95 protein-coding genes and 1 riboswitch (2 of these 96 only partly in view) are annotated in these 115343 nt (G+C 64.5%); of the genes, 43 read left to right on the top strand and 52 right to left on the bottom strand.

The window, feature by feature from the left end:
* The 4 genes from ruvX to gshB all read right to left on the bottom strand — a co-directional run.
* Positions 1-361: the 5' portion of a Holliday junction resolvase RuvX gene (gene ruvX, locus G7026_RS09895; protein ID WP_181070604.1), read on the bottom strand. It extends 92 nt beyond the left edge of the window; 361 of the gene's 453 nt are visible here — the first part of the coding sequence; its start codon is at positions 359-361; its stop codon lies beyond the left edge, outside the window.
* A complete protein-coding gene (locus G7026_RS09890; protein WP_181070603.1) occupies positions 358-927 on the bottom strand; it encodes a YqgE/AlgH family protein in 570 nt (189 codons plus the stop codon). Before G7026_RS09890 ends, ruvX begins: the two co-directional genes overlap by 4 nt.
* An 87-nt stretch (positions 928-1014) precedes the next feature.
* The gene (locus tag G7026_RS09885) at positions 1015-1911 is read right to left on the bottom strand and encodes an energy transducer TonB (RefSeq protein WP_181070602.1); all 897 of its coding nucleotides are present in this window, start codon (positions 1909-1911) and stop codon (positions 1015-1017) included.
* A 146-nt stretch (positions 1912-2057) separates the two neighbouring features.
* Positions 2058-3014: a glutathione synthase gene (gshB, locus tag G7026_RS09880; protein ID WP_181070601.1), complete on the bottom strand. Its 957-nt coding sequence runs from the start codon at positions 3012-3014 to the stop codon at positions 2058-2060.
* Between the two features lie 235 nt (positions 3015-3249).
* Between gshB and pilG the strand changes: the two genes are divergently transcribed.
* The 8 genes from pilG to G7026_RS09840 all read left to right on the top strand — a co-directional run bounded on the left by pilG (position 3250) and on the right by G7026_RS09840 (position 16597).
* Positions 3250-3657 carry a twitching motility response regulator PilG gene (gene pilG, locus G7026_RS09875; protein ID WP_181070600.1) on the top strand — a complete coding sequence of 136 codons (408 nt, stop codon included), beginning with the start codon at positions 3250-3252 and terminating at the stop codon, positions 3655-3657.
* A gap of 39 nt (positions 3658-3696) precedes the next feature.
* Positions 3697-4059, top strand: a complete 363-nt coding sequence (gene pilH, locus G7026_RS09870; protein WP_181070599.1) for a twitching motility response regulator PilH — start codon at positions 3697-3699, stop codon at positions 4057-4059.
* A 45-nt stretch (positions 4060-4104) separates the two neighbouring features.
* Positions 4105-4641 carry a chemotaxis protein CheW gene (locus G7026_RS09865; protein ID WP_181070598.1) on the top strand — a complete coding sequence of 179 codons (537 nt, stop codon included), beginning with the start codon at positions 4105-4107 and terminating at the stop codon, positions 4639-4641.
* A gap of 72 nt (positions 4642-4713) precedes the next feature.
* Complete coding sequence (locus G7026_RS09860) at positions 4714-6762, top strand: methyl-accepting chemotaxis protein (RefSeq protein WP_181070597.1); 2049 nt, start codon at positions 4714-4716, stop codon at positions 6760-6762.
* Positions 6763-6821: 59 nt separating this feature from the next.
* Positions 6822-7685 carry a CheR family methyltransferase gene (locus G7026_RS09855; RefSeq protein WP_181070596.1) on the top strand — a complete coding sequence of 288 codons (864 nt, stop codon included), beginning with the start codon at positions 6822-6824 and terminating at the stop codon, positions 7683-7685.
* 11 nt (positions 7686-7696) lie between these two features.
* A complete protein-coding gene (locus tag G7026_RS09850) occupies positions 7697-15076 on the top strand; it encodes an Hpt domain-containing protein (RefSeq protein ID WP_181070779.1) in 7380 nt (2459 codons plus the stop codon).
* The gene (locus G7026_RS09845; protein ID WP_181070595.1) at positions 15069-16124 is read left to right on the top strand and encodes a chemotaxis protein CheB; all 1056 of its coding nucleotides are present in this window, start codon (positions 15069-15071) and stop codon (positions 16122-16124) included. Before G7026_RS09850 ends, G7026_RS09845 begins: the two co-directional genes overlap by 8 nt.
* Positions 16121-16597 carry a chemotaxis protein CheW gene (locus G7026_RS09840; RefSeq protein ID WP_181070594.1) on the top strand — a complete coding sequence of 159 codons (477 nt, stop codon included), beginning with the start codon at positions 16121-16123 and terminating at the stop codon, positions 16595-16597. The genes G7026_RS09845 and G7026_RS09840 overlap by 4 nt, the downstream gene beginning before the upstream one ends.
* A gap of 29 nt (positions 16598-16626) precedes the next feature.
* On the opposite strand, the gene G7026_RS09835 is transcribed toward G7026_RS09840, so the two are convergent.
* Together G7026_RS09835 and G7026_RS09830 are read right to left on the bottom strand one after the other, a co-directional pair.
* Positions 16627-17346, bottom strand: coding sequence for a 16S rRNA (uracil(1498)-N(3))-methyltransferase (locus G7026_RS09835; protein WP_181070593.1), 720 nt, complete (start codon positions 17344-17346; stop codon positions 16627-16629).
* A 73-nt stretch (positions 17347-17419) separates the two neighbouring features.
* Positions 17420-18826, bottom strand: coding sequence for an adenosylmethionine--8-amino-7-oxononanoate transaminase (locus tag G7026_RS09830; RefSeq protein ID WP_181070592.1), 1407 nt, complete (start codon positions 18824-18826; stop codon positions 17420-17422).
* Positions 18827-18990: 164 nt separating this feature from the next.
* Here G7026_RS09830 and G7026_RS09825 point away from each other — a divergent pair, with 164 nt between their 5' ends.
* The 5 genes from G7026_RS09825 (at position 18991) to adeC (ending at position 26041) form a co-directional block, all read left to right on the top strand.
* Complete coding sequence (locus tag G7026_RS09825; protein ID WP_181070591.1) at positions 18991-19545, top strand: cytochrome b; 555 nt, start codon at positions 18991-18993, stop codon at positions 19543-19545.
* A 26-nt stretch (positions 19546-19571) separates the two neighbouring features.
* Entirely contained in the window at positions 19572-20147 is a 576-nt protein-coding gene (locus tag G7026_RS09820; protein ID WP_181070590.1) for a YceI family protein, read from the top strand.
* Between the two features lie 191 nt (positions 20148-20338).
* Entirely contained in the window at positions 20339-21478 is a 1140-nt protein-coding gene (locus tag G7026_RS09815) for an efflux RND transporter periplasmic adaptor subunit (RefSeq protein WP_181070589.1), read from the top strand.
* Positions 21479-21491: 13 nt separating this feature from the next.
* Positions 21492-24635 carry an efflux RND transporter permease subunit gene (locus G7026_RS09810; protein WP_181070588.1) on the top strand — a complete coding sequence of 1048 codons (3144 nt, stop codon included), beginning with the start codon at positions 21492-21494 and terminating at the stop codon, positions 24633-24635.
* The gene (adeC, locus tag G7026_RS09805; protein ID WP_181070587.1) at positions 24632-26041 is read left to right on the top strand and encodes an AdeC/AdeK/OprM family multidrug efflux complex outer membrane factor; all 1410 of its coding nucleotides are present in this window, start codon (positions 24632-24634) and stop codon (positions 26039-26041) included. Before G7026_RS09810 ends, adeC begins: the two co-directional genes overlap by 4 nt.
* Before the next feature lie 145 nt (positions 26042-26186).
* Here the strand turns inward: adeC and G7026_RS09800 are convergent, their stop codons facing one another.
* The 4 genes from G7026_RS09800 to ahcY form a co-directional block, all read right to left on the bottom strand.
* Positions 26187-27992: a DEAD/DEAH box helicase gene (locus tag G7026_RS09800; RefSeq protein WP_181070586.1), complete on the bottom strand. Its 1806-nt coding sequence runs from the start codon at positions 27990-27992 to the stop codon at positions 26187-26189.
* 359 nt (positions 27993-28351) lie between these two features.
* A complete protein-coding gene (ppnN, locus tag G7026_RS09795) occupies positions 28352-29725 on the bottom strand; it encodes a nucleotide 5'-monophosphate nucleosidase PpnN (RefSeq protein WP_181070585.1) in 1374 nt (457 codons plus the stop codon).
* 175 nt (positions 29726-29900) lie between these two features.
* Positions 29901-30752: a methylenetetrahydrofolate reductase [NAD(P)H] gene (gene metF, locus G7026_RS09790; RefSeq protein WP_181070584.1), complete on the bottom strand. Its 852-nt coding sequence runs from the start codon at positions 30750-30752 to the stop codon at positions 29901-29903.
* An 87-nt stretch (positions 30753-30839) separates the two neighbouring features.
* Positions 30840-32249 carry an adenosylhomocysteinase gene (gene ahcY / locus G7026_RS09785; RefSeq protein ID WP_181070583.1) on the bottom strand — a complete coding sequence of 470 codons (1410 nt, stop codon included), beginning with the start codon at positions 32247-32249 and terminating at the stop codon, positions 30840-30842.
* Between the two features lie 82 nt (positions 32250-32331).
* A riboswitch (S-adenosyl-L-homocysteine riboswitch) is annotated at positions 32332-32429 on the bottom strand.
* A gap of 187 nt (positions 32430-32616) precedes the next feature.
* Between ahcY and G7026_RS09780 the strand changes: the two genes are divergently transcribed.
* Positions 32617-33021, top strand: coding sequence for an acyl-CoA thioesterase (locus G7026_RS09780; RefSeq protein ID WP_181070582.1), 405 nt, complete (start codon positions 32617-32619; stop codon positions 33019-33021).
* 3 nt (positions 33022-33024) lie between these two features.
* Here G7026_RS09780 and G7026_RS09775 read toward each other — a convergent pair whose 3' ends face one another.
* Positions 33025-34272: a cation:proton antiporter gene (locus G7026_RS09775; RefSeq protein ID WP_181070581.1), complete on the bottom strand. Its 1248-nt coding sequence runs from the start codon at positions 34270-34272 to the stop codon at positions 33025-33027.
* A gap of 203 nt (positions 34273-34475) precedes the next feature.
* Here G7026_RS09775 and G7026_RS09770 point away from each other — a divergent pair, with 203 nt between their 5' ends.
* Both G7026_RS09770 and G7026_RS09765 read left to right on the top strand, forming a co-directional pair.
* Complete coding sequence (locus G7026_RS09770; protein WP_181070580.1) at positions 34476-34910, top strand: hypothetical protein; 435 nt, start codon at positions 34476-34478, stop codon at positions 34908-34910.
* Positions 34911-34979: 69 nt separating this feature from the next.
* Positions 34980-35429 carry a c-type cytochrome gene (locus G7026_RS09765; protein ID WP_181070579.1) on the top strand — a complete coding sequence of 150 codons (450 nt, stop codon included), beginning with the start codon at positions 34980-34982 and terminating at the stop codon, positions 35427-35429.
* 9 nt (positions 35430-35438) lie between these two features.
* Here G7026_RS09765 and G7026_RS09760 read toward each other — a convergent pair whose 3' ends face one another.
* Positions 35439-35813, bottom strand: a complete 375-nt coding sequence (locus G7026_RS09760) for a DUF1090 family protein (protein ID WP_181070578.1) — start codon at positions 35811-35813, stop codon at positions 35439-35441.
* Between the two features lie 63 nt (positions 35814-35876).
* Entirely contained in the window at positions 35877-37556 is a 1680-nt protein-coding gene (ligB, locus tag G7026_RS09755) for an NAD-dependent DNA ligase LigB (RefSeq protein ID WP_181070577.1), read from the bottom strand.
* 164 nt (positions 37557-37720) lie between these two features.
* Between ligB and G7026_RS09750 the strand changes: the two genes are divergently transcribed.
* The 3 genes from G7026_RS09750 to G7026_RS09740 all read left to right on the top strand — a co-directional run bounded on the left by G7026_RS09750 (position 37721) and on the right by G7026_RS09740 (position 40042).
* Entirely contained in the window at positions 37721-38650 is a 930-nt protein-coding gene (locus tag G7026_RS09750; RefSeq protein WP_181070576.1) for an ABC transporter ATP-binding protein, read from the top strand.
* Entirely contained in the window at positions 38647-39408 is a 762-nt protein-coding gene (locus G7026_RS09745; RefSeq protein ID WP_181070575.1) for an ABC transporter permease, read from the top strand. The genes G7026_RS09750 and G7026_RS09745 overlap by 4 nt, the downstream gene beginning before the upstream one ends.
* A gap of 64 nt (positions 39409-39472) precedes the next feature.
* A complete protein-coding gene (locus tag G7026_RS09740; RefSeq protein WP_181070574.1) occupies positions 39473-40042 on the top strand; it encodes a DUF2780 domain-containing protein in 570 nt (189 codons plus the stop codon).
* Positions 40043-40115: 73 nt separating this feature from the next.
* Here the strand turns inward: G7026_RS09740 and metK are convergent, their stop codons facing one another.
* Positions 40116-41306 (bottom strand): methionine adenosyltransferase, encoded by a 1191-nt coding sequence (metK, locus tag G7026_RS09735; protein WP_181070573.1) that lies wholly within the window; start codon positions 41304-41306, stop codon positions 40116-40118.
* 14 nt (positions 41307-41320) lie between these two features.
* Positions 41321-42319 carry an ArsR/SmtB family transcription factor gene (locus G7026_RS09730; RefSeq protein ID WP_181070572.1) on the bottom strand — a complete coding sequence of 333 codons (999 nt, stop codon included), beginning with the start codon at positions 42317-42319 and terminating at the stop codon, positions 41321-41323.
* A gap of 342 nt (positions 42320-42661) precedes the next feature.
* On the opposite strand from G7026_RS09730, the gene tkt reads away from it, so the two are divergent.
* The 6 genes from tkt (at position 42662) to fba (ending at position 48870) form a co-directional block, all read left to right on the top strand.
* Positions 42662-44659 carry a transketolase gene (tkt, locus tag G7026_RS09725; protein ID WP_181070571.1) on the top strand — a complete coding sequence of 666 codons (1998 nt, stop codon included), beginning with the start codon at positions 42662-42664 and terminating at the stop codon, positions 44657-44659.
* 105 nt (positions 44660-44764) lie between these two features.
* Positions 44765-45808: an erythrose-4-phosphate dehydrogenase gene (gene epd, locus G7026_RS09720; RefSeq protein WP_181070570.1), complete on the top strand. Its 1044-nt coding sequence runs from the start codon at positions 44765-44767 to the stop codon at positions 45806-45808.
* A 39-nt stretch (positions 45809-45847) separates the two neighbouring features.
* Positions 45848-47008, top strand: a complete 1161-nt coding sequence (locus tag G7026_RS09715; RefSeq protein ID WP_181070569.1) for a phosphoglycerate kinase — start codon at positions 45848-45850, stop codon at positions 47006-47008.
* 93 nt (positions 47009-47101) lie between these two features.
* Complete coding sequence (locus G7026_RS09710) at positions 47102-47296, top strand: hypothetical protein (protein WP_181070568.1); 195 nt, start codon at positions 47102-47104, stop codon at positions 47294-47296.
* A gap of 22 nt (positions 47297-47318) precedes the next feature.
* On the top strand, positions 47319-47648 hold the full coding sequence (locus G7026_RS09705) for an MliC family protein (RefSeq protein WP_181070567.1): 330 nt from the start codon (positions 47319-47321) through the stop codon (positions 47646-47648).
* 157 nt (positions 47649-47805) lie between these two features.
* Complete coding sequence (fba, locus tag G7026_RS09700; RefSeq protein WP_181070566.1) at positions 47806-48870, top strand: class II fructose-bisphosphate aldolase; 1065 nt, start codon at positions 47806-47808, stop codon at positions 48868-48870.
* Positions 48871-48914: 44 nt separating this feature from the next.
* Here the strand turns inward: fba and betA are convergent, their stop codons facing one another.
* The 7 genes from betA to G7026_RS09665 form a co-directional block, all read right to left on the bottom strand.
* Positions 48915-50624: a choline dehydrogenase gene (betA, locus tag G7026_RS09695; RefSeq protein ID WP_181070565.1), complete on the bottom strand. Its 1710-nt coding sequence runs from the start codon at positions 50622-50624 to the stop codon at positions 48915-48917.
* Positions 50625-50661: 37 nt separating this feature from the next.
* Positions 50662-52134 (bottom strand): betaine-aldehyde dehydrogenase, encoded by a 1473-nt coding sequence (betB, locus tag G7026_RS09690; RefSeq protein WP_181070564.1) that lies wholly within the window; start codon positions 52132-52134, stop codon positions 50662-50664.
* Between the two features lie 62 nt (positions 52135-52196).
* Positions 52197-52790: a transcriptional regulator BetI gene (gene betI / locus G7026_RS09685; RefSeq protein WP_181070563.1), complete on the bottom strand. Its 594-nt coding sequence runs from the start codon at positions 52788-52790 to the stop codon at positions 52197-52199.
* Positions 52791-52937: 147 nt separating this feature from the next.
* Positions 52938-53792: a glycine betaine ABC transporter substrate-binding protein gene (locus tag G7026_RS09680; protein WP_181070562.1), complete on the bottom strand. Its 855-nt coding sequence runs from the start codon at positions 53790-53792 to the stop codon at positions 52938-52940.
* A 79-nt stretch (positions 53793-53871) separates the two neighbouring features.
* Positions 53872-54813 carry a choline ABC transporter substrate-binding protein gene (locus G7026_RS09675; protein WP_181070561.1) on the bottom strand — a complete coding sequence of 314 codons (942 nt, stop codon included), beginning with the start codon at positions 54811-54813 and terminating at the stop codon, positions 53872-53874.
* A gap of 32 nt (positions 54814-54845) precedes the next feature.
* Positions 54846-55736, bottom strand: coding sequence for an ABC transporter permease (locus G7026_RS09670; RefSeq protein WP_181070560.1), 891 nt, complete (start codon positions 55734-55736; stop codon positions 54846-54848).
* Positions 55737-55738: 2 nt separating this feature from the next.
* Entirely contained in the window at positions 55739-56935 is a 1197-nt protein-coding gene (locus G7026_RS09665) for a quaternary amine ABC transporter ATP-binding protein (RefSeq protein WP_181070559.1), read from the bottom strand.
* A 926-nt stretch (positions 56936-57861) separates the two neighbouring features.
* Between G7026_RS09665 and G7026_RS09660 the strand changes: the two genes are divergently transcribed.
* Both G7026_RS09660 and G7026_RS09655 read left to right on the top strand, forming a co-directional pair.
* Complete coding sequence (locus G7026_RS09660) at positions 57862-59238, top strand: L-serine ammonia-lyase (RefSeq protein WP_181070558.1); 1377 nt, start codon at positions 57862-57864, stop codon at positions 59236-59238.
* Positions 59239-59580: 342 nt separating this feature from the next.
* Complete coding sequence (locus G7026_RS09655) at positions 59581-60681, top strand: choline metabolism transcriptional regulator GbdR (RefSeq protein ID WP_181070557.1); 1101 nt, start codon at positions 59581-59583, stop codon at positions 60679-60681.
* A 3-nt stretch (positions 60682-60684) separates the two neighbouring features.
* Here the strand turns inward: G7026_RS09655 and G7026_RS09650 are convergent, their stop codons facing one another.
* Complete coding sequence (locus tag G7026_RS09650; protein WP_181070556.1) at positions 60685-61605, bottom strand: choline sulfate utilization transcriptional regulator; 921 nt, start codon at positions 61603-61605, stop codon at positions 60685-60687.
* 113 nt (positions 61606-61718) lie between these two features.
* Between G7026_RS09650 and betC the strand changes: the two genes are divergently transcribed.
* The gene (gene betC, locus G7026_RS09645) at positions 61719-63227 is read left to right on the top strand and encodes a choline-sulfatase (RefSeq protein WP_181070555.1); all 1509 of its coding nucleotides are present in this window, start codon (positions 61719-61721) and stop codon (positions 63225-63227) included.
* Positions 63228-63266: 39 nt separating this feature from the next.
* Positions 63267-64193, top strand: a complete 927-nt coding sequence (gene choX, locus G7026_RS09640) for a choline ABC transporter substrate-binding protein (RefSeq protein ID WP_181070554.1) — start codon at positions 63267-63269, stop codon at positions 64191-64193.
* A 157-nt stretch (positions 64194-64350) separates the two neighbouring features.
* On the opposite strand, the gene G7026_RS09635 is transcribed toward choX (G7026_RS09640), so the two are convergent.
* The 8 genes from G7026_RS09635 to G7026_RS09600 all read right to left on the bottom strand — a co-directional run bounded on the left by G7026_RS09635 (position 64351) and on the right by G7026_RS09600 (position 73915).
* Positions 64351-64596 (bottom strand): hypothetical protein, encoded by a 246-nt coding sequence (locus tag G7026_RS09635; protein ID WP_181070553.1) that lies wholly within the window; start codon positions 64594-64596, stop codon positions 64351-64353.
* 22 nt (positions 64597-64618) lie between these two features.
* On the bottom strand, positions 64619-65392 hold the full coding sequence (gene etfB, locus G7026_RS09630; protein ID WP_181070552.1) for an electron transfer flavoprotein subunit beta: 774 nt from the start codon (positions 65390-65392) through the stop codon (positions 64619-64621).
* A 90-nt stretch (positions 65393-65482) separates the two neighbouring features.
* Complete coding sequence (etfA, locus tag G7026_RS09625) at positions 65483-66712, bottom strand: electron transfer flavoprotein subunit alpha (protein WP_181070551.1); 1230 nt, start codon at positions 66710-66712, stop codon at positions 65483-65485.
* Positions 66713-66821: 109 nt separating this feature from the next.
* Positions 66822-68801, bottom strand: coding sequence for a dimethylglycine demethylation protein DgcB (dgcB, locus tag G7026_RS09620; RefSeq protein ID WP_181070550.1), 1980 nt, complete (start codon positions 68799-68801; stop codon positions 66822-66824).
* Between the two features lie 101 nt (positions 68802-68902).
* Complete coding sequence (gene dgcA / locus G7026_RS09615) at positions 68903-70975, bottom strand: dimethylglycine demethylation protein DgcA (RefSeq protein WP_181070549.1); 2073 nt, start codon at positions 70973-70975, stop codon at positions 68903-68905.
* Between the two features lie 106 nt (positions 70976-71081).
* Positions 71082-71612, bottom strand: a complete 531-nt coding sequence (locus tag G7026_RS09610) for a DUF5943 domain-containing protein (protein ID WP_181070548.1) — start codon at positions 71610-71612, stop codon at positions 71082-71084.
* 137 nt (positions 71613-71749) lie between these two features.
* A complete protein-coding gene (locus G7026_RS09605; RefSeq protein ID WP_181070547.1) occupies positions 71750-72727 on the bottom strand; it encodes a dipeptidase in 978 nt (325 codons plus the stop codon).
* Between the two features lie 240 nt (positions 72728-72967).
* Positions 72968-73915, bottom strand: coding sequence for a GlxA family transcriptional regulator (locus tag G7026_RS09600; RefSeq protein ID WP_181070546.1), 948 nt, complete (start codon positions 73913-73915; stop codon positions 72968-72970).
* A 223-nt stretch (positions 73916-74138) separates the two neighbouring features.
* Between G7026_RS09600 and choX (G7026_RS09595) the strand changes: the two genes are divergently transcribed.
* From choX (G7026_RS09595) to G7026_RS09580, 4 genes are all read left to right on the top strand, one after another.
* On the top strand, positions 74139-75077 hold the full coding sequence (gene choX / locus G7026_RS09595; RefSeq protein WP_181070545.1) for a choline ABC transporter substrate-binding protein: 939 nt from the start codon (positions 74139-74141) through the stop codon (positions 75075-75077).
* Between the two features lie 111 nt (positions 75078-75188).
* On the top strand, positions 75189-76076 hold the full coding sequence (locus G7026_RS09590) for a BKACE family enzyme (RefSeq protein WP_181070544.1): 888 nt from the start codon (positions 75189-75191) through the stop codon (positions 76074-76076).
* Between the two features lie 112 nt (positions 76077-76188).
* Entirely contained in the window at positions 76189-77154 is a 966-nt protein-coding gene (locus tag G7026_RS09585; RefSeq protein WP_181070543.1) for an L-carnitine dehydrogenase, read from the top strand.
* Between the two features lie 139 nt (positions 77155-77293).
* Positions 77294-77764, top strand: a complete 471-nt coding sequence (locus G7026_RS09580; protein WP_181070542.1) for a thioesterase family protein — start codon at positions 77294-77296, stop codon at positions 77762-77764.
* A gap of 481 nt (positions 77765-78245) precedes the next feature.
* Here G7026_RS09580 and fdhA read toward each other — a convergent pair whose 3' ends face one another.
* From fdhA to gbcB, 9 genes are all read right to left on the bottom strand, one after another.
* Positions 78246-79445, bottom strand: a complete 1200-nt coding sequence (gene fdhA / locus G7026_RS09575; protein WP_181070541.1) for a formaldehyde dehydrogenase, glutathione-independent — start codon at positions 79443-79445, stop codon at positions 78246-78248.
* 186 nt (positions 79446-79631) lie between these two features.
* Positions 79632-80489, bottom strand: a complete 858-nt coding sequence (purU, locus tag G7026_RS09570) for a formyltetrahydrofolate deformylase (RefSeq protein WP_181070540.1) — start codon at positions 80487-80489, stop codon at positions 79632-79634.
* A gap of 30 nt (positions 80490-80519) precedes the next feature.
* Entirely contained in the window at positions 80520-81152 is a 633-nt protein-coding gene (locus G7026_RS09565; protein ID WP_181070539.1) for a sarcosine oxidase subunit gamma, read from the bottom strand.
* A gap of 120 nt (positions 81153-81272) precedes the next feature.
* Positions 81273-84305 carry a sarcosine oxidase subunit alpha gene (locus tag G7026_RS09560; protein ID WP_181070538.1) on the bottom strand — a complete coding sequence of 1011 codons (3033 nt, stop codon included), beginning with the start codon at positions 84303-84305 and terminating at the stop codon, positions 81273-81275.
* Positions 84302-84631 carry a sarcosine oxidase subunit delta gene (locus G7026_RS09555; protein ID WP_181070537.1) on the bottom strand — a complete coding sequence of 110 codons (330 nt, stop codon included), beginning with the start codon at positions 84629-84631 and terminating at the stop codon, positions 84302-84304. The genes G7026_RS09560 and G7026_RS09555 overlap by 4 nt, the downstream gene beginning before the upstream one ends.
* 39 nt (positions 84632-84670) lie before the next feature.
* Positions 84671-85921, bottom strand: coding sequence for a sarcosine oxidase subunit beta family protein (locus tag G7026_RS09550; RefSeq protein WP_181070536.1), 1251 nt, complete (start codon positions 85919-85921; stop codon positions 84671-84673).
* 193 nt (positions 85922-86114) lie between these two features.
* Complete coding sequence (glyA, locus tag G7026_RS09545) at positions 86115-87368, bottom strand: serine hydroxymethyltransferase (RefSeq protein WP_181070535.1); 1254 nt, start codon at positions 87366-87368, stop codon at positions 86115-86117.
* Between the two features lie 358 nt (positions 87369-87726).
* On the bottom strand, positions 87727-87990 hold the full coding sequence (locus G7026_RS09540) for a hypothetical protein (protein ID WP_181070534.1): 264 nt from the start codon (positions 87988-87990) through the stop codon (positions 87727-87729).
* Between the two features lie 98 nt (positions 87991-88088).
* A complete protein-coding gene (gbcB, locus tag G7026_RS09535) occupies positions 88089-89189 on the bottom strand; it encodes a glycine-betaine demethylase subunit GbcB (protein WP_181070533.1) in 1101 nt (366 codons plus the stop codon).
* A 390-nt stretch (positions 89190-89579) separates the two neighbouring features.
* Here gbcB and gbcA point away from each other — a divergent pair, with 390 nt between their 5' ends.
* Positions 89580-90869, top strand: a complete 1290-nt coding sequence (gene gbcA / locus G7026_RS09530) for a glycine-betaine demethylase subunit GbcA (protein WP_181070532.1) — start codon at positions 89580-89582, stop codon at positions 90867-90869.
* 30 nt (positions 90870-90899) lie between these two features.
* On the opposite strand, the gene G7026_RS09525 is transcribed toward gbcA, so the two are convergent.
* Together G7026_RS09525 and G7026_RS09520 are read right to left on the bottom strand one after the other, a co-directional pair.
* On the bottom strand, positions 90900-91568 hold the full coding sequence (locus tag G7026_RS09525; protein WP_181070531.1) for an HAD family hydrolase: 669 nt from the start codon (positions 91566-91568) through the stop codon (positions 90900-90902).
* A 29-nt stretch (positions 91569-91597) separates the two neighbouring features.
* Positions 91598-91975: a response regulator gene (locus G7026_RS09520; protein ID WP_181070530.1), complete on the bottom strand. Its 378-nt coding sequence runs from the start codon at positions 91973-91975 to the stop codon at positions 91598-91600.
* Positions 91976-92260: 285 nt separating this feature from the next.
* Here G7026_RS09520 and G7026_RS09515 point away from each other — a divergent pair, with 285 nt between their 5' ends.
* The 5 genes from G7026_RS09515 to G7026_RS09495 all read left to right on the top strand — a co-directional run bounded on the left by G7026_RS09515 (position 92261) and on the right by G7026_RS09495 (position 94996).
* Positions 92261-92881: a class I SAM-dependent methyltransferase gene (locus G7026_RS09515; protein WP_181070529.1), complete on the top strand. Its 621-nt coding sequence runs from the start codon at positions 92261-92263 to the stop codon at positions 92879-92881.
* 211 nt (positions 92882-93092) lie between these two features.
* The gene (locus G7026_RS09510) at positions 93093-93371 is read left to right on the top strand and encodes a DUF3509 domain-containing protein (RefSeq protein WP_181070528.1); all 279 of its coding nucleotides are present in this window, start codon (positions 93093-93095) and stop codon (positions 93369-93371) included.
* Between the two features lie 142 nt (positions 93372-93513).
* On the top strand, positions 93514-93987 hold the full coding sequence (locus tag G7026_RS09505; protein WP_181070527.1) for a hemerythrin domain-containing protein: 474 nt from the start codon (positions 93514-93516) through the stop codon (positions 93985-93987).
* 425 nt (positions 93988-94412) lie between these two features.
* On the top strand, positions 94413-94751 hold the full coding sequence (locus tag G7026_RS09500; RefSeq protein ID WP_181070526.1) for a hypothetical protein: 339 nt from the start codon (positions 94413-94415) through the stop codon (positions 94749-94751).
* Between the two features lie 59 nt (positions 94752-94810).
* The gene (locus G7026_RS09495; RefSeq protein ID WP_181070525.1) at positions 94811-94996 is read left to right on the top strand and encodes a hypothetical protein; all 186 of its coding nucleotides are present in this window, start codon (positions 94811-94813) and stop codon (positions 94994-94996) included.
* Between the two features lie 28 nt (positions 94997-95024).
* Here the strand turns inward: G7026_RS09495 and G7026_RS09490 are convergent, their stop codons facing one another.
* A complete protein-coding gene (locus tag G7026_RS09490; RefSeq protein ID WP_181070524.1) occupies positions 95025-96209 on the bottom strand; it encodes a BaiN/RdsA family NAD(P)/FAD-dependent oxidoreductase in 1185 nt (394 codons plus the stop codon).
* Positions 96210-96355: 146 nt separating this feature from the next.
* Between G7026_RS09490 and G7026_RS09485 the strand changes: the two genes are divergently transcribed.
* Complete coding sequence (locus G7026_RS09485) at positions 96356-97093, top strand: substrate-binding periplasmic protein (protein WP_181070523.1); 738 nt, start codon at positions 96356-96358, stop codon at positions 97091-97093.
* On the opposite strand, the gene yccS is transcribed toward G7026_RS09485, so the two are convergent.
* Positions 97094-99283, bottom strand: coding sequence for a YccS family putative transporter (yccS, locus tag G7026_RS09480; protein WP_181070522.1), 2190 nt, complete (start codon positions 99281-99283; stop codon positions 97094-97096).
* Between the two features lie 188 nt (positions 99284-99471).
* Positions 99472-100851 (bottom strand): ATP-dependent RNA helicase DbpA, encoded by a 1380-nt coding sequence (gene dbpA, locus G7026_RS09475; RefSeq protein WP_181070521.1) that lies wholly within the window; start codon positions 100849-100851, stop codon positions 99472-99474.
* Between the two features lie 431 nt (positions 100852-101282).
* On the opposite strand from dbpA, the gene rloA2 reads away from it, so the two are divergent.
* Positions 101283-101789: a retropepsin-like aspartic peptidase RloA2 gene (gene rloA2, locus G7026_RS09470; protein ID WP_181070778.1), complete on the top strand. Its 507-nt coding sequence runs from the start codon at positions 101283-101285 to the stop codon at positions 101787-101789.
* Positions 101790-101806: 17 nt separating this feature from the next.
* Here the strand turns inward: rloA2 and pulA are convergent, their stop codons facing one another.
* Positions 101807-104923 carry a pullulanase-type alpha-1,6-glucosidase gene (gene pulA, locus G7026_RS09465; protein WP_258190224.1) on the bottom strand — a complete coding sequence of 1039 codons (3117 nt, stop codon included), beginning with the start codon at positions 104921-104923 and terminating at the stop codon, positions 101807-101809.
* Positions 104924-105243: 320 nt separating this feature from the next.
* On the opposite strand from pulA, the gene G7026_RS09460 reads away from it, so the two are divergent.
* Both G7026_RS09460 and G7026_RS09455 read left to right on the top strand, forming a co-directional pair.
* Positions 105244-105510: a DUF4212 domain-containing protein gene (locus G7026_RS09460; protein WP_178079529.1), complete on the top strand. Its 267-nt coding sequence runs from the start codon at positions 105244-105246 to the stop codon at positions 105508-105510.
* Between the two features lie 10 nt (positions 105511-105520).
* Positions 105521-107287 (top strand): sodium:solute symporter family protein, encoded by a 1767-nt coding sequence (locus G7026_RS09455; RefSeq protein ID WP_181070519.1) that lies wholly within the window; start codon positions 105521-105523, stop codon positions 107285-107287.
* Positions 107288-107506: 219 nt separating this feature from the next.
* On the opposite strand, the gene G7026_RS09450 is transcribed toward G7026_RS09455, so the two are convergent.
* From G7026_RS09450 to G7026_RS09425, 6 genes are all read right to left on the bottom strand, one after another.
* Positions 107507-108622, bottom strand: coding sequence for an ABC transporter permease (locus G7026_RS09450; protein ID WP_181070518.1), 1116 nt, complete (start codon positions 108620-108622; stop codon positions 107507-107509).
* Positions 108623-108624: 2 nt separating this feature from the next.
* Positions 108625-111357, bottom strand: a complete 2733-nt coding sequence (gene rbbA, locus G7026_RS09445; RefSeq protein WP_181070517.1) for a ribosome-associated ATPase/putative transporter RbbA — start codon at positions 111355-111357, stop codon at positions 108625-108627.
* Positions 111354-112367, bottom strand: a complete 1014-nt coding sequence (locus tag G7026_RS09440) for an HlyD family secretion protein (protein WP_375138198.1) — start codon at positions 112365-112367, stop codon at positions 111354-111356. The genes rbbA and G7026_RS09440 overlap by 4 nt, the downstream gene beginning before the upstream one ends.
* Before the next feature lie 782 nt (positions 112368-113149).
* Positions 113150-113332: a hypothetical protein gene (locus G7026_RS09435; RefSeq protein WP_181070515.1), complete on the bottom strand. Its 183-nt coding sequence runs from the start codon at positions 113330-113332 to the stop codon at positions 113150-113152.
* Entirely contained in the window at positions 113329-114450 is a 1122-nt protein-coding gene (locus G7026_RS09430) for a PepSY-associated TM helix domain-containing protein (protein WP_181070514.1), read from the bottom strand. Before G7026_RS09430 ends, G7026_RS09435 begins: the two co-directional genes overlap by 4 nt.
* A gap of 66 nt (positions 114451-114516) precedes the next feature.
* Positions 114517-115343, bottom strand: partial view of a TonB-dependent receptor gene (locus G7026_RS09425; protein ID WP_181070513.1) — the final stretch only. 1396 nt of this gene lie beyond the right edge of the window; 827 of the gene's 2223 nt are visible here — the last part of the coding sequence; the start codon falls outside the window, past its right edge — the gene reads right to left on this strand; its stop codon occupies positions 114517-114519.

Below are 115343 nucleotides of genomic sequence, written 5' to 3'. Positions count from 1 at the left end.
GTTCGCGGTAGTTGCCCGACTGGCCCTGGCGGAGCCGCTCGCCCTTGGCTTCGAAGGTGGTCAGGCGTTCGTCGTGAGTGTGTACCGGCAGGTTGAAGCGACCATTGAGGCGCCTTGCGAACTTTTCTGCGCGGGCGCTCATGGCGCTGGCCGAGCCATCCATATTCAACGGCAGGCCTACGACCAGTGCGTCTGGTTGCCACTCACGGATCAGTGCTTCGATCTGGTTCCAGTCGGGGATGCCGTCGCGGGCCTTGAGCACGCACAGTTCGCGGGCCTGGCCGGTGATGGGCTGGCCAATGGCGACACCGATCTGGCGGGTTCCGTAGTCGAAGCCGAGCAGCAGGCGCAGCGCGCTCATGCGTGGCCCGCCTGAGCGGTCAGCAGGCTGAGATTCACGCCCAGTCGCGCCGCGGCGGCCTGTAGTCGTTGATCGTAGGGGAGATCGAAAAGAATGCTGTCGTCCGCCGGGCAGGTCAGCCAGGCGTTGTCGGCAAGCTCCGCCTCGATCTGCCCGGCTTCCCAGCCGGCATAGCCGAGCGCGATGAAGTGGCGTTCGGGCCCCTGGCCGTCGGCGATCGAGAACAGCACATCCTGGGAGGTGGACATCGCAAGCTCGCCCAGAGACAGGGTCGCCTGAAATTGCCAATCGTTCGGGTGCAGGACGAAGCCGCGGTCGGTCTGAACCGGTCCGCCGCTAAAGATCGGTAGGCTCTGGCACAGGGCCGCGGGCGGCTCGTCGGGGCGCAACTGTTCGAGCACGTCGGCAAGGCTGAGTCCGCTGGGGCGATTGACGATCAGGCCCATCGCGCCGTCTGCGCTGTGCTCGATCAGATAAATGAGGGTCTGTGCGAAATTCGGATCTCCCATGTGGGGCATGGCGATCAGAAAGTGGTGCTTGAGGTAGCTTGGCGAGGAGATCTTCATGGCACCTAGTTTCGGTCTTCGCGCGGCAGGCGGCAAGCCAGTAGACGATCCGAGGGCGGGGCCCGTCTCGTGCGGCCTGCGCCGCAATCACTGGCTGGACAGGCGATCGCCGCGCTCGAAGCGCCAGGTGCGGATGATTTCTACCTGGTCGAAGCTCTGCGCCAGTTCACCGGTGAACGGAGCGAACGGTGCGGCCAGCCGAACGATGCGCATGGCGGCCTCGTCGAGCACTGCCTGCCCGGAGGACTCCAAAACCTGCAGTTCGTGCACCGTGCCGTCACGGTTGATCGTCACCAGCATGCGCAGGCTGCCATATATATGTTGGCGTCGGGCCTCGTCCGGGTAGTTGAGGTTGCCGATGCGCTCGACCTTCTTGCGCCACTCGTCGCGGTACCAGGCGCTGATATCGCGCATGGTCGCCGCGCTGTTCTGTCGGCTCACCCGTGGGCGCTTGGCGTACTGTTCGCGCTCGCGGGCCAGTTCGGCTTCGAGGCTCGCGATTTCCGAACTCAATTGCGAGCTGTCGAATACAGGTGCCGGCGGGCTTTCCGGCTGCGGCTTGGTCTGCTCCTGCTTGACCGGTGCGCGTTCTGGCTGCGGCGAGCGGGTAGTGACCGCCGCCTTGGGTGCTTCGGCGCGAGTCGCTTTCGGCGGCGCGGCCGCGGGGGTGACCTTGCGGATCTCGTTATCCTGGAACGGCGCCTGCTCGGTGGTCTTCGGTGATGCCTTGTGCTCGAGGGTGCCGCTGCCCTGTTGGTTGTCCTGTGCGAGGAAATCGGCTTCCTTGGGCTTTTCCTCGCTCTTGAACGTCGAGAGGGTGATTTCCAGGGTTTTGCTTATCTGGCTCGGCTCGGCCAGGCTGAAGCCAAGGCCGAGGATCAGCGCGGCGTGCACCACGCCCGCCAGGAAAAGCGTAAAGCCGAGCCGGTCCGCCGGGCGGATGCCGGTGGCTTGAGGGGCTGGTTGGCGTATGGCTGCGTTCATCGCGTATCAGGGTCGGTTCGGATGCCGCGCAGTCTGCCGAGGGGAAAACCAAAAGTCTATGAACCAGGCGGCAGCTTCGCACATGCGCGCCCGGGTCGATGTGAGTTCGCGCGCCGGCAGCGCGCGCGAGAACTAAGTGACGGGATCTAGCGGCGGACGTCGAGCTTTTTTGCAATCGCATCCATCAGGGCGCTGCCGATGCGGGTATCGAAGGCATTGTCGATTTCGCGAATGCAGGTCGGGCTGGTGACGTTGATTTCGGTCAGGTAGTCGCCGATGACATCAAGGCCGACGAAGACCAGGCCGCGTTTGCGCAGCTCAGGCCCGACGATGGCGGCGATCTCGCGGTCTCGGTCGGAAAGCGGCTGGGCGACGCCGCGACCTCCAGCGGCCAGGTTTCCGCGGGTTTCCCCGGCGGCTGGAATGCGTGCCAGGCAATACGGAATCGGTTCGCCGTCGATCATCAGGATGCGTTTGTCGCCGTCCTTGATCTCGGGAATGTACCGCTGCGCCATGATCTGGCGCTCGCCGTGCAACGTCAGGGTCTCGAGGATCACCGACAGATTCGGGTCGCCCTCGCGATGGCGGAAGATCGACGCGCCGCCCATTTCATCCAAGGGTTTGAGAATGATGTCACGCTGCTCTCTTGCGAAGTCGCGCAGAATGTCTGCACGTCGGCTAACCAGAGTCGGCGGAGTGCATTGTGGAAACTGGGTGGCGAAGAATTTCTCGTTGCAGTCCCTTAGGCTTTGCGGACGATTGATCACCAGCGTGCCGGCCTTCTCGGCCAGCTCCAGCAAGTACGTCGCGTAGACGTACTCGCTGTTGAAAGGGGGGTCCTTGCGCATGAGGATGACATCGAGTTCCGCAAGGCCCGTGTCTGCTTCTTCGCCTAGCTCATGCCAACGTTGTGAGTCGTTGAACACCTTCAGCGGGCGCATTCTGGCCCGGGCTTCGCCGCCCAGTTGATAAAGATCGCGTTGCTCCATGTAGAGCAGCGACCAGTCGCGTTCCTGGGCAGCCAGGAGCATCGCCAGTGAGCTGTCTTTCTTGAAGGCGATCTGCGCGATAGGGTCCATGATGATCCCGACGCGAATGGTCATGAAGTAATCTCCGGCTATGCGGCAGCGTGTCTGTCGCGGGCTTAGAATGACACCGCAGATTGGCGCTGGCTGCGGGCTGGGTCAAGGATAAACCTTGAGCTGCCAGGCTCGATAGCTTGCGCTTGTATAGTGTGCTAAAAAGGTCCGTCGAATGGGTGCAGCCCATCGGTGGCAGGGCCTCTGGCGCACTGGCATAACGATAAACAACGACTCACCGAGGCGATGGTAGGGCGAAATGGAACAGCACTCCGAGGGCTTGAAGGTCATGGTGATCGACGATTCGAAAACGATTCGTCGCACCGCGGAAACCCTGCTGAAAAAAGTAGGTTGTGATGTCATAACGGCAGTGGATGGCTTCGACGCGCTCGCAAAGATCGCCGACACTCATCCCGGCATCATTTTTGTCGATATCATGATGCCCAGGCTGGATGGTTATCAGACCTGTGCCCTGATCAAGAACAACAGTGCGTTTAAATCCACGCCCGTCATCATGCTGTCCTCCAAGGATGGTCTGTTCGACAAGGCGAAGGGACGTATCGTGGGTTCGGATCAGTATTTGACCAAACCGTTCAGTAAAGAAGAGTTGCTAAGCGCCATCAAGGCACATGTGCCTGATTTTGCCCCGGTGGAGCAAGCATCCTGAGTACGGCTTAAGCCGCTGACGCCTTCCTAGGGAGAAAAAATGGCTCGCGTTCTGATTGTTGATGATTCCCCGACCGAAATGTACAAGTTGACCGCCATGCTGGAAAAGCACGGTCATCAGGTCCTCAAGGCGGAAAATGGTGCTGACGGCGTCGCGATCGCTCGTCAGGAAAAACCCGACGTGGTTCTGATGGATATCGTCATGCCCGGGCTCAATGGTTTTCAAGCCACGCGCCAGCTGACGAAAGATTCTGAAACCAGTCACATTCCCGTGATCATCGTGACCACGAAGGATCAGGAAACCGATAAGGTCTGGGGCAAGCGCCAAGGTGCCAAGGATTACCTGACCAAGCCGGTGGACGAGGCGACGCTGCTGCAAACCCTCAAGTCCGTGCTGGGCTGATATCAGGGATCAGCTAACACTCGGACAAGGGAAACTGGGCCGTACATGTCGGACAAGCAAACGCCTTTCCAGCGTCTTCTGGGAATCGACAACCGTTGCCGCGCCCTCGCGGCCGGCCTGCCCTCGCAGCAGGAAGCCGTGCAAACCTGGGGAGGGATCGGTTTCCGTATGGGCGGCCGGTTGTTCGTGGCGCCGATGGGGGAGGTCGGCGAGGTCTTGCATGAGCCACGTTACACGCTGTTGCCAGGCGTTAAAACCTGGGTAAAGGGTGTGGCAAACGTTCGTGGCAGGCTGCTGCCCGTGATGGATCTGTGCGGCTACTTCGGTCTGGAATTGTCGCCGTTGCGCAAGCAGCGGCGAGTGTTGGTAGTGGATCATCAGGAAGTCTTTGCCGGTTTGACCGTTGACGAGGTGTACGGCATGCAGCACTTCCCGATCGACACTTTCTCGGAGCAGTTGCCTCCGGTGGAAGCGACGATTCAGCCCTTCATTCATGGTGTGTTCCAGCGTGAACAGCCCTGGCTGGTGTTCAGTCCTCATGCGTTGGCGTTGCACCAGGAATTCCTGGACGTCGCTTTTTGATTTAGGTGGGTCGGCGAAGTCGGCCTTTTGGTTTTGCTGGAAACGTAGGGTGGTCCAGGCGGGGGCCAGGTAATGACTAAATTTAATGCAAGTGCGCTTTTAGCTGGGATGCGTAGCAATACGCTGGTCGCGGGGCTGTTCATCGCTCTGATCACTTCCATCGTGTTGTTGTTCGCGAACTTCGCCTACGTCAACACTCAGACAAACTACGACAACGAATACATCAGTCACGCCGGCGAGCTGCGGGTTCTTTCCCAGCGCATCGCAACCAACGCCGTGGAAGCCGCTACCGGTACTCCCGAGGCTTTCGCCTCGCTGAAGGATGCGCGTAACGACTTCGAGCAGCGCTGGGCCTATCTGGTTCAAGGTGACGAAAGCATTGGTCTTCCCGCAGCCCCGGAATCGCTTCAGGCCGAAACTGCAGCGGTGCAACTGGACTGGGATACCTTGCGTCAGAACGCGGACGCGATTCTGGCCAGTGAGCAGACCGTACTCTCGCTGCACCAAGTAGCCACCACGCTGGCCGAAACCGTTCCGCAGCTGCAGGTCGAGTACGAGGAAGTGGTCGACATTCTGCTGGAGACCGGTGCGCCTGCCTCCCAGGTTTCCGTTGCCCAGCGTCAGTCGCTTCTTGCCGAACGTATCCTGGGCTCGGTAAACAAGGTGCTGGCCGGTGACCAGGCTTCGGTACAGGCCGCGGACATGTTCGGTCGTGACGCCAGTCTGTTCGGTCGAGTATTGACCGCGATGCTTGAAGGCAACGCCGCAATGGGCATCACCCGCGTCGCCGACGAAGAAGCTCTGGACCGTCTGCGCGAAATTTCCGATCTGTTCCAGTTCGTTTCCGGCTCGGTGGACGAGATTCTCGAAACGTCGCCCGAACTGTTCCAGGTGCGCGAGTCGGCAAATACCATTTTCGACGTTTCCCAGAGCCTGCTGGCTAAGGCGTCCGATCTCACCGTCAAGCTCGAAGCGCGTGCTGCTGGCCGTTACATCAATACCCTGGGTGGTTACGTGCTGGGCGCTCTGGCACTGGCCTCGATCATTCTGATCGGCCTGGTCATGGTTCAGGAGACCCGTCGCCGCCTAAGCGAAACCGCTGAAAAGAACGAGCGTAACCAGGCGGCCATTCTTCGTCTGCTCGACGAAATCGCCGACCTCGCGGACGGTGACCTGACGGTGACGGCGACAGTTACCGAGGACTTCACCGGTGCGATCGCGGACTCCATCAACTACTCCATTGACCAACTGCGCGACCTGGTAGAGACCATCAACCAGACCGCAGTACAGGTGGCGGGCGCTGCCCAGGAAACGCAGGCGACAGCCATGCACCTGGCCGAGGCCTCGGAGCACCAGGCCCAGGAAATTGCCGGGGCCTCTGCGGCGATCAACGAAATGGCGGTCTCCATTGACCAGGTATCGGCCAACGCCTCCGAATCGTCGGCGGTAGCGGAGCGGTCGGTAGCGATCGCGAACAAGGGTAATGAGGTGGTGCACAACACCATCACCGGCATGGATAACATCCGTGAGCAGATCCAGGACACCTCCAAGCGAATCAAGCGCCTCGGTGAGTCGTCCCAGGAGATCGGTGACATCGTAAGCCTGATTAACGACATTGCTGACCAGACCAACATCCTCGCACTTAACGCGGCGATTCAGGCATCGATGGCGGGTGACGCGGGCCGAGGCTTCGCGGTGGTAGCGGACGAAGTACAGCGCCTTGCAGAGCGTTCCTCTGCTGCGACCAAGCAGATCGAGGCGCTGGTCAAGACGATTCAGACCGATACCAACGAAGCGGTAATCTCGATGGAACAGACCACTTCCGAAGTGGTTCGCGGTGCCCGTCTGGCGCAAGACGCCGGGGTGGCACTGGAAGAGATCGAGAAAGTATCGAAGACCCTTGCAGCGCTGATCCAGAACATCTCCAACGCCGCCCGCCAGCAAGCATCCTCGGCCGGCCATATTTCCAACACCATGAACGTCATTCAGGAGATCACCTCGCAGACGTCGTCCGGTACCACTGCCACCGCACGGAGCATTGGTAACCTGGCGAAGATGGCGAGTGAGATGCGTCGTTCCGTCTCCGGCTTCACCTTGCCGGATGCGCCGGACAAGGCCTGACTTGACGAGCCCGGCGGCAGCATTAGCTGCCGCCGCAGAGCATGAGTGAGGGGCAGCGTATGCAGGCGGGCGGTGCCTGGACATTGAAGCCCTTGGCCGAGATGTCGTCGGCGGAATTCCAGAATTGGCAGGCCTTGCTCGAAGAGCGTACCGGTATGGTCCTCTCCGAGCAGCGCCGTGCGTTTCTGCAGACAAGCCTGACGGCGCGCATGCGGGAAATCGGTATGGCCGACTACGCCAGTTACTATCGGCAGGTCACCGAGGGTCCCCGCGGCGCGGTGGAGTGGGCGACTCTGATGGATCGTCTGACGGTTCAGGAAACTCGGTTCTTTCGCCACCCTCCCTCCTTCGATGTGCTCAGTGAATATCTTTCCGCGCGGTTGATGGGCGGGTTGTCGCAGCCGTTGGCCTTGTGGAGCGTGGGATGTTCGAGTGGCGAAGAGGCGTTTTCGCTGGCTATCTGCGCGGTCGAGGTGCTGAAGGGCTCTGTCCACGAAGGGCGCTTCGGCGTAACCGGAACGGACATCAGTCTGAGCGCATTGGCCAGGGCTCGCGAAGGCATATATGCCTCTGCGCGTCTGAGCCAACTGAGCGAGTCGTTGCAGGGCGCTTATTTCCAGCCGCTGGCTGCTGGACGTTTTCAAATACTTCCGAGTCTGGCATCGCGTGTGTGCTACGCCAGGCTCAACGTGTTGGATCTGGCCTCAGCGCCGATATCCGGCATGGACGTTATTTTCTGTCAGAACTTGCTGATCTATTTCCGTCGCTGGCGTCGTCGCGAAATCCTCAACCGCCTGGCCGAGCGCCTGGCACCGGGAGGACTGCTGGTAGTCGGTGTTGGAGAGGTGGTCGGTTGGCGGCATCCGGAGTTGATTCCGGTGGCCAATGACCAGGTTCTGGCCTTTACCCGGAAAAGTTTATGAGCGGAGTCGCTATGGGTGATCGGCACGATTATGTCGCCCTGGAGTGGGTGAAAGGCGAAATTGCCGAGACGCTGAGACAGGCGCGCCAAGCGCTGGAGGCGTTCGTCGAGAACCCGCAGGACTCGACGCGCATGCGTTTCTGCCTGACGTACGTGCATCAGGTGCATGGCACCCTCCAGATGGTCGAGTTCTACGGCGCGGCGATGCTTGCCGAAGAAATGGAACAACTCGCCCGTGCGCTGATGGAAGAGCGCGTCACCAACCAGGGCGAAGCGCTGGAAGTGATGATGCAGGCCATTCTGCAGATGCCGGTCTATCTGGATCGCATCCAGAGTGCGCGTCGTGACCTGCCGATGGTCGTACTGCCGCTGCTCAACGATCTGCGCGCCGCTCGGGGCGAGAAGCTGCTATCGGAAACCAGCCTGTTCTCGCCCGACCTGAGCGGCCAGGCGCCCGCTCTGCCAGCCGACTCCCTGGCCCCGCTACGTACCGCCGAGCTTCCGGTATTGCTTCGCAAGCTGCGGCAGATGCTGCAGATGGCCCTGGTCGGTGTTATCCGCAATCACGATTTGCCTACGAATCTCAATTACATGGCGCGTGTCTTCGCGCGTTTGGAGTCGTTGTGCAAGGAGGCTCCGCTCGGAGCGCTCTGGCAGATCGCCTCCGGCATGGTCGAAGGCCTGGCCAGCGGCAGCGTCAGCAACGGCACCTCAGTGCGCACGCTGTTGCGCCAGGTCGACAAGGAGCTCAAGCGACTGGTCGAGCAGGGCGCCGACGGTATCAACCAGCCCGCATCCGAAGAACTGACCAAGAACCTGCTGTTCTACGTGGCGAAAGCGGAAACCGACTCGCCTCGAATCCAGGCGCTCAAGCAGCGCTACAAGCTGGACGAGGCGCTGCCGGACACTGAAGTGGTCAACCAGGAGCGCGCTCAACTGGCCGGTCCGGACCGTGGTGCCATGCGCTCGGTGGTCGCGGCGCTCTGTGAGGAGCTGGTGCGGGTCAAGGATAGCCTCGACCTGTTCGTACGCAGCGATCGCAAGGCCCTTGGTGAGCTTGCTGGCTTGCTGGTTCCGCTCAAGCAAATTTCCGACACGCTCGCCGTGCTGGGTTTTGGTCAGCCGCGCAAAATCATTCTTGATCAGTACACCGTCATCCAGGCCCTGGCCAACGGACAGCGCGACCCCAATGACGCGATTCTGATGGATGTCGCGGGTGCTCTGTTGTATGTCGAGGCGACGCTGGCCGGCATGGTCGGCAGTCAAACCGAGGGCGGGCGCAGCGAAGAAAACCATCTGCCTACCACCGATGTGGCGCAGATCCATCAATTGGTTATCAAGGAAGCGCGTAATGGTCTCGAGCAGGCCAAAGACGCGATCATCGAGTTCATCGCCTCGCAGTGGAATCATGATCATCTTGCCCGGGTGCCCGAACTGCTGACCCAGGCTCGCGGTGGTCTGTCGATGATCCCGCTGCCTCGCGCCGCTGCACTGCTCGAAGCCTGCAACCGTTACATCCAGGAGCAACTGCTGGCCTGCAAAGCGATTCCGGACTGGCAGAGCCTCGACACGCTCGCTGACGCGATTACCGGCGTGGAGTACTACCTCGAACGTCTGAGCGAAGACCATGCAACCCAGGGCGACGCGATTCTCGACGTTGCCGAAGAGAGCCTGGAAACGCTGGGTTATCCGCTGACCGAGAAGCCCTCGATTCTTGATCGCGAGGACCCTGCCGTCCCCGTCTATGGCGCGTTGGCCGATCCGCTCGACGAGATGGAAGTGCTGCCTGCCGAGCCCGTAGAGGTAGAGCAACCAGTCGTTCAAGCGCCCGCGTTCGAGTCTGAGTTTGAGACCTTGGTCGACTCGCCGGTCGATGCCATCGAGCCTGTCGAGGAAGTGCCTTCACTCGAAGCGGAGCTGCCGGTCGAAGAGCTCGAGGAAATCGAATTCGCACCGCTGATGCTTGACGAGGCCGAGCTCGAAGCATTCGCTGTTCCACTGAGCGATATCGATCTTGAGCCTGCGTTTGCCGAGGAGCCTGAGCTTTCGGCGTCCATGAGTGCGGCCGAGATGGCCGAATTGGATTTGCCTGAGATCTCCCTGCCTGAGGCACGCCCCGAGCCCGAGGTTGCACCGGCCAAGCCTGTGATTTCGATGGCCGATGTCATGGCCTCGCCCGTGCAGGCGATCAATCCGCCTGCGCAGGACGTGCCGCCGAGCCTGTTGCCACCATCGGCCGACGAAGAGCCGGTCGACGAAGAGTTGCTCGAAGTGTTCGTCGAAGAAGTAGGCGAAGTGCTTGAGACTATTGCCGAGTTTCTGCCGCGCTGGGCAGCCGATACCGGCGACAAGGAGGCGTTAACTGAAGTACGGCGCGCCTTCCACACGCTCAAGGGCAGCGGCCGTATGGTCCGTGCGCTGATCATCGGCGAGTTGGGCTGGGCGGTGGAAAATCTGCTCAACCGCGTCCTGGATCGCAGCATTGAGGCGAGCGACTCGGTGAAGGCGCTGATTGGTCAGGTGGTCGACCTGATGCCAGAGCTGGTCGAGGAGTTTGCCGCCAAGGCGCAGCGTCAGCGCGACGATGTCGATCGGCTTGCCGCCAACGCGCATGCGCTGGCCAAGGGCGAGTCCGTTCCCGTGCAGAGTGCTGCCGCCAGTGCTCCGATCGAGGCGGCGCCAGCCGTTGCTGCGCCAGTCGATGCCGTGCTGCCCGTTACGGCTGCTTCTCCCGCTGTGGAAGAGCTCGATCCGCAACTGCTGGAGATCTTCCGCAACGAAGCCGAGACCCATCTCGATACCTTGGTTGGCTTTCTCGCCGACTGCGCCCAGCATCTGCCGCAACCGGTGACCGACTCGCTGCAGCGCGCGCTGCATACCCTCAAGGGCAGTGCGCATATGGCAGGCATCCTGCCGATCGCCGAAATCGCCACGCCACTGGAAAAGCTGGTCAAGGAATTCAAGACCAACTTGATCCAGATGGATCTGGCTGAAGCCGAGCTCATGCACGGCGCCGAGCAGTTGTTCCGCGCGGGGTTGGACAAGCTCGAGACCGATCCGCTGGCGCCCATTGAAGGTGCGCCGGAATTCCTGGCGCGGGTGCAGGCGCTGCATCAGGAGCGCCTGGCCGAAAGCAATGCGCGGCATGACAGCGAGCAAGGGGAGACGCGTGATCCGCGAATGATCTCGCTGTTCCTGTCCGAGGGCATGAACATCCTGCTCGATGCCGAGGACTTGCTGCGCAGCTGGCGCGAGCATCCGGCCGAGCGCCAGGAGCTGACAGCGCTTCTGGAGGAGTTGACCACTCTTGGGCTGGGCGCCCAGATGGCTGAACTGCCACAGATCGATTCCCTGTGTCAGGCGCTGTTGAGCCTTTATGCCGTCGCGCAGGAAGGTCGTCTGGCGGTCAGTGAGCGGTTCTTCGATGACGTAGAGGAGGGTCACGAAGCCCTCGTTGCGATGATGGATCAGGTTGCCGCTGGTCTGCAGGTCAGCGCGCATCCTGAACTGGTCGCCAAGCTCGAAGCCTTGCTGGGCGAGGCGCTGGACCCTGCGTCGTTGCTCTTGGGTGAGCCGCAACCCTCGGTTCCAGAGGATTTGGGGCCGGTTGACCAAGTGTCGGATCTATCCCCAACCTTCGAAGCCGAAGCCGAAGCCGAAGCCGAAGCCGAAGCCGAAGCCGAAGCCGAAGCCGAGACTTGGCCGAACCCGGAGCCGGTCGAAGCGCCGCAAATGGAACCCGCGCGCTGGCAAGAGCCGGGCGTTGTGGTATGTGAAGACCTCGACGAAGAGATGGTCGAGATCTTCCTGGACGAAGCCGTGGACCTACTCGACAGCGCCGGCCAGGCGCTTGAGCGTTGGCTCGCCGAGCCGTCCAGTCAGCTTGCGCTCTCGGCTTTGCAGCGGGACCTCCACACCCTCAAGGGCGGTGCGCGGATGGCGGAGATCGGCCCGGTCGGCGATCTGGCCCATGAGCTGGAATTCCTCTACGAAGGCTTGGTCGATCGCCGTTACACCTATTCGCCGGAGCTTGCTGCGCTGCTGCAGCAGAGCCACGACATGCTCGCGACGCAGCTCGAGCAGCTGCAGGCCGCACGTCCGATGAACGATCCGGCGCGCCTGATCGACGCGATCAACGCTTATCGCCAAGGCATCGCCCCAACTTTTGAGTCGGCGGTTTCGTCTCTGGATGAAGTCGGATACGAAACCGCCGAGCCTGCCCAATCTGAGTCCGAAGAAGAAGGCACTGCCGGGCTGGAAGTCGGCGACATCGACGAAGCTGACTGGCCGCCGGTTGCTGAAGTGGCCGAGATCGAGGATGCCTCGGCGCCGATCATCGAGCAGCCAGGATTCGATGATGAGCCGTTCGAGGTCGAGCTGCAGCCTGTCGAGGTGCCAGCCGAGCCGGAGACCGATACCCAGGCGCTCGATGAAGTCGTGCAGTGGCCCGAGGTGGTCGAAGAGCCGTCTGTCGTCGTGGTCGAAGACCTGGCTTTGCCCGAAGGCGCTTCTACGGACGAGCCGGCTGAGGTTCCGCAGGCTAGCGAGCCTATGGTCGAGTCTGTCGAAGAGGCGCCGACGGCGAATTGGGATGATCGTGACCCGGAGCTGGTGGAAATCTTCCTCGAAGAAGGTTTCGACATCATGGACAGTGCCAACGCCTCGTTGCAGCGCTGGATGGACGACGTCAACAACAGCCTCGAAATCGAAGCTCTGCAACGCGATCTGCACACCCTCAAAGGTGGCGCGCGCATGGCCGAAATTCGCGAAATCGGCGATCTGGCCCACGAGCTAGAATTCCTTTACGAGGGGCTGTGCCAGGGGCGTTTGCGCCCCAGCACCGAGCTCTTCGGCTTGCTTCAGGGGTGCCATGATCGGCTCTCGGCAATGCTCGATTGCGTACGGTCCCGCCGTGCGTTACCCGATGGCAGTGCCCTGATCGAGCGCATTCGCCATTTTCGAGCCAATCCCAGCGAGCAACTCAGCGTACCCAACGCGGTAGAGCTCAAGGCTGTGGACGACGAAGTGCCAGACGATACCGAGGCGGATATCCTCGATATTTTCGTTGAAGAAGCCGGTGACCTGCTCGAAGACATGGAAGCGGCCATTGGCCGTTGGGACGCCGCCCGCGAGGACGCCACTGCGCTGGTGGACATGATGCGCGTGCTGCATACGCTCAAGGGCGGTGCCCGACTGGCTGGGCAGAAGCGCCTGGGTGATATCGCCCATGGTCTCGAGCAGCACTTGAGCGAGGCGCAGCAGGTGGGTGCGCCCTGGCCTGAAAGCCTGTTCATGGATGTCCAGAGCGACTATGAGAGGCTGCTCAAGGAAGTCGAACTGTTGCGCGAGCGTCTCGGTAGCGAAGCGCTGGTGACGGGCACTCAGCCTGCAGCCGTCGCTGTGCCCTCGCCGGCACCGGTTGCGCTGGACAAACCGATCGTCGCGGTGAGCTCTCAGGCTCAGACGGTGGTTGCTCCAGCGAAGGTGCTGCCTTTCGTGCGCAAGGCTCAGGAAGCGGCGCAGGATGCAGCGGCAAGACGTGCGCCACAGGAGCTGGTGAAAGTCCCTGCCGATCTGCTCGAAGGCCTGGTCAACCTGGCTGGCGAAACCTCGATTTTTCGTGGTCGTGTCGAGCAGCAGGTGAGCGACGTCGGCTTCACCCTCGGTGAAATGGAAGCGACCATCGAGCGGGTGCGCGACCAGCTGCGCCGTCTTGATACCGAAACCCAGGCGCAGATCCTCAGCCGCTACCAGGCCGAGGCCGAGCGTGTCGGCTACGAAGATTTCGACCCGCTGGAAATGGACCGCCATTCCCAGCTGCAGCAGCTCTCGCGCGCCTTGTTCGAGTCGGCGTCCGACCTGCTGGATTTGAAGGAAACCCTGGCAGCTCGTAACCGCGACGCCGAAACCCTGCTGCTGCAGCAGGCGCGGGTGAATACTGAATTACAGGAAGGCCTCATGCGTACCCGCATGGTGCCGTTCGACCGCCTGATCCCGCGACTGCGCCGTATCGTCCGCCAGGTTGCGGGTGAACTGGGCAAGCAGGTCGAGTTCGTCGTCGGCAACGCCGAAGGTGAAATGGACCGTACCGTTCTCGAGCGTATCGTCGCGCCTCTTGAGCACATGCTGCGTAACGCGGTCGACCATGGTATCGAACCCCAGGACAAGCGTGTCGCCGCCGGCAAGCCGGTGCAGGGCACCATTCGGCTGGAGCTTGGCCGTGAAGGCGGTGACATCGTTCTTTCGCTGTCCGACGATGGCGGTGGCATCAACCTGCAGGCGGTACGTCGCAAGGCGATCGAGCGGGGCATGATGACAGCCGATGCCGGGCTCACCGATCACGAGGTGCTGCAGTTCATTCTCGAGGCCGGTTTCTCCACGGCCGAGCGGGTCACGCAAATCTCCGGCCGCGGTGTTGGCATGGACGTGGTGCACTCCGAGGTCAAGCAGCTCGGCGGCTCCATGAGCATCGAGTCGACGCTCGGCGAGGGCACACGCTTCCTGATCCGCCTGCCGTTCACCGTTTCGGTCAACCGCGCGTTGATGGTTTATTCGGGCGAGGATCTCTATGCGATCCCGCTGAACACCATCGAAGGTATCGTGCGGGTGTCGCCTTACGAGCTGGAAGCCTATTACCAGCCCAACGCGCCTCGCTTCGAGTACGCCGGTCAGGCCTACGAGCTGCGTTACCTGGGCGATCTGCTCAACAACGGGCAGCATCCGAAACTCGTAGGCCAGAGCCTGCCGCTGCCGGTTATCCTGGTCCGTTCCAGCGAACATGCGGTTGCGGTCCAGGTCGACAGCCTCGCCGGCTCTCGCGAAATCGTGGTGAAGAGCCTCGGTCCGCAGTTCGCCGGTGTCCACGGGATTTCCGGGGCTACCATCCTGGGTGACGGCCGCGTCGTGGTGATTCTCGATCTGCTGGCGACCATCCGGGCATTGCACGTCCAGTTGCTCAGCCTGCAGCCGCGTCAGCTCAACCAGCTGCCGGCGGCGGCCGCGGAAGTCGAGGCTGATCGCCCGACACTGGTCATGGTGGTGGACGATTCGGTCACCGTACGCAAGGTCACCAGTCGTCTGCTCGAGCGAAACGGGATGAACGTGCTGACCGCCAAGGACGGGGTCGATGCCATCACCCAGCTGCAGGAGCGCAAGCCTGACATCATGCTGCTGGACATCGAGATGCCACGCATGGACGGCTTCGAGGTTGCCAGCCTGGTGCGTCACGATGAGCGCCTGCAGGACCTGCCGATCATCATGATCACCTCGCGTACCGGTGAGAAACACCGCGAGCGGGCGATGTCCATCGGTGTTAACGAATACCTCGGCAAGCCTTACCAGGAGTCCCTGCTGCTCGAAACCATACAGCGCCTGGTCCAGGTTCATGAGTGAGACGGGCTCGGCACGGATCGCCGTGCTGGCGGACACCTCGCTGCAGCGCCATGTGCTGCAGCAGGCCCTGAGTGCTAGCGGCTATCGGGTCGTGCTCAATACCGACCCGGCCCGTCTGGAAGTGGCGGACCTCGAGGGCGTCGGCACTGACCTGTGGCTCGTCGATCTGGCACAGTCGGAAGATTGCCCGCTGGTCGACGCGCTGCTGGAGTGGTCCAGCGCGCCCGTCCTGTTTGGCGAAGGGCATGCGCCGGAGCGTCTTTCAGAGAATTATCCGCGTTGGGAGCGGCGCCTGTTCGGCAAACTCAAGCGGCTGGTCGGTGATCCCTCGACTGCGGTGGGACCTCGTCTGGAAGCTCTGCTCGAAGAGGCGCAGCGTCCGGGACAGCTCGCACTGCCGCGTACGTTGGCCGAAACAACTGCGCTTTCCTCGGGCGAGCCGGCGAGGCAGGTCTGGTTGCTCGCCGCCTCGATGGGCGGGCCGGAGGCAGTCAAGGCGTTTCTCGATGCCCTGCCAGGCGGCTTACCGGTAGGCTTCGTCTATGCGCAGCACATCGAGGCAAGCTTCGAAGCCAGTCTGCCCCAGGCGGTTGGGCGTCACAGCCAGTGGTACGTTACCCAGGCGCGTCAGGGCGACGCGATCCGTTGTGGTGAGGTGGTGGTCGCGCCGATTCAGCACGAGCTCGGCTTTGCCGCCGGAAGCGTCATGCAGATTGCCAATCGCGGCTGGCCAGAGCCCTACAGCCCATCGATCGACCAGATGATGCTCAACCTAGCCCAGCATTTCGCCAGTCGCTGCGGCGTCATCGCCTTCAGCGGCATGGGCAGCGATGGCAGCGCCGCGGCCGCCTATGTCCGGCGCCAAGGCGGCAAGATCTGGACTCAGCGCGCCGATTCGTGCGTTTGCTCGAGCATGCCCGACAGCTTGCGCGAAGGCGGCTACAGCTTGCTTAGCGGCGACCCGCGTGAGTTGGCCCAGGCACTGGTCGATCATCTGGCCGAGCAGCTCGCAGACTCTCTTTCCACTACCCCCCAGGACATCCCATGAGCCAATCCGTCGTTGCCGCCCAGGAAGGTCAGGGCAGCCTTACCGGCCTGCTGGTGCCGCTGACCGATCGCACCTTGCTGCTGCCCAACGTAGCGGTGGCCGAACTGATTTCCTACCGCGCTCCACAGGTTTCCCAAGGGATGCCCGCGTGGCTGTTGGGGCAGGTCGCCTGGCGCGATCTGAGCCTGCCGCTGCTGTCGTTCGAGGCCGCCTCCGGAGGCGAGCCGCAGTTCGGCCAGAGCGCGCGCGTGGCGATCCTCAACGCGCTGGGCGGACGGGAGAAGGTCAAGTTCATCGCATTGCTGGTGCAGGGCATTCCTCGTTCGGTCAAGGTCGACGCCAGCCTGGCGCGCGCCGAGGCCGAACTTGCACCGCTCGAACTCGATGCGGTGAACCTGGGCGACATAGTCGCCCGGATTCCCGACCTCGTCGGCCTCGAGCAGAAGCTCGCCGATGCGGGTCTGATCAAGTAAGTCGTCCGCGCCACTGCCAGTTGGGAAGGCTAGAAGTCGCCCCATAACTGCTGGGCGACACTCAGCGCCACCACCGGTGCAGTCTCGGTTCGCAGCACGCGCGGCCCGAGGCGGGCCGGTTGGAAGCCGCAGGCACGTGCTCGTTCGATTTCCCCGTCGGTGATGCCGCCTTCAGGACCTATCAGCAGGGCTAGAGTGCTGGGCCGTGCATGGCTTCCCAGCGGCTCTGCGACCGGATGCAGCAGCAGTTTGAGGTCGGCCTCGGTGCGTTGCAGCCAGTCTTCCAGCGAGACGGGTGCCTGAATCTGCGGCAGCACCGAGCGCCCGCATTGCTCGCAGGCGCTGATCGCAATCTGCCGCCAGTGCTGGAGGCGCTTGTCGGCTCGGTCGTCGTTCAGCCGGACCTCGCAGCGCTCACTGAGCAACGGCGTGATCTCGCTGACGCCCAGCTCAGTGGCTTTCTGGATCGCCCAGTCCATCCGCTCTCCCCGTGACAGCCCTTGGCCCAGATGCACGCGTAGCGGCGACTCGAGGAGGCCCGGCTGGCTTTCGGTGAGTTCAACCGACACGCGCTTCTTGCCGACTTCCGTGAGTTGTCCCACGTATTCGATGCCGCTGCCATCGAACAACTGCACCGCATGACCGGCGCTCAAGCGCAACACGCGACCAATGTAGTGGGCCTGGGCCTCGGGCAGCTCATGCTGGCCGAGGGTGAGAGGGGCGTCGATGAAAAAACGGGACAGGCGCATGAGCAGGGCTTCGCTGGCTGGCAACAGGCCGGCAGTGTAAGGCCTGCCGGCACCGGCCTGAAGCCCGCGCGCATTAACCCGGGTCGCGAAAGCCCGGGTGCAGATCGATGTCCACCGCGACGCTCACGGTATCGCGAGTGGCCAGGTCGATGCCCTCGCTGGCGACCTCGGCGAGAAAGTCGATCTGCTCGGGGGTGACGGTGTAGGGGGGCAGAAAATACACCACGCTGCCCAGCGGGCGAAGCAGGGCGCCCCTGCTCAGCGCATGCTGGTAGACCTTCAGGCCGCGACGCTCCTGCCAGGGATAACCCGTCTTGCTCGGCTTGTCCTTGACCATTTCGATTGCCAGCGCCATGCCTGTCTGGCGGACCTCGCCAACGTTGGGGTGGTCCGCCAGATGCGCCGTGGCCTGGCCCATTCTTGTGGCCAGTGCTCGGTTCGCCTCGATCACCCGGTCGCTTTCGAAGATGTCCAGCGTGGCCAGCGCCGCCGCGCAGGCGAGCGGGTTGCCGGTATAGCTGTGCGAATGGAGGAAGGCGCGCAGGCTGGAGTAATCGTCGTAGAACGCCTGGTAGACGTCATCGGTGGTGAGGCAGGCGGCGAGCGGCAAATAGCCGCCGGTGAGCGCTTTGGACAGGCACAGGAAGTCGGGGCGGATGCCGGCCTGTTCGCAGGCGAACATCGTCCCGGTACGGCCGAAGCCGACCGCGATTTCGTCGTGAATCAGGTGCACGCCATAGCGATCGCATGCCTCGCGCAGCAGCTGTAGATAGACCGGGTGATACATGCGCATGCCGCCGGCGCCCTGAATCAGCGGCTCGACGATGACGGCGGCGACTTCTTGATGGTGCTCGGCAAGGGTCTGTTCCATGGCCGCGAACAGCGTCCGCGAATGCTCCTCCCAACTCACCCCTTCCGGGCGCAGAAAGCAGTCGGGGCTGGGTACCTTGATCGTATCGAGCAGCAGAGGGCGGTAGGTCTCGGTGAACAGTGCGACGTCGCCCACCGACATCGCCGCGACCGTCTCGCCATGATAGCTGTTGCTCAGGGTGACGAAGCGCCGCTTTTCGGGCTGCCCACGGTTGAGCCAGTAGTGGAAGCTCATCTTCAGCGCCACCTCGATGCACGAGGAGCCGTTGTCGGCATAGAACACCCGATCCAGTCCGGCGGGCGTCATCGCCACCAGGCGTTCGGACAGTTCGATCACCGGCTGATGGCTGAAGCCGGCCAGAATGACATGTTCGAGCTGGTCGACCTGCTCCTTGATGCGTGCATTGATACGTGGATTAGCATGGCCGAACACGTTCACCCACCAGGAGCTGACCGCATCGAGGTAGCGCTTGCCGTCGAAGTCCTCCAGCCATACCCCGTCACCGCGACGGATGGGGATCATCGGCAGACTTTCGTGATCCTTCATCTGGGTACAGGGGTGCCAGAGAACGGCGAGGTCGCGCTGCATCCAGGCGTCGTTTTGGCTCATCACAAACTCCTGCTGACGGGTGGGGCGGGCAGACTAGCAGAGGGAAGCGACAATGCCGACGAGTACCTATCTGGTGTTTCGATAGATCACAGCGAAAAAATCCACTTCACCCCGATACGTTTATCGCTAGGCTTGTCGCACTCGTTTAATGGGAATGACTCGCGATGCGCTGGCGCAACACGGCAAACAACTACGGAGCTATCAGCATCCTGCTGCACTGGGTGATCGCACTGGCGGTCTTTGGGCTGTTCGGTCTCGGCCTGTGGATGGTCGGGCTCACCTATTACAGCAGCTGGTACCGCACCGCGCCGGACATTCACAAGAGCATTGGATTGCTGCTGTTCATGCTGATGGTGTTGCGTGTGGGTTGGCGATACATGAGTTCGGGGCCTGCGCCGTTGGCCAGTCACGGGCGCTGGGTGCGCCTGGCGACCAAGGGCGGGCACGGGCTGTTGTACCTGGGGTTGTTCGTGCTGATGTTTTCCGGTTACCTGATCTCGACAGCCGACGGTCGCCCGATCAGCGTGTTCAGCTGGTTCGATGTGCCCGCGACTCTCACCGCGATCCCTGGCCAGGCCGATGTGGCCGGTCTCGTTCACGAATACCTTGCCTGGGGGCTGGTGATCTCCGCCATCCTGCATGGGCTTGCCGCGCTCAAGCACCATTTCGTCGATCGCGACCCGACCTTGCTGCGAATGCTCGGTCGCGCTGCGGAATGATTCAACCACGATAGGAGAAGCTACTCATGCTGAAGAAAACCTTTGCCGCGCTCGCCCTCGGCTCGGCGCTGTTCGCCAGCCAGGCGATGGCGGCCGATTACGCAATCGACAAGAAAGGTCAGCACGCCTTCATCAACTTCAAGATCAGCCACCTCGGCTATTCCTGGCTGTACGGTACCTTCCGCGACTTCGACGGGGCGTTCAGCTTCGATGCCGACAAGCCGGAGGCGAGCAAGGTCAACGTGACTATCCAGACTGCCAGCGTCGATTCCAACCATGCTGAACGCGACAAGCACCTGCGCAGCGACGATTTCCTCAGCGTCGGTAAGCATCCCACCGCGACTTTCGAGTCCACCCAGGTCAAGTCCACAGGCGAAGGCACCGCCGATATCACAGGCAACCTGACGCTGAATGGCGTTACCAAGCCGGTCACCATCGCAGCGAAGTTCATCGGTGAAGGGCAGGACCCATGGGGCGGCTACCGTGCCGGTTTCGAAGGATCCACCACACTGAAATTGAAGGATTTCAACATCAAGATGGACCTAGGGCCGGCTTCGGAAACCGTCGAGCTGATCCTGTCGATCGAGGGCGTTCGTCAGTAACCGGCAGTCCGTAACAAAACGAAACGCCGGCCCTTGCCGGCGTTTTGCGTTGAGAAGCGTTAACAGGGCACAACGCTGGGCTTTTGCGGTTTACAAACAGTGATGGATGTAAGTATATTCCCGCCAATCTGCCGAAGTCGTGTCGCAGCGCTGTCCCGCGTTGCGGCTACCCGTTTCCAAGAGGTTCGTCCATGCCAGTCAAGTCAGCCTGCGCTGCTCTGATTTCCATTATCGCTGCGGCATCGTTGCTCAGCGGATGCCAAGAAGAATCCGCACCGCCACCTCAGCAGATACCTCAGGTTGGGGTCGTGACACTCGAGGCCGAGCCCTTTGCCGTCACGTCCAGCTTGCCAGGCCGCACGGCCGCTTACCGCGTCGCCGAGGTGCGTCCGCAAGTCAACGGCATCATCCAGAAGCGGCTGTTCGACGAGGGTAGCGAAGTCAAGGCGGGCCAGCAGCTTTATCAGATCGACGCGGCGGTTTACGAGTCGGCCTACAAGAGCGCCGAAGCAAGTCTGGCTTCGAGCAAATCGCTCGCCGATCGCTATGCCTTGCTGGTCAAGGAGCAGGCGGTCAGCCGCCAGGCCTACGACGAGGCGCGCGCTGCAGCGCTCCAAGCGCAGGCGAACCTCGAGCGTGCACGCATCGACTTGCGCTACACCAAGGTCATGGCGCCCATTTCCGGTCGCATCGGACGTTCGGCTGTCACCGAGGGGGCACTGGTGAGCAATGGCCAGACACAGGCCATGGCCACCATCCAGCAGCTCGATCCGATCTATGTCGACGTGACCCAGCCGGCACGTGACCTGCTTCAGCTGCGTCGCGATCTTGCCGAAGGCCGTCTGGAAAAAGCTTCTGAAGGCGCCGCCAAGGTGACCCTGACGCTCGAGGACGGCACCGAGTACAGTCATGAAGGTCAACTGGAAGTCGCCGAAGTGTCGGTTGACGCGGGCACCGGCTCGGTGACCCTGCGGGCGGTCTTCCCGAACCCCGACAAGATTCTGCTGCCGGGCATGTTCGTGCATGCGCAGCTGGTGGGCGGGGTGCGCACCGAAGCGATCCTGGCACCGCAGCAGGGTGTGACGCGCAATGCGCGTGGCGAGCCGACCGCGATGGTGGTCAACGCTGAGAACAAGGTCGAGTTGCGTAACCTGAAGACCGAGCGCACCGTCGGCAATCGCTGGCTGGTAAGCGAAGGTCTCAACCCAGGCGACCGCCTGATTACCGAAGGGCTGCAGTTCGCGCGCCCAGGCGCCGAGGTCACGGTCGTTCCGGCCAGCAACGTCGCTACCGACACCGGGGCTGCTCAGCCCCAGGCCCAAGAAGGCTGAGGATCGCTAATTCATGTCCAGATTCTTTATCGATCGCCCGATCTTCGCCTGGGTGATCGCCCTGGTGATCATGCTGGCGGGGGGGCTTTCCATCCTTTCCCTGCCGGTCAACCAGTATCCGAGCATCGCAGCGCCTGCCGTCGGCATCGCCGTAAACTATCCGGGAGCCTCGGCGCAGACCGTACAGGACACCGTCGTGCAGGTCATCGAGCAGCAGCTCAATGGCCTGGACGGCCTGCGCTATATCTCCTCGGAGTCGAACTCCGATGGCAGCATGTCCATTACCGTCACCTTCGATCAGGGCACCAACCCGGACATCGCACAGGTGCAGGTCCAGAACAAGCTGCAGCTGGCCACGCCGTTGTTGCCGCAAGAGGTGCAGCAGCAGGGCATCCGGGTCACCAAGGCGGTGCGTAACTTCCTCGTTGTGATCGGTGTGGTCTCCACAGATGGCAGCATGGACCAGCGTGACCTGGCCGACTATATCGTCTCGAACATGCAGGACCCGATCTCCCGGACCAAGGGTGTCGGCGACTTCCAGGTGTTCGGCTCGCAATATGCGATGCGTATCTGGCTCGATCCGGCAAAGCTGAACAACTTCAACCTGACTCCGGTCGATGTGCGCAGCGCCATCCAGGCGCAGAACGTTCAGGTGTCGTCCGGTCAGTTCGGTGGTCTGCCGGCGGTAGCGGGGCAGCAGCTCAACGCGACGGTGATTGGCAAAACGCGCTTCCAGACGCCTGAACAGTTCCGCGAAATCCTGCTCAAGGTCAATAGCGACGGCTCCCAGGTTCGCCTGGGTGACGTGGCTACGGTGGAGTTGGGTGGTGAAAGCTACGGTGTAAGTGCTCACTTCAATGGCAAGCCGGCCGCCGGTCTGGCCCTGCGCCTGGCTACCGGTGCCAACGCGCTGGACACCGTGCGAGGCGTCCGGGAAACCATTGACCAACTGGAGCCGTTCTTCCCGCCAGGCATGGAAGTGGTGTACCCCTACGACACCACGCCGGTCATTTCCGCCTCCATCACCGGTGTCATGCATACGCTCCTGGAAGCCTTTGTGCTGGTTTTCCTGGTGATGTACCTGTTCCTGCAGAACTTCCGCGCCACTCTGGTGCCGACACTGGCCGTGCCCGTGGTGCTGCTCGGAACCTTCGGTGTGCTGGCCGTGTTCGGCTACAGCATCAACACCCTGACCATGTTCGCGATGATCCTCGCGATCGGCCTGCTGGTCGACGATGCCATCGTGGTCGTGGAAAACGTCGAGCGGGTAATGCGCGAGGAGGGGCTCTCTCCACTGGAAGCCACACGCAAGTCGATGGGGCAGATCCAGGGCGCACTGATCGGCATTGGCGTGGTGCTTTCGGCCGTGCTGTTGCCGATGGCTTTTTTCGGAGGTTCGACGGGCGTCATCTACCGACAGTTCTCGATCACGATGGTATCGGCGATGGTGCTCTCGGTGATCATGGCGCTGATCTTCACGCCGGCCCTCTGTGCAACCCTGCTCAAGCCGATCGAGAAAGGCGATCACCATGCCAAGGGTGGGTTCTTCGGCTGGTTCAACCGCACCTTCGATCGCAGTGTCGATGGCTATGAGCGTGGCGTGAAGGGTGTGCTCAAGCGCAAGGCGCCCTTCCTGCTGCTGTATCTGCTGATCGTTGGCGTGATGGTCGTGCTCTTCAACCGAATCCCGACCGCCTTCTTGCCGGAAGAGGATCAGGGGGTTCTGTTCGCTCAGGTCCAGGCACCGACGGGGTCGACTGCGGAACGCACCCAGCGGAGCATCGACGCGATGCGTGAATACCTGCTCGAAGAAGAGGGCGACATCGTCCGCTCCGTCTTCACTGTGACCGGCTTCAGCTTTGCCGGCCGAGGCCAGAGTTCGGGTATCGCCTTTATCAGTCTGAAGCCCTGGAGCGAGCGCACCGACGCCGAAGACAGCGTGTTTGCGCTGGCTCAACGTGCACAGCAGCATTTCGCGAGCTTCCGGGACGCAATGGTGTTCGCCTTTGCGCCGCCCGCCGTGATGGAGCTGGGTAACGCCACTGGCTTCAACTTCTACCTGCAGGATCGTGCCGGTGTGGGTCAGGATGTCCTCAAGCAGGCGCGCGACCAGTTCCTTCAGCTGGCCAGCCAGAACCCTGTTCTCATGGGCGTACGGGCGAACAGTCTGCTGGACGAGCCGCAATATCAGATGCTGATCGATGACGAAAAGGCGCGGGTTCTCGGCGTATCGCTTTCGGACGTCAACAGCACGCTGTCGATTGCCTGGGGTAGTAGCTACGTCAACGACTTCATCGACAAGGGGCGCGTCAAGCGAGTCTACCTGCAGGGCATCCCGAGCTCCCGCATGAGCCCGGACGACCTGTCCAAGTGGTTTGTGCGCAACGATGCAGGGCAGATGGTCCCGTTCAGCTCGTTTGCCACCGGTAAGTGGGTGTATGGTTCGCCCAAGTTGTCTCGTTATAACGGTGTCAGTGCGATCGAGATGCTTGGCGAGCCGGCACCGGGCTACAGCTCGGGTGAAGCGATGGCTGCGGTTGAGGAGATTGCGGCGCAGCTCCCGGCTGGTGTGGGTTATTCCTGGACTGGACAGTCCTACGAGGAGCGTCTGGCCGGTTCGCAGACCCTCGCGCTCTACGCGCTGTCGCTGCTGGTGGTGTTCCTCTGCCTGGCGGCACTCTACGAGAGCTGGTCGATCCCATTCGCGGTCATGCTGGTAGTACCGCTGGGCATCGTCGGTGCGCTGGCTTTCACGCTCCTGCGCGGGCTGTCGAACGAGGTGTTCTTCCAGGTGGGTCTGATCACCACGATCGGTCTATCGGCTCGTAACGCGATTCTGATCGTCGAGTTCGCCAAGGCTCTGCGAGAGGAGGGTATGAGCTATGCGGATGCCGCTTTGAGGGCGTGCCGTATGCGTTTGCGTCCGATCATCATGACCTCGCTGGCCTTCATTCTTGGCGTGGTTCCGCTGGCGCTCGCCAGTGGCGCAGGCGCCGGTAGCAAGCACGCGATCGGTACCGGTGTGATCGGCGGCATGCTCACCGCCGCGGTGTTGGCGATCTTCTGGATTCCGCTGTTCTATGTGGTCATCGGTTCGCTGTTCGATCGAGACAAGCCTGCCGCCGAAGCCGAAAGCGAGAAGGAGACGACTCTGTGAAAAAGTCCTTATTGAGCCTGGCATTGCTGACGGCGCTCGGGGGCTGCTCGCTGATTCCCGAGTACCAGCGGCCGATCGCGCCCGTCGACGCCGCCTGGCCCCAGGGTGAGACGCCGGCCGACCAGCAGGCAATGGACCTGGGCTGGCGCGAGTTCTTCCGCGATCCAGCCCTGCAGCAGCTGATCGAGGTGGCGCTGCAGAACAATCGCGATCTGCGCGTGGCCGCCCTGAATGTCGAGGCCTATCGGGCGCTCTACCGAGTCCAGCGGGCCAACCTGTTGCCGCTGGTGAGTGCCGATGGCACCGCCACCCGTGGTCGCACGCCGGCAGACCTGAGCCCTAACGGCCAATCGACCGTCAGCGGGCAATACAGCGCGACGTTCGGCGTTGCTTGGGAGCTTGATTTATTCGGGCGTCTGGGCAGCCTTCGTGAGGAGGCGCTGCAGCAATACTTCGCTACCGAAGCGGCTCAGCGCAGCACCCAGATCAGTCTGGTTGCCAGCGTGGCCAACGCCTGGCTGACCTGGCAAGCCGATCAGGCCCTGCTGGATCTGACCGCCGATACGCTCAAGACCTACGATGAGAGCCTGGCGCTGACCCAGCGTAGCTTCGATGTGGGCGTTGCCTCGGCCCTCGAGCTGCGCCAGGCGCGCAGTGCCGTCGAGACTGCGCGGGTAAGCCTGGCGCAGTATTCCCGGCTCGTCGCCCAGGATCGCAACGCCCTGGCGCAACTGCTGGGACAGAGCATTCCGGCGAACCTGCTGCAGAAGCGTGAGTTGGGCGATCAGCAGCTTGCCGAGCTGCCGGTCGGCCTGCCTTCGGATCTGCTGACCAAGCGGCCGGACATCGTCCAGGCCGAATATCAGTTGCGTGCCGCCAATGCCAGCATCGGTGCGGCTCGCGCTGCGTTCTTCCCGAGCATCAGCCTGACCGGCGCCGCGGGGACTGCCAGCCGCGAGCTGTCGGGCCTGTTCGATGGAGGCTCGGGCTACTGGACGTTCTCGCCGCAGATCAGCCTGCCGATCTTCAATGCCGGGCAGCTGCGCGCCAACCTCGATTACGCCGAGATCAGCAAGAACATCCAGGTGGCCGAATACGAACGCGCCATTCAGGTGGCTTTCCGGGAAGTCGCTGACGGCCTGGCGGCCCAGGCGACCTACACTGAGCAGCTCCAGGCGCAGCGAGATTTGCTTGAGACCAGCGAGGAGTACTATCGTCTGGCCGAGCGCCGTTATCGCACGGGCGTGGACAGCTACCTGATCCTGTTGGATGCACAGCGCCAGCTGTTCAATGTCCAGCAGCAGATGATCAACGATCGCCTTGCGCAGCTGACCAGTGAGGTCAATCTGTTCAAGGCGCTCGGTGGCGGCTGGGAAGAGCGGCGGACCGCTGCCGGCGCGCCCTAGCGAATCTGCAACCTCTGCGTAGCAAGCGCCGGCTTTCGAGCCGGCGTTTTGCCGTCTGGGGGAAAGGTTTGCCTTCGAGGCTACGTGCGCCCGCTGCACCATGAAAAACGCCGCCTTGCGGCGGCGTTCGGTAACACGCAAATGTTTAGCGGTTGCGTGTCAGCAGGGCGGGCTTTTCACCGCGAGGGCGGCTCGATGCCAGCTCGTCGAGCTGCTCGGCGCTGGGCAGACGATCGATGCGCGATTCTTTGCGGATGATCAGCGGCTGCTTCTCGCTCGGGCGCGGCGTAGCGTCCTGGCGCGGCGCGTCAGGCTCGAAGCGGCGATTTTCCTGCTTGTTGCGCCGTGGCTGACCGTTACGGGCGGCGGGCTGACCGCTGCGGGCCGGCTTGGCCTTACCGCCGCCGCCATTGCGTGGCGCCGCTGCGGCACGCGGCTGATCGTTGCCGGGCTGCTGTCCGCCGACACCTGGACGACGGCCGCGGCCAGGTTTGCCCTGATAGGGGCTGACGTAGTCGACGCGGTTGCCGAAGTTGTCCACTTCATCGTCAAGGAATGCTTCCGGATCGCGATCGGCCGGCAGGCGTGGCGGACGGGCTACTGCTGCGCCCTGTTCGCCCTGGGCGCGTGCGGTTCCGGGAGCCTTGGCCTTGCCTTTGCCGCGGCGGTTGCGTCCCGAGCGATCTTTCGGTTCGGCGGTCGCATCGTCGGCAGGCTTGCGTTCGGTACGTGCCGGGCGCTCGCCCCGTGCCGGACGTGGCTGGCGGGGTTCGCGAGTCTCAGGCTTTTCTGCCTCGATGGTGCTGGCGTCGAAGCCCATGGTGTCGCCGTCAGGGATTCTCTGCTTGGTCAGGCGCTCGATGGCCTTGAGCAGCTTCTCTTCATCGGGCGAAACCAGAGAGATCGCTTCCCCGCTGCGTCCGGCCCGGCCGGTACGGCCGATACGGTGGACGTAGTCTTCCTCGACATTGGGCAGCTCGAAGTTGACCACGTGGGGCAGCTGGTCGATGTCCAGGCCGCGGGCGGCGATATCGGTCGCGACCAGGACGCGCACGGCGTTGGCCTTGAAGTCGGCCAGCGCCTTGGTGCGTGCATTCTGGCTCTTGTTGCCGTGAATGGCCGCGGCGGGCAGGCCGTGCTTGTCGAGATACTCGGCCAGGCGATTGGCGCCGTGCTTGGTGCGCGTGAACACCAGGACCTGCTCCCAGGCACCCTGGGTGATCAGGTGGGCGAGCAGCGCGCGCTTGTGGCTGGCCTGCACCCGGAACAGACGCTGCTCGATGCGCTCGACCGTGGTGTTCGGCGGCGTGACCTGGATGCGCTCGGGGTTCTGCAGCAGCTTGCCGGCAAGGTCGGTGATGTCCTTGGAGAAGGTCGCCGAAAACAGCAGGTTCTGGCGCTTGGCCGGCAGTTTGGCCAGCACCTTCTTGACGTCGTGGATGAAGCCCATGTCGAGCATGCGGTCGGCTTCATCGAGCACGAGGATTTCGACGTGACCGAGGTCGACGGCCTTCTGGTTGGCCAGATCGAGCAATCGACCCGGGCAGGCGACCAGTACGTCCAGGCCTTTGGCGATGGCTTGGATCTGCGGGTTCATGCCTACGCCACCAAAGATGCAGGCGCTCTTGAATGGCAGATCGCGGGCGTAGAGCTTGAAGCTGTCATGCACCTGGGCGGCGAGTTCGCGCGTTGGTGTCAGCACCAGAACACGCGGCTGACGCGGACCGTGACGGTGCTCGCGGTCCGGGTGGCCGCCCGGGAAAAGTAATTCGAGAACCGGTAGGGCGAAGCCGCCGGTCTTACCAGTTCCTGTCTGTGCGGCGACCATCAGGTCGCGGCCTTGCAACACGGCGGGGATGGCCCGCTGTTGCACCGGTGTGGGCTGAGTATAGCCGGCGGCCTCGACGGCACCAGCTAAAGCCTCGGAAAGACCGAGGGAAGCAAAGGACATGAGTAACCCTGTCTGTAGGGGGGCGGGGCCCGGGACGATCATGCCTGGCGCGAATCGCAACTAGCGTGCGATGCCGTCCGGTCGTGCCGCATTCGAGAGTGCTGGCATCCGGGCGTAAGCCTGGCGGGAAGTGCGGAGTATAACAGAGGCTGTCTACCCCGCATTGGTTCGACAGTGTGTCACTTCCTTGGTTCATCCGCCAGCACCCCGTGCAGGATGCGGCATACGGCGCACTGTCGCACCGCGTCCGATCGCAGGCTGCTTGAGAGGGCTCAGTGAGTCGAGTCGACCAGTATTTCTTCGCCCAGCGCTCCGTTAACCGGTAGCGGGTAGTAAGTGGAGCGCCCCGCGGCCCCTGCTCAGCTCACGACCCGATAACAGGGCACATAGGCCGCGCCGCCTGGCAGCTTCATGCGGTGCTGTTCGACGAAGGCCTGCAACAGCTCGTCCAGCGGCTTCATGATCGCCGGGTCGCCGGAGATCAGGTAGGGGCCGTGTTGCTCGATCAGGCGGATCCCCTTGTCCTTCACGTTGCCGGCGACGATGCCGGAGAACGCACGACGCAGGTTCGCCGCGAGTTCGTGCGGCGGCAGGTCGCGGTTCAGGCGCAGGCTGGCCATGTTGGCGTGGGTCGGGTCGAAGGGGTGCTGGAACCCCTCTTCGATCTTTAGCAGCCAGTTGAAGTGGAAGGCGTCGTTGCGTTCGCGGCGGAACTGCTTGACCTGCTCCAGGCCGGCGGTCATCTGCCGGGCAACTTCGGCCGGATCGTCGATGATCATCGTGTAGCAGCGCTGCGCAGGTTCACCGAGCGTGGCACCGATGAAGGCGTGCAACTGCTCGAGAAAGGCCGTCGCGCTCCTGGGCCCGGTGAGGATCAGCGGGAAGGGCAGGTCGCGGTTCTCCGGATGCATCAGGATGCCGAGCAGGTAGAGGAATTCCTCGGCGGTGCCGGCGCCGCCCGGGAACACCACGATGCCGTGTCCGACCCGGACGAAAGCCTCCAGACGTTTCTCGATGTCCGGCAGGATGACCAGCTCGTTGACGATCGGGTTGGGCGCTTCGGCGGCGATGATGCCGGGCTCGGTGAGGCCCAGATAGCGGCCTTCGACGTTGCGCTGCTTGGCGTGGGCGATGGTGGCGCCCTTCATCGGACCCTTCATCACGCCCGGGCCGCAGCCGGTGCAGATGTCCATGCCGCGCAGGCCGAGCTCGTGCCCGACCTTCTTGGTGTACTTGTATTCCTCGGTGCTGATCGAGTGACCACCCCAGCACACCACCATCTTCGGCTGTACGCCGGCACGTAGCGTGCGGGCGTTGCGCAGCAGGTGGAACACGTAATCGGTAATGCCCTGGGAGCTTTCCAGGTCGATGCGCGCGTTGTCGAGCTCGCTCTGGGTGTAGACGATATCGCGTAGGGCGCTGAACAGCATCTCGCGCGTGCTGGCGATCATGTGTCCGTCGACGAAGGCGTCGGCCGGCGCGTTCAGCAGCTCGAGGCGGATGCCGCGGTCCTGCTGATGGATGCGCACCTCGAAGTCCTCATAGGCCTCGAGGATGGTCTTGGCGTTATCGCTGTGGGTGCCAGTGTTGAGGATGGCCAGCGCGCACTGGCGAAACAGCGTGTAGACACTGCCTGACCCGGTTTCGCGCAACTGCTGCACTTCGCGCTGGGAGAGGGTTTCCAGGCTGCCCCTGGGGCTGACGGAGACGTCGATCGTATTTCGTTTGGCCATTGCGGCATTCCATCGGGGCGACGTCAGCACAGGCGCGAGCGTCGCGGGTTTGCTGGGGCGCGAGGCGCCATCGGACTTCGCCACGCAAAGGGCGTGGCCTCTGCGCAGCACTGTAGCCGGGAGAAGGGCCCGTCGGCGACGAAAAATTCGTGGCCGGACAGGCTGCCGGTGTCGCTCAGCGAGCGAAGCCGAGATTGTTGCGGATCGCCAGGCTCGGCTCGGCCTGGTTCAGGGTGTAGAAATGCAGACCGGGCGCGCCGCCCTCCAGCAGGCGTTCGCACATCTGCGTGACTACCTGCTCGCCGAAGGCCTGGATGCTCTGCAGGTCGTCGCCATAGGCTTCGAGTTGCTTGCGCACCCAGCGTGGCAGCTCGGCACCGCAGGCGTCCGAGAAGCGTGCCAGCTTGCTGTAGTTGGTGATCGGCATGATGCCCGGGATGATCGGCAGCTCGACGCCCATGCGGCGCACACGCTCGACGAAGTAGAAGTAGCTGTCGGCGTTGAAGAAGTACTGGGTAATGGCGCTGTCGGCACCGGCGCGTGCCTTGCGCACGAAGTTCGCCAGGTCGTCTTCCAGGTTGCGCGCCTGCGGATGCATCTCCGGGTAGGCGGCGACCTCGATGTGGAAGTGATCGCCCGTCTCGGCGCGAATGAACTCGACCAGGTCGTTGGCGTAGCGCAGCTCGCCGCCGCCGGACATGCCCATGCCCGAGGGCAGGTCGCCGCGCAGGGCCACGATGCGGCGGATGCCGGCGTTCTTGTAGCGCTCGAGCAGGGCGCGCAGCTCGGCCTTGCTGTCGCCGACGCAGGAGAGGTGCGGTGCGGTGGGCACCTTCACTTCGCCGTCGAGCTGCAACACGGTGTTGAGCGTGCGGTCACGCGTGGAGCCACCGGCACCGTAGGTGCAGGAGAAGAAGTCCGGCTGGTATTCGGCCAACTGGCGTGCAGTGGCCAGCAGTTTTTCATGCCCGGCGTCGGTCTTGGTCGGAAAGAACTCGAAGCTGATGGCGGGGCGGGAAGACGTCATTTGAATTTTCCTTGGCGGCAAGCGCGAGCCAACAAGCTGCAAGCCGACACGCGGCTTGCAGCCATGACTCCTGGCTCGAGGCTGCTCTTAGTAGCGGTAGCTGTCCGGCTTGAACGGGCCTTCGACCTCGACGCCGATGTACTCGGCCTGCTTGGGCGTGAGCCGGGTGACGACGCCGCCGAAGCCCTTGACCATTTCCAGCGCGACTTCCTCGTCGAGTTTCTTCGGCAGGACCATGACGGTCACGTTCTTGGTCTTCTCCACCACCGGCAGGTCGGCGAACTTCTCGTTGTAGAGGTGGATCTGCGCCAGCACCTGGTTGGCGAAGGAGCCGTCCATGATCCGACTCGGGTGGCCGGTGGCGTTGCCCAGGTTAACCAGACGACCTTCGGCCAGCAGGATCAGGTAGTCGTCGTTCTGCGCGTCGAAGCTGCCGTTACCGGTGCGATGCACCTTGTGCACCTGCGGCTTGACCTCTTCCCACGCCCAGTTCTTGCGCATGAAGGCGGTGTCGATCTCGTTGTCGAAGTGACCGATATTGCAGACCACGGCGCGCTTCTTCAGCGCCTTGAGCATGCCGGCGTCGCAGACGTTGGCGTTGCCGGTGGTGGTGACGATCAGGTCGATCTTGCCCAGCAGCGCGGTGTCGATGCTTGCGTCAGTGCCGTCGTTGAGGCCGTCCTTGTAAGGGGATACGACTTCATAGCCGTCCATGCAGGCCTGCATGGCGCAGATCGGGTCGACTTCCGAGACCTTGACGATCATGCCTTCCTGGCGCAGCGAGGCGGCCGAGCCCTTGCCCACGTCGCCGTAGCCGATCACCAGCGCCTGCTTGCCGGACAAGAGGTGGTCGGTGGCGCGCTTGATGGCGTCGTTGAGGCTGTGGCGGCAGCCGTACTTGTTGTCGTTCTTGCTCTTAGTGACCGAGTCGTTGACGTTGATCGCCGGAATCTTCAGGGTGCCTTTCTTCAGCATGTCCTGCAGGCGATGCACGCCGGTGGTGGTTTCCTCGGTGACGCCATGCACGCGCTCGAGCACCTGCGGGTACTTGTCGTGGAGGATCTGGGTCAGGTCACCGCCATCGTCGAGGATCATGTTGGCATCCCACGGCTGGCCATCCTTGAGAATGGTCTGCTCGATGCACCACTCGTACTCTTCTTCGGTCTCGCCCTTCCAGGCGAATACCGGAATGCCGGCGGCGGCGATGGCTGCAGCGGCCTGGTCCTGGGTGGAGAAGATGTTGCAGCTGGACCAGCGCACTTCGGCGCCCAGGGCCGTCAGCGTTTCGATCAGCACGGCGGTCTGGATGGTCATGTGGATGCAGCCGAGGATCTTCGCGCCCTTGAGCGGCTGCTCGCCGGCGTACTTGTGGCGAAGGCCCATCAGCGCGGGCATCTCGGATTCGGCGATGATGATTTCGCGACGACCCCAATCGGCTAGGGAAATGTCGGCGACCTTGTAGTCGTTGAAACCTGCAGGCGTGAGTACAGCGCTCATGAATATCTTCTCCGTTCTCGGTCAGGGACGGACGTGCGAGTAGCGTTCGATCGACCAGTGTCGTCGTGCGTTCTGCTCATTTGTCCGTTGGGCGCCGTTGATGCGTTTCTACGAAAACGCCCCATCCGAGCCTGACAGGTCAACCATAAGCGGGTGCCTGCTGCAGCGCCCCTCGGACAGGTGGCGGGTACGGCCGGGCAGCGCCGGCGCGTAATGACGGGCGATTATAGCGGGCTGTCGGGAACTGCCCAAGGTTTTCCGTCGATGCCCTGCTCATCCGCCAAATCCAGGCGATAGCCAGGCTTCATGAGCCAGTGGCCGAATGCTCTGGCAAGCTGTTCGGCGAATCCAGAAGAGGAGAGGCCGGATGAATTTTCATACGCGCAAATGGGTCAAGCCCGAAGACCTCAATCCCAACGGCACGCTGTTCGGCGGCAGCCTGCTCAAATGGGTCGACGAAGAAGCCGCCATCTACGCCATCGTTCAGCTCGGCAATCAGCGGGTGGTGACCAAGTTCATTTCCGAGATCAATTTCGTCAGCTCTGCACGCCAGAGCGACATCATCGAGCTGGGTATCACCGCCACCGAATTCGGCCGCACCTCGATCACGCTGCGCTGCGAAGTACGCAACAAGATCACCCGCAAGAGTCTGCTGACCATCGACCGAATCGTCTTCGTCAACCTCGGTGAGGATGGCCTGCCGGCGCCCCATGGCAAGACGCAGATCACCTACATTCAGGACCAGTTCAAGGACGACGCGGCGTCGTCGTGAGTCTCAGCCTTGGCTGCATCGGGCGCAGATGCGCCTGACCAGCCGGCCGATCGTCAGGCCCTGCACGAGGATGGAAAACAGCACCACCAGATAGGTGATGTTCAACAGCAGGTTGCGCTCCTCGCTAGAAGGGAGGGCCAGCACCAGAGCCACCGAGATACCGCCACGCAGTCCGCCCCAGGTCAGGATGCTCGCGGTGCCGTCGGGCAGGGCCTTGCCGAGAAGGCGCAGCGCCAGGACCGGCGGGCCGACCGTTGCCAGCCGGGTGGCGAGGATCAGCAGCGTCACGCAAAGCGCGATCAGCAGGTACTGCTCGCTGAACGGCAGCAGCACCAGCTCCATTCCGATCAGTACGAAGAGCACCGCGTTGAGGATTTCGTCGAGCAGTTCCCAGAAGTTATCGAGGTTCTCCCGGGTCCGTTCGGACATCGCGTGGCGACGGCCCTGATTGCCGATGATCAGCCCGGCTACCACCATCGCGATGGGGCCGGAGACGTGCAGGTGGGTGGCCAGCGTGTAGCCGCCGAGGACCAGGGCGAGGGTCAGCAAGACCTCGACCTGGTACTGGTCAATGCTTTTGAGCAGGGCGAAGGTGATCGCACCGAGCAGGGCGCCCAGCAGAATGCCGCCGCCAGCTTCCTCGAAAAACAGCCAGATCGCCTCGCCGACACCCGGGGCTTCGCCGCGTGCGAGCACGCCAAGCAGGACGGTGAAGACCACCACCGCCACCCCGTCGTTGAACAGCGACTCGCCGACGATGGTGGTTTCCAGTGATTTCGGTGCCCCGGCCGAGCGCATGATGCCGAGCACCGCGATCGGGTCGGTGGGTGAAATCAGGGCACCGAACAGCAGGCAATAGATCAGCGGCGTCTCGCTGCCGAACAGGCCCAGCAGCCACCAGGTACCCAGGCCGATCGCGGCGGTGGAGATGAGCACGCCGAGTGTGGCCAGCAGGCCGATCGACCAGCGGCGGGCACGCAGGTCGAGCAGGTTGATGTGCAGCGCGCCGGCGAACAGCAGGAACGACAGCATGCCGTCCATCAACAAATGGTTGAAGTCGATCCTGCCGATCAGGGTTTCGATCTGCTGCTCAAGAGCCGGCAACCCCAAAAGCGTCAGCGCATGCAGCGCCAGGGAGAACAGCAGCGCCGTTGCCATCACGCCGATGGTCGGGGGCAGGCCGATGAAACGGTAGTTGAGATAGGCGAAGAGGGCGGTGAGGCTGATGAAGACAGCCGCGATTTCCAGCATGGGGACTCCGGAATGCAAGGACTGCAGCAGTTGACCCAAAGGACGCGCTTTTTGTGCCGGGATGTTTCGGGGCGTCGGCAGCCGCTCAGGCACCGAAGCCCGCGGGCCGGTGCCGGGGGCGAACTCATGCGGCGGGCGGTCAGTCGAATCAAGACAGCGTCGGCGGCGTTCGCCGAGCGCAACGCTACCCCAGGAGATCTGCGATGAATCCTGTTCTGCGCGTCCTGCCGTTGATCCTTTGCGGGCTGTTCGCCCTGCCTGCCGCCGCCAATTCCTGTTACGTCACGGCCCACACCTCCGGTGCCGTTCCGGCTCCGGTCAATCAGGAGTATTGCTTCGAGCATGTTGGCACCGAAAGCGACTCCATCGACTGGGCATGCCGTGACCGCGAGGATGTTCGCAACGCCCGTCACGAGGTCCGCGACAGTTGTCCCTCCGGCGCGATCGGCACCTGCACCGCCGCGCTGACCCCCGAGACGCTGGCCAACGAACGTGCCACGGGCACTCAGAGCACAGGCCAGACGCTGCCCACCACCGTGCCCGAGACCGCACAGATCGTGACGCACCACTACAAGGTGTCCGATCAGGCGCAGGCCAAGGTCGATTGCGAAAGCGCCGGCGGCAAGTGGACGCAGTAACGGTAACGCGCTTGGTTTGAATGGCCTTGGCGCGGATAATCGCGGGCTTTGTCAGGCTCGAGGTATCCGATGAAGCGCAACCTAATGGCCGCGGCACTGCTGGGGACCCTGGCCCTGGTTGGCTGCGATCGCGTCGATCCTGATTCGCCGCAAGGCAAGCGCAGTGCGATCTTCAAAGAGATGCTCAAGGTCAGCGAGGATCTTGGCGGCATGCTGCGCGGACGCTTGGCATTCGATGCCGGGCGCTTCGCCGAGGGGGCGGTCGAGCTGGAGAGCCTGTCGCGTCAACCCTGGCAATACTTCCCTCACGAGGGTGAAGACGGCAGCAGCAGTGCCCGCGACGATGTCTGGGCACGTCAGGAGCGTTTTCAGGAGCTGGCGCAGCAGATGGAGGCGGCCACCGCTGCGCTGGTTGCCGCGAGCGGCCAGACACCCTTGACCCCTGCACAGGTCGGCCCTGCGTTGCAGCAGGTCGAAGACGGCTGCGAGGCCTGTCATCGCGAGTTTCGCGTCTACTGATTTGTCGGACTATTCCCGCGCCGCTTCCAGCCAGCGGCGCGCCGTATCGAGCTGGCGCTGGCGCAGCTGGATACGGCCGGCATCGCCTTCGGCGAGTGCTTCGCGCAGCTGTGCCTCGCGCTGCCTGACCAACTGGTTGGCCTGATCGATGGCCAATCGATTGGCCTGCAGAGGCTGCATGCCTCGACAGCGGACATTGAGCGTCTTCAGGCGTGTCTCCAGGTCGGTCTGAGTAACCCGGTCGCCCAGCAGGCGCGCCTGATGGAGCTGTTCACTGATGGCCTGTCGCTGCGCGCTGCAGTCGGAAGTGCGCGCCTTGGCCGGCAGGGTGACGCTGACCAGCAGGCTGGCGGTGAGCAGGATCGGCAAGCGCCGAAGTGGCATGAAGGGGGTTCCCGAACAAACGTCGATGTCTGTCGACTCTCGTTTGGCCTGGAAGTGCCCTATTCAGAAACCTTCGATGCCCGCAGCCTGCAGTCGCGCCGCCAGCGCGGCGACCTGTGGATCGTTGAAGAAAGCATGCAGCTGGTGGGCTCGGCCCGCGCCGATGCCGGGTTGCTCGGCCCATTGCGCCTGGCTGCGCACGGCCAGTGCGGCCCAGGTGATATCGGCCTCTAGCTTGACGCCCGGCGCCAGGCCGAGCCCGGCCAGCCAGCGGTCAAAGGGGCGCTGGCGCGCTTCGTCGAAGCGTTGTCTCAGCGCGGCGGCGCGAAGCGGCCCGATGCCGGGCAGCTCGGCCAGGCGCGCGGCATCGAGTTCCAGCCAGTCGCCAAGATCCGTCAGCAATCCCGCCTCGAGCAGCGAGCGCCAGGTTTCCGGTCCCACACCGGGCAACGCCAGGCCCCGCTTGCCGCCAAGCCATGCGAGGCGGGCAAGGAACTGGGCTTCGCAGCCCGGCTCCGGACGCCAGCAACTGAGCGGGTGATGGCGGGCGGGATCGGGCATTGCCACGGCCTGCCGCTGCGTGGCCTGCCAGATCACTCCCTCCAGGCGCGGAATCGTCAGGCCGGCGAGGGCCACGGCCACCTGATCGCCGGGGCGGATATCGAGGGCTTTCCAGCGTTGCAGCGAGCCCACGCTCAGCTGAGTGATGCGGCGGCCATCGAGGATTACCGGTTCGATGCTCAGCATGGGAGTGATGCGGCCCGTGCGGCCGATCGTGAAGGTGACCTCGCGGACTTCGGCCAGTGCGGTGACGACCGGGTATTTCCAGGCCGCAGCCCATGACGGCGGTTCGGCGCGCCAGCGACTGGCCTCAGGCCGGGCCGCCTGCTTCAGCACCACGCCATCGCTGGCGAAGGGCAGGGCGTTTCGGTACCAGTAATCGCGCCAGCGGCGTGCCTCGGCGATGCCGGTCAGCGGCTGGCTGAACTCCGCGGTGTCGGCAAAACCCATCGCGGCCAGGCCCCGCAGACGTGCCTGCATGTCGTCAGGCCCGTTCGGCCAGTCCCAGACGAACAGGCCGATGCCGGCGGCTTCTTCCGCAGGGATTCGCTGGCGCGCCATCAGCCCGGCGACCTTGCTGCGCGCTCCGGTGCCGCCGGCAGTGGCCTGCACATGGTCGGACAGTCGCCAATACAGTTCGCCCTGGAGGATCACCGGCTCGCTCAGCGGCAGGCGCTGGGCGATGCCCGGCAACTGGCGCACCCGGGCCGTCCAGTCCTGTCCGCTGCGCCCGTCGCCGCGGCTGATAGCCTGCTGCAGCGAGCCGTCCCGGTAGACCAGGGTGACGGCCACGCCATCGACCTTGGGCTGAATCCAGAGATTCTTCCGGCTGGACATCCAGCGCGTGACTTCGGCCTCGTCGGCAAGCTTGGCCAGGCCGGTCTGCATCACCGGATGGAGCCGTTCGCCGCCCCGGCCCACCAGCGGGTCGAGCGGCGTACCCACGTCCGCGGGGAAGCAGCGTCGCCAGCCGTCGAGGCGCGCGCGGGCCTGGTCATAGACCTCGTCGGGCACCAGGGATTGGCCGCGGCCATGATAGGCGGCGTCCCACTCGGCCACCTGGCCGTCGAGGGCTGCGATTTCGCGGTGGGCGTGGGAGGGGGCCCAGTCGGGGCAGGAGGCGGCGAGCGCCGGGAGGCAGAACGAGGCCTGCACGATGGCCAGGAGAGCGGGTCGTATCATGGGAGCATCCTTGCTCGGGTAGACGAACGGGCACATCGGCCCGACGTAGCGATTGGTGGCTCGGGGCGTCCTGCCTCGTCGGTGGTAGATCGACTCGCGGCCGTCCACCTTGCCGGCTTTTTCTCTACAATCGCGCTCCTCTATGTATCCGGAGAAACGATCCTGTGCAATCAGTAATCTCCATCGAGGCACTCACCAAGACCTACGCGTCGGGCCATCCGGCGCTCAAGCGCATCGACCTAGAGATCCACAAGGGCGAGATCTTCGCGCTGTTGGGGCCGAATGGCGCCGGCAAGACCACCCTGATCAGCATCATCTGCGGCATCGTCAATCCCGGTACCGGACGCGTGCAGGTGGACGGCCACGACATCATTCGCGACTACCGCGCTGCGCGTTCGAAAATCGGGCTGGTGCCGCAGGAGCTGTACAACGAGGGCTTCGAAAGCGTCTGGGCGACGGTGCGTTTTTCCCGCGGCCTGTTCGGCAAGGCGCCGGACGATGCCTATCTGGAAAAGCTGCTGCGCGACCTGTCGCTGTGGGACAAGCGGGACGCGCGCATCCTGGAGCTTTCCGGCGGCATGAAGCGTCGGGTGATGATCGCCAAGGCGCTGTCCCACGAGCCGAGCATCCTCTTCCTCGACGAGCCCACCGCCGGGGTCGACGTGGAGTTGCGTCGGGACATGTGGGAGATGGTCCGGCGGCTGCGCGAACGCGGCGTGACTATCATCCTCACCACCCATTACATCGAAGAGGCCGAGGAGATGGCCGATCGCATCGGGGTGATCAGCAAGGGCGAGATCATTCTGGTCGAGGACAAGGCCGTACTGATGCACAAGCTCGGCAAGAAGCAGCTGACGCTGCAACTGCAGCGCCCGCTGGCGGCGATCCCGCCCGAGTTCGCCGATTATCCGCTGGAGCTGGCGGACGAGGGCAACCAGTTGGTCTACACCTTCGACGCCCAGCACGAGCACACGGGCATCGCCGAGCTGCTCAAGCGTCTGGCTGAGCACGGCATCGATTTCAAGGATCTGCAATCGAGCCAGAGTTCGCTGGAAGAAATTTTCGTCAGCTTGGTAAAAGGCAGCCGTACATGAATTTCTACGCAATCCGCGCCATCTACCTGTTCGAGCTGGCGCGCACCTGGCGGACCTTGCTGCAGAGCATCGCCACGCCAGTCATCTCCACCTCGCTGTACTTCGTGGTGTTCGGCTCGGCCATCGGCGCGCGGATGGAGGCCATGCACGGCATTCCCTACGGGGCCTTCATCATTCCCGGGCTGATCATGATGGCGCTGCTCACCGAGAGCATTTCCAATGCCTCGTTCGGCATCTATATGCCGCGCTATTCCGGGACCATCTACGAGGTGCTGTCGGCGCCGGTGTCGTACATCGAGATCGTCATCGGCTACGTTGGCGCTGCAGCGACCAAGTCGCTGATCCTCGGCGTAATCATCCTGCTCACCGCCCGGCTGTTCGTCGATTACGAGGTTCAGCATCCGCTGATGATGACGCTGTTCCTGGCGCTCACCGCGGTGACCTTCTGCCTGTTCGGCTTCATCATCGGCATCTGGGCCGACGGCTGGGAGAAGCTGCAGATCGTCCCGGCGCTGATCGTCACGCCCCTGGCGTTCCTCGGCGGCAGCTTCTATTCGATCGAGATGCTGCCGCCGCTGTGGCAGAAGATCACCCTGTTCAATCCGGTGGTGTACTTGATCAGCGGTTTCCGCTGGAGCTTTTACGGCGTCTCGGACATCAGCGTCGGTATCAGCCTGGCGATGATCCTCGGTTTTCTCGCCGCCTGTCTGCTGGCGGTGTGGTGGATCTTCAGGACCGGCTATCGGTTGAAGAACTGATCCGGCCCAGTCCTTCTCCGCGCTGCAGGTAGCATGGCGGCGCATTCTCTCTTTCGAGGCAAACATGAAACGCGTTCTTTCTCTCGCCGTTCTGGCCGCTCTCAGCCTGGCGGCCGGTTCCGCCACCGCCTTCAACCTCGGCGAGGCCGCTCGGGCGGTGTCGGGCATCACCGGTAATGGCGCCACGCAAAACACATCGCAGGCCCAGGCGCTCGGACTGATCGGTCAGCTCGACGAACTGGGCGTCACGCCCGCCCAAGCGCTGGGCGGCAGCGGTGCCTTGTTGCAATTGGCCAAGCAGCAGCTGAGCGGCAACGACTACGCCCAGCTCGCCAAAGCCGTGCCCGGCCTCGACAAGCTCACCGGCGACAGCGGGCTGGAGCAGCTCGGCCAGCTGGGTGCGATGACCGGCCTGCTGGGTAAATCGGATACCACCGTGGATGCACGGACCGCCGCCGCGGTGGACAGCGTGCAGAGCCTGACTGACGTCAACCAGGCGTTTTCCTCGCTGGGTATGGATGCCGGCATGGTTGGCCAGTTCACGCCGATCCTGCTGCAGTACCTCGGTAGCCAGGGCGTGGCTGGCTCGCTGTTGCAGAGCCTGGGCGGCATCTGGGGCGTCGGCGGCGCCTGATTCCGCTGATCAAGAAAAAGCCCCGCACGGCTTGCGCCGGCGGGGCTTTTCGGTACGCGTGTTTGCAGCTGCGTTACAGACCCGCGGCGGCGCGCAGGGCGTCGGCCTTATCGGTCTTCTCCCAGGTGAAAGCGGTGAAGGTGTCGCCACCGACCGTCATCTCATAGGGTTCGCGACCGAAGTGGCCATAGGCGGCGGTGGCCTTGTACATCGGGTGCAGCAGGTCGAGCATGGTGGTGATCGCGTAGGGACGCAGATCGAAATGCTCACGGACCAGGGCGACGATCCGCTCGTCGCTGAGTTTGCCGGTGCCGAAGGTGTTGATCGAGATCGACGTCGGCTGCGCGACGCCGATGGCGTAGGAAACCTGGATTTCGCAACGCTCGGCGAGGCCCGCGGCGACGATGTTCTTCGCCACGTAGCGGCCGGCGTAAGCGGCCGAACGGTCTACCTTGGATGGGTCCTTGCCGGAGAACGCGCCGCCGCCGTGACGGGCCATGCCGCCGTAGGTGTCGACGATGATCTTGCGTCCGGTCAGGCCACAGTCGCCCACCGGGCCGCCGATGATGAACTGGCCGGTCGGGTTGATGTGGAACTGGGTATCCTTGTGCAGCAGCTCGGCCGGGATCACGTGCTTGACGATCAGCTCCATCACCGCTTCCTGCAGGTCGGAATGCTTGACCTCCGGATTGTGCTGGGTCGAAAGCACGATGGCGTCGATCCCGACGACCTTGCCGCCTTCGTAACGGCAGGTGACCTGGCTCTTGGCATCCGGACGCAGCCACGGCAGCAGGCCGTTCTTGCGGGCTTCGGCCTGGCGCTCGACCAGTGCGTGGGAGAAGCGGATCGGCGCCGGCATCAGCACGTCGGTTTCGTTGCTGGCGTAGCCGAACATCAGGCCCTGGTCGCCAGCGCCCTGGTCTTCCGGCTTGGAGCGGTCGACGCCTTGAGCGATGTCCACCGACTGCTTGCCGATGATGTTGATGATGCCGCAAGTGGCGCCATCGAAGCCGACTTCCGAGCTGTTGTAGCCGATGTCGACGATGACGTCGCGCACCAGCTGCTCGAGATCGACCCAGGCGCTGGTGGTCACTTCACCGGCGACGATGGCCACCCCGGTCTTGACCAGGGTTTCGCAGGCGACACGGGCGTGCTTGTCTTCGCTGATGATGGCGTCCAGTACCGCATCGGAAATCTGGTCGGCGATCTTGTCCGGATGCCCTTCGGACACGGACTCGGAGGTGAAAATCGAGTATTCGCTCATCTATCGGTTTCCTGTTACCGGTGGGTGAGTCGGTCGTCAGCGGGACGGGCAAATTGCCGGGCCTGGATCTGAAAACCGTTTTTCAAGCCAATGTAGAGGCTCTCGCCGGGCGTGAGCCCCGCGGCATCGGCCCAACGGGCCAGATCGTCCTGTTCGAAACCGAGCCAGAGATCGCCGCAGGCCTCCCTGGCCCACCCCTGGTTGTGGCTGCACAGCTCGGTGATCAGCAGGCTTCCGCCCGGGCTCACCAGCCGCGCCAATTGTCTGAGTGCCTCGCCCGGCGCCGCCAGGTGGTGCAACACCATGTTGACTACCACACAGTCGGCGGCCGGACAGTCATCGTGCAAGGCATCGGCAAGTTTCAGTTCGACGTTGCCGAGTCCTTCCTGTTCACAGCGAAGCCGCGCCAGCTCCAGCATCGCCGGGCTGTTGTCGACCGCCAGCACCCGCGCGAAGCGCCGCCCCAGCTCAGGCAGAAAGCTGCCGTCGCCCGGGCCGACCTCCAGTGCCGAGGCCTCGGCCGGCAGTTGCAGCGCCTCGAGCAGCGCCAGCACGCTGTCGCGATACTGCGGCAGGCCGGCGATCAGGTCTTGTCGAGCCTGGAAGCTGCCGGCCATGCGGGCGAAGAAATCCTCGCTCGCCGCACTGCGCTGCGCATGCACCGAGGCGATCCGCGCGCGTACCTCGTCGGGCAACTGCAAGCCGTCTACCTCTTCGAGCAGGGCAGCATGCAGCGAGCCGCCGAGGCTCTCACCGTGGGGCAGGGCGCGACGGTAGAAAATCGCGTTGCCTTCGCGGCGAGTCGCTACCAGACCGGCCTGCGCCAGCACCTTCAAGTGATGGCTCATGCCCGACTGGCCGATGGCGAAGATCTGCGCCAGCTCCAGCACGCCAAACGAATCGCTCGCCAGCGCCCTCAACACGTTCAGCCTCAGCGGGTCGCCGCCGGCCTTGCACAGGGCGGCGAGCTGGTCGCTGGCGTCGAAACGGATCTGAGGGATGCGCAGGCTCATAAGCCGCGCAGTCTAGTCGGTGACCTTTCGTGGGGCAACGGCAATATCAAAATCTTTTGATATTGATGTGTCGGGTCTGTCAGTTCCATGGCCGATCGGGGTCACCATGATCTGCGGGCAAGTAGGCCGCCGCTACATTCATCCATGCGCTGCTGGCTTTGGGAGGGTGTTCCGGCCGCGGCGTAGTGCCACAGGAGCGGTCTGGATAGCATACCAAGGCGGCGCAAGCCACGCGGGCGGTCAGGTGATGGCGGCGATATGGTCCCTGCGCATTGCCCCCACCCCCCGCCGTGGGGGAAAATGGGCGTCTTTCTCGCCATACCCCCCGCAGGAGATTCAGCGATGCCCAGCCGTCGTGACCGTGCCAACGCCATCCGCGCCCTCAGCATGGATGCCGTGCAGAAAGCCAACAGCGGCCACCCCGGTGCCCCCATGGGCATGGCGGACATCGCCGAGGTGCTCTGGCGCGACTACCTCAAACACAGCCCGACCAACCCGACCTGGGCCGACCGCGACCGCTTCGCGCTGTCCAACGGCCATGGCTCGATGCTGATCTACTCGCTGCTGCACCTGACCGGCTACGACCTGTCGATCGACGACCTGAAGAACTTCCGCCAGCTGCACAGCAAGACCCCGGGTCACCCGGAGTACGGCTACACGCCGGGCGTCGAGACCACCACCGGTCCGCTGGGGCAGGGCATCGCCAACGCGGTGGGCTTCGCGCTGGCCGAAAAGGTCATGGCCGCGCAGTTCAACCGCCCAGGCCACAACATCGTCGACCACTTCACCTATGTGTTCATGGGTGACGGTTGCATGATGGAAGGCATCTCCCACGAGGTCTGCTCGCTGGCCGGTACCCTCAACCTGTCCAAGCTGATCGCCTTCTACGACGACAACGGCATCTCGATCGACGGCGAAGTGCACGGCTGGTTCACCGACGACACGCCCAAGCGCTTCGAGTCCTACGGTTGGCAGGTGATCCGCAACGTCGACGGCCATGACGCCGACGAGATCAAGATGGCCATCGAGACCGCTCGCAAGAGCGATCAGCCGACCCTGATCTGCTGCAAGACCATCATCGGCTTCGGCTCGCCAAACAAGCAGGGCAAGGAAGAGTCCCATGGCGCCGCGCTGGGCGATGCCGAAGTCGCCGCGACCCGCGAAGCGCTCGGCTGGAGCCACGGCCCGTTCGAGATCCCGGCCGACATCTATGCCGAGTGGGATGCCAAGGAAGCCGGCGTCAATGCCGAGAACGAGTGGAACCAGCGTTTCACCGCCTACGAGGCCGAATTCCCCGACCTCGCCAGTGAGTTCAAGCGTCGCATGGCTGGCGAGCTGCCGGCGGACTTCGCCGAGAAGGCGTCGGCCTTCATTCGTGACGTGGCGACCAAGGGCGAAACCATCGCCAGCCGCAAGGCCAGCCAGAACTGCCTGAATGCCTTCGGCCCGCTGCTGCCCGAGCTGCTCGGCGGCTCGGCGGACCTGGCCGGTTCCAACCTGACCCTGTGGAAGGGCTGCAAGCCAGTAGTCGCCGAGGATGCCTCGGGCAATTACATGTACTACGGCGTGCGCGAGTTCGGCATGAGCGCGATCATGAACGGCGTCGCCCTGCACGGTGGCCTGATTCCTTACGGCGCGACCTTCCTGATGTTCATGGAGTACGCGCGCAACGCGGTGCGCATGTCGGCCCTGATGAAGCAGCGCGTGCTGTATATCTTCACCCACGACTCCATCGGTCTGGGCGAAGACGGCCCGACCCACCAGCCGGTCGAGCAGCTGGCCAGTCTGCGCTGCACGCCGAACCTCGACACCTGGCGCCCGGCCGATACCGTCGAGTCGGCGGTGGCCTGGAAGCATGCGGTCGAGCGGAAGGACGGCCCGAGCGCGCTGATCTTCTCGCGCCAGAACCTACCGTATCACATCCGCGACAACGAAACCGAAGCGGCCATCGCTCGCGGCGGCTACATCCTCAAGAGCTGCGCGGGCGAGCCCGAGCTGATCCTCATCGCCACCGGTTCGGAAGTCGGCCTGGCCGTGCAGGCCTACGACCAGCTCACCGAGCAGGGCCGCAAAGTGCGCGTGGTGTCGATGCCCTGCACCAGCGTGTTCGACGCCCAGGATGCGGCCTACAAGCAGCAGGTGCTGCCGGTCGAGGTCAGCGCACGGGTCGCCATCGAAGCGGCCCATGCCGACTACTGGTACAAGTACGTGGGCCTCGAAGGCCGCGTCATCGGCATGACCACCTACGGTGAGTCCGCCCCAGCCGGTCAGCTGTTCGAGCACTTCGGCTTTACCGTGGAGAACATCCTCGCGGTAGCCGAGGAGCTGCTGGAAGACTGAGTCGCCGCCTGGCTTCAGGCCGACTGCATGCCGATGTAGGAGCGAGCTTGCTCGCGAATGCCCTTCGGGCGCTCGCGAGCAACCCCTACGCAACAAGGAAGCACCATGCCTAACAGGCCTTACCGCATCGCCCTGAACGGCTACGGCCGCATCGGCCGCTGCGTATTGCGCGCCTTCTACGAGCGCAACGCGGCGTTCAACTTCGAGATCGTTGCGCTCAACGATCTGGCCGACATGGCCAGTCTGGAATACCTCACCCGTTTCGACTCCACCCACGGCCGCTTTCCCGGCGACGTGAGCGTGGAAGGCGACTGCCTGCACCTCAACGGCCATTGCGTGAAGGTGCTGCGCCAGGCCGACCCCGAGGCGATCGACTGGGCCGCGCTGGGCGTGGACCTGGTGCTCGAATGCTCGGGTGCCTATACCAGCCGCGCCGATGGGCTGCGCTTTCTCGAGGCTGGGGTGCCGCGCGTGCTGTTCTCCCAGCCGATGGGGAGCGCCGCCGACGTCGAGGCCACCGTGGTGATGGGGGTGAATCAGGCCTGCCTGACGGGGTGTGAACGGCTGGTCTCCAACGCCTCCTGCACCACCAATTGCGGCGTGCCGGTGCTCAAGCTGCTCAACGAGGCGGTGGGCATCGAGTACGCCTCGATCACCACGATCCACTCGGCGATGAACGACCAGCCGGTGATCGACGCCTACCACCATGAAGACCTGCGCCGTACCCGCTCGGCCTTCCAGTCGGTGATTCCGGTTTCCACCGGGCTTGCCCGCGGAATAGAACGGCTGTTGCCGGAACTCTCGGGGCGGATTCAGGCCAAAGCGGTTCGGGTGCCGACGGTGAACGTGTCCTGCCTGGACATTACCTTGCAGACCGCCCGCGACACCGATGCGCAGACGATCAACCGGGTCCTGCGCGAAGCCGCCGAAGGCGGGCCGCTCAAGGGCCTCGTGGCCTACACCGAGCTGCCCCATGCCAGCTGCGACTTCAACCACGACCCGCATTCGGCCATCGTCGATGGCAGCCAGACCCGCGTTTCCGGCCCCAGGCTAGTGAATCTGCTGGCCTGGTTCGACAACGAGTGGGGGTTCGCCAACCGCATGCTCGAAGTCGCCGACCACTATCTGCGCGTCGCCCATGACGATTGATCCGCAGCGCGCCACTCGACCACTCTTAAGGAAGATCCTATGACCGTTTTGAAGATGACCGACCTCGACCTCCAGGGTAAGCGCGTACTGATCCGCGAGGATCTCAACGTGCCGGTGAAGGACGGCGTGGTGAAGAGCGACGCGCGCATCCTGGCTTCGCTGCCAACCATCAAGCTGGCCCTGGAGAAGGGCGCGGCGGTGCTGGTCTGCTCCCACCTGGGCCGTCCGGAAGAAGGCGTCTACAGCGAGGAAGACAGCCTCAAGCCGGTCGCCGACTATCTGACCAAGGCTCTGGGCCGCGAGGTCCCGCTGGTCAAGGACTACCTCGGCGGTGTCGAGGTCAAGGCCGGCGAGCTGGTGCTGCTGGAAAACGTTCGCTTCAACAAGGGCGAGAAGAAGAACACCGACGAGCTGGCACAGCAGTATGCCGCGCTGTGCGACGTGTTCGTCATGGACGCCTTCGGCACCGCCCACCGCGCCCAGGGTTCGACCCATGGCGTGGCCAAGTTCGCCAAGGTCGCCTGCGCGGGTCCGCTGCTGGCTGCCGAACTGGACGCCCTCGGCAAGGCGTTGGGCAACCCGGCCAAGCCGATGGCGGCCATCGTCGCCGGCTCCAAGGTGTCGACCAAACTCGACGTGCTAAACAGTCTGAGCCAGGTCTGCGATCAGTTGATCGTGGGTGGCGGCATCGCCAACACCTTCCTCGCCGCCGCCGGCTACAAGGTCGGCAAGTCGCTGTATGAAGCCGATCTGGTGGACACCGCCAAGGCCATCGCGGCCAAGGTCAGCGTGCCGCTGCCGGTCGACGTGGTGGTCGCCAAGGCATTTGCCGAGAGCGCCGAAGCCACCGTCAAAGCAATCGCCGACGTGGCCGACGACGACATGATCCTCGACATCGGCCCGCAAACGGCTGCCAATTTCGCCGACCTGCTGAAGTCCTCCAAGACCATCCTGTGGAACGGCCCGGTAGGCGTGTTCGAGTTCGATCAGTTCGGTCAGGGCACCCGTGTGCTCGCCGAAGCGATTGCCGACAGCCCGGCGTTCTCCATCGCCGGTGGTGGCGACACGCTGGCGGCCATCGACAAGTACGGTGTGGGCGAGCGCATCTCCTACATCTCCACGGGCGGTGGCGCGTTCCTCGAGTTCGTCGAAGGCAAGGTCCTGCCGGCGGTCGAGGTGCTCGAGCAGCGCGCGAACTGAGCCCGGCGTGTCCGGGCGGTTGCGCTGGCACTAGGCAACCACCCGGGCCGGGCGATGTCTCTTGTTCTGACCATCAAGGAAAGGAGACTCGCCATGCGTTACGCCGCCGTTGCCCTGTGTTGCCTGAGCCTTGCCGGCTGTGCCGGTGGTGGAGCGCCGGAAAGCGCCTGCGAACTGTTCGCGCCGCCACCCGCCGAGACGCCTACCGCGCAGAACGCCCAGCGCGTCGAGATGCAGGCCACAGGTGACCCCACTGCGATGAGCCCGGACGAGCAAAACTGCGACTGAAGATCCGCTTCAGGGAGAACAGATGAAAGGCCCGATGTTTTTGCTTGCCGTCGCACTGCTAGCCGGTTGTGCGCGACAGGCAGGCCCCGACGCACCGCTGGTGCGCTGGAACTGCGCCAGTGGGCAAACCATTGCCTGGCGCTACGCCGACACGGATCGGCGCAGTGTGGATCTGCGAATCGGCAACGACTCGCAGATTCATCATTTGCGTCTGGAACCTGCAACCCGAGGTGCTTTCTATAGCGATGGCGTTACCGCCTTGCACGACAAGGGCAGCGAGGTGCTGGTGTACCGCGTAGCCGATGACAGGGTGCTGGCCCACGGCTGTAGCGCCTCGTTGATCAATTTCTGATCCGGCGGCCTCCCGCCGCAAAAAAAGACCAGGGACGGAGAGCTGTAGTTGCCGCCCGCCCGTACAATGCCGCGCCCCCTGGCGTGGTGCTTGAACAGCGCCGGCCCCTGGGGCAGGCTTTAACGTTTGAATGACCCTAACCGGGAGAAAGGAAAACATGGCACTCATCAGCATGCGCCAGATGCTCGACCACGCCGCCGAATTCGGCTACGGCGTGCCGGCTTTCAACGTCAACAACCTCGAGCAGATGCGCGCCATCATGGAAGCGGCCGACAAGACCGATTCCCCGGTGATCGTCCAGGCTTCGGCCGGTGCCCGCAAATATGCCGGCGCGCCCTTCCTGCGCCACCTGATCCTGGCCGCGGTGGAAGAATTCCCCCACATCCCGGTGGTCATGCACCAGGACCACGGCACCAGCCCGGACATCTGCCAGCGCTCCATCCAGCTGGGCTTCAGCTCGGTGATGATGGACGGCTCGCTGAAGGAAGACGGCAAGACTCCGTCCGACTACGAATACAACGTGCGTGTCACCCAGCAGACCGTCGCGTTCGCCCACGCCTGCGGCGTGTCGGTGGAAGGCGAGCTGGGTTGCCTGGGCAGCCTGGAAACCGGCATGGCTGGTGAAGAAGACGGCGTCGGCGCCGAAGGCACCCTGGATCACAGCCAGCTGCTGACCGACCCGGAAGAAGCCGCCGACTTCGTGAAGAAGACTAAAGTCGACGCCCTGGCGATCGCCATCGGCACCAGCCACGGCGCCTACAAGTTCACCAAGCCGCCGACCGGCGACACTCTGTCGATCCAGCGCATCAAGGAAATCCACCAGCGCATCCCGGATACCCATCTGGTGATGCACGGTTCCTCCTCGGTGCCGCAGGAGTGGCTGAAAATCATCAACGAGTACGGTGGCGACATCAAGGAAACCTACGGCGTGCCGGTCGAAGAGATCGTCGAGGGCATCAAGTACGGTGTCCGCAAGGTCAACATCGATACCGACCTGCGCCTGGCGTCCACCGGTGCGATCCGTGAGTTCATGGCCAAGAACCCCAGCGAATTCGACCCGCGCAAGTACCTGGCCAAGACCGTGGCCGCAATGCGTGACATCTGCATCGCCCGCTACGAAGCCTTCGGCACCGCCGGCAACGCCTCCAAGATCAAGCCGATCTCCCTGGAGAAGATGTTCGAGCGTTATGCCCGCGGCGAGCTGGACCCGAAGGTCAACTGAGACCCTCGCTCATGAAAAAGCCCGCGAAAGCGGGCTTTTTCATTTCAGGCTGGCTGCGGCAGTTCGCTGGCGATTTCCGGCGGATCCGCCCGCAGGCGGGCCGGGCGGTCGCCGGCGACGAAGTAGGCCGCGTCGCTGCGAGGCAGCGGGGCACGTCCGCGGATTCGGTCGGCGATCTTCTCGGCCATCATGATGGTCGGTGCGTTGAGGTTGCCGGTGGTGATCAGCGGCATGATCGAGGCGTCGGCTACCCGCAGCCCTTCGAGGCCATGTACGCGGCCCTGACCGTCGACCACCGCCATCTCGTCCAGGCCCATCCTGCAGGAGCAAGAGGGGTGGTAGGCGGTTTCGGCGTGGCGGCGAACGAAGGCGTCCAGCTCGGCATCGCTCTGGCAGTCCAGGCCCGGGCTGATCTCCCGGCCACGGTAAGGGTCCAGCGCTGACTGCTGCATGATCTCCCGGGTGATGCGGATGGCGTCGCGAAACTCGCGCCAGTCCTGCTCGGCGCTCATGTAGTTGAAAAGGATGCTGGGATGCTCGCGCGGGTCGCGGGATTTAACCTGCACGCGCCCGCGGCTGGGTGAGCGCATCGAGCCGACGTGGGCCTGGAAGCCGTGCTCCCTCACCGCGTTGGTGCCGTTGTAGTTGATCGCCACCGGCAGGAAGTGGAACTGGATGTTGGGCCAGTCGAACTCGCTGCTGCTGCGGATGAAGCCGCCCGCTTCGAACTGGTTGCTCGCGCCGATGCCGGTGCCGAGGAACATCCACTGCGCGCCGATCTGCGGCTGGTTCCACCACTGAAGTGCCGGATACAGCGAGACCGGTTGCTTGCAGCTGTACTGCAGGTACATCTCCAGGTGGTCCTGCAGGTTCTGGCCAACGCCGGGCAGGTCGTGCACCAGCGGGATGTCCAGCTCGCGCAACAGCGTCGCCGGGCCGACGCCCGAGCGCTGCAGGATCTGCGGCGAAGCGATCGCGCCGGCGCAGAGCAGAACTTCCCGTTGCGCATGGACCACCTTCGGCACGTCGCCGTTGCCCTGCAGGTAGGCCACACCGTTGGCGCGCTTGCCGCTGAAGAGGATGCGGTCGGTCAGGGCGTGGGTGACGATGGTCAGGTTCGGACGCTCGCGAGCCCTGTCCAGGTAGCCGCGGGCGGTGCTGGCGCGTCGCCCTTCGGGTGTCACCGTGCGATCCATCGGGCCGAAGCCTTCCTGCTGGTAGCCGTTGAGGTCATCGGTCGCCGGATAACCGGCCTGTATGCCGGCGTCCACCATGGCCTTGAACAGCGGGTTGTTGCCGGCCTTGGGGGTGGTGACGTGCACCGGGCCGTCGCCGCCGTGATAGTCGTTGGGGCCGATATCGCGGGTCTCGGCCTTGCGGAAGTAGGGCAGGCAGTCGTGGTAGGTCCAGTCCTCGAGCCCCGGTTCCTTGGCCCAGTTGTCGTAGTCCAGGGCGTTGCCGCGGATGTAGCACATGCCATTGATCAGCGAGGAGCCGCCCAGCCCCTTGCCGCGGCCACATTCCATGCGGCGGTTATCCATGTACGGCTCGGGCTCGGTTTCGTAGGCCCAATTGTAGCGCCGCCCCTGCAACGGGAAGGCGAGGGCGGCGGGCATCTGGGTGCGGAAATCCAGCCGGTAGTCGGGGCCGCCGGCTTCGAGCAGCAGCACCTTGACGTCCGCGTCTTCGGTCAGCCGTGCGGCCAGTACGTTCCCCGCCGAGCCGGCGCCGATGATGATGTAGTCGTATTCCATGAGGCAGCACCTTCGGAAGCTTGCAGCGTGTGGCTGTTTAGAAAACCGAGGCGAAGTCGCCGAGCTCCACCTGCACCGATTTGATGCGAGTGTAGTGGGCCAGGGTGGTCAGCCCGTTCTCGCGACCGACACCGGACTGCTTGTAGCCGCCTACGGGCATCTGCGCGGGGGATTCGCCCCAGGTATTGATCCAGCAGATACCGGCCTCCAGGCGATGGATCACCCGGTGCGCGCGGGCCAGGTCTCGGGTCACGATGCCGGCGGCCAGGCCGTATTCGGTGTCGTTGGCGCGGCGAATGACCTCCTCCTCATCGTCGTAGACGAGCAGGCTCATCACCGGGCCGAAGATCTCCTCACGGGCGATGGTCATGTCGTCCGTGCAGTCGCTGAATACCGTGGGCGCCACATAGGCGCCCCTGGCGCATTCGCCGTCCTCGACCCGGTGGCCGCCACAGAGCAGACGTGCGCCCTGCTGGCGTCCGGTTGCGATGTAGCCGAGCACTTTTTCCAGGTGGGCAAAGCTCGTCAGGGGGCCGAAGTTGGTCCGCTCGTCCAGCGGGTTACCCAGGCGGATGCGCTTGATGCGCTCCAGCAGCTTGTCCTCGAAGCGCGACAGCAGCGCGCGGGGGACGAAAACCCGGGTGCCGTTGGTGCAGACCTGGCCGGTGCTGTAGAAGTTGGCCATCATCGCAATGTCGGCGGCGCGGTTGAGATCGGCATCCTCGAAGACGATCAGCGGCGACTTGCCGCCCAGCTCCATGGTGACCTCCTTGAGCGTCGAGCCGGAGGCGCTGGCCATGACTTTCTTGCCGGTGACGGTGCCGCCGGTGAACGAGATCTTCTCGATGCCGGGATGTTCGGTCAGCCACTGGCCCACTTCGGCGCCGCTGCCGGTCAGCACATTGAACACACCGTCGGGCAGGCCCGCCTCGCTGTAGATCTCGGCGAGCCTGAGCGTGGTCAGCGAGGTCACTTCGCTGGGCTTGAAGATCATCGCGTTGCCAGCGGCCAGGGCCGGCGCCGATTTCCATAGGGCGATCTGGATAGGGTAGTTCCAGGCACCGATCCCGGCCACCACGCCCAGCGGCTCGCGCCGGGTATAGACGAACGAGCTGTCGCGCAGCGGGATCTGCTCGCCCTCAATCGCCGGAATCAGCCCGGCGTAGTACTCGAGCACGTCGGCGCCGGTGACGATGTCCACCGCGCGGGTTTCCGAGAGCGGTTTGCCGGTGTCGAGGGTTTCCAGTTCGGCCAGCTCGTCGTTGCGCTCGCGCAGGATGTCCACCGCACGGCGCAGAATGCGCGAGCGCTCGACTGCGGTCATCGCCGCCCAGGCCTTCTGCCCTTCGGCGGCGCTGGTGACGGCGCGGTCGACGTCGGCGCGGCTCGCCTGCTGCAGGTCGGCGAGCACGTCGCCGTTGGCCGGGTTGATGCTCTGGAAAGTGGCGGTGCCGGTGGCGTCGACGTACTGGCCGCCGATGTAGAGGCGTTGCTGTGGCAATCGAGGCATGTCGTTCTCCGCAAGGTGCGGTCGCGGCGGACGGTGTCGGCCCGCGGCGGCGCCGCAGTAGGTCAGCCGGGCTGCTTGGCCAGCTGCTGGTCGAGGTATTCGTAAGCCAGGCTCAGGGCTTGATCAATGTCGAAGTCGTCGCTCGACAAGGCGCCACGCAACCACAGCCCGTCGATCAGGGCGGCGAGCCCGCGGGCGGCCGAGCGTGCCTGGACCGGCGGCAGGCAGCGGTGGAACTGGCCGCACAGGTTGGAGTAGAGGCGGTGGTCGTTGATGCGCTGCAAGCGGCGCAGGGACGGCTGATGCATGCTGGTCGCCCAGAAGGCTAGCCAGGTTTTCATGGCAGGGCCGTTCACTTGGCTGTCGTCGAAGTTGCCGTCGATGATGGCCTTGAGATGCGCGCGCGGGTCGTCGGCGGCGAGCTGTGCCCGTCGGTCGCGCACGGCTTGGTTCAGCGCCTTCATCAGGTGGCGCATGGTCGCTTCGAGCAGGCCGTTCTTGTCCTGGAAGTAGTGACTGATGATGCCGTTCGAGACGCCGGCGAGGCGGGCGATCATGGCGATACTGGCGTCGCTCATGCCGACCTGGTCCACCGCTTCGAGGGTGGCGTGGATCAATTGCTTGCGTCGGATCGGCTGCATTCCGAGCTTGGGCATTGGGGCTCCGGTGCTTTGGGGCGCCCGGCAGTCTAACATTCTTTATTGAACGATCAATCAATAAAAGGCGGCGGGCAGGGCGCTAGGCGCTTGCGGTCGTCGGGGCGGCGGATGAAGCGCACAGGTGCGCCTCATCCGCCGGGGGCGTTATTCCAGCCAGCCGTCGACACGCTCGGGGTTGGCCTCGATCCACTGCTTGGCAGCGGCCTCGGGGCTGGCGCCGTCACGGATGGCGAGCATCACCGCGCCGACTTCCTCGGCCGACCAGCTGAATTTCTTCAGGAAGGCTTCGGCTTCCGGCGCCTTCGCCGCCAGACCGGGATTGGCCACGGTGTCGACGTGCTCGGCCTCGCCGAAGACGTTCTTCGGGTCTTCCAGGAAGCGCAGCTTCCATTGCGCGAACATCCAGTGCGGGATCCAGCTGGTGACCACGATCGGCTTGTCGGCCTTCATCGCACGCGACAGGGCGGTGGCCATGCCCGGGCCGGAGCTCGGCATCAGGCGCAGGTTCAGGCCGTATTCCTTGATCGCCTCCTCGGTGCGGCGCATCACGCCGGCGCCAGCGTCGATGCCGGTGATCTTGCCGTCCAGCTGGTCGGCGTAGTCGTTCAGGTCCTCGATGCTCTTGGCGGCGAAGTTTTCCGGCACCACCAGGCCGATCTTGGCGCCTTCGTAGTTGCTGCCGAGCACGGTTACCTTGTCCTTGAGCTTTTCGAAATATTCGCCGTGGGTCGCTGGCAACCAGGCCGACAGCGTGACGTCGAGATCGCCACGGGCGACGCCCTGCCACATGATCGCGGGCTCGACCGCCTGCAGGGTGACGGGGTAACCGAGTCTGCTCTGCAGAATCTCCCCGGCCACGTGAGTGGCGGCTACGCTGTCGTCCCAGCCATTGACGTAGCCTATCTTCAGTGCCGGTTTGTCCGCCGCCATGGCCGCGTTCATGCCCAATGCCAGGCAGGCGACGCCCAAGCCCTGGACGACGTTCTTGATCATGCTCATGGTATTGCTCCTTGTGGGATGTTTGAAAGGCGTAGCCGTCCCTGGCGTGCCGTGGCGCGCCAGGGACGTGGGCAATCGATCAGAGGCCGACGTACTGCTTCACGGCGCTGGCGCCGTCCTTGCCGTCGAAAGTGGTGACGCCCTCGAGCCACTGGTCGAGGATCGCCGGGTTGGCCTTGATCCAGTCCCTGGCGACACGGGCGGGGTCCTGCTTGTCGAGGACCTTTTCCATCAGCTGGCTTTCGATCTCGACGCTGAACTGCAGGTTGTCGAGCAGCTTGCCGATGTTGGCGCAGCGCTCCTGATAGTCCGGCGGCACCACGGTGTAGACCTGGGCCGCGCCGAAGTCGGGGCCGAACACGTCGTCGCCGCCGTTGAGGTAGGTCAGGTCGTACTGGGTGTTCATCGGGTGCGGCGCCCAGCCGAGGAAGACCACCGGCTGCTTGCGTTTGACCGCCCGCGCCACCTGCACCAGCATGCCGGCTTCGCTGGACTCGACCATCTTGAAGTCGCCGAGGCCGAACTGGTCGCCCTTGATCATCTGCTCGATCAGCAGGTTGCCGTCATTGCCGGGCTCGATGCCGTAGATCTTGCCGTCGAGCTGGTCCTTGAACTTGGCGATGTCCTCGAAGCTTTTGAGGCCCGCCTCGGCGGCGTAGGTGGGTACGGCAAGGGTGTACTTGGCGCCGGTCAGGTTGGGCGTCTCGAGCACCTTGACCGAGCCGTCCTTGGTGAACGGCTCGATGATCGAATCCATCGAGGGCGCCCAGTAGCCGAGGAAGACGTCGATCTGCTTGTTCTTCACCCCGGTGAAGGCGATCGGTACCGAGGCCATGATCTTGCTCGGCTGGTAGCCCAGCGCTTCGGTCAGGGTCATCGCCACGCCGGTGGTGGCGGCGATGTCGGCCCAGCCGATCTCGGCGAAGCGGACCTTCTGGCAACTCTGCGGCTCCTGGGCCCAGGCACCGCCGGCCAGGGCCATGCAGGCCAGGAGGGCGGCGACGTGCTTCGATGGTTTCATGATCAACTCCTTTGCGTAGGCTTGCGGATGGGCTACTGGCGCTGCAGGCGCAGCCGGCTGCTGACCCAGCCGTAGAAGCGTGCCCGGCGGGTATCGGTGCGCGGGGTGCCGAAGCTCTCGGTGATGCGATCGAGGATGATCGCCAGCAGCACCACGGCCATGCCGCTTTCGAAGCCCAGGCCGATGTCCAGGCGCTGGATGCTGGCGAGCACGTCGTTGCCCAGGCCGCCGGCGCCGACCATCGAGGCGATGATCACCATCGACAGGGCCATCATGATGGTCTGGTTGACCCCGGCCATGATCGAGGGCATGGCGTTGGGCAGCTGCACCTTGAACAGCAACTGGCGGCTGTTGCAGCCGAACGACTGGCCGGCTTCGACGATTTCCTTGTTCACCTGACGGATGCCCAGGCTGGTCAGGCGCACCGCCGGTGGCATCGCGAAGATCACCGTGGCGAAAATGCCCGGCACACGGCCGAGGCCGAAGAGCATGGCGGCGGGGATCAGGTAGACGAAGGCCGGCATGGTCTGCATGAAGTCGAGGATCGGTCGGATGATGAAGGCGACCCGTTCGCTGCGCGCGGCCCAGATGCCGAGCGGAATGCCCAGCAGCAGGCTGATCAGCGTCGCGGAAAAGGTCAGGCCAAGCGTCACCACCGTCTGCTGCCAGAAGCCGGTGAGCACGATCAGCACCATCGCAACCGCGGTGAAGATCGCGAAGCGGATGCCGATGCGCCACAGGCCGAGGCCGACGAAGATCGCGATCAGCAGCCAGGCCGGCGGAAACATCAGGACCTGCTCGATGGCCTCGGAAAAGGCCGCGACGCCACTGCCAAGGGTTTCGAAGGCGCCGCCGTAGTTCTCCAGCAGATGTTCCACCGCATCGTTGACCCAGCTGCCCAGGTCGAGCTTCTTCTCGTTCATGCTCAGTCTCCCTGCAGCCGGCTTAGCAGGCGGCCCTTGCTGATGGCGCCGCTATAGCGCCCGTCGCCATCGATCACCGGAATCGGCCCCTCGTTGTCCACCAGGCGTTCGATCACCTGGTTCAGCGGCAGGTTTTCCGGTGCCGGGTCGATCTGCTTGAGCACCGCCTGGTCGAGGCTGCAGGTCTGCCCGCCGTCGACCATCAGGGCGAGCTTTTCCAGGCTGATGGAGCCTCGGAAGTTGTTGTCCTCGTCGACCACGAAGGCGTAGTGCTTGTCCTGCGCCTGCAAGTCCTGGCAGACCTGCTGGGCGTCCGGCGCCTTGCCGTTGTGCACGTAGAGCGGGACGCTGTCGGTCTTGAGCTGGCCGGCGGTGAGGTAGCGGCTGGTGTCGACGGTATCGAAGAAGTTGCGCACGTAGTCGTTGGCCGGGTTGTCGATCAGCTCCTGGGGCGTGCCGACCTGCACCAGCCGGCCGCCTTCCATGATCCCGATGCGGTTGCCGATGCGCATGGCTTCTTCGATGTCGTGGGAGACGAAGATGATGGTGCGGCGGTGGGTCTTCTGCAGCTCCAGCAGGATGTCCTGCATCTCGCGGCGCTTGAGCGGATCGAGGGCCGAAAAGGCCTCGTCCATGATGATCATCGAAGGATCGACCGCCAGCGCGCGGGCCAGGCCGACGCGTTGCTGCATGCCACCGGAAAGCTCATGGGGAAACTTGTCGGCGAAGGTGTCCAGGCCGACCTGGCGCAGCACCGCCATGGCGCGCTCTTCACGTTCGCGGCGGCCCTTGCCGGCCACTTCGAGGCCGAAGGCGGCGTTGTCCAGCACGCTGCGTGAAGGCATCAGGGCGAAGGACTGGAAGACCATGCTCATGTCGCGGCGACGCAGGTCGATGAGCTGGTCCTTGGGGAGTTTGGCGACGTTCTGGCCGTCGATGAAGACATCGCCGGCAGAGGGTTCGATGAGCCGGTTGATGAGGCGGATGAGGGTGGACTTGCCGGAGCCGGAGAGCCCCATCAGGACGAAAATCTCGCCTTCCTCGACGCTGAACGAGACGTCGCTGACGCCGATCACCGCGCCTTTATCCGCGAGAATCTGTTCCTTGCTCATCCCCTGCTTGAGCAGGTCGATGGCTTCTTGTGGGTGCTCTCCGAAAACCTTGTAAAGGTTTTGCACCACGATCTTTCCAGGTTGCATGGAGTGTTTCCCCTTCAGTAGACATCCAGTTCGGTTGCGCAAGTCCGATGGCGCCGGTCAGGCGCAGCACCTGGTTGATGCCGACTGCTGTTGCCTTGCGGGTCCGCATGGGTGAGGCGGGTTGGCGTGGAGGGGAGCGTCCGGCCGTCCTGCACAGTGACCCACGGCGCGCCGGCCGGCGGTGCATGTGCCGGACTGCTTGCTGGTGGGCAAAGTGGGTGACCGCTCTTACCACATCCCTTCAAAACGCTTTCCGTATCCTCTGGCAGTGCTGCGAATCCCGATCCCTGGGCGCTGGACACCTCATCCGAGGTGCGCGAACTTTCGAATATTCTTGTCAGGCAGGCCTCCGGTGGTGGAGGTGCGCCCCTTATGGTGTTCGGGCCGAGGTGGTGGGCCTTGGCCTGTCGCGCGGTGCGACAGAAACGAAATCGGCTGTCTCAAACGATATAGCCTTGGGGACGCGGCAATTGTCGGTTTACGACCCTGACGTGTTGGGCGACGACATGCCTTGCCTATAAAAACCATAACAGATGTTTTTGCCCTGTGGGAAAGCTGGAAGCCGCGCCGGGCGTGGTTTGCAGCTTTCCTAATGGCCTCTGGCCGCCGCCTGGCGGGGGCTGTGGCGGAATCGTAAAAACTGAAATTAATTACGTTTGAATGATCAAAAGGCTTGATGGGTGAGGGTGGTTCGGCGTGTTTCACGCGACCCTGTTCAGTGCTTGAAACGATGGCGGTGACCCACATCGTAGTGTCGAAAACGGGCACCTTGGCGGCACCTTTTTTCAAGTGCGGACATGCGCGCGGACTTCCCTGAAAATGGTCGGCGGTTTTGAGCATGGAGGCGTCGGTGCTGGACGTCGCGGGGGTCTGAAAACCGCGATGATAGATATCTGAATTAACGTGATGCGCGAGCGGAGCAGAGCATGGCTATCAGCGTTTTCGACCTGTTCAAGATCGGCATCGGGCCTTCGAGTTCCCATACGGTCGGGCCCATGCGCGCCGCGGCATTGTTCGTCGGCGCGTTGCGCGAGCGCCGGTTGCTCGAACGCGTGACCCGGCTCGAAGTGCGACTGTACGGGTCGCTGTCGGCGACCGGCGTCGGGCATGGCAGCGACAATGCGGTGGTCTTGGGCTTGATGGGCGAATGGCCGGACCGCATCGATCCGACCTGCATCGGCCCGCGCATCGAGACGCTGAAAAGCGAGCGCCGCCTGCTGCTGGGCGGCGAGCATCCGGTACCCTTCGACTGGCAGCACGATCTGCTGTTGCTCGACGAGAGCCTGCCGTACCACCCCAATGCCATGACCCTGCTGGCCGAAGGCGAGGGCGGCGAGCTGCATCGGGACACCTACTATTCGGTCGGCGGCGGCTTCGTGGTCGATGCCGAGCAGGCTGCCACCGGCAGCCTGGACAGTGACAATACCCGGCTTCCCTACGATTTCAGCAGCGCCGCCCAGCTCCTCGAGCTGTGCCACGCACATGGGCTGAGCATCTCTCAACTGATGCTGGAAAACGAAAAGGCCTGGCGCAGCGAGGACGAGATCCGCGCCGGGCTAAAGACGATCTGGAACGCGATGCGCGACTGTGTGAATCAGGGGCTGCAGCATGAAGGTCTGCTGCCGGGCGGGCTCAACGTGCGACGTCGCGCCGCGCGGTTGCATCGCAGCCTGCAGGAGCTCGGCAAGCCCAACGTGATCGGCTCGACCATGAGTGCGATGGAGTGGGTGAACCTGTTCGCCCTGGCGGTCAACGAGGAGAACGCCGCCGGTGGGCGTATGGTGACCGCGCCCACCAACGGAGCGGCAGGAATCATCCCGGCGGTGCTGCACTACTACGTCAAGTTCAACCCCGACGCCTGCGACGACGACATCGTCCGGTTCTTCCTGGCCGCGGCGGCGATCGGCGTGCTGTGCAAGAAGAACGCCTCGATCTCCGGCGCCGAAGTCGGCTGCCAGGGCGAAGTGGGCTCGGCCTGCGCGATGGCGGCGGCGGGACTCGCCGAAGTCCTGGGCGCCACCCCCGAGCAGGTGGAGAACGCCGCCGAGATCGGCCTGGAGCACAACCTCGGGCTGACCTGCGATCCGGTCGGTGGGTTGGTCCAGGTGCCCTGCATCGAGCGCAACGCGATCGCCGCGGTGAAGGCGATCAACGCTGCGCAGATGGCCTTGCGCGGCGATGGCCAGCACTTCATCTCCCTGGACCGGGTGATTCGTACCATGCGCGATACCGGTGCCGACATGCACGACAAATACAAGGAAACCTCCCGAGGCGGTCTGGCGGTCAACACCATCGAATGTTGAAACAGTGGCTCATTGGGGTGCGGTTTCGCGTGGTTTTGGTGCGGCTGGGCCCCGTGCGGTGATGGCCTTTGGCCGGGCGTTACCGTTCGGCCGGTCTGGCTACTCAGCCTGCGCCAGCGTTGCTACCGAGACTCCCAGCCGCTCTGGCGAGGCCCGTCGCAGGATGAAGGGTCCGACAATACGCAAGGCTCTGTAACGGGGCTTTTGTCGGCTCGGATTTTTTATTGAACGGCTGATCAATTACGGCATAGCTATTGCTTCGTCACCTGGCCCACTGGCCGTAGAGCCAGACGGACCGCCCACCTCCCGCAGGAGGTGCCGCCTGTGCGTGAGGAGACGATGATGGCCCAAGCGAACCAGATCCAGCCCACTGCTGCGCAGCCCCAGTCCATTGGCTTTTTGTTGCTCGACAACTTCACCCTGATCTCCCTGGCCTCGGCGGTCGAACCGCTGCGCATGGCCAACCAGCTCTCCGGTCGCGAACTCTACCGTTGGGTCACCCTGAGTCCGGACGGCAGCCCGGTGCGCGCCAGCGATGGTTTGCAGATCACCCCGGATCTCTCCTTCGCCGATGTGTCCGACCTGAACATGGTCATTGTCTGCGGCGGCGTCGACATCCAGCATGCGGTCAGCCGCGAGCACATGGGCTGGCTGCAGACGCAGGCGCGCAAGGGCCGTCGCCTGGCGGCGGTGTGCACCGGCAGCTGGGCGCTGGCGCGCGCCGGCCTGCTCGACGGCTACGAGTGCAGTGTGCACTGGGAATGCCTGGCGGCCATGCAGGAAGCCTTCCCGCGGGTCGCCCTGACCACGCGGCTGTTCGTCATCGACCGCGATCGCTTCACCTGCTCCGGCGGCACCGCGCCGATGGACCTGATGTTGCACCTGATCGGTCAGCTGCACGGCCGCGAGCTGGCGGCCGCTATCTCCGAGATGTTCATCTACGAGCGCATCCGCAACGAGCAGGATCACCAGCGCGTGCCGCTCAAGCACATGCTCGGCACCAACCAGCCGAAGCTGCAGGAGATCGTCGCGCTGATGGAGGCCAACCTCGAGGAACCGATCGATCTCGACGAGCTGGCCTGCTATGTGGATGTCTCGCGTCGCCAGCTTGAACGGCTGTTCCAGAAGTACCTGCACTGCTCGCCGTCGCGCTACTACCTCAAGCTGCGCCTGATTCGCGCGCGCCAGCTGCTCAAGCAGACGCCGATGTCGATCATCGAGGTTGCGTCGGTCTGCGGGTTCGTCTCCACGCCGCACTTTTCCAAGTGCTACCGGGAATATTTCGGCATTCCGCCGCGCGACGAGCGTTCCGGCCAGGTGCGCAGCAATGTGGTGGCGCTGGTGCCGATCGGCGAGGAGTTGGCGCAGCCGTCGACGTCCTCGGCCCTGGCGGCGCTCACCCGCGCGCGCAGCGAGTCGACCTTCGCCAGCGTGCGCCTCTGAGGCCTACGCCTCGATGCGCTCGTGCTGCAGTTCGGCCTCGAGCCAGTCGACGAAACGCGCCGTCAGCCGCTGACGGCGCTTGCGTTCGGGCAGGATCAGGTAATACCCGAAGGATGAGCGCGCCACGCCCTCGCAGACGCGGCACAGCAGACCCTCGCGCACCAGTTCGTCGACCAGATGCCGCCAGCCGATGGCCACGCCCCGGCCGGCAATGGCCGCCTGGATCAGCAGGGTATAGTTGTCGAAGCGCAGGCTGCCCGGCGTCGGCGCCGCCGCGATGCCGAGCGCGCGAAACAACCCGTTCCAGTCGAACCAGCGCGAGCGCGTTTCCGGGCGCAAGTGCAGTAGCGGCAACCGCTGCAGGTCGCCGATCGACAGCGGCAAGGTCTGCCCGGCCACCAGTTTCGGACTGCAGACCGCGAAGACTTCTTCGGCGAACAGGAGGCGCCCCTCGCCATGCTTGAAACGGCCGTCGCCGAAGCTGATGGCGAGGTCGATTTCCATCGGCAGAGCGCCCAGACCGCGCTCGGAGGTGATCAGGCTGACATCGACGTCCGGGTGCGCCTGATGGAAACGATGCAGTCGCGGCATCAGCCAGTAGGCGGCGAAGGCGAAGTCGGTGCCGACCTGCAACACCTCGCGTTGTGCCTGGGCGGCGACCGAGGCGATGCCGTCGTCGAGTACCTGCAGGCCTTCCTGCACCTGGCGCAGCAGCAACTCGCCGGCATCGGTGAGGACAATGCCGCGGTGCACGCGATCGAACAGGCGGCTGTCGAGCTGCTGCTCGAGTCGCTTGATCTGCTGACTCACCGCCGGCTGGCTGCTGCCGAGCTCATTGGCCGCCGCGGTGAAGCTCAGCTGGCGGCCGGCGGATTCGAACACCAGCAGGCTGTCGAGGGAAATTCCGTGCAGATGGGGATGCATAACAAAATGTTATCCGAAGCATGAGCTCTAGGCAGGTTTACGCGCCGTTATGTTAGCTAACATCATGGGGTACGCACTGTCGCATAAATTTTTCGTATGCAGAGCGGAGGACCATGAAACGCCCTAACATTCTTTTCATCATGGCGGACCAGATGGCAGCGCCGTTACTGCCCCTGCACGATGCGGCCTCGCCCGTGCGCCTGCCCAACCTGATGCGTCTGGCGAGCGAGGGCGTGGTGTTCGATGCCGCCTATTGCAACAGTCCGCTGTGCGCACCGTCGCGTTTCACCCTGGTCAGCGGCCAATTGCCGTCGAAGATCGGCGCCTACGACAACGCCGCCGACCTGCCCGCGGATGTGCCGACCTACGCTCACTACCTGCGGCGCCTCGGCTACCGCACGGCGTTGTCCGGCAAGATGCATTTCTGTGGTCCGGACCAGCTGCACGGCTACGAGGAGCGCCTGACCAGCGACATCTACCCGGCCGACTACGGCTGGGTGGTGAACTGGGATGAGCCCGAGCAGCGCCTGAGTTGGTACCACAACATGTCTTCGGTGTTGCAGGCCGGACCCTGCGTGCGTACCAACCAGCTGGATTTCGATGAAGAGGTGGTGTTCAAGGCCCAGCAGTACCTCTACGACCATGTCCGCGGCGAGGGTGACCGGCCGTTCTGCCTGACCGTGTCGATGACCCATCCGCACGATCCGTACACCATCCCCGAGCCGTTCTGGAGCCTCTACCGCGCCGACGAGATCCCGCTGCCCCGCCATACGCTTTCGCAGTACCAGCAGGACCCGCACTCGCAGCGGCTGCTCAAGGTCATCGACCTCTGGGACCGGGAGCTGCCGGAGCAGAAGATTCGCGATGCCCGTCGCGCCTACTTCGGCGCCTGCAGTTACATCGACGCCAATATCGGCAAGCTGCTGGCGACGCTGGAGGCGTGCGGTCTGGCCGAAGACACCATCGTGGTGTTCTCCGGCGACCATGGCGACATGCTTGGCGAGCGGGGCCTCTGGTACAAGATGCACTGGTTCGAAATGGCCGCGCGGGTGCCGCTGCTGGTGCACGCCCCGTCGCGCTTCACCCCCGCGCGGGTCAGCCAGGCGGTCTCGACCGTCGATCTGCTGCCCACCCTGGTCGAGCTGGCCGGTGGCCGCGTCGACGAGCGCCTGCCGCTCGATGGGCGATCGCTGATCCCGCATTTGCAGGGCGATGGCGGGCACGACGAGGTCTTCGGCGAATACATGGGCGAGGGCACCGTGGCGCCGCTGATGATGATCCGCCGCGGCGACTGGAAGTTCGTCTACAGCGAACTCGACCCGCTGATGCTGTTCGACCTGCGCAACGACCCGCAGGAGCTGGAAAACCTCGCCGGGTCGGCCGAGCACCGGCAGATCCTTGAGGGTTTCATCGAGCAGGCGCGCAACCGCTGGAACATGAGCGCCATCCATCAGGCTACCCTGGACAGCCAGCGTCGCCGTCGGCTGGTCGGCGAGGCGCTGCGAAGCGGCAAGCTCACCAGCTGGGATCACCAACCCATGGTCGACGCCAGCCAGCAATACATGCGCAACCATATCGACCTCGACGATCTGGAGCGCCGCGCCCGTTTCCCACGGCCCTGAGGGGCCTACGAGCGCAGATAACCAAGCAAGGAGAGAGTGATGAAGACGACACGAGCAGCATGGGCCCTCGGGCTGGCATTGACCGCAGGCAGCCTGTCGGCCCATGCCGAGGAGGCGTCATGCGCCACCGTGACCCTGGGCGATCCGGGCTGGAGCGACATCGCGGTCACCAATGGCATCGCCCGTTTCGTGCTCGAGGGGCTCGGTTACAAGGTGCAGAGCTCGACCCTGGCGGTGCCGATCATCTTCGCCGGGCTGCAGAAGGGCCAGGTGGACGTCTTCCTCGGCAACTGGATGCCCGCCCAGCAGAGCCATTACGACAAGCTGGTCGCCAGCGGTGAGCTCGACGAGGTCGCGGAGAATCTCAGCGGTACCGAGTACACCCTGGCCGTGCCGGCCTACGCCTACGAGGCGGGGGTCAAGACCTTCGCCGATCTGGACGCCCACGCCAGCCGCTTCAACAACACCATCTACGGCATCGGCGCGGGCTCGCCGGCCAACGAGTCGATCAAGGAAATGATCGCCGCCGACGAGTTCGGCCTCGGTGACTGGAAACTGGTGGAGTCCAGCGAACAGGCGATGCTGGTGCAGGTGGGGCGGGCGGTCAGACGCGACCAGTTCGTGGTCTTCCTCGGCTGGACCCCGCATCCGATGAACGTGCAGTTCGACATGCGCTACCTCAAGGGCGGCGAGAAGTACTTCGGTGAGAGCGGCAGCGTGAACACCCTGACGCGCAAGGGCTATGCGGCGCAGTGCCCCAATGTCGGCGCCTTGCTGAAGAACCTGACGTTCACCCAGGACATGGAGAACAGCATCATGCAGCAGGTCGACAGCAAGCAGGCGTCCCACGACGGCGCGGTCAAGGCCTGGTTGCAGGCCAACCCACAGGTGCTCGACGGCTGGCTCGACGGCGTCCAGACCCGCGATGGCGAGAGTGGGCTCGAGGCGGTGAAGGCGAAGTTGTGATTGGCTGAAGGGCGGCCTCGCCCTTTAGAGCTTTCTGTGTGGTGGATAAGATCGAGCGGGGCATTATTCGTAGGAGCGGTCGGGGACGCCTAGTCTTGACCGCGAATGGAGCGCCGAATCCTTCGCGGTCGAGACCGCCCAACGCAAACCTCGCCAATCAGCGCGGCACCAGTGCTGGCAGCAGGTTGCGGGAAATCGCCTCGCGCACGGCCGGTAGCAGGGTAGCGCTGCTGCCGAGCAGTTCCTCCACCAGCCGGCGCAAGGCCAGCGCGCGTTCGCCATCGAGTCCGGTCACGGCCAGCTCGCAGGCGCGCTCCGGGCTCGATCCCGGTGGAATCGCCAGGCCAAGCGCCACCAGGCGTTCGCGAAAATCCTCGGCGTCGATCAGGTCGGCATGCATCATGGTTCTTCCTCCACGGTCAGTGCTAACGCAGCACCCCTTCGTCCAGCAGCACATTGAAGATAGCCTCTGCCGCGGCCTGCGGCGAAACCCCTTCGAGCGTCTGGCCACCCCCTCCGGTGGCCTTGCGGGTGGCGGCGCGCATGCGCTCGGCGGCGCTGCCGGCGCTCACCACCTTCAGGCGCTTGGGGCGCAGGCGGGCCGGTTGCAGCGTGGCAACGGAGAGCAGGGGATCGACGGCCGGCGCGGATTCCTGAGCCTGCAACTGGCCTCGGCGTGCCGGGCCGAAGGCGCTCTGGCGCGCCGCCGGTGCGCCGTTGTCGACGCTGGCCAGAAACGGCAGGCGCACCCGCAGCCGTCTGCGCTGGCCGCGGGGCAGGGCCTGCAACACCAGCGCCTGGCCGTTCTCTACGGATTCGATGTCCGCCAGACCGACCACCAGCGGCCAGCCGAGCCGTTCGGCCAACAGGTACGGCAGCATGCCGGAGCCTTCGCCGGTTTCCGCCTGGCTCCCGGTCAGGACCAGTTGCGCGGGCGAGTTCGCCAGGTGCTCGACCAGCGCCGGAAGGGCATCGGCCCGTGGTGGCTGTTCGAGCACGGTCAACCTGGGCAATCCCATGCCGAGATAGGCGCGCAAGGCCTCGTCGGCGACATCGCCGGCATGCACCACCTGCAACTGCTCGCCAGCCAGCCGCAGGCCGAGTTCGACGGCGCGGGCGTCCTGCTCGGCGCGGCGAGGGCGGCCGGAGGTGGGGTGAGCGCCGACCGAAACCAGTGCGACGACGTGCAGATCAGTCATGGCTGAGCTCCGTAGGGTGGATCACGTTCCACCGATCCACCGTGGCGGTCCATGGGGGTGGCGAACGTGAATAACGCCGCCCATCCAAGGTCAAGCCGCATCACGTCTCCCTCCCTGTCGATGGGCGGCGACGCGCTCGATCAGCGCCTGGAGGATCGCAGCCGAATCGCCGACGACCGCGAGGTCGGCACGCTTGAGCATGTCGCAGCCAGGGTCGAGGTTGACCGCGATGACCTTTTCGCAGGCGCCGATGCCTTGCAGGTGCTGGATCGCCCCGGAGATCCCGACCGCCAGGTAGACCCGCGCGGTAACCCAGGTACCGGTGGCGCCGACCTGCCGCGCGCGCGGCATATGGCCGTCGTCCACCGCCACCCGCGACGCGCCTTCGGTGGCGCCGAGGATGGCCGCGGCACGGTGGAACAGGTTCCAGTCGGTGATGCCATTGCCGCCGGACAGGATGAATTCAGCCTCGGCCAGCGGGATCTGCGACGGGTCGACGGCGACCGCGCCGAGGTCTTCCATGCGCGGCAGATGGCTGATCACGGGCGCGGGCAGTTCGACCTGGCGGGCCTCGTGGCGGGTATCGCTGACCGGCTCGGCGCATTCGGCGGAAGCAAGGACCAGACGCGGCGTAGGCTGGACAAGGTCCTCGCGGCCGGCACCGGCGCGGCTGCTGCAGAACCCGTCGCGCATTTGCCAGACACGCGTGGCCGGCCGTTCGCCAAGGCTCGCCGCCAGGCGCCGGCCGAGCTCGCCGCCACCGCTGCGGCTGTCGGGCAACAGCCAGTGGCGCGGCGCGAAGCCGCTCTCAACCGCGCGAAGGGCGAGCAGGCGCTGCTCTGGGCAATAGCCGTCATAGGCATCGCCCTCCAGGATCAGCAAACGGTCGGCGCCGGCGGTGTCGAAGGCGTCTTCCCTGAGCTGGCCGAAGACCACGGCCAGCACCGCGCCGGTAGCGCCGGCCAGCTGCCGGGCAAGGCCGAACACATCCCGGTCATGGCTGCCGAGGCGGCCACCGACCATGTCCGGCACCACGGCCACCAGATGGCTCGGCTGCTCGACGAGGTGCAGCGGCAAGCGCACCGCCGTTTCTGGCGCACTGCGCTTCTGCCCGCCGCCTTGCTCGGCGCCGGAACGGTCGATGCGTTTGAGGCCGCTGGGGCCGACGAACCCGGCCGCGAGGGCGTGGGGGTTCTTGCGGATCAGCCCGTTGGGGCCCATCCAGCGGGTGTCGCTTTTCTGCATCGCTGCGTGCAAGGGATGCAGGCGGTTGCGGGCGATCCACTCGGCACGCGGGTCGCGGCGGATGATGTCGCTCATGACGGGATCTCCGGGGCTGGGCGGGGTGCGCGTTGTCGACTTTTGGAGGGGCGTAAAGGCGGGGCCAGGGGCACCCGGCTTAGGCGTGAGGGGAACCCGCGAGCCACCATCACTGTACCTCCGCGACTTCACGCGCCGCCGGCGCGGACGGCTTTACCGGTGCGTCCGGCTCGATCAGCGCTTCGGCCACCAGCTCGGCGATGTCCTTGACCTCGGGGCGCGGGCCGACCACGCCTTCGAGCATGGCGGTGCATTGCGGACAGCCCACGGCCACCAGTTCGGCACCGGTCTCGCGAATGTCGGCCATGCGCATGTCGGGTATTCGCTGGGTGCCGGGGATGTCGGTGATCGGTGCGCCACCGCCCCCTCCGCAGCAGCGCGAGCGAAAGCCCGAGCGCTGCATCTCGCTGACCTCGATACCGGTGGCCTTGAGCACGGCGCGCGGCGCCTCGTATTCGCCGTTGTAGCGGCCGAGGTAGCAGGGGTCATGATAGGTCACCCGGCTGGCCTTGCTCTGGCCGAGCCTGAGCGCGCCGTGGCGCACCAGCTCGTCGATGAAGGTGCTGTGGTGCATCACCTCGTAGTGGCCACCAAGGGCGCCGTACTCGTTCTTCAGCACATGGAAGCTGTGGGGGTCGCAGGTGACGATCCGTGCGAAGCGGTAGCCGGACAGGGTGGCGATGTTGCGCCTGGCCAGCGTCTGGAAGGTGGCTTCATCGCCGAGGCGGCGGGCCAGGTCTCCGCTGTCGCGTTCTTCCAGGCCGAGCACGGCGAAATCGACGTGCGCCGCGCGCAGGATCTTCACGAATGCGCGCAGGGAGCGCTGGTTGCGCATGTCGAAAGCGCCGTCGCCGACCCAGAACAGCACCTCGGCCGAGTGTTGCTCGCTCATCAGCGGCAGATCGAGGTCGGCCGCCCAGTTGAGCCGGCCGCCGGGTGCGAAGCCACCGGGGTTGTCGGTGGCGATCAGGTTGTCCAGCACCTCCGCCCCCTTGCCCGGCGTGGCGCCTTTTTCCAGCGTCAGGTGCCGGCGCATGTCGACGATGGCATCGACGTGCTCGATCATCATCGGGCATTCCTCCACGCAGGCGCGGCAGGTGGTGCACGACCACAGGGTGTCGGCTTCGAGCAGGCCCCCGGCCCCGGCCACAACGATCGGCTGGTCAGGTGCGCCAGCGTGCTCACCGACCGGAATTCCGGGGTAGGGGCTGCCGAAGTAGGCCTTGTCGCTGCCGCCGGCGAGGCCCACGACCATGTCCTGGATGAGCTTTTTCGGGTTCAACGGCTGGCCTGCGGCGAACGCCGGGCACATGGCTTCGCAACGTCCGCATTGCACGCAGGCGTCGAAGCCGAGCAGCTGGTTCCAGGTGAAGTCGCGGGGTTTGCCTACCCCGAGCGGTGCCGCAATGTCCTCGAAATCCAGCGCTTTGAGCCCACTGGAGCGCGCTGCGCTGGCGTTGTGCGGCGCCCGGAAACGCTCCGGACGCCGGTGCCAGGCCAAATGCAATGCCCCGGCGAAGGCGTGCTTCATCGGCCCGCCCCAGGCCATGCCGAAGAAGAGTTCGGACACGCCCCAGGCCACCCCGACAGCAAGAATCACCGCCATCAGCCAGCCACCGAAACCCTCTGGCAGAATGCCCGCAACCGGCAGCGTGGCGAGGAAGAAGCTCGCTGCGAACATCAGCAGGCTTTTCGGCAGGCGCATCCAGGGGCCTTTCGACAGGCGTGAGGGCGGGTTACGGCGGCGTCTGGCGACGAACAGGGCGCCGACGAACATCAGCGCTGTGGCCGCCAGCAGGGCGAAGCCAAGGATGCGGGCGTGCAGGCCGAAGCCGTGTACGACCACGGCGAGCAGCGCTGCGAGCACGAAACCGCCGGCAGTGGCCACGTGGGTGCGGGACATGTACTTGTCGCGTTCGACCACGTGGTGCAGGTCTACCAGGTAGCGCCGCGGCATCTTCATCAGCCCGCCGAGCCAGTCGACCGGCGCAGGACGCCCGCGGCGCCACATAGAGAATCGCTTCACTGCACCGAGTACGGCCAGGCCCAGGGCGGCGGAGAGCAGAATCTGAAGTATCGTATCAAGCATTGCAGCTCACCCGATCTGGAGAGCTGGAAGTCGGAAGCCGGAAGCTGGAAGCGGTTCGGTCGCTTTTCACTTTCAGCCTCAAGCGTCCAGCTTCAAGCTTCTTAGAAGTCCTTGCACAGCCGCAGCGCGTCGTAGATCGCCGCGTGGGTATTGCGCTGGGCCACGCAGTCGCCGATGCGGAACAGCAGGTAGCCGCTGGCCGTCCCGTCGTCGAGGCTCGCCAGACAGGGCTGCGGTTCGATGGCGAACAACGCGTCGATGTCGATCTGGCCCTTGTTTAGCGAGCCTTCCTTGAGGGCGTAGTACAGCGACTCGTCCGGGCGCACGCCGTTTTCGACGACAATCTGGTCCACGACGCGTTCCTCCCTGGCACCGGTGTATTCGTTCTCCAGCACCGCAACCTTCTTGTCGCCCTCGGCGTAAACCTTCTCCAGCATCAGGTCGCCGGTCATGATCACGTCCTTGGGGTACAGGCTGCGGTAGTAGGTGGGGAAGCTGGTGCCGCCAACGGCCACGCCCGGTTTGATGTCATCGGTGACGATCTCGACCTGGCTTCCCTTGTCGGCGATGAAGTCGGCCACCGACATCCCGGTGAATTCGCAGATGGTGTCGTAGACCAGCACGTTCTTGCCCGGGGCCACCTTGCCGCTGAGGATGTCCCAGCTGCTGACCACCAGCCCTTCGGACGCGCCCCAGTGCTCGACCTGTTCGAGGAACGGATGACCGCCATTGGCGAGGACAACGATGTCGGCGCGCAGGTCAGCAATGGTGTCCACATCCGCCGTAGTGCCCAGCCTCAGGTCTATTCCTAAACGCGCAAACTCCAGTTGGTACCAGCGGGTGATGCCGGCGATCTGGTCACGTTGTGGAGCTTTCGAGGCCAGGGTGATCTGGCCACCCAACTGCTCCTGCTTCTCGAAAAGCGTCACGTCGTGGCCGCGTTCGGCGCAGACGCGTGCGGCCTCCATCCCGGCCGGACCACCGCCGACGATCACCACCTTGCGCTTGGGGCCTGTGGACTTTTCGATGATGTGCGGCACGCCCATGTACTCGCGGCTGGTCGCGGCGTTCTGGATGCACAGCACGTCCAGGCCCTGGTACTGGCGGTCGATGCAGTAGTTGGCGCCGACGCACTGCCGGATCTGGTCGACCTGGCCCATCCTGATCTTGGCGATCAGGTGCGGATCGGCGATGTGCGCGCGGGTCATGCCGACCATGTCCACGTAGCCGCCTTCGAGGATGCGCGTGGCCTGGTTCGGGTCCTTGATGTTCTGCGCATGCAGCACCGGCACCTTGACCACTTCCTTGATGCCGGCCGCCAGATGCAGGAAGGGCTCTGGCGGATAGCTCATGTTGGGAATGACGTTGGCCAAGGTGTTGTGGGTGTCGCACCCTGATCCGACCACCCCGATGAAATCGATCATGCCGGTGGCGTCGTAATAGGCCGCGATCTGCTTCATGTCCTCGTGGGAGAGGCCATCGGGATGGAATTCGTCGCCGCAGATGCGCATGCCCACGCAGAAGTCATCGCCCACCTCGGCGCGTACGGCCTTGAGCACTTCCAGGCCGAAGCGCATGCGGTTCTCGAAGCTGCCGCCCCATTCGTCGGTGCGCTTGTTCACCCGCGGCGACCAGAACTGGTCGATCAGGTGCTGGTGCACGGCCGAGAGCTCGACGCCGTCCAGGCCGCCTTCCTTGGCGCGCCGGGCGGCTTGGGCGAAGTTTCCGATCACCCGCTGGATCTCTTCGGGCTCGATGGTCTTGCAGGTGGCACGGTGTACCGGTTCGCGGATGCCGGAGGGCGACATCAAGGTCGGCCAGTGGCCGCCGTCCCAGCGCGAACGGCGACCCATGTGGGTAATCTGGATCATGATCTTGGCGCCATGCTTGTGCATGGCGTCGGCCAGGTTCTGGAAGTGCGGAATGATCCGGTCGGTGGAGAGGTTCACCGAGGACCACCAGTGCTGCGGACTGTCGATCGCGACCACCGAGGAGCCGCCGCAGATGGCCAGGCCGATGCCACCCTTGGCCTTTTCCTCGTAGTACTTCACGTAGCGCTCGGTGGTCATGCCGCCGTCGGTGGCGTAGACCTCGGCGTGCGCGGTCGAGAGCACCCGGTTGCGAATGGTGAGCTTGCCGATCTGGATCGGCTGGAACATTGCTTCGAAGGCCATTTTCCTTTTCCTCGATTCGGCTACTGCGCGCTCACGCTGCGCGGCGTGTCTGCGTAGGGTGGATGGCCGAAGCCATCCACCAGGGCCGGTGTCGCAGATCGTTCGGTTACAGCGGCCGGGTCACGAACAGCCCGTCGTCGTGGCCGTCCTCGGCGCCGCTGTATTCCTGCACGGTCACCGTGCGGATCGGACTGCCGGCGGCGGCGAGAATCTGGTCCAGGGCGCCGGAAAACCAGCCGGTGAACATGTAATCCACCTTGCGATTGACCTTGCCGTACACGTACACGAAGGCGGAGTGGCGCAGGCGCACCTGGGCGGTGCCTTTGGCGAGGTCCAGCTCCTGGATGTCGAACAGCCCCCAGCCGCGCTGCGAGATGCGCTTCATGTAGTGCTCGAACACCGCCGCGCCTTCGAGCCCGTGGCACTCCGCTTCCTTCTCGCACCAGTGCCAGGCGGACGTGTAGCCGGCCTTGTAGAGGATCTCGGCGTATTTCTCGGCGCCGAGCACCTCCTCGATGCCCCTGTGGTTGTTGACGAAGAAGTGGCGGGGCACATAGAGCATCGGCAGCGCATCGGTGGTCCAGACGCCGGTCTCGTCGTCGACCTGGATGGGCATTTCGGGGGCGTGGCTGGGCATGAGGAACACTCCGGATTCAAGTCAGGCGTAGGGTGGATGGCCGCAGCCATCCACCGCGAAGTTGGTCGTGCCGCGAAGGACCTGCGAGGCCCCGAACCGCAAGGTGGATGAGGCTTCGCCGTCATCCACCCTACGGGCTATTCATGCCAGACGTCGGCAAGCACCCTGACCCAGTTCTCGCCCATCACCTTGCGCACGGTGCGCTCGGACATGCCCCGTTTGAGGAGCGTCTCGGTGAGGTTGGGAAATTCGCCCACGGTGCGGATGCCCAGCGGGTTGACGATCTTGCCGAAGCTGGTCAGGCGCCGGGCGTAGCCCTTGTCGTGGGTCAGCCACTCGAAGAAGTCCTGGCCATGGCCCTGGGTGAAGTCGGTGCCGATGCCGATGCTGTCTTCGCCGACGATGTTCATTACGTATTCGATGGCTTCGGCGTAGTCGTCGATGGTCGAATCGATGCCCTTGGCGAGGAAGGGCGCGAACATGGTCACGCCGACGAAGCCGCCGTGGTCGGCGATGAACTTCAGCTCCTCGTCGGACTTGTTGCGCGGATGTTCCTTCAGGCCCGAGGGCAGGCAGTGGGAATAGCAGACCGGTTTCTTCGAGGCGAGGATGACTTCCTCGCTGGTCTTGCTGCCGACGTGGGAGAGGTCGCACATGATGCCGACACGGTTCATTTCGGCGACCACCTCGTGGCCGAAGCCGGACAGCCCGCCGTCGCGCTCGTAGCAGCCGGTGCCGACCAGGTTCTGGGTGTTGTAGCACAGCTGCACGATGCCCACGCCGAGCTGCTTGAACACCTCCACGTAGCCCAGCTGGTCCTCGAAGGCGTGGGCGTTCTGGAAGCCGAACAGGATGCCGGTCTTGCCCAGCTCCTTGGCCTTGCGGATATCGGCGGTCGAGCGGACCTGCAGCACCAGATCGGCGTTGTCGCGGATCAGCTTCTGGCTGGCGGCAATGTTGTTCACCGTGGCCTGGAAACCCTCCCAGACAGAGACCGTGCAGTTGGCCGCGCTGAGGCCGCCGCGGCGCATGTCCTCGAAGAGTTCACGGTTCCATTTGGCGATGATCAGGCCGTCAATGACGATGCTGTCAGCGTGCAGTTCGGCTGGGCTCATCAGGCTATCCCCTAGGCGTCGCGACCGATCCGAAGCGTCGGTGCTTTGGAGAGAGCTTATCCGCGGGGGGCGCGGCGACCGGGTGCAAAAGCGACCGAGGGTTTGCCGAAAGCGTCAAGGCGAGGTCGCGGATGGACAAGCCGGCCGAGCCGTCCCCAGGCGCGGCCTGATGCAGAGTGGCCTTTGCTGGAAACGGCCTTGGCGGTGAAGAAGTCCAGCGGAGATCGCTGCCGCAAGTGCTTAGCTGACAGGTCGTTCGTGACGGTCACGGCTGGGGCTGGCGGCGAAATGCTTGCGGTAGCAGCGCGAGAAGTAGGAGGCCGATTCGAAGCCGCAGGCAAGTCCTACTTCCAGAACGCTGAGGTCGCTCTGGCGCAGCAGCTGGCGGGCCTTGCCTAGTCGCAGACCGAGGTAAAACGCCGAGGGGGTGCTGTTCAGATGATGGCGGAACAACCGTTCCAGTTGGCGCACGGTGACGCCAACGCGTCCGGCCAGTATCTCGCAGGGCAGAGGCTCCTCGCAGTGACGCTCCATCTCGGCAATGACCTTGACCAGCTTCTTGTTGTGCAGGTCGTAGCGGCTGGCGACCTGCATGCGCTGGTGATCCTGGTGGGTGCGGATGCGACCGAGGACGAACTGTTCGGATACCTGCACCGCAAGGGCCTCGCCGTGGTCCTGAGCGATCAGCGAGAGCATCAGGTCAAGGCTGCTGGTGCCGCCGGCGCTGGTGATGCGCCGACCATCGATTTCGAACAGCTCCTGCGTGACCTGCAGGCTCGGATAGCGTTCGCGAAAGGCCTCGATGGCCTCCCAATGCAGGGTCAGGCGCTGGCGCTGGAACAGTCCGGCTTCGGCCAGTACGAAACTACCGGTGTCGATGCCTCCGAGCACTTTCAGCTGCTGCTCGCGGCGGTGTAGCCAGTGGCCCAGGCGGTTGTGGTAATGCGCCAGTGGCTCGAAGCCGGCGACCACGAACAACGCATCGAGCGCGTCGGCTAGCTCCAGGCTGCCGTCGACGTTGAGCGACATGCCGTTGCTCGCCGCAACCGCCACGCCGTCCTGGCTGACCAAGCGCCAGCGATACAGCTCGCCGCGAAAGCGGTTGGCCACGCGCAGCGGCTCGATGGCTGACATCAGGCCCATCATGGAGAAGCCTGGCAAGAGCAGGAAGGCGAGGGTCTGGGGCATTGGGTTCGTCCAGGTTGACCATCAATAAGTGCCGGACGCCAGTATCGCGCAAAGCGTCTATGTCGCTATAGGTCAATAAAGGGTCGGATAAAGTACCATTTTCCTCTGGCACCGCGCGTAAGGTGATTTCCTCGGGCAACCGGAGTACCCGAGCACGGTGGGGGTCATGAGGCCTCTAGAACAACGAGAGCAAAACCGCTGTGACACGATGAGGAGCATCTAAATGAAAGGTCGTATCGCCCTGGCCACGTGCTGCATCCTGAGCGTATTCAGTTCTTCGCTGTTGGCCGATGACGCCAGCTGCAAAACAGTGCGCCTCGGTGCCGTCGGTTGGACCGATGTGGTCGCCACCAGCGCTGTCGCCACAGAGTTGCTGCAAGGGCTCGGCTACGAAACCAAGCAGACCCAGGCCTCGCAACAGATCGTCTTCGCCGGTATCCAGCGGGGCCAGATCGACGCCTTTCTCGGCTACTGGAAGCCAATCATGGACGACAACATCAAACCCTTTCTCGACGCTGGCGCGGTCAAGGTAGCTGCTCAGCCATCGCTGAGCGATGCCGTGGCAGTGCTTGCCGTGCCCAGTTACACCGCCGACAAGGGGCTCAAGACGCTGGCCGATATCGCCCGCTTCAAGGACGAGCTGGACGGCAAGATCTACGGCATCGAAGCCGGCTCCGGCGCCAACACGGCGATCCAGAAGATGATCGATAGCAATCAGTTCGGCCTCGGCGGGTTCGAGCTGGTCGAGTCCAGCGAGGCCGGCATGCTCGCCGCCGTCAGTCGCGCGGTGAGGAACGATAAGCCGGTCGTGTTCTTCGGCTGGAAACCGCATCCGATGAACCTGTCCATGCCGATCACCTACCTGACCGGTACCGACGACGTATTCGGCCCCAACGACGGAGCTGCCACCGTTTCCACCGTTACCGCACCGGATTACGCCGAGCGCTGCCCCAACGCCAATCGTCTGCTCACCGGCCTGCGCTTCACCAGCGCCCAGGAGGCCGAGCTGATGCAGCCGATCATGGATCGCGTGGCGCCGGCCAAGGCGGCACGCGACTGGCTCAAGGCAAACCCGCGAGTGGTCGAGGGCTGGCTGGCCGGTGTCACCACCTTCGATGGCGAGCCGGGCGCACCCGCGGTGGTCGCCACACTCGGCAACTGAGCCTGACGCCGGGCGCGCCCGGCGTGCGGTTCCTTACTTCACCTATGTCTTGATCCACGGCCTGCGGCGCCTGCCGTCGGCCCCCGTTCGCCCTGAGAAGGACAGTCGAAGATGAATCATGAGGTCATCGTCACCTGCGCGGTCACCGGCGCCGGCGACACCGTTGGCAAGCACCCGGCGATCCCGGTCACGCCCAAGGAGATCGCCACCGCCGCCATCGAGGCGGCCAAGGCCGGCGCCACCGTCGCCCATTGCCATGTACGCGACCCGCAGACCGGCAAGCCGAGCCGCGACGTCGCGCTGTATCGCGAGGTGGTCGAGCGAATCCGCGCGAGTGACACCGATGTGATCATCAACCTCACCGCCGGCATGGGCGGCGACCTGGAGATCGGCCGTGGCGAGCAGCCGCTGGAGTTCGGTGCCGGCACCGACCTGGTCGGGCCGCTGGAGCGCCTGGCCCATGTCGAGGCGCTGCTGCCGGAAATCTGCACCCTGGACTGCGGCACCCTCAACTTCGGCGACGGCGACTTCATCTACGTCTCCACCCCGGCGCAATTGCGTGCCGGCGCGCGACGCATCACCGAACTCGGGGTCAAGGCCGAGCTGGAGATCTTCGACACTGGCCACCTCTGGTTCGCCAAGCAGATGCTCAAGGAAGGTCTGCTCGAGGACCCGCTGTTCCAGCTGTGCCTGGGTATTCCCTGGGGCGCGCCGGCCGACACCGCCACCATGAAGGCGATGGTCGACAACCTGCCGCCAGGTGCTACCTGGGCCGGTTTCGGCATTGGTCGCCTGCAGATGCCGATGGCCGCCCAGGCCATGCTGCTTGGCGGCCACGTGAGGGTCGGCCTGGAGGACAACCTCTGGCTGGAGCGCGGCGTGCCGGCGAGCAACGGCCAGCTGGTGGCCCGGGTGATCGAGATCATCGAGCGCCTCGGTGGCCGTGCCCTGACCCCGGCCGAGGGGCGCGAAAGGATGAAGCTCAAGCCTCGAGGCTAGTCGCCTCTTCCGTGGGAGCGGACGTGTCCGCGAATGGCTATTTGTGGACACGCCCGCTCTCGCTCCCTTCCTTGCAACCGCCCGGATCGCGTCCGGGCCAGCGGAGTCCGTCATGCCCTTCATTACCGATATCAAGACCTTCGCCGCCATCGGCACCGGCGTGATCGGCGCCGGCTGGATCGCCCGCGCGCTGGCCCACGGCCTGGACGTGGTCGCCTGGGACCCGGCGCCGGGTGCCGAGGAGGCGCTGCGCGCGCGGCTGGCCAACGCCTGGCCGGCGCTGGAAAAGCAGGGTCTGGCGCCCGGTGCCTCATTGCAGCGTCTGTGCTTTGCCACGAGCATCGAGGAATGCGTTCGGGACGCCGATTTCATTCAGGAAAGCGCGCCGGAGCGCCTGGGGATCAAGCTCGATCTGCACGCCCGGATCAGCGCCGCTGCGCATTCGGACGTGCTGATCGGGTCCAGCACGTCGGGCCTGTTGCCCAGCGAGTTTTTCGCCGATGCCGTGCAGCCGCAGCGCTGCCTGGTCGGCCATCCGTTCAATCCGGTCTATCTGCTGCCGCTGGTGGAGGTGGTCGGCGGCGAGCGAACCGCACCGGAGGCCATCGAGGCCGCGAAAGCCATCTATGCCGAACTCGGCATGCGGCCGCTGCATGTGCGCAAGGAGGTGCCCGGATTCATCGCTGATCGCCTGCTCGAGGCCCTCTGGCGCGAGGCCTTGCACCTGGTCAACGACGGCGTGGCGACCACCGGCGAGATCGACGATGCGATCCGCTTCGGCGCCGGGCTGCGCTGGTCGTTCATGGGTTCCTTCCTGACTTACACCCTGGCCGGCGGCGAGGCCGGCATGCGGCATTTCATGGCGCAGTTCGGACCGGCTCTTCAGTTGCCCTGGACCTATCTGCAGGCGCCCGAGCTCAGCGACCGGCTGATCGACGACGTGGTCGCCGGCACCACCGAACAGCAGGGCCAGCGCAGCCTCGCCGAGCTGGAACGTTACCGCGACGACTGTCTGCTGGCCGTGCTCGGTGCCTTGCGGGAAACCAAGGCACGCCACGGGTTCGCCGTCCACGAATGAGCGTCCGCTCACGACTGCCGTGGGTCGGCCCCGCTGCGTTGGAGCAGGCTCGGAAGTCTCATGTGCACCCAGTCCCTTTCTCGCCTGCAAGGCTCCGGCTCGCGGGCCTGAACAGGTCACTTACAACAGGAGAAACGCCATGCTGTCCGTCACCTACCGCACTGCCGTGCAGCCTGAGTGGGTGGACTACAACGACCACCTGCGTGACGCCTTCTATCTGCTGATCTGCAGCTTCGCCACCGACGGCCTGATGGATCGCATCGGATTGGACGAGGCGGGCAGGGCGCGTAGCGGGCATACCCTGTACACCCTGGAGTGCCACCTGAATTTTCTTGCCGAGGTGAAGCTCGGCGTCGAGGTGCAGGTGCGTACTCAACTGCTGGCTCACGATCACAAGCGTTTGCACATCCATCACTTTCTGGAAACGACCGAGAACAAGCGCCGGCTGGCGGAAAGCGAGCAGATGCTGATGAACATCGACACCCGCAGCGGCCGCTCGGCGCCGTTCGACCCGCACGTGGCCGATCGGGTGAACCAGCTGAGTGCTCTGCAACGCGGCGTGCCGCGATCTGCGTATGTCGGTCGGGTGATCGGCCTGCCTCAGGCTTAGGCGCGGGGGATTCGCTGTTCGGCATCGAGCCGTATCCATGCGCTGGCGGTTGCATCGAGTCCGGATGAACGAGGACGTGTTCGTCGAGAAATGGGCGAGACAGGCCCAACAGTACGTCGCGGTAGGGCGTCACTGCTGTGGAGTGGGAGCGCTGGTGCAGCCCAAAAGGCCGAGCGCCAATCCGGCGGCTCGCCCCGCATCGTTTCGCCGGCCGGCTGGTTTGGCTGGGTTTGTAGTGCAGTTCGCTGTTGTCGGTTTCGCCACATCGATGGCGTTGAACCGGGGCGGAAATCGGCGGTGCGGATATTGCCGTCGTTTTGTCAGGAACAGCGGCCCGCCTTTATCGTCGGCCTCATGGCGAATCGTACCGTCCCTGGACGCCTCGACACGGGGCTCGTCGATCGGCGGCCACTTCCGGGATGGCGCCGCCCGGCAGGTGCGAGCCGCCGAACGGCGGAGCCCGGAGGCTCCGCTATGGAGGCTACGCCGCGCTGAACATGCGATGCGGGTCGATGACGAATTTCTTCGGTACGCCGGCATCGAACTCGCCATAGCCCTTGGGCGCTTCATCCAGACTGATCACCTGCACGCCCACGACGTCGGCGATGTTGATGCGGTCCCACATGATCGCCTGCATCAGCGCGCGGTTGTACTTCATCACCGGGGTCTGACCGGTGTGGAAGCTGTGGGATTTGGCCCAGCCGAGGCCGAAGCGGATGCTCAGACTTCCCATCTTCGCCGCGGCGTCGACAGCGCCCGGGTCTTCGGTGACGTAGAGGCCCGGAATGCCGATCTTTCCCGCGACCCGGGTGATGCCCATCAGCGAGTTGAGGACGGTCGCCGGTGCCTCGCTCTTGGCCCCTTCGTGGCCGTGGCCACGCGCCTCGAAGCCCACCGCATCGACCGCGCAGTCGACCTCAGGCTCACCCAGCAGGTTGGCGATCTGTTCATGCAGCGGGGTGTCCTGCGACAGGTCGGCGATCTCGAAGCCGACCGATTTAGCATGGGCCAGACGTGTCGGGTTGACGTCGCCGACGATCACCACCGCGGCGCCGAGCAGGCGTGCTGAAGCGGCGGCCGCCAGTCCGACCGGGCCGGCACCTGCGATGTACACCGTGCTGCCGGGGCCAACCCCAGCAGTGACCGCGCCGTGATAGCCGGTGGGCAGGATGTCGGACAGGCAGGTGAGGTCGCGGATCTTGGCCATCGCCTTGTCGCGGTCAGGCAGTTTGAGCAGATTGAAATCGGCGTAGGGCACCAGCACGTACTCGGCCTGGCCGCCCGTCCAGTCGCCCATGTCGACGTAGCCGTAGGCGCCGCCAGCACGGGCCGGGTTGACGGTAAGGCAGACACCGGTGTGCTGCTCCTTGCAGGACCGGCAGCGTCCGCAGGCGACGTTGAACGGCACCGAGACCAGGTCGCCGATCTGCAGGTTCTCGACGTCCGAGCCTTTTTCGATGACCTCGCCGGTGATTTCGTGACCCAGAACCAGGCCCGTCTGGGCCGTGGTGCGGCCGCGCACCATGTGCTGGTCGGAGCCGCAGATGTTGGTCGACACCACCCGCAGGATCACGCCGTGCTCGATCTTGCGACCGCGCGGATCCTGCATCTTGGGATAGTCGATGGATTGCACTTCGACCTTGCCTGCGCCGAGATAGACGACGCCACGATTACCAGACATGGAGTTCTCCTTTCTTGTCGAGGCGCGACCGGGGCCGCGCCGTTGTGGTGGAGCACTTACATCGCTTGCACGACAGGCGCCGGACGAAGGGCAGTCGGCGACCCGTTGTGGTTTAGCAGGAGCGGCTCGACCGCGAATGACGGTCAGGGCCGCGCCCGCGGAGTGCGGGTGTTCGGTGGCGCGTGCTCAGAGCACGACGGTACGGTTGGCGAGCAGGAAAACCCGTCGTTCCAGGAAGTAGCCCACCGCCCGGGCCAGGGTCAGGCATTCGATGTCGCGGCCCTTGGCGATGAGGTCTTCGGGGTAATGGGCGTGGTCCACGGGCTCGACGCCCTGGGCGATGATCGGCCCTTCGTCGAGGTCGTTATTGATGAAGTGGGCCGTGGCGCCGACCAGCTTGACGCCCTTCTGGTAGGCCTGGTGGTAGGGCTTGGCGCCCTTGAAGCCGGGCAGCAGCGAGTGGTGAATATTGATCGCGCGGCCATCGAGGGTTCGGCACAGCTCGGGCGAGAGCACCTGCATGTAGCGCGCAAGGATCACAAGCTCCGCGCCGGTCCGCTCGATCACCGCCAGCACTTGCCGCTCCTGCGCCGGCTTGTCCTGCGAATCGAGCGGGAAGTGGTGGTAGGGAATGCCGTGCCAGCGGGCCAGGGGCTCCAGATCGGGGTGGTTGGAGACCACTGCGGTGATATCCATCGGCAGCTGACCGGTGCGCTGACGGTAGAGGAGATCGTTGAGGCAGTGGTCGGCCTTCGACACCATGATCACGACCTTGGCGCGATAGCCCGGCGGGGTCAGCTCGGTGTGCATGTCGAACGGCGCGACCCGCTCGGCGAGCCCCGCACGAAAGCCGGCCTCGTCGAAGGTGGCCGGCGCCCGGAATTCGACCCGGATGAAGAAGCGGCTGGCCAGGCGGTCGTCGAAGCTGTGGTGCTCGGTGACGTAGCAATCCTGCTCGAACAGATAGCGGGTCACCACATCGACGGTCCCCAGCACGCTCGGGCTGTGGGCGGTGAGAATCCAGGTGTCGGGGGTGCGGCTCATGATGGCTCCTGTTTGCGTCGTCCGTGTGGCTCAGGCGTCGACGGCCAATCCGTATTCGGCGGCCGCGTCCTGCAGCCAGGCCCAGATGTAGTCGGCGAAGCTGCGGCGCACCACCAGTTGCCAGGTGTCTTCGCCGGTGTGGCGGATCACCAGTTGGGTCTTGGCGAAATGGGTACCCACCGCCTTGCCCACCGGGAACTGGCTCGGGTGGACGTCATAGGACGTGGACTTCATCAGCAGTTCGCGGACGTTTTCGCCGGACAGCTCCAGCAGGGTCTGCCCGCCGCTGACGTTGACCACCGCGTAGTGCAGCTCGCTACCGAGGGTGTCGCGCAGGCGCTGTTCAGCTGCGAACTCCTCGCCTTGCGGGACGATCAGCAGCCATTCATCCGGGGCCAGCCATTGCAGCGAAGTTTCGCCGGCGGCGGCGAGGGTCAGCGCCACCGGCAGTTCGACACCGCATGCCTTGTGCACGCCGCCGGCAAAGGATGGGTCGCGGGCATCGCCGCGCAAGACCAGATGGCCGAGCAGCTTCCTTTCCCGCAGGCGGATACCGGCACTGGCGCTGCCCTTGCCGACCAGCTCGGCGAGGCCGGCGTGGTGCAGAGGCGATTGCCCATCGAGGTGGGACGGACGTTGTTCGTAGACGTTGACTGCGCTCATGGTTCACCTGTTGGCACAACGGGGTGCCGTTGGAATGTCTGGTCTGGCTTCGCCCCCCGTTATCCCAAGGAGGCGAGGCGAGGGGCGTACGTGAAGGCCGCAACGCCGGTTCGGCACTTCTCAAACGTTCTGCCGCTCTCCCTTCGGGTCGTAGAAAACGGACGAGACGATTTCGGCCTCGATTACGCTGCCATCGACCAGCGGGGCGAAAACCCGCTCGCCCATGCGCTTGAGGCCGCCCTTGACCACGCCCATGGCGAAGCTGTGGCCGAGCGTCGCGCTCATGTAGCTGGAGGTGACGTGGCCGACCATGGTCATCGGGATGCTCTGCTCCGGGTCGAACACCAATTGCGCGCCTTCGGGCAGTACTTTCTGCGGGTCTACCGGCTTGAGGCCGACCAACTGCTTGCGGTCTTCGCGCAGGGTGTCGGCGCGGTTCATGCCGCGCCAGCCGATCCAGGAGAAGGGCTTGTTGCGCCCGACCGCCCAGCCCATGTTGAGGTCATCGGGGGTGACCGAAGCATCGGTGTCCTGGCCGACGATGATGAAACCCTTCTCGGCGCGCAGCACGTGCATGGTCTCGGTGCCGTAGGGCGTCAGGTCATAAGGCTTGCCGGCCTCGATGAGCTGTTCCCAGACGCCCAGCGCATAGTCGGCCTGGACGTTCACTTCGTAGGAGAGCTCGCCGGTGAAGGAGATGCGGAACACCCGCGCCGGCACGCCACCGACCAGCCCTTCCTTCCAGCTCATGAAGGGGAAGGCGTCCCGGTCCAGGTCGATGTCGGTCACCTGGGACAGCAGCTCGCGGCTCCGGGGGCCGGAGAGGGTCATGGTCGCCCAGTGGTCGGTGACCGAGGTGAAGTAGACCTTGAGCTCCGGCCATTCGGTTTGGTGGTACAGCTCCAGCCACTGCAGCACGCGGGCAGCGCCGCCGGTGGTGGTGGTCATCAGAAAATGGTTGTCGGCCAGGCAGGCGGTCACGCCGTCGTCGAAGACCATGCCGTCTTCCTTGCACATCAGGCCGTAGCGCGCCTTGCCGACATCGAGCTTGGTCCAGGCATTGGTGTAGATGCGGTTGAGGAATTCCCGCGCGTCGGGCCCCTGGATGTCGATCTTGCCCAGGGTCGAGGCATCGAGGATGCCCACGCCGCTTCTCACCGCGCGGCATTCGCGGGCCACGGCGGCGTGGATGTCCTCGCCAGGGCGCGGGAAGTACCAGGGCCGCTTCCACTGCCCGACGTCCTCGAACTCGGCGCCGTTGCGCAGATGCCAGGCCTGCATCGCGGTGTAGCGCGCCGGTTCGAACAGCCCGTCACAATGCCGGCCCGCCACCGCGCCAAAGGTCACCGGCGTGTAGTTGGGACGGAACATGGTGGTGCCCATCTCGGCGATGCCGATGCCCAGCGAGCGGGCGGCGATGGCCAGGCCGTTGATGTTGCCCAGCTTGCCCTGGTCGGTGCCGAAGCCGAGTGCGGTGTAGCGCTTGACGTGCTCGACCGATTCGAAGCCCTCGCGCGTCGCCTGCTCGATGCCGGCAGCGGTGACGTCGTTCTGCAGGTCGACGAACTGCTTGGGCGCGCGAGCGGTGGGCTTTTCGTGCGGCACCTGGAACAGGGGAAAGGACGGCTCCTCGACCCGCTTCTCGGTGCGGGGCAGCTCGCTGGCGCCGTGTTTGAAGCCGATCTGCGCGGCCGCCGTGGCGCCGGCTTCGAAGCCGTCAGCCAGCGCATCGCCAAGGTTGAATACGCCGTTCACCGCGCCGGCGCAGAGGCGTTTCTGGAAGCCCTCGCCGGGCACGAAGGCGAGCAGGTCCTCGCGCCAGGCCGGCCGGCCGCCCAGATGGGACGCCAGGTGTACCACCGGGCTGTAGCCGCCGGAGCTGGCGACCAGATCGCACTCGAGCCATTCGCCAGGGCTGGTGACCTTCATCGCCACGGCGTCGATGGCGGCGACCCGCGCCGCCTCGACCCGCTTGCTACCGCGTACGTCGATCACCGAACAGCCGGTAAGTACCCGCACGCCTCGCGCGCGGGCATCCTCGACCCAGCTGCCGCGCGGGTTGTGGCGCACATCGGCGACCGCGACCACCTGCAGGCCGGCGTCGAGCCAGTCGAGCGCGGTGCGGTAGGCGTAGTCGTTGTTGGTGGCCAGCACCAGCTTCTTGCCCGGTGCGACCGCGTAGCGTCGCAGGTAGGTGGTCACGGCGCCGGCCAGCATGTTGCCGGGCACGTCGTTGTTGCCATACACCAGCGGGCGTTCGTGGGCGCCGGTGGCCAGGACCACGCGGCCGGCGCGGACGCGGTGCATGCGCTGGCGCGGCAGCTGCTGCGCGAAGGCGCCGCGCGGTGCGGTTTCGCCCAGGTGGTCGGCCAGGCGCTGGTGAATGGTGAGGAAGTTGTGGTCGTGGTAGCCGTTGACCGTGGCGCGGGGCAGCAGGGTCACTTCCGGCAGGCTTTGCAGCTCTGCCAGGACCTGATCGACCCAATCCGTGGCGCGCTTGCCATCGAGGGTTTCGCGGGTGTCGAGCAGGCTGCCGCCGAACGCTTCCCCCTCGTCGGCGAGGATCACCCGCGCGCCGCTGCGCCCGGCCGCCAGCGCGGCGGCAAGCCCGGCAGGGCCGGCGCCGACTACCAGCACGTCACAGTGCAGGTTCATGTGGTCGTAAATGTCCGGATCGTTCTCCAGCGGCGCGCGTCCGAGCCCGGCGGCCTTGCGGATGTACTTCTCGTAGGTCATCCACAGGGAGGAGGGGTACATGAAAGTCTTGTAGTAGAAGCCAGCCGGCATCAGCTTGCCGCCGACCCTGCCGAGAATGCCCATCAGGTCGGTGTCGACGCTCGGCCAGCCGTTGGTGCTGCTGGCAACAAGACCGTCGTAGAGCGCCTGCTGGGTGGCGCGCACGTTGGGGATCTGGGTCGCTTCGCTCGCGCCGATCTGCAGCACGGCGTTGGGCTCTTCGGCGCCGGCGGCGACGATGCCGCGCGGGCGCGAGTACTTGAAGCTGCGGCCGATGATGTCGACGCCGTTGGCGAGCAGCGCGGACGCCAGAGAGTCGCCGTCACAGCCCTGGTAGCGCTGGCCGTTGAAGGTGAAGTCGAGCGGGCGGGTGCGGTCGATGCGGCCGCCGCGGGGCAGGCGATTCTTCTGGCTCATGCGGTCGCTCCTTGTGCCAGCGGCTTCTTCTCGCTCGCCTGGGCTTCAGCGGTTACGTCGGGCTTCTCGCCGATCTTGTAGGTCTCGAGAATCTCGTAGCTGATGGTGTGGCGGGTGGCGTTGAAGTATTTGCGGCAGCCCGCCGCGTGCAGCCACAGTTCGTGGTGCAGCCCGCGCGGGTTATCGCGAAAGAACAGGTAGTCGCCCCACTCTTCGTCGGTGCAGGCGGCCGGGTCCAGCGGGCGCGGAATATGGGCCTGGCCAGCGGGCGCGAATTCTTCTTCGCCGCGCAGCTCCCCGCAGTGGGGGCAGAAGATATGCAGCATGGTGGAGCCTCCTGAACCCTTGGGAAAGGGCGTGAAACGTCAATGCGCGACCGCTGCCGCGCCGTGTTCGTCGATCAGCGCGCCGCTGTAGAAACGGTCGATGGAGAAGGGCGCGGCCAGGGCGTGCATCTGACCGGTGGCCAGGCTCGCGGCAAACACGTGGCCTGAACCGGGGGTGGCCTTGAAACCACCGGTGCCCCAGCCGCAGTTGAAGAACAGGTTCTGCACCGGGGTCCGGGAAATGATCGGGCAGGCGTCGGGTGTGGTGTCGACGATGCCGCCCCACTGGCGGTTCATGCGTACCCGCGAGAGGATCGGGAACATCTCGACGATGGCCTGCAGGGTGTGCTCGATGGTCGGGTAGGAGCCGCGCTGGCCGTAGCCGACGTAACCATCGATGCCGGCGCCGATGACCAGGTCGCCCTTGTCCGACTGACTGATGTAGCCGTGCACGGCGTTGGACATGATCACGCTGTCGATGATGGGCTTGAGCGGCTCGGAAACCAGCGCCTGCAGCGGGTGCGATTCGATGGGCAGGCGAAAGCCGGCCAGGCGCGCCATATGCCCGGAATTGCCGGCGGTGACCACCCCGACCCGGCGGGCGCCGATGAAGCCGCGGTTGGTCTCCACGCCGATCACCGCGCCGTTCTCCTTGCGAAAGCCGGTCACCTCGGTCTGCTGCAACAGGTCAACGCCCGCGGCATCCGCTGCGCGGGCGTAGCCCCAGGCCACCGCGTCGTGCCGGGCGACGCCGCCGCGGCGCTGGATGGTCGCGCCCATCACCGGGTAGCGGGTGCCTTTGCTGCAATCGAGGTAGGGAATCTCGGCGGCGACCTGCGCGGCATCGAGCAGCTCGCCGTCGATGCCGTTGAGGCGGTTGGCGCTGACCCGGCGCTCGGCGTCGCGCATGTCCTGCAGCGTGTGGCAGAGGTTGTAGACCCCGCGCGGCGAGTACATGACGTTGTAGTTGAGGTCCCGGGACAGCCCTTCCCAGAGTTTCATGGCGTGTTCGTAGAGATGCGCCGACTCGTCCCAGAGGTAGTTGGAACGCACGATGGTGGTGTTACGCGCGGTGTTGCCACCGCCGAGCCAGCCCTTTTCCACCACGGCGACGTTCTTCACGCCGAACGTTTTAGCCAGGTAGTAGGCAGTGGCCAACCCGTGGCCGCCGCCGCCGACGATGACCACGTCGTACACCGGCTTGGGCGTCGGGTTGCGCCACATGCGCTGCCAGTTCTCGTGGTGGCTGAGCGAGTGCTTGAACAGGCCAAAGCCGGAGTAACGTTGCATAGGAGCTCCTGAAAATCGCGGTCGTGCAACCGTGGGGTGGATCGCGCTTCACCGAACCACCGGTACTGCGGTGGAAGGAAAAAGCGCCTTCCACCCTACGAATCACCGATACACCGGGGAGGCTCGTCGGATGGATCACGCCTCACCGATCCACCGATACGCGGTGGAAGAAAATCGCCTTCGGCCTTACGAATCACCGATACACCGGGTAATCCGCGCATAGCCCGGCGACCTGCCTGGCCACTTGCGCCTCGACGTCGGCATCGCCCAGGTGGTCGAGCACGTCGCAGATCCAGGCGGCCAGCTCGCCGCACTGCGCCTGCTTGAAGCCGCGGGTGGTCGCCGCCGGGGTACCGATGCGCAGGCCTGAGGTGACAAAGGGCGATTGCGGATCGTTGGGCACAGCGTTCTTGTTCACCGTGATGCCGACCCGGCCGAGCGCGGCGTCGGCGTCTTTGCCGGTAATGCCCTGCCGGATCAGGCTGACCAGGAACAGATGGTTATCGGTGCCGCCGGAGACCACATCGAAGCCGCGCTCGATGAACACCTTCGCCATGGCCTGGGCGTTATCGATGACCTGCTGCTGGTAGGTTTTGAATTCCGGCTCCATCGCTTCCTTGAAGCACACCGCCTTGGCTGCGATGACATGCATCAGCGGGCCGCCCTGGGCGCCGGGGAACACCGCGGCGTTGAGCTTCTTCTCGATGTCCGGGTTGGCGCGGGCCAGGATCAGGCCGCCACGCGGGCCGCGCAGGGTCTTGTGGGTCGTGGTGGTGACCACGTCGGCGAAGGGGAGCGGGTTCGGATACAGTCCGGCCGCGACCAGCCCGGCCACGTGCGCCATGTCGACGAACAGCACCGCCCCGACCTTGTCGGCGATGGCGCGAAAACGTGGGAAATCCAGTGTCTTGGAGTAGGCGGAGAAGCCGGCGACGATCATCTTCGGCTGGTGTTCGACCGCCAGGCGCTCCACCTCGTCGTAATCGATCAGGCCGGTGGTGGTGTCGATCCCGTACTGCACGGCATTGTAGAGCTTGCCCGAGGACGACACCTTGGCGCCGTGGGTCAGGTGGCCGCCATGGGCCAGGCTCATGCCGAGGAGGGTGTCGCCGGGTTGCAGCAGCGCCAGGTAGACGGCGCTGTTGGCGGACGAGCCGGAGTGAGGCTGGACGTTGGCGTAGTCGGCACCGAACAGCGCCTTGGCGCGGTCGATGGCCAGCTGTTCGACCACGTCGACATGCTCGCAGCCACCGTAGTAGCGCTTGCCCGGATAGCCCTCGGCGTACTTGTTGGTCAGCCCGCTGCCCTGGGCCTGCATCACGCGCTTGCTGGTGTAATTCTCCGACGCGATCAGTTCGATATGGTGTTCCTGGCGCGCCTCTTCGGCTTCCATCGCGACGAGCAGCTCGTCGTCGTAGCCCCTGATCTGGTCCTGTTTGCTGAACATCGCGGATCTCCCCGTGGCGCGCCATCCGATGCGAGGCAGGGCCCCGCTTTGTTTGCGATGGTAGGGCGGGGTCGGGCGCTTCGGATGCCTGTCTACGCCACGGCATAACGCGTTTGCGACATGCCGGTGTCGCGCAGAGGCAGGCTGCGCTCAGGGTGGATGATCGAGGGGGCGGTGGTGGGGCCATGCACGGTCGGGGACGCCTGGTCTCGACCGCGAAGCTTTTTACGTCCGCGCCGTCGGGCATGGCAGGTGATGCGATTCCCGGATTCGGCTCAGAAGTGCCAGATCGCCCGGCCGACGCCGGACACAAAAAAGGGACGGCCTTGGCCGTCCCTGTGGAACCGATCGGTGTGAATCAGTTCTGGTTGGTGCCGGTGCTGCTGCCAGCCTGGTCGGCATCGTCCGGGCCCAGATCCGAGCCGGTTTCGACGCCCGCGCCGCGGCCGGAAGTGGACGCGTCAGGCGTGCCCAGGCCGGTGGTGTTGCCGCCTTCCTGCTCAGTGGCCGAGCTGGTCGGGCCGGCGCCGGATGGGTTGTCGCTGGTGCCTGCGGCATGGGCGCTGGAGAACAGGCCGAACAGGCCGGCAAAGGTCAAAGCGGTAAGGGTCTTCGCATTCATATGTAGTCTCCATCGATTGGTTGACTCATAGGATTCGAGCACCGATGGCAGACAATCGTTTCATCCCGCGCTTTTCTTTATGTTTCGTAGCCGGCCATTCAGAAATCGATGGTGACATCGCCCTTGGGCACGCTGCAGCAAGAGAGGATGTAGCCCTCGGCGATGTCCTCGTCGGTGATCCCGCCGTTGTGCTCCATCTCCACTTCGCCGGAGCGCTTCATCACCTTGCAGGTTCCGCAGATACCCATCCCGCATGCCTTGGGGATGTGCAGGCCGAGCTGGGCGGCGGCGGCGTGCACGGTTTCGTTCGGCCCGATGCGGATGCTCTTGCCGGTCGCCAGGAATTCGACCTGGTTGAGGTCGGCGGCGGGGACTTGCGGCGCATCGGCGGCCTGCTCGGCGAGCTCCTTGACGTCTTCGCGTACCTCCGGCGGCGTCGCGCCGAAGGACTCTTCATGGTAGCGGCGCATGTCGAAGCCGTTGGCCTGCAGTAGCTGCTTGACCGCCACCATGTAGGGTGTCGGTCCGCAGCAGAAGATTTCCCGCTCCAGATAATCAGGCGCCATCAGCTCCAGCATCTTCTGGTTCAGGTAGCCGCGATAGCCGGCCCAGGCCTCGCCCAAATTCTGCTTTTCGCAGATCAGGTGCAGGCTGAAGTTGACGATCCGCGAGGCCATGAACTCCAGCTCGCGGTGGTAGATGACGTCCTTCGGTGAGCGGGCGCTGTGGATGAACACCATGTCGACGTTGGCATTGGTATCGAAGAACCAGCGGGTCATGGACATCACCGGGGTGATGCCGACGCCACCTGAAAGGAACAGCACCTTGTCGGCGGGGAAGTCGATGGCGTTGAACAGCCCGACCGGGCCGTGCACCGGCACCTGGTCGCCTTCGGAAAGATTGTCGTGCAGCCAGTTGGATACCCGCCCGCCGGGCACGCGCTTGATGGTCAGTGAAAAACTGTAGGGCACCGATGGTGCACTGGAGATGGTGTAGGAGCGCATCACCGACTCGCCGTCGATTTCCAGCTCCAGGGTGACGAACTGTCCGGGCTTGAAGAAGAACAGAATTGGCTGGTCGGCCATGAAACAGAACGTGCGCACGTCCCAGGTTTCCTGGATGACCTTGACGCATCGCACGACGTGTCGGCCATTGGTCCAGGTCTGGGTGTTGACCGGATTGAGGAAGTTGCTGGACATGCTCACCTCTTGCTCGCGTCTGTCTCGTCGGACCCGGCCTCGCCCCGCAACCTGGTCCCGGATGCGGCGGATTGTGCGTAACGACCAGGGCCTGCGTTTGCCTCTTTGCGACATCGGCATGCTTATCGCGACCGGCCTCTGGCAGCGGGCCTGCGGGCGTCGGAAACGAGCGCGGCCATGTCGCCCATGGATAAGGACGACATGCGGTGGCGACACACACTCGCGGCAACCGAACAGAGCAGATTTCGATGGTCCGACAGCCCTCCCGGACCCGCGCATCGGTGGCGCGGGTCGGCGTTCGCGCCGGTTGGCGGGCACGGCTCACCTTGCGTCGCATAACCAGCCACTGTTATTGCCGGCCGCCGCCGCGCCCGGCCAGAGGAGTCAACGATGGATGCCACCTATACCCTGAGCCTGGGCGATCCGCTGGAGCCCGTACGCAAGGCCGCCGCGCAGATGCTGCAGACCCGCGAGCGCACCTTTTCGCTGGAGCAGCCGTTCTACAGTGACGAGCGTGTGTTCCAGCTCGACATGCAGGAGATCTTCCACAAGGAATGGCTGATCGCCGGGATGACCTGCGAGATACCGAGCAAGGGCAACTTCCTCACCCTGCAGATTGGCGACAACCCGATCATGGTCGTGCGCGGCGCCGAAGGCGTGGTGCATGCGTTCCATAACGTCTGCCGGCATCGCGGCTCGCGCCTGTGTACCAGCGATAAGGGCAAGGTTGCCAAGCTGGTGTGCCCCTATCACCAGTGGACCTACGAGCTGGACGGCCGACTGCTGTTCGCCGGGACCGAGATGGGGGCCGATTTCGACATGAGCCAATACTCCCTCAAGCCCGTGCAGTGCAAGACGGCCGGGGGCTACATCTTCATTTCGCTAGCCGACAACCCGCCGGCGATCGACGATTTTCTCGCGACCCTTGCCCATTACATGGAGCCCTACGACATGGAAAACGCCAAGGTGGCCGTGCAGACCACCTTGCTGGAAAAGGCTAACTGGAAGCTGGTGCTCGAGAACAACCGCGAGTGCTACCACTGCAACGGCTCGCACCCCGAACTCTTGAACACGTTGCTCGAATGGGACGATGTCAACGATCCGCGTGCGACCCAGTCCTTCAAGGACCATGTCGCCGAGTCTGCCGCGAAATGGGACGCCGAGAAGATTCCCTTCGCGCACGCAAGCTTTGGCCTGCGCAACCGCATCGTTCGCATGCCGTTGCTCAAGGGCACGGTGTCGATGACCCTGGACGGCAAGCAGGGCTGTCAGAAATTGATGGGGCGGATCAGGAACCCGGATCTCGGCTCGATGCGCATCCTGCACCTGCCGCATTCCTGGAACCACTGCATGGGCGACCACATCATCGTCTTCACCGTGTGGCCGCTTAGCGCGCAGCAAACCCTGGTGACCACCAAGTGGCTGGTGCACAAGGATGCGGTGGAGGGCGTCGACTACGATCCGGAGCGCCTGCGCAAAGTGTGGGACGCGACCAACGATCAGGATCGGCGGCTGGCCGAGGAAAACCAGCGGGGGATCAATTCGAGTGCCTATCAGCCGGGGCCCTATTCGCAGACCTATGAGTTCGGCGTGGTCAATTTCGTCGACTGGTACAGCGAACGGATGCTGCACAACCTCGGGGCGGCGCCGGCGCCCTATCTGCGCCAGGTCAACGAGTGAGGCGTTGCGCGGCCCGAGCGGCCGCGCGTTCTAGCCACGCAGGCGCGCGACGGTTTCCTGAAGCTTGTCCATATGCTCGATCACGGCGACGACGCCGAGGTCGAGCAGCGTCTTGGCGTGCCCGGGCGGTATGTGGCTGGCGCCGGTGAAGCCGATCACCTGCATGCCGGCGCCGAGGGCGGCCCGGACCCCGGTGGGGCTGTCCTCGATGACCAGGCAACGCGCCGCTGCCACGCCCATGCGCTCGGCCGCCAGCAGGTAGACGTCGGGCGCCGGTTTGGGCGAGACGACCATATCGGCGCTGAAGATGTTGCCCGCTACTCGTTCGGTCAGGCCGGCCCGGGCCAGCGAGGACTCGACATTGTGGCGGCGGCTGTTGGAAGCCACCGCCAACCGCATGTCGATGCCGAGCAGCGCCTCGCGGGCGCCGGGCACCGGTTCGACGGCCTCGGCCACATAGGCCTCGCTCTCTCGCCTGACGTCCTCGTCGAAAGTCTCGGGAATGCTCAGGTCGAAGGTCTGCTCCACCAGCCTGACGATGGCCGGCACGGTCAGGCCGAAGGTGTCTTCGAGCAGGGGGCCGAGTTTGGCAGCCGGGACATAGGTGCACAGGGCTTCGAACAGAACGCGTTTGCTGAGGATTTCACTGTCGACGATGACGCCGTCGCAATCGCTGATCAGCAGGTCGAAAGCGGACATTCGAGCTCCCTTTGAATCGGTGGGCAGGATTAGGCGAGCAACTGGGTGATCTGGCGGCGCAGCGAGTCGAGGGAGAAGGGCTTGGCCAGTATCGGTGCCGAGCGCGCGACGGAACTGCCGGATTCGACGATCTCGATCGGGTAGCCGCTGATGAAAATCACCTTCAGGTCCGGGCGCAGCTTGAGCGCAGGCTCGGCGATCATCACCCCGGAAACGCCACCGGGCAGGCGATAGTCGCTGATCAGCAGGTCCAGCTTGGGCTTGGTGGCGAGGATCTCGAAGGCGCGTGCGGCGTCGGCAGCCTCCAGCACTTCGTAGCCTTCTCCGGCCAGGTAGTCGGATAGCAGGTTCAGAATGGGGGGCTCGTCTTCGACGAGTAGAACGATCTTGGTCGACGGCTGATTCATAAGGGGTCTTCTCGACGCTTCTACGAACGCTTCGATGTATACACAGGGCGGGGAGGTCATGCACGTGGCATATCTGTTCCTGGGTTGGACAGCCGCTGGGCAGCAAGTTCATGAGCAGGCGAGATCGCGGTGTCGTTGGCGTCCTTTTTTGTGATTGGGTGTGGGCGTTGCCCTCATCTTTAAGCCGGTCGCTCCAGCCCTCTGGAAGGGGTGGGGCGTTCAGCGGCTCGTTGGTTCGGCGCAGGGCGGTTAAGCTGCGCACCTTCGACCTCTGGAGAAACGCCGATGCGCGACCCGAAAGAGCTGGAAACCATCACTGAACGGACACTGGACCACTACCGTGGCAGCGCCGAGTCGTTTCGCGAGAACACTCGCGACCATGACGTCAGCCAGAACATCGCGGCGCTGCTGCGGCATATCCGGGCCCCTTCGCCTTTGCAGATCCTCGATCTCGGCTGCGGTCCCGGGCGTGACCTGAAGACTTTCACCGCGCTCGGTCATGTGGCGGTCGGCGTCGATGGCGCCGAGCCTTTCGTCGAGATGGCGCGTGCCGAGAGCGGCTGCGAGGTCTGGCATCAGAACCTGCTGCAGCTGGACCTGCCGGTTGGACGCTTCGACGGAGTCTTCGCCAACGCGGTGCTCTTTCATGTGCCGAGCGCGGCGCTGGCGCAGGTGCTCGGCTGCCTGCACCGCACCCTCAAGCCGGAGGGCGTGCTGTTCTGCTCGAACCCGCGGGGCGACAACCAGGAAGGCTGGAGCGGCGAGCGCTACGGCAGCTGGTACGACTGGCCCGCCTGGCGCGAAAGGCTCCTGACGGCCGGCTTCGAGGAGATCGAACATTATTACCGGCCGTCTGGCCTGCCGCGGGCCCAGCAACCCTGGCTGGCCAGTGTCTGGCGTGCCTGATGCGACGTGCAGGACAGCAGCGGATCGGCAGATTTTTGTGAGGTGCATCGCAGAATGCATGCCGATTTTTGTGGGCGTCATGCGTTTTGCACGGTAATGAAAGCGCAATGTTTTGGTAACTGATTGATTATTAAGGATTAAATATAGGAAACCCGGTTGGCACGGTCGATGCTCTATAGGAGGGAGCTGCACATAACCGGAGTAATAAGAAATGACCCCTGCACAACGTACCCTGACTGCCGCGTTTCCCGAGTTCGAAGTCATCACCACCCCACGCCCGGATGGCGGACTGCTGCTCACCCTGCAAAGTGGTGATCGCAGCATCATCAAGCGCGCCTTGTCCAAGGGCCAGACGCAGACGAACGAACAACTGGAATGGGTGATCAGTTCGATTCGCCGCGACCTCGCGCTGGAAGCCGGCATGTCTCCCGCCATCGCACACCTGCAGAGCCAGAGCCGTACCGGCCTGCCTACTTACGAATACGCCTGAGAAAACGGAGGCTGCGGGCAAATGCACCGCAGCCCCTCGCCGGACCATGAGCCCGGCAGTTGAACCCACCGTGATAGCTGCCTCGTTCGACGTTTCATCCCACCGGGCATGGCGTCGGCACGCAGCGATGAGGATGTCGAAAATGAATGCCATCGATCTGTTGCTACAGGACCATGAACGCATCAAGGACCTGTTGACTCGTCTGACCGAGTCGACCGAGCGTGCAGTCAAGACCCGTACCGAATTGCTGCAGAAGCTCGAAATGGAACTGACGATGCACACGCAGATCGAGGAGCAGATCCTCTATCCGGCCTACAAGGAAGCGGGCGAGAAGGAAGACGTGAAGATGTACTACGAAGCCAAGGAAGAGCACCGCGCGGTGGATTCGCTGGTGTTCCCCGACCTCAAGGCCACCGATCCCTCGACCCTCGAGTTCTCCGGCCGCGCCAAGGTCTGCAAGGAGCTGCTCGAGCACCACATCGAGGAAGAGGAAGAGGAGATGTTTCCCCGGGCGCGCGAGCTGTTCGACGAGGCGCGCCTGGTAGAAATGGGCGAGCAGATGAACCAGCTCAAGGCCCGCATGAAAAAGGAACTGACAGCCATCAAGGCGGCCTAGCTACCCAGCCCTTTCCTTGAGGGAGAGGGCCGAGGCGAGGGGCAGCGGACCAAAAGCCCTGCCATCTCGCGCGGCAGTCACCGATCAAGCCCCTCTCCCTGCGGTGAGAGGGCCGGGTGAGGGCAGCGGTCGAAAGTCCTGCCGCTCTCTCCCGGCACCCATCGCACAGTCCCATCTCTTTCAGAACGCATGCCCTCCTCAGGCATTCACGGGTGCGCCGCCTTCCGGTTCGCGGCTTCCTTGCTCGTCGGCGCGTGGCGCGGACTTCCCTCGTCAGGTCATCGGCATCTCGCCGTGGCAGCCTGCGGCACGCACCTATTGCCGATCTCGGGGCACTCTCGGGGTATGTGAAGGTCAACTAGAGGGTGAGTTTCGACTCGAGAATAAGCTGGCCCAAAGCCGGCATTCCTGAAGGAGGTTTAATCATGCGCTTGACCTATCTACTGCCCCCCGTGCTCGGCCTGTTGCTCGTCGGCTGCGGCCCTGATGAAGACCGTGATCGTGAAGTCACGCCGCCGCCTGCGACCACCGAGCAGCCCGCCACCCCGGCTACCGGAGCAGGCACCGGCACCACTATGGACCCGGCCACCGGAACTGGCGGCGGGGAAGGCACCGCGCCGGCAGACAACGGTAGCGGCCTGGGCACCGGCTCCGGCAGCGGTACCGGCATGGGTGATACCGGTGGCACTGGCGGCACCGACAGCGTAGCCCCGCAGACTGGCACTGGCACTGGCACTGGCACTGGTACCGGTACCAGTCAATAAGGCCGACGGGCCGCAGGCCAGCCCTGCGGCCCTCCGATTCTTCTAGCTGAGGACACCCCATGAAGTTGGGCAATCTCGCGCTTTGTGCATCGCTTGGGCTGCTGTTGGTCGGTTGCTCGCCAGACGAGGAGGAACAGTCGTCGATGGACAACCACGACAACAACCAGCAGGAATTTCAGAACACCGCTACCGATCCGGCTGGTCCTCGGGAAACATCCCCGCCATCGGACATGGCCAACGAGTGACGTTCTGGCAGGTCGCCTTGCAGGCCTGCTAGACGTACTGAGCGGCGGCGAAGCCCGAAGCCCAGGCCCACTGGAAGTTGAAGCCCCCCAGGTGTCCGGTCACATCCAGCACCTCGCCTATGAAATACAGCCCCGGCGATTTGCGAGACTCCATCGTCTTGGACGAGACCTCCTGGGTGTCCACCCCGCCCAGCGTGACCTCGGCGGTGCGGTAACCCTCGGTGCCCGACGGCACCAGCGACCAGCATGAAAGCCGCTCGGCGATGGCCTCCAGCTCGGTGGGAACATACTGCTTGACGGGTTTGGAGACGAACCATTGCTCGGACAGCAGACCGGCCATCTTCTTGGTGAACAGCTCGGCGAGCAGGGTTTTCAGTTCGCTGTTGGGGCGCTCGCGCTGCTGGGTGGTCAGCCAGTCGAGCAGGTCCAGGTGCGGCAGCAGGTTGATCTCGACCGTATCGCCCGGCTGCCAGAACGATGAAATCTGCAGGATTGCCGGGCCGGATAGACCGCGATGGGTGAACAGGATGTTCTCGCGAAAGCTCTGGCCATTGCAGCTCACCAGGCAATCTTCCACCGATGTTCCGGACAGCTCGCTGCACAGTGCCTTGAGCTGTGGATCGGTGAGCGTGAAGGGCACCAGGCCCGCACGGGTCGGCAGCACGTCGTGGCCGAACTGGCGCGCGACCTGATAGCCGAAGCCGGTGGCGCCCAACGTGGGGATCGACAGGCCGCCGGTGGCGATAACCAGCGACTGACAGGTGACCGCTCCGGCGCTGGTTTGCAGCTGGTAGCCCGATTCGCTCCGCTCGATCTGCTGGATGTGGGTCTCCAGGCGCAGTTCCACCCCCGCTTCGCGGCATTCGTCGAGAAGCATCCCGAGGATGTCGCTGGACTTGTTATCGCAGAACAGCTGGCCGAGCTTCTTCTCGTGATAGGGCACGCCATGCTTGGCCACCAGCGCGATGAAGTCCCATTGGGTGTAGCGCGCCAACGCCGACTTGCAGAAGTGCGGATTGCCCGATAGAAAGTTGGCCGGCTCGGTGTACAGATTGGTGAAGTTGCAGCGGCCGCCGCCCGACATCAGAATCTTCTTGCCCGCCTTGTTGGCATGGTCCAGCAGCAGCACGCGGCGGCCGCGCCGCGCGGCGACGAACGCGCACATCAGGCCTGCCGCGCCCGCACCAATGATCACCACATCGCTCGTCTGCACTCGTTTCCCCTCGCATCGAAGGCGCGCATGGTAATGGATAGCTCGCCCGCTGTGACCTCGCCGTTTGGCGGCTCGCCAGACGTCCGCTCGAGGACGCGAGCCGCTAGGCTGTCAAAGACTCAACCTCATGCCCCGGTGGGAAATTGATGCGCGCCTCGTCCTGGTTGCTGTTTCTCATACTCCTCATGGCGGGCCATGCGCCTGCCGAGCCCCTGCGGCTGGCGGCAAATGCCTGGCCTCCCTATACCGACCAGCGTTTGCCCGGCAACGGGTTGGCCGTCGAACTGGTGACCACCGCGTTGCGGCGCGCGGGTTACGAGGTCGAGTACGTCGAGGTGCCCTGGAGCCGGGTGATGCATGGGCTGGTGCGCGGCGACTACGACCTGGCCAGCGCCTGGTACAGCCCGAAACGGCTGGGATTCGCCGCCTATTCGCAGCCTTACCTGACCAACCGCCTGCGCTGGGTCGCTCGCCATGGCAGCGCGATCGATTACGAGGGGCCGCGAAGCTTGCGCCCCTATCGCCTCGGATTGGCTCGTGGCTACGCCTATTCGCCTGAACTCGAGCAGGACGCCGAGCTGGAGAAGGTCGAGGTCGCCGACTTCGTAAGCGCCGCGCGCATGCTCAGCGCCGGGCGTATCGACTTGGCCCTGGAGGATGAACAGGTGGTGCGTCATCACCTGCGCAACGAACTGCGCCTGGTCCGCGAGGCGTATGAGATGCTGCCCACCGCATACAGCGAGAATGGGCTGTCGCTGCTGGTCCGCCGTGGGCATCCGCACGTCGTCGAAATCGTCCAGGCGTTCGACCGTGAGATCGCCCGGATGCAGGCCGATGGCAGCTACCGGGACATTTTCCGGCAGTTCAACCTGCCGGTGCCCTGATCAGGCGGTGTTGGCCTTGGCGCTGTGCTTCATGACGTGCACCGCCATGCTTCGCAGCGGCGCCAGCTGGCGGCAGATCAGCCCGAGTTGGGTCTGTACCAGGCGGTGGGCGTCATCCATGTCCTCGGGGGCTTGCTCCAGGCGCTGTGCCAGTGCCTGCTCCTCTTCGCTGTAGATCTCCACCGGGCGGTTTTCCCGTAGCGCCAGCGCCAGCTCGTCGAGGGTGGCGGCCAGGCGCTCGGCGGCACCGTCGAGCAGTTCGTCGCTGGCGTCGTCCGGCAGGCTTTCGCGGTGGGCGCCCAGGCCTGAAATGTAGTTGAGCAGCGTGTGGGAAACGATCAGGAAGCGAAAGCCGGTCTCGGCTTCCTTGCGAAAGCGCCCGGGCTCCAGAAGCATGTTCGACAGCGTCGTCGAGAGTGCCGCATCGGCGTTGTGGGCGTTGCGCCGTGCCAGGCGGTAGGCCAGGTCGTCGCGCTTGCCGGTGTCGTATTGCGACATGATCTGGCGCAGGTAGTCGCTGTTGCAGCTGAGCGTATTGGCGAGCACCTGATTGAGTCGGCGCCCCTGCCAGTCTGGCAGGATCAGGAACACCGCCGCGGCGGCGATCAGGCTGCCGAGCAGGGTATCGAACAGCCGCGGCCAGATCAGCCCGTACCCGTCGCCCACCTGGTTGAAACAGAACAGCACCAGCAGCGTGATGGCGGCGGTGGCCAGCGTGTAGCGTGTGGTGCGGCTGACGAAGAACACCACCCCGGCCACCACGGCGAACAGGGCCTGCACCTGCTGGTTGGGAAACAGGTCGAACAGCGCCCAGCCGGCCAGCAGGCCGAGCACCGTGCCGGTCACCCGCTGGACCAGCTTGACCCGGGTCGCGCCGTAGTTGGGCTGGCAGACGAACACCGTGGTCAGCAGCACCCAATAGCCCTGCTCGGGATGGATCGCATGCAGCACGGCGTAGCCGCAGACCAGCGCGACCGACATGCGCAATGCGTGGCGAAACAGCAGCGAGGTGGGCGTCAGTTGCAGGCGGATACGGGCAAAGGCATCACGCAGCGATTGCGGGTGACGGTTGAGCAGGCTGCTGTCCTGCTGACCTTCCACGGTGTCCGGGTTGCTGGCCCCGGCGAGCTGGCGTTGCACCGTGCCGAGGTTGCCCGAGAGCGCTCGTAGCGAGCGCAACAGCCCTCGCCAGGCCGGGTTGTTCTGCTGACGCAGGTGGTCGAGCGAGGCATCGAGGTCCGCCATCGCCTGGGCGTTGACCTCGCTGTATTGGAACGGTTGGCGCAGGCGGATGGCTTCGCCCAGCTCGATGCAGGCACTGGCCTGCAGGCGCAGCAGGCGCTGGCAGCGAAACAGCACGTCGCTGTGGAAGAACGCCTCGGCCAGTTCCTGATAAGGGTAGTGGGACGAGCTGACCCGCTCGTGCAAGTCCTGGGCAAGGAAGTACAGGCGCAGGTAACGGCTGATGGTGACGCCTGGACGACCCTGGCCGAGGCGGTTGAGCAGGGTTTCCTTGGCGGTGTTGAGGGCGGCGACCACTCGGCCGTTCTGCCGGGCCAGTTCCAGGCGACCGGCCTCCACGTCCATCTGCCGCACCGGCTCGAGCAATGCGGCCTTGAGCTTGATGTACTGCGCCAGCTCCCGGTACACCCGCGCCAGGCTCTGCTGCACGGGTTGGTGGGCGAACAGCGCATTCCACAGCACCGAAAGCAGCCCGTACCAGGCCGCGCCGCCGACCAACAGCAGGGGATCGCGCCAGAAATCGGGGCTCTCTCCGCCACGCTGGTCGGCGGAGATCATGCTGTAGACCGAGAGGATCAGCGTGGCCGAGGCGATGGTCGCGTAGCGCTCGCCGAGGGCGCCGAGCATGACCAGGGCGAAGGCCGAAGCCGCCAGCCCTGCGGCGAACAGGAGCGGATAGGGGAACAGCAGCTCCACCGCGATGGCGGCGATGCTGAAGCAGAACAGGGTGACCAGCAACGCGGTAAGCCGGCCGAGCCAGCTGTCGTCGGTCTCGGCCAAGGCGCTGGCGATGATGCCGAGAAACAGCGGGATCACCAGTGCTGGGTGATCCAGGTACCAGGCTAGGCCCATGGTGCTGGCCAGGGCGATAAACACGCGCAGGCTGGAGCCGAATTTCTCCAGTGCCCAGAGTCGGCGCAAGGAATGGCGAAGGGAGGGTGAAACCATGCAGAACGGGCCCTGTTTCGAAGCGAATGCCGATCTTGGACGCTGCACATGACAGCCTGTCACAGGAGTGGCGAAAGAATCTTCAGCAAAGCAAGGCTTGTACCGAGTCGGCCCCGGCGCGCCTGTCCGCCACCCGGTTATCGGGCGACGGCGGGCAACGCTTGAAGCGCCATGTTATCGGGCAATGCTCAGAGTTCGCGCACCCTGAGCGAGCGGCCCTTGATCTTGCCCTCGTTGAGTCGCTTGAGCGCCTGGCGGGCCACGCTGCGCTCTACCGCGACGAAGGCCTGGTAATCGAACAGGGCGATCTTGCCGACCTGCGTGCTGGCGATACCCGCGTCGCCGGTCAGCGCGCCGAGAATGTCGCCGGGGCGCAGCTTTTCCTTGCGCCCGGCACCGATGCAGAGGGTTTTCATGGGCGGTTGCAGGGGCTCGCCGGCCTTGGGCTTGAGGCTCGAGAGCGGATGCCAGTTCAGCGGCGCGCGTTGCATCTCCTCGATCGCTCGGGCGCGCTGCGCTTCGGCCGGAGCCACCAGGCTCATGGCCAGGCCCTTGTGCCCGGCGCGACCGGTACGACCGACGCGGTGGACGTGGATCTCGGCATCGCGCGCCAGCTCGACGTTGATGACCATGTCCAATGTCTCGATATCCAGCCCGCGGGCGGCGACGTCGGTCGCCACCAGCACCGAGAGGCTGCGGTTGGCGAACATCGCCAGGACCTGGTCGCGGTCGCGCTGTTCCAGGTCGCCGTGCAACGCCGCCGCCGAAATGCCTTCGGCGGTCAGGTGCTCGACCAGGTCCTGGCATTGCTGCTTGGTGAAGCAGAACGCCACGCAGGACTCGGGGCGATAGCTGTTGAGCAGTTGCACGACGGCTTCCATTCGCTCCTGCGGGTCGATTTCGTAGAAGCGCTGCTCGATCTGCTGGTCGTCGTGCAATGCCTCGACCTTGACCTGCTGCGGGTCGCGCATGAAGGTCGCCGACAGCTGCTTGATGCCGGCCGGGTAGGTGGCCGAGAACAGCAGCGTCTGCCGCTTGGCAGGCGTCTGGCCGATGATCTCGGCGATGGCGTCGTAGAAGCCCATGTCGAGCATGCGGTCCGCCTCGTCGAGCACCAGGGTGTTGAGCCCGTCGAGCACCAGCGTGCCTTTCTTCAGGTGTTCCTGGATGCGTCCCGGCGTACCGACGATGACGTGCGCGCCGTGCTCCAGCGAGCCGATCTGCGGGCCGAACGGCACGCCACCGCAGAGGGTGAGCACCTTGATGTTATCGGCGCTGCGTGCCAGCCGGCGAATTTCCTTGGCGACCTGGTCGGCCAGTTCGCGGGTCGGGCAGAGCACCAGTGCCTGACAGCCGAAGTAGCGCGGGTTGAGCGGGTCGAGCAGGGCGATGCCGAACGCCGCGGTCTTGCCGCTGCCGGTCTTGGCCTGGGCGATGAGGTCCTTGCCCTTGAGCATCACCGGTAGGCTCTGCGCCTGGATCGGCGTCATCTGCGCGTAGCCGAGGGATTCGAGGTTGGCCAGCATGGCTGCGGACAGGGGAAGGCTGGAAAAGGCGGAGCTGGACACGGCGGTATCTTCAGAAGGGAAACGGCAGGCAGTTTAGCAGGGCGCCCGGCGATAAACCGGGCCGCCCGTGCGGCGTCGAGGTTATCGGTCGGCTTGCCGCTCGGCGAGGCGCTGCTCCGGGCTTTCATCATTCCCCCCGGCATCCTGAAGGCGGACGTAGCGAACCGCCCGCACAGTCAGCTGACACCTCAGGTAAAGGTTTTCTTCCGGCCAGATCGAAGGTGCGACCCCGTAGCGGCGGTCCAGGCCAGCCGCCCAGGACCGCATCGTCGCGCGCGAATCGGTGCAGAAGTGGGAGGCAGATCGACGGACGAGCGCTGGTCGGAGCGACCCGGGCCGCGTTAGGGTGAGCGAACGATTGGGTGGTGGCGTCGGTCTCACCCTGACATTCGTTTCAAAGGAGAACTCTTTTGCGCCGTTGTTTACCCCTCATGCTGGCGTGCGCGCTGGCCGGCCCGGCACTTGCTGATGACCCCACCCTTTATGGCCGTTACGAATACATTCGCGTCGACGACATCGGCAAGACGCTCAAGGCCAAGATGGACACCGGTGCCATGACGGCGTCGTTGTCGGCCAAGGACATCGAGCGTTTCGAGCGCGACGACGAAGAGTGGGTGCGCTTTCGCCTGGCCATCGACGACGCCGACGACACCCTCTACGAGCATCGCCTGGTGCGTATCAGCGAGATCAAGGTGCGTAGCGAGGAGCGCCGCGATCCTGATGACGACAACGATGAGGAAGCCACGCCCAACGTCGCCGAGCGTCCGGTGGCCGAGATGGAAATCTGCCTGGGCGACGAGCGTCGCACCATCGAGGTCAACCTGACCGACCGTTCGCGCTTCACCTATCCGCTGCTGATCGGCACCTCCGCGATTCGTGAACTCGACGCGGCCATCGATCCGTCACGCAAGTACACCGCCGGCCAGCCACAGTGCTGACCTGGAGGTGAGTCCCGTTAGCGCAAGCGCTGCTGGGGTTTGACGAAAACCGCGGTGGTCAGCGGCGGCACGCTGAACTCGCCGTTGGTTATGGTCGATTCGCGGCTGCGCCGGTCATGCGCATTGCGCAACACCGGATGCAGCTGGTAGCTCACCGCACCGGGCAAGCGCACGGCCTGCGCGCTGGCGTTGATCACCACCATAAGCCCGTCATGGTTCGGGTCCAGGTTCCGGCCGATTCCCGGGCCGTCGTCCAGGCTGAACGCCAGGACGCCCGGCAACTGCTGCGGCCCGGTGTTGTGGAACTGCAGGCGACGCTGGACCTCTCGCGCATTGTCGAGCTGGAACAGGCGGCTGCCACTGCGGATCTTCAGCAGCTCGAGAAACCCCTGGCGGGCGGCTTCGATATGAGCCGGTGCCGGTTCCGCATTCGGGTCGGCGATGATCTGGCGGATCAGCGGCCAGTTGTCGCCGTCCTTGTCTTCCCTCGGCAGGCCCTTGTTCCAGTTGTTGTCCGCGTAGCTGAAGTCCACCGCATTGAACCAGTCGCCGGAATCGTAGCTGTCACGCTCCATGGACTTGGAGCGCAGGATGTCCGAGCCCATGTGGATGAACGGGATTCCTTGGCTGAGCAGCGGCACCGCCAGGGCCACCAGCTGGGCGCGTACCCGGTCCGCCGTGGAGAGCGAGGCGGGCAGCTTGTACTGGTTGTTGTCCCAGAGCGTCTGGTTGTCGTGCTTGGAGACGTAATTGATGGTCTCCTGCGGATCGAGCGTATAGCCGGCCGGCTGGCCGTTGTAGTCGATCTCGGCGCCGCGCCTGAGGCTGCCGTCGGCACTGACGAAGCGGTAATCGCGCAGGCCGCCGGCCACGCCCACACGGATCAGATCGGTCAAGTGCAGCAGCCTGGCCCACGCTTCGGCGCCGCCTGAATTCAACTCGTTGGGCATCACGAACAGACCATTGGCGAAGCCCTGGTTGCGGCGGATGTCCGACCCGCCATCGAACGGACTGCCACCGCGTACGGCGTCGCGCTGGCGATCGTTGAAGGTGCCGATGCCAGTGCCGGCCATGTTGAGTTGGGTCGCGTTGATGCCCCTTGCGTTGTCGGCAACTTCCCCGAAATCCCAGCCTTCTCCATAGAAGTAGGTGCTCGGGTCGATCTGCCGCACGGCGCGGTAGGCGGCCTGCAGGTTGCTGCGCATGTGGTGTCCCATCAGGTCGAAGCGAAAGCCGGCGATCTTGTAGTCGCGCGCCCAGACCCGAAGCGAGTCGACCATCAGCTTTTCCATCATCCGGTGTTCGCTGGCGGTGTTCTCGCAGCAGCTTGACTGCTCCACCGCACCGCTGGCGGGGTCGCGACGGTGGTAGTAGCCGGGGACGATGCGGTCGAGCACCGACTGTTCGCCCAGACCCGAGGCGTGGGTGTGGTTGTAGACCACGTCCATCACCGCCGCGAGATCCCGCTGCGCCAGCGCCTGCACCATCTGGCGGAATTCGAGGATGCGCCGGGGACCCTCCGCCTCACTGGCATAGCTACCTTCCGGCACGCTGAAGTGGAACGGGTCGTAACCCCAGTTGAAGCTGTCCAGCGCACGCAGTTCGTCATAGAGCGCCTGCGCCTGGCCGGTGCCGGGATCGAAGCCTTCGAGCACCGAACGGATGCTCTGCCCGCCGCAAAGCCCGGCCCACTTTTCTCGCGCGGAGGTCGAGCGCTCGCAGAGCCTGGCGAAGGGATCGTCGATGTCCACCCGTTGCGCGGGGTCCTCGTCGACCGTGGCGATGTCGAACACCGGCAGCAGCTGCACGTGGGTCAGGCCCGCCTCGCGCAGCGCCTGAAGGTGGCGTACGCCTCGGCCCTGCGGCTGGGCGAAGGCGAGGTACTTGCCGCGCAGGTCGGCCGGCAGTTCACGGTCGCTGGCGCTGAAGTCGCGCACATGGGTTTCGTAGATGATGGCCGCTTCGGGGTGGGACACGCCGGGGCGCTTGAGCGAATCCCAGCCGGCGGGCTTGAGATCGCCGTCCTCCAGGTTAACGACCTGGGCGTATCGGCCGTTGGCCGACAGGCTCAGGGCATAGGGATCGGACACCAGGCTGGTCTCGATCCGCCCGGTAATCGGCTGATAGGCCGTGACCTCGTACTGGTAGTAGTGCCGATCCAACTGCCTGTCGCCGCGATAGCGCCAGACGCCGCGACGTTCCTGCATCGGCTTGGGAAAGCCGGGCAACAGGCGCTTGGCCTGGTCGAACAGGTGCAGCCTGACGCGCTGGGCGGTCGGCGCCCAGAGCGCGAATTCCACGCCTGCAGCGTCTACTCGAGCGCCCAGCTCGCCTTCGTGGCTGAACAGCAGGTCCAGCGCGGCTGGCGTCTGTACCTGGGTCGCGCTGCTGACCCGACCCTGGGCGTCATAGCCGACCACCACCAGTTGGCTCTTGAACGCTTCGCGCAGTTGAGCGGCCCTGGCCTGGAAGGCATAGGCCGGCTGGTCGGCCAGGTGCGGGAACTGCTCTTTGAGTGCCTTGCGCAGCGTCGCCGGGCGTAGCGCAAGGGCCTGGCCGCCCTGAACGCTGCGTTGCTCGCCATCGATGCGGATATCTGCCGTCGGCGAGTAGCGCAACTCGAGCCGCGACGACGTTTGTTCGCCTTCATAGATCACCAGCGTATAGGCATCGAGCCAATGGGCTCGGGCGCCGTCGATGGCGACGCCTGGTGCGGAAAGAGGGGTGCCGGACAGCCGGGCGTCACCGCTGCGACTGAAGGCCCGATGGCCGAGCTCGTCCAGGCGCCAGACGTGGTCCAGCCCGCCCAGATCCTTGGTGTCGCCCTTGTGCATGATCAGGTTCAGGCAACTGGCGTCCACCGTTAGCGGGATGCGGTAGTAGGCACCTAGCTGCGGGTCGACGCCCGATGCGGTCAATGGCCGGTCCCAGCCGGTCTCATCGCGCACGCCGCTGCATTGGGGCGTGTCCCACAGGTGCAGGCCCCAACCGGCGTAATCGCCATCGTCTCGCTGGTAGTAGAGCAGGGCTTCGTCCGTGGCCGGCTCGAGCGGCTCGGCGAGCGCGGCCTGGGAAGCCAGCAGGCCGGCGAACAGGAAAGGAAGGCAGACATGAAGCAGAGAAAATCTGGACATGGGCATCACCGGATTTGTGCGGGACCGCCGTCGGCCATGTGCCGAGCGTCCCTTGTTGTTGTCACCGCTGCGCGATGATCGGCAATGCGTCGCCAGGCAACATCCTCCATCGCCGCCCAATCGGGGGCGTAGTGCGGGGAAGCGATAGCCTTTGGCCATGGGGCAGCCGGGCGGCTCGGGGGTGAAAAAGGTGCCCGGTAGGCTCTTCGAAGGGCGTTCTGCGCTCAAGGACGCATGATTGCGACCAAAGTCTTAACGGCTTAAACCTTAATGCCTGCTAACTTGGACCCGGCATAACAACAACAAAATCTGGAGGGCTTATGTCCAGTACCAAACAAGAAGCCGCAACGGCTTATTGGAAAGAAAACTTGCGATTGATGCTCTGGCTCCTTGCGATCTGGTTCATCGTGTCATTCGGCTTCGGGATTCTCCTGGTCGATCAGCTCAACGCCATCCAATTCTTCGGTTTCCCCCTGGGCTTCTGGTTCGCTCAGCAGGGATCGATCTATGTGTTTGTAATCGAGATCTTCGTCTACGTGATGATGATGAACAAACTCGACCGCAAATACGATTTGCACGAAGAGTGAGGCGCTGAGCATGGATACCCAAACCCTGATTTACCTCTTCGTCGGCGCGACCTTCGCGCTGTATATCGGCATCGCCATCTGGACCCGCGCGGGTTCGACCAGCGAGTACTACGTCGCGAGCAAGGGCGTGAACCCGGTACTCAACGGCATGGCGACCGGTGCCGACTGGATGTCCGCGGCCTCGTTCATCTCCATGGCGGGGATCATCGCGTTCGCAGGCTACGACGGCTCGGTCTACCTGATGGGCTGGACCGGCGGTTACGTGCTCCTGGCGATGTGCCTGGCGCCCTACCTGCGCAAGTTCGGCAAGTTCACCGTGCCCGAGTTCGTCGGTACGCGGTATTACTCGCAGACTGCGCGCGTCGTGGCTGTGATCTGCGTGATCTTCATCTCCTTCACCTACGTGGCCGGGCAGATGCGCGGCGTCGGTATCGTCTTCTCGCGTTATCTGGAAGTCGATATCAACACCGGTGTGATGATCGGCATGGCCATCGTGTTCTTCTATTCCGTGCTCGGCGGTATGAAGGGCATCACCTACACCCAGGTGGCGCAGTACTGCGTGATGATCTTCGCCTACATGGTGCCTGCAATCTTCATCTCGATGATGGTGACCGGCAACCCGATCCCGCAACTGGGCTTCGGTAGCGAAGTCAGCGGTACCGGCGAATCCGTACTGGCCCGCCTCAACGGTCTGGGCGCGGAACTGGGCTTCACGCCCTATACCGATGGCAGCAAGTCCACCACCGACATCTTCTTCATCACCATGGCGCTGATGGTCGGTACCGCGGGCCTGCCCCACGTGATCGTTCGCTTCTTCACCACCCCGACCGTACGTGATGCGCGCAAGTCGGCCGGTTACGCCCTGCTGTTCATCGCCATCCTGTACACCACCGCACCGGCAGTTGCCGCCTTCGCGCGGACCAACCTCCTGACCTCGGTACCCAACACCAGCTACGCCGAAGTACCGGAATGGTTCAAGACCTGGGAAAACGCGGGTCTGATCGCCTGGATGGACAAGAACAACGACGGCGTCATCCAGTACGGCCCGGGCGCTGCCTTCGCTGGCAAGCCGACCTACAGCGCCGATCGTGGGGCATCAGGGGAGCGCCTGCTGACCAACGCGCCTACGCCGGCTGCGTCCGAGGTGTATGTCGACAACGACATCATGGTTCTGGCCAACCCGGAAATCGCCGGCTTGCCGGGCTGGGTAATCGCGCTGATCGCCGCGGGTGGCCTCGCGGCTGCGTTGTCGACTGCTGCCGGTCTGCTGCTGGTGATCTCGACGTCGATCTCCCACGACCTGCTCAAGAGCAACATCAGGCCGAACATCAGCGAGAAGGGCGAGCTGTTGGCCGCACGTATCGCGGCAGGTGTCGCGGTGGTCATCGCGGGTCTGTTCGGTATCTACCCGCCAGCCTTCGTGGCGCAGGTGGTGGCGTTCGCCTTCGGCCTTGCGGCGGCGTCGTTCTTCCCGGTCATCGTCATGGGGATCTTCTCCAAGAAGATGAACAAGGAAGGCGCCATCGCCGGCATGATCGTCGGGCTGACGTTCACCTTCTGCTACATCGTCTACTACAAGTTCATCAACCCGACTGCGGGTCCGAACGAATGGTGGTTCGGTATTTCGCCGGAAGGCATCGGTACCTTGGGCATGATCTTCAACTTCATCGCTGCCGTGGTCGTGGCCAAGTTCACCGCGCCGCCGCCAGCTGAAATCCAGACGTTGATCGAAGACATCCGCGTACCGCGCGGAGCCGGGGCGGCCATCGATCATTGATCGCCAACCCGTGAAATGAAAAGGCGCCGGAGAGATCCGGCGCCTTTTTTTGTGGTTGCGAGCGCGTCCTTGATTTGCGGTGTCGAAGCGCATCGCCCAGTGGGCCTAGCAGGGAACTGCGAACGCGATCCCCGCGGCCAGGTTCAGCGGAAAGAAAGCGGGATCGGGTGTTTGGCGATCGTTTCAAATCGAAGGTATTCAGTCCGTCACACCTGGGGATTAATGCAGCGACTTGCGCAGACGCGACAGGGCGCCGAAGAAGAACGCCGTGCCGATGGCCGCCAGCGCCAGCAGCTGTGGCCAGACCACCGAGGCGCCGGCACCGCGGAAGAGGATGGCCTGGGCCAGTTCGACGAAATGCGTGGTCGGGGCTGCCAGCATGATGTCCTGGACCAACACCGGCATGCTCTCGCGTGGCGTCATGCCGCCCGAGAGGATCTGCAGCGGCAGCAGCACGAGGATGATCAGCAGGCCCAGCTGGGGCATCGAGCGGGCCAGGGTGCCGAAGAAGATCCCCATCGAGGTGGTGGCGAACAGGTGCAGGGTGACCCCGCCGAGGAACAGCAGGGTGGAGCCTGGGATCGGCACGGCCAGCCAGCCCTCGATGACGAAACGCAGGGAGAGGGCCGTCGCCAGCAGCACCACGACGCCCATTGACCAGACCTTGGCGGACATGATTTCGAAGGGGGTGACCGGCATCACCAGCAAGTGCTCGATGGTGCCGTGTTCGCGCTCGCGGATCAGCGCGGCGCCGGTGAGGATGATCGACAACATGGTGATCTGACTGACGATGGCGTTGATGGCGCCGAACCAGGACTGGACCAGGTTGGGGTTGTAGGCCATGTGCACCACGGCCTGGACCGGGGTCGCGCTGGCGCCTCGGTAACGCCTGAGGAATTCCATCACCTCGTCGTCGATGATCCGCTGGATGTGCCCGGCGCCGCTGAAGGCTTGGCTGATCTGGGTGGCGTCGACGTTCAGCTGGATGGTCGGTCGGCGCCCGGCGAGCAGATCCCGCTGAAAGCCTGGCGGAATGTTCAGGGTGAAGGTGTAGCGCCCCGTATCCATGCCGCCGTCCATTTCACTGAGGGTGATGTAGCTCGGCTTGAGGAAATAGGGCTCCTGGAAGCCATCGATGATGCGCGCGGAGAGTTGCGAACGGTCTTCGTCGACCACGGCGATGGTGGCGTGGAACGGCGATTCCGGGACGCCGGTGGCCTGCGAGTAGATGCTCAGGGTGAAGGAGTAGACGATCAGCAGCAGCAGGGCCGGGTCGCGGTACAGGCTGCGCAGCTCCTTGATGCCCAATTGCAGGATGTTGCTCAGTTTGCGCATCGTCATTTTTCCTGCTTCTTCAGGCCGGCGATGCTCAGCAGCATCAGCACGGGAATGGTCAGCAGCAGGGGAATGAAATAGCCGTACAGGTCTGGCAGGCCGAGGGCCTTGGAGAACACGCCCCGGCTGATGGTCAGGAAATGGCTGGTCGGGTAGAGGTGCCCGATCAGGGCGCTGGCGCCCTCCATCGCCGACACGGGGTGGAGCAGGCCGGAGAACTGGGTGGCGGGTACCAGGGTGGCGATGGCGGTGCCGAAGATCGCGGCGATCTGGCTGTTGAGCGCGGCCGAGATCAGCAGGCCGAGGCCCGTGGCGCAGAACACGTACAGCAGCGCGCCGATGGTCAGCGACAGCATGCTGCCCTTGATCGGCACGTCGAATACCAGCACCGAGAGGGTGACCAGCATGAAGAAGTTGACCATGCCCAGGGCGACGTAAGGCAGCTGTTTGCCGAGCAGAAACTCCAGGCGGGTGACCGGCGTGACGTAGAAATTGGTGATCGAGCCGAGCTCCTTTTCGCGGACCACGCCGAGCGCGGTCAGCATCGCCGGGATCATCATCAGCAGGATCGGGATGACTGCCGGCACCATGGCCGGAAGGCTCCTCACATCGGGGTTGTAGCGGTAGCGCAGGGCGACGTCGTACGATGCGCTCGTCGCGCCCTGGGTCGCCTGCTGGGCGAGCTGCTGCAGATAGCTCTGGTGGATGCCCTGCACGTAGCCTTGAATCGTGTTGGCCCGTGTCGGCATGGCGCCATCGATCCAGAAACCGATCTCCGGCACGTCCCCGCGCTTGAGATCACGGCCGAAGCCGGGCGGGATTTCCACCGCCAGGGCGATGTCGCCGGTGCGCATGCGCTGGTCGAGCTCTTCGTAGTTTCGCAGTGGTGCCTTTTCGACGAAATAGCGCGAGCCGGCGATGTTTTCGACATAGGCCGCGCTGGTCGTGGTCTGGTCGCGGTCCAGTACCGCGTAGCTCAGGTCCTCCACGTCCATGCTGATGCCATAGCCCATGATGAACATCAGCAGTACCGTGCCGGCCAGCGCCAGGGTGGCGCGGATCGGGTCACGGCGCAGTTCCATGGATTCGCGCTGGGCATAGCTGTACAGGCGGCGCAGGCTGAAGCGCGACCGGCTGGCGCTGCCGCTCGGTGCCGGAGTCTCGGGTGTGGTGTCCGGCCCGCTCTGGTCATCGTCGACGACGTCCCGCAGGTAGGCGATGAAGGTCTGTTCCAGTGTCGGCAGGCCGCGCTTGTCCATCAGCGCCTGCGGCGTGTCGCTGTCCAGCACGCGGCCGGCGTGCATCATCGACATGCGGTCGCAGCGCAGCGCCTCGTTCATGAAATGGGTGGAAATGAAGATGGTCACGCCGTCCTCGCGTGACAGCTTGACCAGCAACTCCCAGAAGCCGTCGCGGGCGATCGGGTCGACCCCTGAGGTGGGTTCGTCGAGGATCAGGATTTCCGGCCTGTGGATCACCGCCACCGCCAGCGACAGGCGCTGACGCACACCGAGGGGCAGGTCGCTCGGCAACTGGTCGGCGACGCCCGCGAGGGAGAAGCGCTCAAGCATATCCTGCACGCGTGCCGGGCGCTGCTCGGCGGAAATGTGGAACAGCCGCGCATGCAGCTCGAGGTTCTGCAACACCGTCAGTTCGCTGTACAGCGAGAACGCCTGGGACATGTAGCCGACCCGTCGTCGGGTCTCGATGTCCCTTGGGTCCACAGGCTGACCGAACAGGAAGGCTTCCCCTTCGGTGGCCGGTTGCAGGCCGGTGAGCATCTTCATGGTGGTGGACTTGCCACACCCGTTGGAGCCGAGGAAACCGAAGATCTCCCCGCGCTCGATGCGAAAGTCCACGTGGTCCACGGCTACGAAGTCGCCGAAGCGGCAGGTCAAGCCGTGGGCCTCGATGGCGATCGCGTCCTTGCCGGTGGCGCGCTGGCGCGGCGGGATCACCAGCGCCTGGTGGCCGCGGCGCTTCGCTTCCGGCAGCAGGGCGATGAAGGCTTCCTCCAGGCTGTCGCTGCCGGTGCGCTCGAGCAACGCCTGCGGCGTGCCGGTATCCAGCACCTTGCCGTCGTCCATGGCCACCAGCCAGTCGAAGCGTTGGGCCTCGTCCATGTAGGCGGTGGCGACGATCACGCTCATCCCGGGGCGGCGCTGGCGGATGCGCTCGATCAGCTCCCAGAACTGGTTGCGCGCCAGCGGGTCGACGCCGGTGGTGGGCTCGTCGAGGATCAGCAGGTCGGGGTCGTGGATCAGCGCGCAGCACAGCCCGAGCTTCTGCTTCATGCCGCCGGAGAGCTTGCCGGCCGGGCGTTCGGTAAAGGGCGCCAGACCGGTGCTGCGGGTCAGATCGGCAATTCGCGCCTGGCGCTCCTCGGCGTCCTGGCCGAACAGGCGGCCAAAGAAGTCGAGATTCTCGAACACGGTCAGCGTGGGGTAGAGGTTCTTGCCCAGCCCCTGCGGCATGTAGGCGATACGCGGGCAGACCTCGCGTCGGTGGGCGGGATCGGCCATGTCACCGTCGAGCACCCGAATCGCGCCATCCTGTATCCGGCGCGCACCGGCTATCAGCGCCAGCAGGCTGGACTTGCCGACCCCGTCCGGACCGATCAGGCCGATCATGCGATTGGCGGGGATGTCGAGGGTGATGCCGTCCAGCGCCGCCGTCGCCCCGTAATGCAGACCGACGCCCTCCAGCCGCGCCACCGAAGCAGTGTTCGCGGTCATTGCTCGACCCGGGTCTGCAGCGCTTCGGGCCACTCGGCGGCGGCGTCGAGTTTCAGGTAAGCCATGCCGGGCAAGCCGGTCTTGACCTGTTCGAGATGCTCCTTGAGCAGCTGCGGATCGATGCGCGCCTTGACCCGGAACATCAGTTTTTCCCGTTCGCTGGCGGTTTCCACGGTCTTGGGCGTGAACTGCGCGACGCTGGCGACGAAGGTGATCTTCGCCGGGATCACATACTGGGGGGCGGCATCCAGGACCAGTCGCACGTCCGAGCCGAGCGCGACGCGCCCCGCCTGCTGAGCAGGCAGGAAGACGTTCATGTAGACATCGTTGAGATCGACCAGGTTGAGGACCCTGCCGCCCGCGGCCAGCACCTCGCCGGGCTGGGCGATGCGGTATTGCACCCGGCCAGCGCGTGGCGCCTTGAGCTGGCTGTCCTCGATGTCGGCCTGCAGACGCCGGACGCTGGCCTGTTCGGCCTCCTGGGCGGATTCGGCTTCGATGACCTGTGACTGCGCGGCCTCGATGCCCGCCTGGGCCGACAATACCTGGGAGCGGGCCGCGCTGAGAGCGGCCTGGGCGCTCTGGTAGGCGGCGAGGTCATCATCGAGTTGCTGGCGGGCCAGGGCGTTGCGCGCGACCAGTGTTTCCGTGCGCTGATGGCGCTTGCGGGAGGCCTCCAGCTCGGCCTGGCGCTGATGCACGACCGCTTCGGCGGTCGCCTTCTCGCTGATGCGCAGCGTCACCTGGGCGTTTGCCGTGCGTATGGCGTTCTGTGCCTTGCGAACCCCGGCCTCGGCCTGGCTCAGCTGGGCTTCAAGCACTTGGGTGTCCATGCGCGCCAGTGTCTGTCCGGCTTCGACGAAGTCCCCCTCGTCGACGAGGATATCCAGGAGCCGGCCGGCGAGCTTGCTGGCGACGTCCACTTCGGTGGCCTCGATCCGGCCATTGGCGCTGGCGAAGCCGTCACCGAGGCCGCTGGGGCGCAATTCCATCCAGATCAGTACGGCCATCCCGGCTAGAACCGCGGCCGCGATCAGGATCTTGGCCAGTTTCTTCTTTCCTTTCAGATCCATTGCGTCACCTTCATGTTCTGCCGTGAGGCATGCGTTGTGCTGCAGTACGGGACCCGAGAAGCAGGACCGCACCGAAACCGCCGATCAGCCGTTCCGGCGAATGCTGATGTGGGCACTGATGCGCGCTCACGCCGTGTCATTGGGGTGCCTGGGCGTAATGCCTGGTGTCGGCGTCGGGCTTGCCAGCTGTACACGCATGGGGCGGGTCAGCTCTTTCCCGGCATCTCCGTGAAGCGGCCTCGCTGCAGCGATCCGCGGGTCGATCCCGTCAACCGAAGTCCGTCGAGCGTGACGATTCAGTACCGGTTGATCCTTCGACATGACACTTTCCTCCGCCAATGCCGGGACGCCTCAGGATTGTCCTCAGTACGATCCTAGACCTTCGCAAGGCCTGCCATGATTTGGATCATCGAAAGCGTCTGAGGGCCAGCATTCTTCCCGGGCCATTGAGTGCGAGAAAGCGATGAGCGGGATAGGCATCGGACAGGTTCATGGGCACTTCGATGCGGCGCGTAACAGCACCCTGTTCGGCCAGCAGGCGCTGTCATCCGCTAAGTACCGCCAATGATGCTCTGACCGCCGCCGGGAGCCATGCGTCGGCCAATTTGCCTCCACGCCCGAACGGTCATGGTGAGGCGGTAGTGCAGAAGGCAGTCGGGCTGGTTGTGTCGATAGCCCTGCGCAGCGGCTGCGGCGACCCGCTGCGCAAGAGACCCTCGTCAGCGTGGGAGCTTCTTGCGCCGCCTCAACAGGGGCCAGGTCCCCAGCACTGCGGGAATGCCCAGCCCGAGCCAGGCAGGCGCGTCCCACAAGCCGTCGCCGAGCAGGGCGGCGAACAGGCCGAAAGCGCTCAGCAGGGCGATCAGCGTGGGCAGTAGAAAGGTAGAACGGCGCCAGCTCATTGCAGCACCGCGCGGCCGACGCTGGCGTTGCGCCGGCGAGCCCACCAGAGGTAGAGCCCGCTGACCAGCACGACGATGGTCAGCACGTCGAGCACCGCCCACAGAAGCTGCATCGGCAGCCCGCCGTAGTCGCCGAAGTGCAACGGCGAGGACAGTGCCAGCGCGTCCATGTACCAGGGGCGCTCGCCGACGGCCGTGACCTCGAGGGTCTGGGCGTCGATCAGCACCGGCTTCGACAGGTGCGAGGTCAGGTGCGTGCTGCCTTTCATGAATACCGCGTAGTGGTGCTCGCTGGAGAAGCGCGTACCCGGAAAGGCGATGAAATCCACCTCCATGCCGGGCGTCGCCTCGCCGGCGATCTGCAGCAGCCTGTCCGGTGGCGCAAGGCGCTCTGGAGGAGGCAGGTCGCGGTAGGGCGCGACCATTGCCATCAGCGACTCGCTGCGCCACGCCGCGATCAGCAGGTCGGCGGTGGCGCTGATCACGCCGGTCACGCCCACCGCGCAGACCCAGCTGAGCGTGACGATACCGATCAGGTTGTGAAGGTCCAGCCAGCGGGTGCGGGTGGATTTCTCGTGGCGCACCTGGGCGAACTCCAGCCGGCGCATGAAGGGCGCATAGAGCACCACGCCCGAGATGATCGCGATGACGAAGAGGATGCCCATGAAGGCCAGCAGCAGCTTGCCGGGCAGCCCGGCGAACATGTCCACGTGCATGCGCAGGAAGAACATCAGCAGCCCGCCATTGGCGGCCGGCATCTCCACGGCTTCTGCGGTGCGCGCATCGAGCATGAAGGTATGCGACGAGTTCGGCTCGGTCGCGGCGGTCGCCGCCATGATCGCGACGACGCCATTCGGGTCGTCCTCGTCCCAGCCCATGTACTGCATGACCTCGCCTGGGCGATGCCGCTCGGCGGCCTGGACCAGCTGCTGCAGGCTCAGCTGCGGCGTATCGGCCGGCATCTCACGCAGCTGCGGCGCCTCGCCGAGCAGGTGTTCGAGCTCATGGTGAAAGATCAGCGGCAGGCCGGTCACGGCCAGCAGCAAGATGAACAGGGTGCAGATGAGGCTGGTCCAGGTGTGGATGAAGGACCAGCGGCGGATGGTGGTGCTTTTCATGACTGTCCAAAAATAAAGGGCCGCTCGTCGTGAGCGGCCCTGGTCCATCGGCTCGGTGCTGGGCGATCAGAAGTCGATCGTTGCGCTGACGGAGAGGGTGCGTGGCGCACCAAGGACGAGGTAGTTGGAACCCGGATAGCCCCCCGTGGAGGCCCAGTAATCGCGGCCGGTGGCATTGTCCAGACGGGCGCGCAGGGTGACGTCACGATCTTCGATGGTCATGCGGTAGCGTGCGCCGAGATCCAGCCGGGTCCAGGATGGGATTTCCAGGTCGTTGGCAGTATTCACGTACTGGCTGCTGGTATAGACGACCCGGCTGGTCAGGGTCAGTCCCGGTAATCCTGGTACGTCCCATTCCCCGCCGATATTGGCCTGGGCGCGCGGTACGCCGATGGCATGGTTGCCTTCATCGATGCCGTCTTGCGTTTTTGTCAGCTCGCTGTCGAGCAATGTCAGGCCACCCAGGACGCGCACGCCGAAAACGGGCTCGCCAAACATGCTCAGTTCAATACCGCGATTGCGCTGTTCTCCGCCTTCGCGGAAGACCCGGTCGGAGAGGACACCGAACGGCCTCTCGGTGTTGAAGACCGCCAGGCTCCCGCCCAGGAAGCCGCCGTCGTACTTGAGACCGACTTCGGTCTGCTTGGTGACATGCGGTTCCAGTGACTGACCGGCGTTGTCCACAGGTACGATCGTTCCATCGGGAAGCGTGGTGGTGCCAGGCGCTGTATCGCCTCTGGCCAGGCCCTCGATGTAGTTCGCATAGGCCGACAGCTCATCGGTCAGCTTGTAGACCACGCCCGCGACCGGGGTGGTTTCATAGCGGTTGTCTTTCGAGGTGCGATTGCCGGTGTCGTTGTCGTAGTTCCTGGTTTCGATGCCCTGGCGACGGG

The organism is Stutzerimonas azotifigens, assembly GCF_013522725.1.
GTDB lineage: Bacteria > Pseudomonadota > Gammaproteobacteria > Pseudomonadales > Pseudomonadaceae > Stutzerimonas > Stutzerimonas azotifigens_A.
This window is presented reverse-complemented; position numbering and strand designations above follow the sequence as displayed.

Excerpts from the sequence above, each read along its gene's own strand:
- G7026_RS09440 (WP_375138198.1), bottom strand. The coding sequence starts at position 112,367 with ATGGCCGTACTGATCTGGATGGAATTGCGCCCCAGCGGCCTCGGTGAC.
- G7026_RS09460 (WP_178079529.1), top strand. The coding sequence starts at position 105,244 with ATGTCCAGTACCAAACAAGAAGCCGCAACGGCTTATTGGAAAGAAAAC.
- betI (WP_181070563.1), bottom strand. The coding sequence starts at position 52,790 with ATGCCCAAGCTCGGAATGCAGCCGATCCGACGCAAGCAATTGATCCAC.
- pilH (WP_181070599.1), top strand. The coding sequence starts at position 3,697 with ATGGCTCGCGTTCTGATTGTTGATGATTCCCCGACCGAAATGTACAAG.
- G7026_RS09655 (WP_181070557.1), top strand. The coding sequence starts at position 59,581 with ATGGCCCAAGCGAACCAGATCCAGCCCACTGCTGCGCAGCCCCAGTCC.
- etfB (WP_181070552.1), bottom strand. The coding sequence starts at position 65,392 with ATGACTGATCTGCACGTCGTCGCACTGGTTTCGGTCGGCGCTCACCCC.
- G7026_RS09565 (WP_181070539.1), bottom strand. The coding sequence starts at position 81,152 with ATGAGCGCAGTCAACGTCTACGAACAACGTCCGTCCCACCTCGATGGG.
- G7026_RS09705 (WP_181070567.1), top strand. The coding sequence starts at position 47,319 with ATGAAAGGCCCGATGTTTTTGCTTGCCGTCGCACTGCTAGCCGGTTGT.
- G7026_RS09770 (WP_181070580.1), top strand. The coding sequence starts at position 34,476 with ATGAATCCTGTTCTGCGCGTCCTGCCGTTGATCCTTTGCGGGCTGTTC.
- G7026_RS09715 (WP_181070569.1), top strand. The coding sequence starts at position 45,848 with ATGACCGTTTTGAAGATGACCGACCTCGACCTCCAGGGTAAGCGCGTA.
- G7026_RS09810 (WP_181070588.1), top strand. The coding sequence starts at position 21,492 with ATGTCCAGATTCTTTATCGATCGCCCGATCTTCGCCTGGGTGATCGCC.
- dgcA (WP_181070549.1), bottom strand. The coding sequence starts at position 70,975 with ATGGCCTTCGAAGCAATGTTCCAGCCGATCCAGATCGGCAAGCTCACC.
- G7026_RS09730 (WP_181070572.1), bottom strand. The coding sequence starts at position 42,319 with ATGAGCCTGCGCATCCCTCAGATCCGTTTCGACGCCAGCGACCAGCTC.
- G7026_RS09835 (WP_181070593.1), bottom strand. The coding sequence starts at position 17,346 with ATGCGCCTGTCCCGTTTTTTCATCGACGCCCCTCTCACCCTCGGCCAG.
- G7026_RS09590 (WP_181070544.1), top strand. The coding sequence starts at position 75,189 with ATGAATCATGAGGTCATCGTCACCTGCGCGGTCACCGGCGCCGGCGAC.
- G7026_RS09580 (WP_181070542.1), top strand. The coding sequence starts at position 77,294 with ATGCTGTCCGTCACCTACCGCACTGCCGTGCAGCCTGAGTGGGTGGAC.
- G7026_RS09605 (WP_181070547.1), bottom strand. The coding sequence starts at position 72,727 with ATGAGCCCAGCCGAACTGCACGCTGACAGCATCGTCATTGACGGCCTG.
- G7026_RS09885 (WP_181070602.1), bottom strand. The coding sequence starts at position 1,911 with ATGAACGCAGCCATACGCCAACCAGCCCCTCAAGCCACCGGCATCCGC.
- G7026_RS09485 (WP_181070523.1), top strand. The coding sequence starts at position 96,356 with ATGCGCGCCTCGTCCTGGTTGCTGTTTCTCATACTCCTCATGGCGGGC.
- ahcY (WP_181070583.1), bottom strand. The coding sequence starts at position 32,249 with ATGAGCGCTGTACTCACGCCTGCAGGTTTCAACGACTACAAGGTCGCC.
- G7026_RS09510 (WP_181070528.1), top strand. The coding sequence starts at position 93,093 with ATGACCCCTGCACAACGTACCCTGACTGCCGCGTTTCCCGAGTTCGAA.
- betC (WP_181070555.1), top strand. The coding sequence starts at position 61,719 with ATGAAACGCCCTAACATTCTTTTCATCATGGCGGACCAGATGGCAGCG.
- ligB (WP_181070577.1), bottom strand. The coding sequence starts at position 37,556 with ATGATACGACCCGCTCTCCTGGCCATCGTGCAGGCCTCGTTCTGCCTC.
- G7026_RS09550 (WP_181070536.1), bottom strand. The coding sequence starts at position 85,921 with ATGCAACGTTACTCCGGCTTTGGCCTGTTCAAGCACTCGCTCAGCCAC.
- G7026_RS09710 (WP_181070568.1), top strand. The coding sequence starts at position 47,102 with ATGCGTTACGCCGCCGTTGCCCTGTGTTGCCTGAGCCTTGCCGGCTGT.
- G7026_RS09600 (WP_181070546.1), bottom strand. The coding sequence starts at position 73,915 with ATGCCCCAGACCCTCGCCTTCCTGCTCTTGCCAGGCTTCTCCATGATG.
- dgcB (WP_181070550.1), bottom strand. The coding sequence starts at position 68,801 with ATGCTTGATACGATACTTCAGATTCTGCTCTCCGCCGCCCTGGGCCTG.
- G7026_RS09430 (WP_181070514.1), bottom strand. The coding sequence starts at position 114,450 with ATGAAAAGCACCACCATCCGCCGCTGGTCCTTCATCCACACCTGGACC.
- G7026_RS09505 (WP_181070527.1), top strand. The coding sequence starts at position 93,514 with ATGAATGCCATCGATCTGTTGCTACAGGACCATGAACGCATCAAGGAC.
- glyA (WP_181070535.1), bottom strand. The coding sequence starts at position 87,368 with ATGTTCAGCAAACAGGACCAGATCAGGGGCTACGACGACGAGCTGCTC.
- G7026_RS09635 (WP_181070553.1), bottom strand. The coding sequence starts at position 64,596 with ATGATGCATGCCGACCTGATCGACGCCGAGGATTTTCGCGAACGCCTG.
- G7026_RS09450 (WP_181070518.1), bottom strand. The coding sequence starts at position 108,622 with ATGCGCAAACTGAGCAACATCCTGCAATTGGGCATCAAGGAGCTGCGC.
- G7026_RS09775 (WP_181070581.1), bottom strand. The coding sequence starts at position 34,272 with ATGCTGGAAATCGCGGCTGTCTTCATCAGCCTCACCGCCCTCTTCGCC.
- G7026_RS09455 (WP_181070519.1), top strand. The coding sequence starts at position 105,521 with ATGGATACCCAAACCCTGATTTACCTCTTCGTCGGCGCGACCTTCGCG.
- G7026_RS09800 (WP_181070586.1), bottom strand. The coding sequence starts at position 27,992 with ATGTCCTTTGCTTCCCTCGGTCTTTCCGAGGCTTTAGCTGGTGCCGTC.
- G7026_RS09815 (WP_181070589.1), top strand. The coding sequence starts at position 20,339 with ATGCCAGTCAAGTCAGCCTGCGCTGCTCTGATTTCCATTATCGCTGCG.
- pulA (WP_258190224.1), bottom strand. The coding sequence starts at position 104,923 with ATGTCCAGATTTTCTCTGCTTCATGTCTGCCTTCCTTTCCTGTTCGCC.
- G7026_RS09680 (WP_181070562.1), bottom strand. The coding sequence starts at position 53,792 with ATGAGCATGATCAAGAACGTCGTCCAGGGCTTGGGCGTCGCCTGCCTG.
- G7026_RS09650 (WP_181070556.1), bottom strand. The coding sequence starts at position 61,605 with ATGCATCCCCATCTGCACGGAATTTCCCTCGACAGCCTGCTGGTGTTC.
- G7026_RS09520 (WP_181070530.1), bottom strand. The coding sequence starts at position 91,975 with ATGAATCAGCCGTCGACCAAGATCGTTCTACTCGTCGAAGACGAGCCC.
- G7026_RS09540 (WP_181070534.1), bottom strand. The coding sequence starts at position 87,990 with ATGAATGCGAAGACCCTTACCGCTTTGACCTTTGCCGGCCTGTTCGGC.
- G7026_RS09890 (WP_181070603.1), bottom strand. The coding sequence starts at position 927 with ATGAAGATCTCCTCGCCAAGCTACCTCAAGCACCACTTTCTGATCGCC.
- G7026_RS09760 (WP_181070578.1), bottom strand. The coding sequence starts at position 35,813 with ATGCCACTTCGGCGCTTGCCGATCCTGCTCACCGCCAGCCTGCTGGTC.
- G7026_RS09850 (WP_181070779.1), top strand. The coding sequence starts at position 7,697 with ATGGGTGATCGGCACGATTATGTCGCCCTGGAGTGGGTGAAAGGCGAA.
- G7026_RS09825 (WP_181070591.1), top strand. The coding sequence starts at position 18,991 with ATGCGCTGGCGCAACACGGCAAACAACTACGGAGCTATCAGCATCCTG.
- G7026_RS09515 (WP_181070529.1), top strand. The coding sequence starts at position 92,261 with ATGCGCGACCCGAAAGAGCTGGAAACCATCACTGAACGGACACTGGAC.
- choX (WP_181070545.1), top strand. The coding sequence starts at position 74,139 with ATGAAAGGTCGTATCGCCCTGGCCACGTGCTGCATCCTGAGCGTATTC.
- fba (WP_181070566.1), top strand. The coding sequence starts at position 47,806 with ATGGCACTCATCAGCATGCGCCAGATGCTCGACCACGCCGCCGAATTC.
- gbcB (WP_181070533.1), bottom strand. The coding sequence starts at position 89,189 with ATGTCCAGCAACTTCCTCAATCCGGTCAACACCCAGACCTGGACCAAT.
- G7026_RS09780 (WP_181070582.1), top strand. The coding sequence starts at position 32,617 with ATGAATTTTCATACGCGCAAATGGGTCAAGCCCGAAGACCTCAATCCC.
- purU (WP_181070540.1), bottom strand. The coding sequence starts at position 80,489 with ATGAGCCGCACCCCCGACACCTGGATTCTCACCGCCCACAGCCCGAGC.
- G7026_RS09555 (WP_181070537.1), bottom strand. The coding sequence starts at position 84,631 with ATGCTGCATATCTTCTGCCCCCACTGCGGGGAGCTGCGCGGCGAAGAA.
- metF (WP_181070584.1), bottom strand. The coding sequence starts at position 30,752 with ATGACGTCTTCCCGCCCCGCCATCAGCTTCGAGTTCTTTCCGACCAAG.
- G7026_RS09500 (WP_181070526.1), top strand. The coding sequence starts at position 94,413 with ATGCGCTTGACCTATCTACTGCCCCCCGTGCTCGGCCTGTTGCTCGTC.
- fdhA (WP_181070541.1), bottom strand. The coding sequence starts at position 79,445 with ATGTCTGGTAATCGTGGCGTCGTCTATCTCGGCGCAGGCAAGGTCGAA.
- gbcA (WP_181070532.1), top strand. The coding sequence starts at position 89,580 with ATGGATGCCACCTATACCCTGAGCCTGGGCGATCCGCTGGAGCCCGTA.
- G7026_RS09745 (WP_181070575.1), top strand. The coding sequence starts at position 38,647 with ATGAATTTCTACGCAATCCGCGCCATCTACCTGTTCGAGCTGGCGCGC.
- G7026_RS09860 (WP_181070597.1), top strand. The coding sequence starts at position 4,714 with ATGACTAAATTTAATGCAAGTGCGCTTTTAGCTGGGATGCGTAGCAAT.
- G7026_RS09525 (WP_181070531.1), bottom strand. The coding sequence starts at position 91,568 with ATGTCCGCTTTCGACCTGCTGATCAGCGATTGCGACGGCGTCATCGTC.
- betA (WP_181070565.1), bottom strand. The coding sequence starts at position 50,624 with ATGGAATACGACTACATCATCATCGGCGCCGGCTCGGCGGGGAACGTA.
- G7026_RS09740 (WP_181070574.1), top strand. The coding sequence starts at position 39,473 with ATGAAACGCGTTCTTTCTCTCGCCGTTCTGGCCGCTCTCAGCCTGGCG.
- G7026_RS09610 (WP_181070548.1), bottom strand. The coding sequence starts at position 71,612 with ATGCCCAGCCACGCCCCCGAAATGCCCATCCAGGTCGACGACGAGACC.
- G7026_RS09660 (WP_181070558.1), top strand. The coding sequence starts at position 57,862 with ATGGCTATCAGCGTTTTCGACCTGTTCAAGATCGGCATCGGGCCTTCG.
- tkt (WP_181070571.1), top strand. The coding sequence starts at position 42,662 with ATGCCCAGCCGTCGTGACCGTGCCAACGCCATCCGCGCCCTCAGCATG.
- G7026_RS09840 (WP_181070594.1), top strand. The coding sequence starts at position 16,121 with ATGAGCCAATCCGTCGTTGCCGCCCAGGAAGGTCAGGGCAGCCTTACC.
- betB (WP_181070564.1), bottom strand. The coding sequence starts at position 52,134 with ATGCCTCGATTGCCACAGCAACGCCTCTACATCGGCGGCCAGTACGTC.
- G7026_RS09675 (WP_181070561.1), bottom strand. The coding sequence starts at position 54,813 with ATGAAACCATCGAAGCACGTCGCCGCCCTCCTGGCCTGCATGGCCCTG.
- G7026_RS09820 (WP_181070590.1), top strand. The coding sequence starts at position 19,572 with ATGCTGAAGAAAACCTTTGCCGCGCTCGCCCTCGGCTCGGCGCTGTTC.
- G7026_RS09765 (WP_181070579.1), top strand. The coding sequence starts at position 34,980 with ATGAAGCGCAACCTAATGGCCGCGGCACTGCTGGGGACCCTGGCCCTG.
- G7026_RS09585 (WP_181070543.1), top strand. The coding sequence starts at position 76,189 with ATGCCCTTCATTACCGATATCAAGACCTTCGCCGCCATCGGCACCGGC.
- G7026_RS09665 (WP_181070559.1), bottom strand. The coding sequence starts at position 56,935 with ATGCAACCTGGAAAGATCGTGGTGCAAAACCTTTACAAGGTTTTCGGA.
- G7026_RS09865 (WP_181070598.1), top strand. The coding sequence starts at position 4,105 with ATGTCGGACAAGCAAACGCCTTTCCAGCGTCTTCTGGGAATCGACAAC.
- G7026_RS09670 (WP_181070560.1), bottom strand. The coding sequence starts at position 55,736 with ATGAACGAGAAGAAGCTCGACCTGGGCAGCTGGGTCAACGATGCGGTG.
- G7026_RS09560 (WP_181070538.1), bottom strand. The coding sequence starts at position 84,305 with ATGAGCCAGAAGAATCGCCTGCCCCGCGGCGGCCGCATCGACCGCACC.
- choX (WP_181070554.1), top strand. The coding sequence starts at position 63,267 with ATGAAGACGACACGAGCAGCATGGGCCCTCGGGCTGGCATTGACCGCA.
- rbbA (WP_181070517.1), bottom strand. The coding sequence starts at position 111,357 with ATGACCGCGAACACTGCTTCGGTGGCGCGGCTGGAGGGCGTCGGTCTG.
- etfA (WP_181070551.1), bottom strand. The coding sequence starts at position 66,712 with ATGAGCGACATCATCCGCCGCGACCCGCGTGCCGAGTGGATCGCCCGC.
- epd (WP_181070570.1), top strand. The coding sequence starts at position 44,765 with ATGCCTAACAGGCCTTACCGCATCGCCCTGAACGGCTACGGCCGCATC.
- pilG (WP_181070600.1), top strand. The coding sequence starts at position 3,250 with ATGGAACAGCACTCCGAGGGCTTGAAGGTCATGGTGATCGACGATTCG.
- yccS (WP_181070522.1), bottom strand. The coding sequence starts at position 99,283 with ATGGTTTCACCCTCCCTTCGCCATTCCTTGCGCCGACTCTGGGCACTG.
- G7026_RS09855 (WP_181070596.1), top strand. The coding sequence starts at position 6,822 with ATGCAGGCGGGCGGTGCCTGGACATTGAAGCCCTTGGCCGAGATGTCG.
- metK (WP_181070573.1), bottom strand. The coding sequence starts at position 41,306 with ATGAGCGAATACTCGATTTTCACCTCCGAGTCCGTGTCCGAAGGGCAT.
- G7026_RS09845 (WP_181070595.1), top strand. The coding sequence starts at position 15,069 with ATGAGTGAGACGGGCTCGGCACGGATCGCCGTGCTGGCGGACACCTCG.
- G7026_RS09830 (WP_181070592.1), bottom strand. The coding sequence starts at position 18,826 with ATGAGCCAAAACGACGCCTGGATGCAGCGCGACCTCGCCGTTCTCTGG.
- gshB (WP_181070601.1), bottom strand. The coding sequence starts at position 3,014 with ATGACCATTCGCGTCGGGATCATCATGGACCCTATCGCGCAGATCGCC.
- rloA2 (WP_181070778.1), top strand. The coding sequence starts at position 101,283 with ATGCTGGCGTGCGCGCTGGCCGGCCCGGCACTTGCTGATGACCCCACC.
- G7026_RS09495 (WP_181070525.1), top strand. The coding sequence starts at position 94,811 with ATGAAGTTGGGCAATCTCGCGCTTTGTGCATCGCTTGGGCTGCTGTTG.
- ppnN (WP_181070585.1), bottom strand. The coding sequence starts at position 29,725 with ATGGCCAAACGAAATACGATCGACGTCTCCGTCAGCCCCAGGGGCAGC.
- G7026_RS09435 (WP_181070515.1), bottom strand. The coding sequence starts at position 113,332 with ATGAGCTGGCGCCGTTCTACCTTTCTACTGCCCACGCTGATCGCCCTG.